We start from the raw sequence: 108,782 nt of genomic DNA, 5'->3' as shown, positions 1-108,782 counted from the left end.
AAGTCGAACCATGCCCGCCAACCTTCCTCCCGGCCTGCCCATCGTTCCGGACGGCGACCTTCCTTCGTCCAAGCTGCCGGCGCGCAGTCCCGTGCACAGCCCCGCTGAGGGCGGCACCGTGGACGCCATCCCCGCCGGCACCCCCTTTGAGATGTCGCCGGAGGATTTCGAAGAGGCTGTCAGCGACGCACTTCAACTCATCCCGCCCAAAGCCGCGAGCGCCATGGATAACGTGGCGATCTTTATCGAAGACCAATACACGCCCCAACCCGGCGAAGATCCGGAGACCGTGCTGCTGGGACTTTACGAGGGCGTCCCGCTGACAGAACGCGACTCCTGGTGGGAGGCAGGCTCCCTGCCGGATCGGATCACTATCTTCCGCCAGCCCATCCTGGACATCTGCACTACACGCGAGGAAGTAATCGACGAAGTGGCGATCACGGTAGTCCACGAGATCGCACATCACTTCGGAATAGATGACGACCGCCTTCATGAGCTCGGCTGGGGATAGCCTTGTAGGCATGGGGCACGACCACAACCACTCCCACGGAGTCACAGCAACCGGCAAGCATCGGAAACGGCTCATTGCCGTCCTGGCCATCACGCTCGGCGTGGTCGGCATCCAGGTGATCGGCGCCGTCGTCTCCGGCTCGCTGGCACTGCTGGCCGACGCCGGACACATGCTTTCCGACGCCGCAGGCGTCTTCATCGCACTCATGGCAGCGTGGATTGCCACCCGCCCGGCCAGCGACCAACGGACCTACGGGTACCAGCGTGCTGAAGTACTTGCCGCGCTGGCCAACGCCCTGATCCTCATTGTCATCGCCGTGGTGATCATGCTTGAGGCCATCCGGCGGTTCGGCGAAACCACCGAGATCCACACGGATGTCATGCTGTGGGCAGCCATCGTGGGTGCCGTTGCCAACCTTGTTTCGCTCCTCATCCTGCAAGGCGCCCAAAAGGAGAGCCTGAACGTCCGCGGGGCCTACCTTGAGGTCCTCGGCGATCTTCTCGGATCAATCGCCGTGATCGTCGCCGCCATCGTGATCATGACCACGGGGTTCGCGGCGGCGGACCCCATTGCCTCCATGCTGATCGCATTGATGATCATTCCGCGGGCATGGAACCTGCTCCGTGATGTGGTGGACGTTTTGCTGGAGGCAACTCCGAAGGGCGTGGATGTGAACATGATCCGGGAGCACATCATTGCCGTGGACGGCGTGGTGGAAGCCCACGACATCCACATCTGGACCATCACCTCCGGGGTGCCGGTATTCTCAGCCCACGTGGTTGTGGAGGACGAGGTCCTCAACGCCAGGGGCGCGGACCTCATCCTGGATCAGTTGGGATCGTGCCTGGGCCGGCATTTCGATACCGAGCACTGCACGTTCCAGTTGGAGCCCGTGAGCCACTCGGAGCACGAGTCACACCAGCACGCTTAAACTGCTCCGCCGGTTAGGTCCTCCACGGTCACCGTCCCTGCAGCACCGTCGACCGTTAGCTGCTGGCCCGAGTCGATCCTGGCAGTAGCATCCGGAACGCCCACAACTGCCGGGATGCCGTACTCGCGGGCTACCACTGCGCCATGGGAGTTTGGCCCGCCCATCTCCATGACGAGCCCTCCGGCCGTGAGGAACAGAGGAGTCCAGCCGGGGTCCGTGGAAGGGGCCACGAGTATCTCGCCGGGCTCGAGGTGTGCGCCTACGGGATCCATGATGACTCTGGCCCGCGCCGTCACCAGGCCAGCCGACGCCGGGCTGCCGGACAGAGTGCCCGCCCCCGCCCGAAGCCCCCGGGGAGCGGTGGCTTCGGGCTCGGTACCGTCGGACAACAGCAGCCTGGGGATATGCCTCCGCCGCAACTCCAGCTCATATGTCGCACGCCGCTCCGCCACAACCCCACGAAGGTCTCCCCCGGCAAGGGCAACCTCGACGTCATCAAGGTCAAGGAAAAAGATGTCCTCAGCGTCTTCGATCCGTTTTGATGCCGCCAGGCCATTCCCGACCAGGAGCAACTGCTCCCGTGCCGCTGCCAGCCCCAGGACCAGGTTGTACTTGGGCAGCTCCCGAAGCCCCGCGAACCTCCTTGTCCGGTCCAGCGCGGTACGCACGACGGCCGCGTGCAGCGGGCTCTTTGCCCTGGCACGAGCCACCAGGCGCGCAACCTGGTCGTCCGCCTCCCTGGCGGCTTTGTCGAACTGCTGGTCCGGAGTGTCCGCTCCGGGTTCAAGGCGCAGGTAATTGGCCACGACTCCAAGGACATGGGTTGGATCGTCCGCCCATCGCGGCATGCCGAGGTCGATTTCAGCCACTGCCCGGTGCCCGTATTCCAGAAGGAAGGCCCTCATCCCGGACTGGGCGACAGGCGGAAGGGTGGCATCCCGGTAGTGGACCGCCAACTCCGCTGCCGTACGGCCCAGCATGAAAGACGTGGCATCGGGGTCTTGCCGGATGTCCGAGGCAAGGTGCCACAGGGCCAGGTCCATCTCCGTGGTCACGTTGTTGGCGAGGCCGCGGATGACGGTTTGAAGTTCGCTGTACGGAGCTTGGGACCCCAAGAGACGGCGCACCAGGGCGAGCATGGCGAAGCCGAGCACTGGAAGGGGCAACACGGTGGGCACCGTGGGAAAAACCTGCTCGCCCAGGATTCTTTGGACATACGCAATCCGTTGATGGGCAGTGGCGTCCTCGGGGACGGAAAAGGAACGGCGCAGTTCCGCAGTGAGCCGGTCCACACGTTTCATGGCCGAAGCAGGAGCGATCAGGCCGCGGAGAAGTGACTCCGGGACACGGTATTTGGCGGCCACTGGTCCTACGTGTCGGATCAGCTTCAGGGGTGTTTTGATGGTCACTGAGAATCGCGGGTCCTCGAAAAGGGCCCGCATCAGTGTTGCGGAGCGGGCTTCCATGACATCGAACACCCTGGGAACAATGGCGCGGCCAATCCGGCTCCGCAGCACCGCGGTGAGATCGAAGAAGATGCGCTGCCCGGCTTCGTAATAGGCCGGTGGGCCCGAGCGTGGATCCGGCACATCGAAGGACGCCGTTGTCGCGACGCAAGAGGCCACCAGGCGGATGCCCGCCAAGCCCATTGGCGTTATTGGCCGGGTAAGTCCCTGGGCAAGGCTGAAATTCAAGAACGCGTGCTCTCCTGGGAGCGGAGGATTCCGGGTCATCTGCGGATACAGCGTGGTGATGGGCCGGGATTGGGTCAGCCAGAGCTTGCCCGCGCCGTCGATGGCCCATTCTGTGTCCTGGGGTGCCCCGTAGTGCTGCTCCACCTGGCGGGCCAACCCGGCGAGGTCCAGGATCTGCCGATCATCCAGGCAGGCATTCAATGCGGGCGCACCGGACTGCTCCGACGCGGCCCGTTCGATGCGTTCCGTGCCACCACCGGGCAGCGGCCGGATCTCCACGAGCCTGTCACCCACGGATCGCCTCACGATGGTCCGGCTGTTGATGTCCACCACATACTGGTCCGGGTTCACCGCCCCTGACACAACGGCCTCTCCCAAACCGGGGGACGCGTCTATCACAGCCTCGTGGCGCTTCCCGGTGACCGGGTTGGCTGTGAACATGACGCCTGCCGTAGCGGAATCAACCATCTCCTGAACGACCACCGCGAGGGCCACCGATGAATGGTCCACGTTGTTGGTGGTCCGGTAGCTGACGGCGCGGTCTGTCCAGAGGGACGCCCAACAGCGGCCAACGGCCTCCAGGACCGCCTCCGCACCCACGACGTTGAGGAACGTGTCCTGCTGACCGGCGAAGCTGGCGCTGGGCAGGTCCTCTGCAGTTGCAGACGACCTGACGGCCACGGGCACCTCCTCGCCGAGATCCCGGTATGCCGCGAGGACCGCCTCCGCGACTTCGCTTGGGATACCGGCGTCGAGCACCACTGATCGGGCGCGGGCAGCCAGGCCGTTCAGCGTGCCAGTATCCGTGGACCCCGCCTCAGAGAGTTCGCGAAGGACTGTATCCAAGCCGGCAGCAGCGAGTGCCCGCCGGTACGCGTGGGTGGTGAGGCAAAACCCGGGTGGGACAGGCAGGCCCGCGCTAACCAGTTCACCGAGGTTGGCGGCCTTCCCGCCAACCTCCGAAAGCATGCTCCCCCGTATTTTGGCGATGTCTACGATGAACGCCTGGGCGGCCTTGCGAGGGCCAGTCGGGTGGTCCTCCGGCTGGTTCAGTGGCTGCTGGCTGTCCATCGCTGGGGATCCCTGCCGCTAAGCTGCGCCGAGCATTGGCCCGAAATTGGGCCGATCGGCAAGCCTCGGATCTTCCCGGTCCGGAACCACCAGCACCGGCCCCTTCGCGTGATGGAGGACTCCATCAGACGTGGACCCAAGGAGCATCCCGGCGAATCCGCCGCGGCCACGGGTGCCGAGGACCACGAGCTCAACGGCGCGGCTCGTTTCGACCAGGACATCCACCGGAGCGCCGTCCCGGAGCTCTGTCTCTATGGTCAGTCGCGGGAAATGGCTCTGAAGCCAGGCCAACCCGGCATCCAACTGCACCTTGATGTCGGCGAAGAGGGCATCGCGATCAAGTGGGGCGGGTACCCACGCGAGGGAACCGCTGTATTGGGGAACAGCGCAGATCACACGGAGCTTGGCGCCCATGCGCTGTGCCTGCTCCGCAGCCTCGAGAACAGCTACGCGGGCCTGCTCGGAGCCGTCCACGCCTACTGCCACAACATTCTCGACGTTACGGGGGCCGGCCTTGGCGTGCTCGGCTTTGATGTGTTTGTCCTCGGTGCTCTCCCCAAGGCGGTCCGCGCAGTACAGCGGTACGGTCACCGTGGGGCACTTGGCATGGGCGGGCAAAGCACTGCTCACTGACCCCAGGAGGCGCCCAACGAATCCGCCGCGGCCCCGGCTCCCGAAGACCAGAAGCGCTGCTTCCGCCGAGAGGTCGAGGAGGACACCTGCGGCATCACCGTTTTCGACCGAAGCATCCACGTCGATCGAATAGGCAGAAACCTTATCCATGGCTTGCTTGACGATTGCATCGGCGCCTTCGCGGATGACGGAGTCGTCCACGGTGGCGTAGCCTCCGTCCAGACCAGATGCGGCAAAAATGGGGACCGAGTAGGCCGTGACGATATGCAAGGGGAGCTGGCGACGCTCTGCTTCACGCGCTGCCCAGACCAAGGCGCACTGGCCGTGCTCGGATCCGTCCACCCCCACGACGATGCCGCCGGGGGCAACCGCCGATTCCTCGCCATCGCGTGGCACTTCATTGTGTCTTTCGTGCTGGTCCATTGGGCCCGCCTCTCCACCTACTGCTTGATGTTCCGGCTATTCTGCCAGAGGTTCTCTGCACGGAATTCCCTGACTCTCCAAATGTCAATGGCCGGGGTAGGAGAAACTTGGAATCTCTCCTTCCAATGCCCACTATTCTCGGTCGGAAGTACCGAATCAAGGCGACTTCGGGCTATGTGCATAACGGTCCGGGCTCAGTTCAAAACGCACGGGATCGGCCTGCTGGCGGACACGAAAAACACGTCGCCGGGAAGGCTACCCATGGCCGAAAAAGTTCGGTAGTGTTCGAGTCACTGAATAGCCGGGCAGCGTGTCTCAGGACACACCCCGGCTGTTAATTTGCGGCCGCTTGGGGAACTCGGACGCGATCCCACGCGATGCCGCAGGGCACACACGTCAAGGAGGAACCAAGCAGTGTCACTCACGCCTGATTCCGGCACGGAACGAACCACCACAGTGGTTATCGGCGCCGGCCTCTCCGGTCTGGCTGTTGCCAGCGAGCTCAGCCGCTACGGGGTGGGCTCCATCGTCGTTGACGGGTTCGGGTCGCTCTCAACCACCGGGCCTTCGACCCACACTGGAATGCTCCAGCGCTGCGACATCTCCGATCCCGCCATGCAGGAACGCAGCGAGATTCTCCGCCACCTGCGCAACTACGCCGCCAACCATCAATTGGACGTTCGCAGCACCACCCGTGCCGTTCGCCTGGATTTCCTGGGCTCCGACCCGTCGCAGCAGATAGGGCACGGCCCCACCGGAAGCACCGCATCGGGCACCCTCCGGGGCAGGATCGTTTCCGGCCCCCTCGAATCCACTCCCCGTCAGTGGGCGGTCCACACCGCCCAAGGTGTCCTGCTGGCCGACCACGTCGTGGTGACACGCTGCGCCCAGAGCCAGCTGCGCCGGATGCTGGCAGAACTTGGAATCGCCGTTGGCCAGAATTTTGCCGCGGCAATGCGTGCCGTGGGGATGCACCTTGTAGGCGTCGGAGAACTCATTACCCCGACTCCCAAAGAAGTCCTTCGGCAGGCCAAAGCCGTGGGGCAGGCAATTTCCGCCAGGGTGGCCCTACCGGCAGGCAACGGCATGGCCGGCAGCGGCGTAGCCATCGCCTAGGACGGCCGCTTCACCGCCACTGGAACTTTTGCGCACATTTCTTAACGCCAAAGGCCGGCACCCTCGAAGAATGAATCTTCGAAGATGCCGGCCTTTGAACTGAAGCGTGAGGCTTATGCGCCTGCGCGTACGTACGTGATGGGACCAGTTGCGGTCAACCAGCTGATCGGGTGGATACCCGTCTGGTTGCCGTTGATGCCACCGCTGATGGCCTGGCCGTTGCCGATGTAGATTGCAACGTGGCCGGACTGGACGATCATGTCGCCGGGCTGGGGGCTGCTGACGACCTTGCCGTAGTTCATGAACTGCATGGGCGCGAGGTCACCAACAGGGATACCTGCGGAGCCGAGGGCCCGCTCCACCATGGCGGTGCAGTCCTGCATGATGCCGATCTGGGCGTAAGCCGAGGCAACCATGGCGGCGTTGACTCCACCGACGGCCGGCGCAGCGGCTGCGGGAGCAGCGGCAGCCGGAGCGGCTGCAACTGACGCGGCAGCCTTTGCTACAGGAGCGGCTGCTGCAGTTGCAGCCACTGCTGCCTTCTTGGCAACAGGTGCCTCAACGACGGGAGCCGGCTTCTCGATGACCGGAGCTGCTACGGAAGCAACAGCAGGGCGCTCGAAGTTGACGGTAGCCGTAGCTGCGGCGGTGACAACCTTGGTGGGAGCCTCGGAAACGGTCTCGGCGACCGTGGCGGGGCTGGAGTCACGCTGAACCGGGGTTTCGGCTGCGTGGGCTGCGATGGAGCCGGTCAGGACAAGGCCCGAAGCTGCTGCGATAACAGCTGCCTGGCGGCCAGCGCCGGAAGCGTTGCTGGCGACTGCCTTGGAGATGGAGATGAACGGATTAGGACGTACGCTGTCCGCCTTACGACGGCCGCGAAGAATGCTTGAAGACATGAAAAAGCCTCTCCCGATGCCTGCGAGGTTAGCTGTCGGATTCGGATGGGAGTCACCCGGCCACTATCCCCCGCTGTTCAGCGGAAGCATCGTGACTTCACCCCAAGGCACGCTCGAAAGCGACCTAAATTGGGTTCCCCGTCTCTGCCGTAAGGTTTGTCTGCGAACGGATTCCGGACTGCGGCAGAGCTAGGCAATCAGGCCGGAAGTGCCCGCTACGTGGAACAGGCACAGGTTCTACGGTACGCGATGATCTCGCCGAAGTCACATTTAAGTAACGAGAACCGGGGTTTTGGCGTGTCGCAGTAACCAATCCGAGATATTCGCAGCTACGTAGAAAAGCCTGTTATTCCGCGGAATCTCCCGCATTTGAGTCGTTGGAGGCGGCGAGTTTCTTCCGGGCGGTAACGGCGAGATAGATCACAAGGCCCACAGCAACCACGGCCAGTCCCACGATGCTCCACGGGAAAGGTTGGGACGCGTCCGCGGCCGGGGTGCTGGTGGCAGTACCGGGCGCTGCGGTTCCCGCCGTCGGAACCGTATTTGAAGGTGCCGACGACGACGGCGAGGCACCCGCGGTGCCGCTCGTCGCCGTCGCGCTTCCGGCAGCGGCCGTGAACGTGAAGGTGCCCTCGATGGGGTGCGAATCGGAGCTGACGACCCGCCAAACCACGGTGTATTCGCCAGCCGGCGCGCCTTCGCGGATCTTCTGGACCGCCTGGTTGTCGATGATTTCGACGGGTCCGTCCGCCCAGTTTTCGCCGCCCGCAGTGACCGTCACGCCCGATCCGATGGCCAGCGGCCGGTTGTTGAACGTGATGGAGACCGACGCCGGGACAGCTGCCACGCTGGAGCCGTTGGCCGGCGCTGTGGATTCGGCGACGTCGTGCGCGGAGGCCGGGCCCGCGGAAAACAGCAAGGCGGATGCGAAGGCCAGGGCGGCAACGACGGCGGCCAGAAGCGGGCGGATGGTGCGCATGGGGCGGTTTCTCCTAGTGTTGGCTTCCTTACAGACTAGGCGAATCGTCAGGAGGCCCATATCCGACGGCATAGGATTTGAGGGCACACTCCCCTCGATCCCCGGAGTCCTTCATGCTTAAACAAGGTTCTGCCATCGACCGCTACTTCAAAATTTCCGAGCGTGGCTCCACATACTCCCGGGAAATCCGAGGCGGCTTCGCAACCTTCTTCGCCATGAGCTACATCGTGGTCCTCAACCCCTTGATCCTTTCCGGGCAGGATTCCAGCGGAGCGTCGCTGGGCTTCACCGCCGTCGCGGCCACCACGGCATTCGTTGCGGGCATCCTGACCATCCTCATGGGCGCCTGGGCCAAGCACCCGTTCGCCGTGGCCACGGGCCTGGGCGTTAACGCGTTCGTAGCGGTGACCGTCGCCTCGCACCCGGGCCTGACCTGGCCGGACATGATGGGCCTGGTGGTCCTCTCGGGCCTGACCATGCTGATCCTGGTGCTCACCGGTTTCCGTACGGCCGTGTTCAAAGCCGTACCCGAGGCGCTCAAGACAGCGATCGTGGTGGGCATCGGCCTCTTCATCGCACTGATCGGCCTGGTCAATGCAGGGTTCGTCCGCCGCATCCCTGACGCCGCCGGCACAACCGTTCCGCTGGGATTGGGTGTCGACGGGAAACTGCTCGGCTGGCCCACGCTGGTGTTTGCCTTCGGCCTGATCCTGACCATCGCACTGGTGGTCCGCAAGGTCCGTGGCGCCATCCTGATCGGCATCGTGGCATCGACGGCTTTGGCCGCCATCCTTGAGTTCACGCTCCACATCGGCCCGAGCAACGACGGCACCAACATCAACCCGCGCGGCTGGTCCCTTGTTGCCCCGACCCTGACCAAGTGGGGTGCCCCGGACCTGTCACTTATAGGTAAGGCCAACCCCTTCGGCGCGTTTGAACACCTCGGCTTTATTGCCGCAGCGCTCCTGGCATTCGTGATCCTTTTGAGCATCTTCTTCGACGCGATGGGCACCATGGTCGGCCTGGCCAACGAAGCAGGGACCGTTGACAAGGATGGCAACATCCCCAACGTTGACCGGGTCCTGCAGGTGGATGCCCTCGGCGCGATCGTCGGCGGCGGCGCATCTGTTTCCTCCAACCAGATCTTCGTTGAGTCCGGCGCAGGCATCGGCGAAGGCGCACGCACGGGTCTCGCCTCGATCGTTACCGGCGTGTTGTTCCTGGTGGCCATGTTCTTCACGCCGCTGATCAACCTCGTCCCCTTTGAAGCCGTGGCGCCCGCACTGGTTGTTGTGGGCTTCATGATGGTTTCCCAGGTGGGCAAGATCGACTGGCAGGACTGGGGCGTGGGCATCCCCGCCTTCCTGACCATCGCCCTCATGCCGTTCACATACTCCATCGCAAACGGCCTGGGCGCGGGTTTCATCTCCTTCGTCCTGATCCGCACGTTCCAGGGCCGCGCCCGCGAAGTACACCCGCTCATGTGGGCCGTCGCCGCCGCGTTCCTGCTGTTCTTCGGAATCGGAACAGTGGAGGAACTGCTGGGCGTCAAATAGCCCAGTCCGCAATCCCAGACACACCCCGCCTCTTTTTGCTGGTTTCGGCATCGGAGGTGGGGTGTGCTTTAACCATGGAAACAAGCGTCCCCACAGTAGATGTCAGCCCCACCCCGTGGACCGGCCGGTTCGACGGCACCGGCGCTGAGCATCGCCGGTGGTGGCAGGCCGTTGCCCCGCACACGCCCGAAGCCTCCGCAGCAGCCGCGCGTCCCGCCGTCGTGCTTGGTTTTTGCAGCGACGCCGGCGTGCTTCGCAACAAGGGCCGCACAGGTGCGGCAGCGGCCCCTGCCGCGATCCGTTCGGCGCTTGGCCCGCTGGCCTTCCACCTGGGCCGGGACGTGTTCGACGCCGGTGACGTAGTTGTGGAGGACGACTCATTGGAAGCGGGCCAAAAGCGCGCCGGCCGCGCCATTTCGGGACTGCTCGACGCCGGGAACCTCACCGTGGTGCTGGGCGGCGGCCACGAGACCGCGTTCGCCAGCTACCTTGGCGTTGCCGGTTCTGAGGTGCTCCAAGGCAAGCGGCTGGGCGTCCTGAACCTGGATGCCCACTTTGACCTGCGCGATGACCCGACGCCGAGCTCGGGCACTCCGTTCCTGCAGATGGCCCGCGCGGAAGCTGCCGCGGGACGCGAACTGCAGTACGCCGTCGTCGGAATTTCCGAACCAAACAACACGCGGACGCTCTTCGACACGGCGGACCGGCTCGGCGTGAAGTACCTGCTCGATGAACAATGCTCGGCGGAAGCCGCGGAGATCTTTGTTGCCGATTTCCTGGCCGGCGTGGACGCCCTCTACCTGACGATCGATCTTGACGTGATGCCTGCTTCAGTAGCCCCCGGGGTAAGCGCACCCGCCGCGTATGGGGTGCCCTTGCCGGTGATCAGTGCGATCTGTCGGCAGGTTGCGGCCAGCGGGAAGTTGCTGCACTTGGATGTCGCCGAGCTGAATCCGGAGTTCGACATCGATTCCCGGACTGCCAAGGTCGCAGCCCGGTTGGTGAACACCCTCCTCGCATAGCTTCGCGGGCCCTTTCCCGTTCGCGCTCCGCCGTTTAGCCTGTGAGGAGGAAGGACGGCGATGAGCGCAATTCCTGTGCAGGACAAGTGGGCCTGGGTGTCCGGGCTACTCGCTGTTGGGTTGGGGCTGGCCGCCCATCTGGCCGCTGGCGGAAGCGCCCCGGCCATCCCCGTCGTCCTGGGCTTCGCCGCGCTGTGTTGCCTGGCTGCGCAACTCCTGGCCCACTGGGTCCATGGGCCTTTGCTGTTGCTGCTGGCATCCGGCGTGGCGCAGCAACTGTTGCACTGGGGGTTCGTCGCGTTCGGAGGCTACTTCCCCGGCAGCGGGCTGGTGGAGCACCTTCATGGCGCAGGCCAGGGGCTCGGCGATGTGCCCGCGGCGGGTGCCTCCGACGGAGGATCGCCGCACATCATGCTCTACACCCATATGGCTGCCGCGATTCTTACCCTCGTAGTGACCGCCGGAGTAACCAGGCTTCTCAATCGCGCGTCACTGCGGGCAACCGAGGGCAACACCGCGTAGTCCCGCGACAGGCAGGGCAACGAACGTTGGAAACCGCGTATCCGGGCACCTAGTGTCGTTGGAGCGTGGTGTACCCAAGAGGCCAGGGAGCTGCCTGCAAAGCAGCGCACGCGGGTTCGAATCCCGCCACCACGTCCAATCGCCCTCCCGGATCATCCAGCGAGGCGGCACAAAATGCGGGTGTTTCGTCCAAACATTGGCATCAGGTGCCACCTCGGCGCGCCTGAGACCCAGGTCACGGAAGTGGGAGTCATCTTACAGATATATGCCTTCCTCCGACTATGATTGATGGGTCGCCCTCGCATGCGGCAATTAATAGGAGGCCCCCCAATGACCCCTGCAATGATTGCAGAACGCGAAATCCGCCTGTCCTTTTCCAAGGCAGACGAGATCCACGACGGACTCGACCGCGCCGTGGATGCACTGATCGAAAACGCAGCAGCAGACGCTAACTGCGGCATTCTGGTGACCCGGCACGAGCCAGGCACCTACACCGTGGCTCTGGACGAATCCGTTCCCTTCGGTCAGACCCGCGAAGTACTCGCTGCCTGATTGTCGTCCCTGACGGCACCCACGGCAGCGAACAAACAACCGGGGCTCGTCCCCTCTCCGCATCTACTACCCGCGGAGAGGGAACGAGCCCCGGTTTTTGTTTAAGCTACGCCCGGCGGAGAGTCACGCCGTCGGACTTCATGAACAGTTCCTTGCCCTCTTCGGTGACACCAGGTCCCGAATGTTCAAGCCACACGACGTTCCCGCTGCTGGAAATCTCCTCGATCCGGCCGGTTGCGATGACGTGGGCGTACTTGACCACTTCCACCGACTCGCCGACTTTCAGCATCCTCCAGTCCGAAACCGTAGCCGAGTGGGCGCTTCGCCTGGACAGGACTGCTCCGCGTGCCTTCATTGAACTTCTACCCCTTTGTGGATGTTCTTTGTTGTGTATTGAGTTGTGAACGGTTGACCGTCAAGCCCACGGCAACGCTGGCGTGGACGTGACGTACACCATAAGTTCTACTACATTTGCCGCGCCCCGGTGGTTGCGTTGCGGACAAACACCGGGGCATGACAAATCTGCTCACGAAATGAGCGTTTTATTCGACGTCAGGCCAAAATCCCGACGGCGGATTCGGCGGCCGCGCGAACGGCACCCGAGCCAACCAAACGGTCAGCCGCTTCCAGTTCCGGTGATAGGAACCGGTCGGTTCCCGGCCCCTGGACCAGTTCACGAAGCACCTCAAGCACGGCCGCGCCGGCCGGTCCCGGGGTGAGTTCGCCGTCGGACATTTGCGTCCGCATGTCGATGGCGCGGGCGCTGGTAACGAGCTCGACGGCGAGTACCCGGCGCAGGTTCTCCACAGCCTTCCGCAGCTTCCGGGCAGCGTGCCAGCCCATGGACACGTGGTCTTCCTGCATGGCGGAGCTCGGGATGGAGTCCACCGATGCCGGAACGGCCAGCCGCTTGTTGTCCGAGACAAGCCCGGCCTGCGTGTACTGGGCGATCATCAGGCCGGAGTCAACGCCCGGGTCTCCGGCGAGGAAGGCCGGAAGTCCGTGGGAGCGGGCCGGATCCAGCATGCGGTCCGTGCGGCGCTCAGCGATGGAGCTGAGGTCGGCGATCGCGATGGCCAGGAAGTCCAGGACATACGCCACGGGGGCGCCGTGGAAGTTGCCGTTGGACGTGACCCGGCCGTCGGGAAGGACCACGGGGTTGTCGATGGCTGCGGCGAGTTCGCGGGAAGCCACCAGCGCGGCGTGGTCCACGGTGTCGCGGACTGCACCGGCAACCTGGGGTGCGCAACGCAGCGAGTAGGCGTCCTGCACCTTGGTGTCGTTGATCCGGTGGGATGCCACGATCGGCGAGTTGGACAGGACCCGGAGCATGTTGTCCGCGCTGGCGGCTTGGCCGGGGTGCGGACGGAGTGCTGCGTGAAGCTCGGGCAGGAACACCTGGTCGGTGCCAAGGAGGGCCTCGACGCTGAGCGCGGCGGTGACATCCGCCGTCGCAAGCAGCATGCGGATGTCGGCGATGGCCATCAGCAGCATCCCCAGCATGCCCTCGGTGCCGTTGACCAGCGCCAGGCCTTCCTTCTCGGCCAGCGTGACCGGCTCAATGCCGTGCTGCGCGAGCAGCTCAGCAACGGGTGCCTTGCCGGCGGTGCCGTACAGTTCGCCGTCGGGTCCGGTCGCTTCGCCTTCACCCATGAGAACCAGCGCGCAGTGGGAGAGCGGGGCGAGGTCGCCGGAGCAGCCCAGCGAACCGAATTCGCGGACCAGCGGTGTGATGCCGGCGTTCAGGACGTCCACCATGCTCTGCAGAACGACGGGACGGACACCCGTGCGGCCCGAAGCCAAGGTCTTGGCGCGGAGGAACATGATGCCGCGCACCACTTCGCGCTCCACAGCCGGGCCCATTCCTGCTGCGTGGCTGCGGATCAGCGACTTTTGCAGCTGCGTGCGGAGATCGTTGGGGATGTGGCGGTTGGCCAGCGCGCCGAAGCCCGTGGAAATGCCGTAGGCCGGGACATCGCTCGTGGCGAGGCTGTCGATATGCGCACGGACCTTGGCGACGTTGTCCAGGGCTTCCTGGGAGATGGCCACCTTGGCGTCGTGGCGCGCGACGGCGACGACGTCTTCCGGGGTCACGCCGGAAGAGCCGAGGGTGACAGTGAGTTGTTCGTTGGAGGTAATGGTCATGTTCTTACTTCTCGTTCATAGGGATGCGGACGCCGCGTTCGTTGGCGACCTCGACGGCGCGGTCGTAGCCGGCGTCGACGTGGCGGATGACGCCCATGCCGGGGTCGTTGGTCAGGAGTCGTTCGAGCTTTTCCGCGGCGAGGTCTGTGCCGTCAGCGACGGAAACCTGCCCCGCGTGGAGGGACCGGCCGATGCCGACGCCGCCGCCGTGATGGATCGACACCCAGGTGGCACCTGAGGACGCCGCAGTCAACGCGTTCAACAAGGGCCAGTCAGCGACAGCGTCCGACCCGTCCTTCATGGATTCGGTCTCCCGGTACGGGGATGCGACCGAGCCGGAGTCCAGGTGGTCACGGCCGATCACGATCGGGGCCTTGACCTTGCCTTCTTTCACGAGCTGGTTGAAGAGCAGGCCGGCCTTGGCGCGTTCGCCGTACCCGAGCCAGCAAATACGGGCCGGCAAGCCTTCGAATTCCACGCGGTCCGCAGCAGCGTCGAGCCACTTGTGCAGGTGCGCGTTCTCCGGGAAGAGCTCCTTGATGGCCTTGTCCGTGACGGCGATGTCTTCCGGATCTCCGGACAGGGCAACCCAGCGGAACGGGCCAAGGCCCTCGCAGAACAACGGCCGAATATACGCCGGAACAAACCCGGGGAACTCAAAGGCACGGTCGTAGCCGCCCTTGCGGGCCTCGTCGCGGATGGAGTTGCCGTAGTCGAAGACCTCGGCACCGGCGTCCTGGAATTCCACCATGGCCTGGACGTGGCGGGCCATGGAGGCCTGTGCTTTCTTGGTGAATCCTTCCGGGTCGGATTCCGCTTCGGTGTGCCACTCATCGACGTTGATGCCCTCGGGAAGGTAGGACAGGGGATCGTGCGCGGATGTCTGGTCCGTGACCACGTCAATGGTCAACTCTCCGGCCTTGTGGCGGCGAAGCAGTTCCGGGAACACCTCGGCGGCGTTGCCCACATACCCCACGGACCAGCCACGGCGCTCTTCCTTGGCCTTCTGGACCTTCGCAATCGCGGTATCCAGGTCGGTTTCGACCTCGTCGAGGTAGCGCTTGCCGGCGCGGCGACGCAATCGGGACTCATCCACATCAACGATCAAACACGCGCCATCATTGAGCGTCACCGCCAACGGCTGGGCTCCGCCCATGCCGCCACACCCACCAGTGAGGGTCAGCGTCCCGGCCAGCGGACCCTCGGTGGAACCCTCCGGGGCGGCGGCCGGGTGACCGGCGGTGTTCTGCCTGGCGGCAGCGAGCTTGTTTCCGACGGCGGCGAACGTCTCGTACGTGCCCTGCAGGATGCCCTGGGTACCGATGTAGATCCAGGAACCAGCTGTCATCTGGCCGTACATCATCAGGCCTTCGGCCTCGAGGCGACGGAACTCGGGCCATGTCGCCCAGTCCCCCACCAGGTTCGAGTTCGCCAACAGCACCCGCGGCGCCCACTCGTTGGTCCGGAACACACCTACCGGCTTGCCCGACTGCACCAGCAGGGTCTCGTCCTTCTCCATGGTTTCCAGGGTCCGGGTGATCGCATCAAACGCAGCCCAGGAGCGGACAGCGCGGCCCGTGCCGCCATAAACCACCAGGTCATCGGGACGCTCGGCAACCTCGGGGTCCAGGTTGTTCATCAGCATGCGCAACGGCGCTTCGGTCTGCCACGACTTGGCAGTAAGTTCAGTACCTCGCGCGGCCTTGACCGGACGGGCACCAGTGGTGAAATCGGCGGGTGCCATGGTGACTCCTTCGTCTGTGGGGAAGTATGGACTGGAAAGATCTTCTGCTTCTACTAAAGCCCCTCAACCGCGCCGCCGGAACGGCTTTGGGAAGGGTGCTGTCCGGCATCCCAGACATACGCCTTTGCTGCGCCGGCAGTCCCCGGGGTGCTTGGAGGGGCGCCAGCAGCCCTCGAATTTACGCGGCAAGGAGAGCATGCTGGACCCTCACCAGAGCGAGTTTGGGCGGATGGCAAGCCCCACTGAAATCCTTGCGGTGGATCGGCCCCGGCACATCCGGACCCGTTTCGGCAACAGAATCCTGAAAGGCGAATCGGACGTCAGGTTCGTGCCGGAGGGCCAAGGCGAGCACGAAGCCCGGGACAACCCGTAAAGGGTTAGCCGGCGGGGCGGCCGTGTATCCGGACCGACAGTTCGTCCGCCGCCTTCCGGATGCGCGCGGCCAGCACGGGCCACTGCTCAGCCGGCACTTTGTCCTCCAGGAACGTGACGGCGACTGCCGCCGTCGGCCATCCCACATGGTCCGTTACCGCAGCGGCGATTGAACCGAATCCGGGGGTGATTTCGCCGTTTTCCGTGGCGTAGCCGCGTTGCCGGACCTGGTCCAGGTGCGATGACAGGGCCGAGTACTTCATGATGGGGAACTCGACTTCGTGACGGGAGGTAAAGGCCGCGGCGTTCGGGTAGAGGGCCCGCACCTGCGACTTGGGCAGGGCGGCGAGGATGGCGCGGCCGGAGGCCGTGAGGTGGCTGGGAAGGCGGACGCCGACGTCGGTTACCAGGCTCGGGCGGTTCTTGGCGCGTTCCTCAACGATGTAGAGGACATCGCGTCCGTGGAGCACAGCGAGGTGCGCGCTTTCGCCGATGACGTCAACCAGCGAGGCGAGCATGGGCCGGCCAAGGCGGGAAAGTGGTTCCTGCCGGGAGTACGCCGAGCTGAGCTCGAAGGCGCTGATTCCCAGCCCGTAGCGCTGTTCCTCGTGGAGGTGGAGGACGAAGCCGTTGGCCTCCATGACGCCAAGCAGGTGGTACACGCTGGACCGGGGCAGACCGAGCGCCGTGGCAATGTTCGACGCCGCCATGGGACCACGGCGCGAGGCCAGCAGTTTCAGGATCCGCAGGGTGTTCTCGGCAGCCGGGACCTTGGACGTGGCCTTTCCGGGCGCTACTGGAGTGGTTGTCATGGTTCCTCACTGCTCGGCTTATCCGGGAGCCCCGAACCGGAAGTGTCCGGTATCCCGTACTCAAGCGTGCACCCCCGGCTGCCCATCCACCAACCAGCTGGCGGTGATGAGTGTCTGAAATGCCAGACCACGGATCCGGCTGTCTGCGATCAAAGACACCAAAGCCGCGTGAGTCCCATCACAAGGGCCCCAAAAGTGATCTGCTGGATAGCGATCCCCTCCCAAAGACGAGAAGGTTTTACTATGCAACAAACCAAGCTGGCTGCGGAGAGCTCTGTGCTCCAAGCCGCGGGTACGGCGCTCAGCCGAGGCCTCAACGTCCGCCACATCCGCTTCATGGCCCTCGGATCCGCGATTGGTACGGGCCTTTTCTACGGCTCCGCCTCCGCCATCCAAAAGGCAGGTCCGGCGGTCCTGCTTGCCTACATTATTGGCGGCGCCGCCGTATTCATGGTGATGCGTGCGCTCGGCGAGATGGCCGTTCGCCACCCCGTGTCCGGCTCTTTCGGCCAGTACGCCAGCCGCTATCTTGGCCCGTTCGCAGGGTTCGTGACCGGTTGGACCTATGTATTTGAAATGGCGATCGTGGCCATCGCCGACGTTACGGCCTTCAGTATCTACATGGGCTTCTGGTTCCCACAGGTGGACAGGTGGATTTGGGTGCTTGCGATCATCCTGTTCCTGGGCGCCATGAACCTGCTCAGCGTGAAGGTGTTCGGCGAGCTTGAGTTCTGGTTCTCGCTGACCAAGGTGGTGGCGATTATCGCCATGATCATCGGCGGTGCGGCGATCGTCGTGTTTGGCTTCCAAACGGGCGACGGCGGTGGCGTGGCACCGGGACTGGGGAACCTCGTGAACCACGGCGGTTTGTTCCCGAACGGATTCGAAGGGCTCCTGGCCGCGTTCGCCGTCGTAATGTTTGCGTTCGGTGGGATCGAAACCATCGGCATCACCGCAGGTGAAGCAGCGGACCCCAAGAAGGTCATTCCGCAGGCGGTTAACACGGTGCCCGTCCGCGTCCTGCTGTTCTACGTCCTGACGCTTGGTGTGCTGATGAGCATCTTCCCGTGGAACGAGATCGGCAGCAGCGGCAGCCCGTTCGTGCAGATTTTTGATGGCCTGGGCATCCCGGCTGCGCCGCACATCCTCAACGCAGTGGTCATCACCGCAGCCCTGTCAGCTATCAACAGCGACATCTTCGGAGCCGGTCGCATCCTCTTCGGATTGGCCCAGCAGGGGCACGCACCGAAGAGTTTCGGCAAGGTCTCCCGGCATGGCGTGCCGTGGATGACCGTGGTGATGATGGGCGGGATCCTATTGGTGGGCGTTGTTTTGAACGCCGTCATTCCGGAGGACGTATTCGTCCTGATCGCGTCCATCGCAACCTTCGCCACGGTGTGGGTGTGGGTGATGATCCTGGTTTCGCACGTCGCAATGAAGCGGGAGATCAAGCGGAAGGGGCTCCCCGCGTCCGAGTTCGGTTCGCCGCTGTGGCCGGCTGCTTCGATCCTGACCATGGCGTTCATGGCCATGGTGATCGTGATCCTGGGCGTCTTCGAAGACACACGCGTCGCTCTGTACGTGGGTGGAACCTGGCTGGTCCTGCTGTTCGTGGCTTACAAGCTATGGGTGCGCGGCGGGGGCCTGCGCCGTGCTGAGCTGGTGGACGAGACCGCCTGATTCCCTGCGCCGAGAGTGCAGTTAATGCCAATGTTCACGAAGAAAATTGGCATTAACTGTCATCTCGCGGAGCTGTTTAGACGGAAGCAGCGGCGGAACGCACGGCCTCGGACAACGGAGTCGACGGGCGTCCGATCAGCTTGCTCAGGTCGCCTCCGGTCACCAGGAGATCTCCGCGGGCAATGCCCAGATCGGAGTCGGCCAGGATCTCCGCAAAGGCTTCCGGAACGCCAACGCTTGTCAGCAGCCCCGCGTACTCAGCCGCGGTCAGGTCGTTATAAGCGATGGTTTGACCGGAAGCTGCCGTGATTTCAGCAGCGAGTTCAGCCATGGTGAAAGCATCGTCCCCACCGAGCTCGTACACTTTTCCGGCCTGGTTGTCAGCGACCAGGACAGCCGCAGCCGCATGAGCATAGTCGGCGCGGGTTGCACCACTGACCTTGCCATTTCCTGCGCTACCCGCAAGCGCTCCCTGGGCCAGCGTGCCCGGCAGTTGCTCGGTGTAGTTCTCCAAGTACCAGCCGTTCCGCAGGAGCACGAACGGGACGCCGGATTCCTTGAGGATGGCCTCGGTAGCCTGGTGCTCGGCCGCCAGTTTCATTCCGGTGGTTTCGACGTTTGCGATGCTGGTGTAAGCGAGAAGCTCCACTCCTTCCGCCTTCGCTGCTTCAATCACCGTACGGTGCTGCTCCACGCGCTGGCCCACGGCACTGCCGGAGATCAGCAGGACCTTGCTGGCACCTTTCAGTGCTTCTGCAACTGAAGCGGCGTCTTCATAATCCATTGTCCTGACCTGAACGCCACGGTCCGCAAAATCGGCCAGCTTCTCGATCGAACGGCCTGCAGCAATGATGGTCTCTGCGGGGACGTTGCGCTCCAGGAGTGCCTCTACTACGTGACGGCCCAGCTGTCCGGTTGCTCCAGTGATAACGATGCTCATGGTGTTCCTCTCCAAAGTTTTTGCTCTGTCATGCTGGTCAACGAGCCAAGAAGCCATAAACTTCCCAAAAGAGAGTACGCACTTTAAGGTAAGGTACTGACATGAAAGTAAGTGCCATACCCGCCCCGCTCCCGGCCACCCTCGCCGACGGCGTGTTCCCGGCCGGCTGCCCCAGCCGGACGGTGCTGGACCACATCACGAGCAAGTGGGGCGTGCTCATTCTGCTGTCGCTCTCCGAGGGTGAACAACGGTGGAGCGAACTTCGACGCCGGGCTGACGGCATCAGCGAAAAAATGCTGGCCCAAACCCTCAAAACACTCGAAAAGGACGGTCTGGTCCGCCGCGATGCGCAGCCCGTCATCCCGCCCCGCGTGGACTACAGCCTTACCGAACGAGGCCGCGAACTTGCCGCCCTGCTCATCCCCTTGGTGACGTGGGCCTTCGATAATGCCGAGGCCATCATCGGCGGCGAAGGTTAGGCCGGCTCCGACCGCCGAAACTACAAGTAATGCCAATGTTCGCGTCGAACATTGGCATTACTTGGCATCTCACCGGGGCTGCTATCGGGCCGACCACCCACCGTCCATGGTGTAGCTCGCGCCGGTGACCATACCGGCGTCGTCGGAGGCCATCCAGGCTGCCAGCGACGCAACTTCCTCCACCTCGACCAGCCGCTTCACTGCCGATTCCGTCAGCATCACCTTGGCCAGGACCTCGGCCTCGGGAATGCCATGGAGCCGGGCCTGGTCGGCGATTTGCTTCTCAACAAGGGGCGTGCGGACGTAACCCGGGTTGATGCAGTTGGAGGTGACCCCGCGCTCTCCCCCTTCCAAGGCGGTGACCTTGCTGAGCCCCTCGAGGCCGTGCTTGGCGGACACGTAGGCGCTTTTGTAGGCCGAGGCCCGGAGTCCATGGACGGAGGAGATGTTGATGATCCGGCCGAACCCGTTGGCGTACATGTGCGGGAGCGCGGCCCTGATGAGGAGGAACGGCGCCTCCAGCATCAGGGCCAGGATCCGCCGGAACTCCGCGGGTTCGAACTCCTCAATCGGCGCAACTTTCTGGATGCCCGCGTTGTTGACCAGGATGTCGCAGTCCAGGCTCAGTGCCGCGAGGGCGTCGACGTCCAAGAGGTCCACCGTCCACGCCGTGCCGCCCAGCTCATCGGCGAGGGACGCAGCTCCGGAGGCATCGACGTCGGCCACTACAACTTTCGCCCCACGGGCGGCCAGCGCCCGGGCACAGGCCGCCCCGATTCCGCTCGCACCGCCGGTCACCAATGCTTTGCGTCCGTTCAAGGAGTTGTCCATCGAATCAGCCCTTCTTTATTGGCGAGGCCGTTGTCAGTCCGTGACGCTCGGCGTCGGCTTCGTCCACGGATTCGAGCGCGATGCCCTTGGTCTCCTTCAGGGAAACGACGGCGACGGCGGTAATCGCGCAGGCGACCACCAGGTAGATCGCGGTGGGGAGCCAGGAGCCCGTGTCCTTGAGCCACTGCGTTGCCAGCAGGGGCGCCAGTGAGCCTGCGAAGATCGAGGTGACCTGCGAGCCGAGCGAAACGCCGGAGTAGCGCATGCGGGTGGGGAAGAGTTCGGACATGATGGCCGGCTGCCCCGCGTACATGAAGGCATGCAGGCACAGGCCAATGGTCACGGCGAGCACGATGACCACGGCATTCTTGGTGTCGAACATGGGGAAGGCGAAGAACGGCCACGTCGCGCCGGTGATGGCACCAATCAGGTACACGGGCTTGCGTCCCCACGAGTCAACCAACCGGCCGATCTGCGGAATGATCAGGAAGTGGATGACGTGCGCGATCAGGAGTGCCAGCAGGAGCGAGGAAGTGTCGTACTTGTGGACGCTCTTGAGGTAGACGATCGCGAAGCTCACCACGAGGTAGTACATGATGTTTTCCGCGAACCGGAGTCCCATGGCCTGCAGGATGCCCTTGGGGTACTTGCGGATGACCTCGCCCACGCCGTAGCTGATGGCCTTGGACTCCTCCACCTGCGCCTTGGCTTCAAGGAAGATAGGTGCCTCGGTGACGTGGGTGCGGATGTAGTAGCCAACGAACACGATCACCGCGGAGAGCCAGAACGCTACGCGCCAGCCCCAGCCGAGGAAGGCTTCACTGCTGAGCGTGGTGGACATGACGAACAGGACCAGCGTGGCCAGCAGGTTTCCAACCGGCACGGCTGCCTGCGGCCACGAGGACCAGAAACCACGCGACTTGTTGGGGCTGTGCTCAGCCACCAGAAGCACCGCGCCACCCCACTCGCCACCGAGCGCGAAGCCCTGTATGAAGCGGAGGGCCACCAGCAGGGCAGGCGCCCAGTAGCCGATGTCCACGAAGCCGGGGAGGCAGCCCATGAGGAACGTGGAGACGCCCACAATCACGATGGTCAACTGCAGCGTGGGTTTGCGGCCCAGTTTGTCGCCGATCTGGCCGAAGACGATTCCGCCCAGCGGCCGGGCAACAAAACCCACCGCGTAGGTGATGAAGGCCTGGATGATGCCGTCCAGCTCGTTGCCGGTGCTCGGGAAGAAGTACTTCCCGAAGACCAGTGTTGCCGCAGTGGCGTAGAGGAAGAACTCGTACCACTCCACTACTGTGCCCACCATTGAGGCTGCGACGATCTTCTTCAGGCCGGAGCCCTTGCCGGCATCTTTCCCGGCTCTTGATGCGGAGCGCTGCTCAACGCTCATATCCATCTCCTCAGTGTCCTCTTTGACCCTTTTGAACGTGATGTGATCCACAACACGGAATGCTCCACTGAGTATTGCCGCAGATTCGTTATGCCTCAATGACCAATAAGGCACCTTAGGTGTGCAAAATTGCAGATATGAATCCCAACCCGGACGACCTCCTCATCTTCCTCGCCGTCTCACGCTCAGGAAAATTCACGACGGCGGCCCAAGCCTTGGGGCTGAACCACACCACCGTCTCTCGCAGGATAGCGGCACTGGAAAAGGCGCTGGGCGGCAGGGTCCTGGCGCGAGCCGCCGGGGGTTGGGAAGTGACCGAGCTGGGCGCCCAAGCCGTACTGGTCGCGGAACGGATCGAAGCTGCGGTGGGCGCGCTGGGACCCAGCGACCGCGCACCCGACCCCATCACCGGCGTCGTGCGCATGACCGCGACAGACGGTTTCAGCGCGTACATTGCGGCACCCGCTGTTGCCCGCCTGAGGCGGGACCACCCCGGACTGAGCGTCGAGATCGTGACCGTGACGCGTCGGGCACTGCAGCAGCGATCGGGACTGGACATCGAGGTGGTGGTCGGCACGCCGCAGGTGCACCGGGCCGAAGCGATAAGGCTGGGCGAGTACCGGCTGGGGATGTACGCGTCCCGCGCCTACCTTTCGGATCACGGGACGCCCGGGAGCATCGAGGAACTCACGCGACACCAGCTGGTCTACTTTGTGGATTCCATGCTCCAAGTGGACGATTTGGATGCTCCCCGCAGGCTGGTTCCGACCATGCGCGACGGCCTCAGCTCCACCAACGTGTTCGTGCATGTCGAGGCCACCCGGGCCGGGGCAGGCATTGGGTTCCTTCCGTGCTTCATGGCCGATCGGCATCCCGATTTGGTGCGCCTGCTGCCCTCGGACTTCGCCGAGCTCCTCCCCTACTGGATGGTCCTCCGCCCCGACTCCATGCGCCGCCCTGCGGTAGCCGCCGTCGTGCAGGCCTTGCGCGAGGAGACGGAGGGGAGGCGGGAGGAACTGCTGGGGGCCGAATGACCCGCTAGGCGGGGGTCGGCTCCGGTTCCGCAGGAGGATCGTGACGTACCGGAATCCCGGCAGCGAAGGCGCGCACTTGGGCGTCGTCCCAGATGTGGGCCGGGACGCCGCCGCCCAAAAGCCGCCTTGCAAGTGTGGGGTCGTCTCCGAACGGCGCGTGGCTGCCGGCCATGATCATATTGCCGTAGCGACGACCCTTGAGCATGGCGGGGTCGGCGATGATCATGGTGTGCTCGAAGGTGTCCGCGATGGTTGCGGCATCGGCGCGGGCATTCTTGAGGTCCGGGGCGTCGCCGGAGTTGACCACATACAGCCCATCGGCTGCGAGTACCGCGTCCGCATGGGCCGTGAATTCACGCGTTGTCAGGGCACGGGGCGTAAAGGCTCCGGCGAAGACGTCGCGGATGATGAGGTCACGGGTATCGGGAGTCAGCGACTCTGTCACCTGCCGCGCTTCGCCAACCCGGATCCGCAACAGAGGCGCCTTGGGCAATTCGAACCAACCACGGACATACTCCGCGAGCTTGCCATCGAGCTCCACCACAACCTGCCGCGCCTCGGGGTAGGCAGCGTGAAAGTACCTGGCCATGGAACACGCTCCCCCGCCCAGATGGAGCGCGCGCAACTTGGGTTTCTGTTCCCTGGGCCAGCGCGATTCCACCAAAGCCGCGATCCAGCGCATGTATTCGAAATCCAGGAACAGCGGATCGGCAAGGTCGATGTGCGAGCTCATCACGCCATTGATTTTCAGCAACCAGCCGTTGGAGTTGTCCTGGTCCTGGATCAGCTCGCAATCGCCGGTATCGATGTAGTAGACGCCCTCTACCGGGCCGTCGAGACGGGTGCCGGAAGGCACGTCGACGACTCCCGCCGTCGACCTTTGTGACTTGCTCACCCTGCCGCGTTTTGACACTACTTCCGCCCTGCCTCAGTCATGGTTCCAGCCTAGTGGAGCCTCGCAGCCCAGCGAGTAGTAAGGCTACTTACAATAATGGGCGGTTGGGCCATAAGATCAATCCATGAACCTTGGCGAGTGGGTATGGGCGGAACTGTTCACCGCCGCTGCGGCATGGCTGACCGTGGTCTTCCTGCTGCTGGCCCGCGTGCCCAAGCCGCCGAGCCTGCTGGATTCGTCCTTGGACGACGAAGAAGGGGCCAACGGCGAGCTGGAATAGTGTCCGGTTTCAGCGGCGGTTAGCGGCCGACGGCGGTACGCACCATCCGATGCTCCGGCAGCGAGTACCAGGACGGGTCGCAGAGCTGCCTTTTGCCGTCGGGTACGAAGCCATTGCGCCGGTAGAAGGCCTGGGCCCGCGGATTGTCGTCCAGGACCCAGAGATACGCTGGACCGTCTCCAATCAAGGCATCCACCAAAGCCTGGCCCACACCGCGGCCATGGATACGTTCCAGTGTGTACAGCATGAACAGCTCCATATCGCAGGGCTTGTCCTCGTCACTGCCCGAGCCTGCGGCCCCAATACCTACAAGGTCGCCGTCCGGCCCGTGGACCAGCATCCGGGAGTGGCCGGCAGCAATGGACTCCCGGTACCGGTTGATGCGGTCCGGCAAGGCGGCTTCCTGCTTGGCGAAGAACTCCGGCGGCAGCAACTGCCCGTAGCTCTCACGCCAGGACTGGAGGTGCATGATGGCCATCTCCTCGGCGTCCTCCACCATTGCCGGACGAATCGTGAAATCCACCGCTTACCTCACCCTTGCCATCGCGAAGCCGTCCCAGCCTTTGCTTCCAACCGTCTGGATGGCGGTGGCGTCCAAGCGCCGGTCCTGTCCCATCATCTCCAGCATCTTCACGATGCCCGGCGCATTAACCTCATCCCGTTGCGGGTCCAGGATGGCGCCATCCCAGATGACGTTGTCCACCACAATCACCGTCCCCGGGCGGCCAAGCCTGATGGCCCAGTCCAGGTAGTTGGCGTCGTTTTCCTTATCGGCATCGATGAAAACGAAGTCGAACGGGTCCTGGTCCACAAGCGTGGGCAAGGTATCCAGGGCCGCACCCACCCGGATGTCCACCTTGTGGCCTACGCCTGCTGCATCCAGGTTGGCCCGCGCGACATCCGCGTGTTTCCGGAGGAATTCGCACGTGACGATCCGGCCGTCGTCGGGCAGTCCCTGCGCCATCCACATACTGCTGAACCCGGCCAAGGTGCCAATCTCAAGCACGCGCCTGGCCCCGGACATCTGCACGAGCAAGCGCAGCAGTTTGCCGGCATTGGGCGCCACTTCGATCGCCGGCATGCCTGCCTCCACGGCGGACGTCAAGGCACGCTTGTGGGCAGGATCAGGACGCACGACGACGTCGGTCAGGTACCGCTCCACATCGACCCAACCAGGCTCGGTGACGTGTTCAATCATGCGCCCCAGTCTTGCACTCGCGGCAGGCTGGGGGAAGGAACTAGTCCGTGGCGGCGATGGCCTCTTCGAGACGCTCCACTTTTCCGGTCAATTCGCCGCTGTAACCCGGACGGATATCGGCCTTGATCACCAGCGAAACCCGGCTGCCATAACGACCAACCGCCTCGGTGGCGCGCTTGACCACGTCAAAGACTTCGTCCCACTCACCCTCGATGGTGGTGAACATGGAGTCCGTCTGGTTGGGAAGTCCGGACTCCCGGACGATTTTGACGGCGGCGGCAACGGCGTCGTGCACGGAGGCGTCGGGGGTGGGTCCGCCATTGGCAGCGGATGCGGGCTGGCCCGAAGGCGCGACTGAGAATGCAAGCAACATGGAATCCAGTGTTTCATGTACCGGTTTGTCACATAACGGCCTACTCCCGCGTAACAACAAGCAGGGACCTGACCGTTGCTACCCTGACAAGCATGGAACAGCCCTCTGAACGCAAGCCCCTCAGGGCAGACGCCGCACGCAATGTGGACAAGATCATTACCGCCGCAAGGCAGTGCTTCCGGGAACACGGGCCCGAAGTACCGTTGCAGACCATCGCCGCCACCGCTGGAGTTGGCCCGGCTACCCTGTTCCGCAACTTTTCGGATAAGGAGCAGCTGGTGCTCGCTGCCCTGTCGCGCCAGCTCCGCCAGCACGTGGATCCCGTGGCTGCCGCAGCCCTTGACGGCATGGACGCCGCCGAGGGCCTCATCAACGTCATCGATGCCGTGATGCAGGTAGCCAGTGAAGACGCCAACCTCCTTGACGCCGTTGCCGGACGCCGCGGACTCCTCATGGGGATCACCGGTGGCCTCATCGGCTCCATGGCCACCTTGTTGGAGCGCGGCCAAGGCCAGGGTTCCCTCCGCCGGGACATCACCATCGAGGACATGGTCCGACTGGTGGCCATGCTCATAGGCGCCGTGGACACGATGGAGCCTGGATCGGAGGCGTGGAAGCGGCCCGTTGCCTTGATCGAGGACGCCATCCGGACAGAACGACCGGCGCGCCCCCTCCCGGAACAGTCCGGCATTCCAGGCGTGACCTTTACCGACGCTGTCTAGCCCCACCCCAACAGCCTGAGGAGGGCGGCCGCGGCAGCGCCGGAAATCACCACCACCAGGAACGGTGCCCGGAGCCACAACGCCAAGGCGGCCGCAGCCAACGCCCCGATGCGGGCATCCAGAACCAGGGCCTGCCCCGAAGCGACAGCATTGACCACCGTCAGTGAGGCCAGCAGGCCAATGGTCATGGTGCCGGCCACGTGCATGATGCGCGGGCTTTCCAACAGCTTGGCGGGCACAAAGTAGCCCAGCAGCTTAGTGAGGTAGGCCAGGCCGCACGCGATCAGGATCCAAAGCCATAGGTTCATGCGTTGCTCCTGGGTTCTTGTTGGCGCTTTTCCGCGTAGGGATCCACGTCCGGCTCAAGCCCTTCATCCATGCGCGCGTGGCTGAACCACCCGATGATTCCGGCCACGACGGCAGCAACCAAAATCGGAACACCTGACGGCACGAAGGGCACCGCCAAAACCGTGGCCAGTGCACAGGCTGCGGCGATGGCCCACGGTTCCCGGCCCTTCAGCCGGGGCCAGAGCAAGGCCAGGAACGCTGCTACGGCGGCACCATCGAGGCCCCACTGCTTGGGATCTCCCATGGCATCTCCTGCCAAGGCGCCAACGGCCGTGAAAATATTCCACAAGATGAATATTCCAATTCCGGCTGTCCAGAACCCGCGGCGCTGCTCATCCGGATCCGTCTGGCCGGACGCCGTCGCCGTCGACTCGTCGATGGTGACGTGCGCGGAAAGGTAGCGCTTCCAGCCGCCGGGCCGGAGCATCGCATTGATCTGCATGCCGTAGATGCCGTTGCGCAGACCCAGGAGTGCGCTGGCCGTCATCGCCGCCACCCCCGAGCCACCGCCCGCCACGACACCGATGAACGCGAACTGGGACCCACCGCTGAAGAGCAGGAGGCTCAGAACCATCGTCTGCCAGAAATCAAAGCCGGACGCGACAGACAAGGCACCAAACGAAACCCCGTAGAGTCCCGTGGCGATACTCAAGGAAAGAGCGATCTTGAATGCGGGCGACTCCCTGAGTTTCAGGGGCGCGGAACCACTGGTCATTTCCGCAGGCTCCACGACCAGAGGATCAGCGGAATCTGCAGGGGCAGCCGCACGGTGTGGATACGCCTCTCGGCAGGAGTGCCTTTAGGTCCGTAAGCGCGCCTGAGGGCATCAATATGCCCCGCAAGGAATGCAGTGAACATCGCTGTGGTTGCGTCAGCCGCCACCTTGCGGGTGGCAGGTACCAGGAGACCGACGGCGGCAGCCACCTCGAGCAGGCCCGACGACGCAACCCATTCCTCCCGCGACATCACGGCCAACGGCCCATTGGGACGGCTCCCCGGTTCATCCCGGCGGCACAGGTAATCCGGCACCACGGGGTTATAGAAGGTGGGGGTCCGGAAATGCTTTGCGGCGCTGGCCAGGAGCAGGGCGCTCAAGCCTATTGCTGAGACGGTATGTGTTGCCTTGGGTGACCAGCGAAGTGACATGAGACCACTCAATCACAAGCGCGGTAACCCCCAAAGTCAGCTGGAAACCATGAGCTGCGCCAGGACCTGCGCTGGTTTGTTGGTGGTGATCTCATGGATGCCGAGACCTTGGCAAAGCGCTACATCCTTCTGGGAATCAACAGTCCACACCCGGAATACGCGGCCCGCCTCCAACCACCGCTGCACGTTGCGTGCATGCTCGCGCACATAGTCGATTCCCGGGCCCGCGATTCCCGCCCGTCCCTCGTCCAGCACGCGCTCCGCTTCCTCCTGCATTGCCTTCATGACGTTGGCTACCGCCCCGCCGGTGAGGAAGCCCAAGCCCAGTTCCTCCCGGATTTCCTGGACCGTGTAGTCATCCACCAGTTGGCAGACATGCTCCGCGGGAACAGTCTCCAGCAACCGCTGTACAGAGTCCGAATCGAAGCTCATGAAGGAGACCTGGATGTTCTCGAGCCTGGATTCCTCCGGCGTCCAGCCTTCCTCGGCCAACAGGGCCAGTACCCGGTCCTCAAGCTTCAGCCCGTAGGGACTTGGGTGCTTGAGTTCGATGGCCAAGCCGATGTCGCGGCCAGCCCCGCGGAGGATGTCCAACAACTCCGGCAGCGTCAGGAATTGGTCGGCCACTCCCCCATAGGCTTCAGGGATGCGCGCACCCTTCCATGACGAGAAGTCCAGCTCACGGAGCTCCTCCAGGGTTTGCTCGGCTACGGGTCCTGTCCCCGTGGAGGTCCGGTCCAGGTTGGAGTCGTGCAACAACACCACGTGCTGATCCCGGGTGAGGTGCACATCGCACTCGACTCCGTCCGCCCCGTCGTCGATAGCCCTCAAATAGGCGGCCCTGGTGTGTTCGGCAAAGGCGGCACTGGAGCCACGGTGGGCGTAGACCTTGGGCCTTACGGTGGCGAAGTCGTCGCTTGTCATGGAGATACGGTAGCCCACGCGGTTGTACGCACGGGGGCTACGCTGGGCTAATGCAGGTGAACTCTGAACAAATCCCAACTGAAGACGTCACCAACCCCCGTCCGGCGTCAGGTCCCGTGCCCGCCCCGGCCGGTTCCGCCGTCGTCGATCTTTCGGCGGGAGACCTGGAAAAAGCAGCCGCGCTCCGCCGGATGAAGCGGCTGGCGTTGGCCCTGCTGATCGGGATGGCCGTGATCTTCACGGTGGCTTTCGCCTTCCAGAAGCAGTACGCGTGGCTTGAGTACGTTCGCGCGGCGGCCGAGGGTGGCATGGTTGGCGCGCTGGCTGACTGGTTCGCCGTCACCGCCCTGTTCAAGTACCCCATGGGTCTGAGGATCCCGCACACCGCCATCATCCCGCGGCGCAAGGACCAGATCGGCGAATCGCTCAGCGAGTTCGTGGAAAGCAACTTCCTGTCCCAGGAGGTTGTTCAGGAGAAGTTGGCGAGCATCGATATTGCCCGCAAGGCCGGGGCCTGGTTGTCCGGTCCGGGTGGTGCCGAACGCGTCGCGAAGGAAGGCGGTGCTGCGATCCGCGGCGTGTTCACCGTCCTTAATGACGACGACGTCCAAGCGGTCATCGAAGGCATGGTCCGCAAGCACCTGCTCACCCCGCCATGGGGGCCGCCGGTGGGCCGGATGGCGGAGCGGATCTTCTCTGACGGCCACCACCACAAGTTGGTGGATTTGCTGGTGGACCGCGCAGCCGACTGGGTGGATTCCAACCATGCAACGGTGAACCGGCTCGTTTCGGACCGTTCGCCCCTCTGGGTGCCAACGTTCGTGGACGGCCTTGTGGGCGACCGCGTGCACGTGGAACTGTCCAAGTTCATGCGCGCCGTCCAGTCCGACCAGAACCACCGGGTGCGCCAATCCATCGACGCCTACCTCACCGAGCTCGCCCAGGACCTGCAGCACGATCCGGCCATGATTGAGCGCGCCGAAACCATCAAGGCCCAGATCCTTGGTGACCCCGAGGTCCGTGAACTGGCCTCACGCACCTGGGGAACGGTGAAGACCGCACTGCTCAACGCCGTCGATGACCCCGACAGCGAACTGAGCCTGCGCTTCAAAGGAGCTGTCCGGGACTTCGGCACACGCCTGGTCAAGGATGACGAACTGGCCGGCAAGGTCAACGCCTGGATTGGCGACGCGGCCGGATACCTGGTGAACACCTACCGCTCGGACATTGCCGGCGTCATCTCGGACACGGTAGCCCGTTGGGACGCGGAAGAAACCTCCCAGAAAATCGAGCTCCAAGTGGGCAAGGACCTTCAGTACATCCGCATCAACGGAACCGTGGTCGGCGCGCTGGCGGGCCTGGCTATCTTCACGGTTGCGCACCTGCTGTTCGGATAGGACGAGGGGCATCACCCGTCCCCAATAAGTGCACCATCTGGCCCGGCCTTGCCTGGCCGAGCAGGTCCAGGTCCTCGTCCCGGACCAGCGCGATCACGGGCGATTTTGCCGTTGCCGGGTGGCCGGCCAGGGCGATCACGGGAAGGCCCGACGGCGGCAGCAGGACCGAACCGGTCCGCAAAGGCTGAGGTTGGCGTGCTTGAGTTGTGGCCGCCTCGAGTGGTCGCCCCACCAGCCGCGCCCCGGCCCTGTCCGACTCCGGCGAGAGAATCCACGGTTCGGTGGTTAACCTCAGCCACGAATCAGCGCCGAAATCAGGGTCCTGCGGGCCGGGGAAAACCCTGGCGGCCACCGGACGTTCGGGATCCACCGCACGGCGCGGGGGTTGTTGCATGTCCGTGAAGGCCTGGCTGTTCGGGCGGCCGAAGGTCAGGGCACCGCCCGCGCGCAACGGCTCGGCCTGAGGCGGAATGCCACCGGGAACTGCCACGTAATACCGGATTCCGAAGAGCGCGGGCCCTACCTCAAGGACCGATCCCGGAGCCACCCGCACCGCTTTGTTCAGTGGCAGCTCAGAGCCGTTGAGGGTGACGATGCCTTCGGCGCCGGTGACTGAAACTGCGGAGGCCGTGACGAAGCGGAGCCGGAGGCCACCGAGCAGGACCTCCAGGCCCCCGGCGTCGGCGCGGTTGCCCAGGAGGGCATTGGCCAGATGCATCGATGCGCGGTCCAAAGCCTGCTCCGGCTCCAGGGCCGAGGTCAAGGTCCCAGGGTCAACTACTACCGCACCCATTAATGCACTCCCCTACAAAGAACCGCACCGCAGGATCAGGCGAACGCCTCGACCTGCACGCCGGCTTGCTCCAGTCCCTCTCGAACGGCAGCGGCCATGCTGACGGCCCCTGGCGTGTCTCCGTGGATACACAGCGAATCCGCCTGCACGGGGACGACGGAACCGTCGATGGCCAGTACTTCCTTGCGCGTCGCCAACCGCACGGCCTGCGCCACCACTGCGGCGGGGTCGTGGAGGACTGAGCCCTCCTGGGTGCGCGGTACCAAGGTGCCGTCCGGCAGGTAGGCCCGGTCCACGAACGCTTCGCGGAAGACCGGGTGACCGGCCTCATCAGCCAGTTTCAACCATGCCGACCCCGGCAGTCCCAACACGGGAAGGCCGGGATCGTAGGCATGAACAGCAGCCACCACGGCCTCGGCCTGCTCGGGATCCTTAACAATCCTGTTGTAGAGGGCGCCATGCGGTTTGACGTAGTCCACCGAAGCACCGACGGTGTGGGCCATCCCGTCCAGGGCGCCGAGTTGGTAGAGGACGTCCCCGAAGAGCTCATCAAAGGTCATGTCCAAGGAACGGCGTCCGAACCCAGCCAGGTCCCGGTACCCCACATGCGCGCCTACACGAACGTCCAATTCAAATGCTGCGCGGCAGCTGTCCAGCATGGTGAGCGGATCCCCGGCGTGGAAGCCGCACGCCACGTTGGCGCTGCTCACGATACGGAACATCGAGGCGTCATCGCCCATGGTCCAGGAGCCAAAGGACTCTCCCAGGTCAGCGTTCAGATCCACTGTTACCGCCTTCCAGCGTCGGGTATTCGGTTGCGTTTACAGTCACGTTTTTGGTTGCGTTGGGCAGAAGTTCACCCGGCATCGTATCGGGCATCGCGCCGAAGGCTTCCTTGGCACTGGAGACCACGGCACGGCCCATCATCAGGTTGCCGGCACCGCCAACCACGGCCCCGATACCGAAGGGCAGGGCGCGTCCAATGAAGGCGCCGCCCTGTTTCTTCAGGAGGTTCTTCAGGAAGGCGCGCTGAATGGTGTCACGGATGACTCCGAATCCGCTGCCCGGAATCTTCTTGGTCAGGGTCCTGCCCCAGGCATTAGTGACGCCTTTACCGCGGCCCAGCGACTGCCCGCTCAGTGCGCCCAGCAGGGACGTGCCTTCCTCACCCAGCATGATGGCCATGACCATGGTCCGGGAACGTTCCGGGTCGGTGAGCCTGATGCCGTGGAGTTCGGCCAGGGACGACGCGTACAGGGCCGTGGTCTCCAGGAACCCCACGGTTGCCAGCGCGGAAAGGCCCAGCGATGCCGCGGTACCAATACCCGGCACGACGGCGGTCGCACCTACGGCGGCACCCCCACCTGAGATGACCAGCAGGTAATGGTGCTCCAGCTTTGCCGCAAGCTGCGCCGGAGAATCATGGGGGTGCCGGCGTTGCAAGCGTCGAAGGTTGGCCAGGACCAGTGGCCGCTGGACCTCTACGGCTTTAAGCAGGACATTGTGGACACCGGGCTTGGGTTTGCCTTGGGCGTCGAAAACGGCGTTGTGTGCTGTTTCCTGGGCGATTTTCACCGCCGGGTTGGGGCGCTTGGGCATCTTCACCTCTCCTTGGCAGTCTGTTGCTTCACGGGGAACTGCTGGGTTCAGCCTATGCCAAACCCTTGGATCACAAGGTCCCTGATGAGTGCTATGTGGACAGGATTCCGCGGAGGGCGGACGCCGCAGCGGACCACACCCGGGCGTAGACTGGGGGCACTCACGGAAGCAGTCCCAGCCAAGGACAGGAAGTATCCGTCATGAAGCCATCAGATGAGACCGAACATGTCATCCGGCACCACACCGACGCTCCGGCAGAGGGCGAGACGGAAGGCTGGGTCCCGCATGACACCGGCCTCCACAGCCAGGACCCGGCGGAAGGTCCCGACATCGAGGACGACACCCCCGCAGAGGGCTCCCCGTAACTGACGTTCATTTGCGAACCGGGCAGGCCGGGTGCTTTATGCCGCCCTGCGTAAGCTGACCACAAGCGCAGAAAGGACCCCTGAATGGCCGCTGGAACCAAGGACGATCCGTGGCAGCTGACCACTCCCCCGGGCTCGTCCGACTACATCATGTACAAGGATGAGTCCGCGGACCCACCGGCAATCGTCTGCCAAGTGGGCTCTACCAAGTTGCTGTACCAGCTCCGCGCCATCGAGGACCTGCACGCGTGGCTCGTGGAACAGGGCGACTGGGTCCCGCTGGGCGCCGCCGACGAAGGCAAGGACGCCGCCGAGGGAACGGTAGAGGCGTGGGGCCGCAGCGAAAGCAACCCGGTGGGCGGGTGGTACGGCCTGCGGAAGGGGTACCGGGGCCGGTTCGGCATGTACATGCCACCCCTGCTGGAAGCGCTGGGGTTGGCCGAACTTACCCATGAAAAGCGGAACAACTCCATGCGGGCGATCTCCACGTAACCGGGACGGCGGTCAGCCGGGCACCCTGCCCGTAGTCTCCCTCACCACAAGGTGCGGTGTCCGCACCTGGTGGGCTGCCGACGTCGTACCCTCCAAGCGGTCCACCGCGCGGTCGACGGCTGCGCGGGCCAACAAAGGCGCGTCCTGGCTGATCGAGGACAACTGGACATAGCTGAGCCGGGCGAATTGGCTGTCGTCGTAGCCGAGAACGGAGACGTCGTCCGGCACCCGGAGGCCAGCGGCGCGGAAACTCTCCCAGACACCCAGCGCACACCGGTCATTGAAAGCAACGACGGCGGTGGGCAAGTCCTGCTGCAGCTCACGGCCGGCGCGCAAGCCGTCTTCTTCGGTGGGTCCCCCCGCGACGACGCGCGCATCCAAGCCACGCGAAGTCATCTCTGCCTGGAATGCCGTCCGTCGTTGCGCGCTGGACACTGCCTGGCCGCCGTCCACGTGTGCGATCCGCTGATGCCCCAGCGAAACCAGATGCTCCACGGCCAGGTGGATCCCGGCATGGTCATCGCTGCTCACTGAGTCCAAGGAGTCGCCAACGTCGTCGCGGAGAAGGCTGATGACGGGCAAGCGGGCTGCGTATCCGGCCAGTTCCTCCGGCGGGAGGGACGGGGAAATCATGATCAGTGCCTCGCAGCCCAGGTCCAGCAGGGATTCCACTGCCCGCGCTTCCGGTCGGCCATTGGCCACTGCACTGAGGGCGATGTCGTATCCGCGTATCGTCGCTCCGGCGTAGGCGGCGTCCACGATCTCGGCATGGAAGGCCTCTGCGGTGGAAAAGCTGAGGCCAAGGAGCCTGGTGCGGCTGCTTCGGAGGAGTCGGGCGCGGCTGTCGGGCCGGTAGCCGAGTTCCCTTGCGGCCGCTTGGACTTTCAGCCGGGTCGCTTCGGAAGCACCCGGGGCGTCCCGCATGACGATGGAAACCAAGGCCCTGGATACACCTGCGGCTTCAGCCACGTCCATCAAGGTGGGACGTTTCCCGGTCATGGCTCTCCTCTGCTCGGAGCCAGTCTATAGAACGTTCTACAGGCGAATAGATGTGTGCGCTCACAAATCCGGTCGTGCGGCCGGCCGCGACTCAGACGACCGACCGCACTAGCCCGGTTTCATGCAGCGACGGCGCCCCGGGTGGGCCCCAGAACCCACCACACCCATCGCTGCCAACTCGTCAATGAACCGCGACGCGGCCGAAAAGGGCAACGGCGCAGTACACGGCTCAAAGACATGGGCACTGGATATGTGCCCTGACCTGCGGAAACGTGACGCAGGGTTGCCAAGAAGTTTTTTGAACGGCACCCGGGGCATGGCATGGGCATGGCATTGCCCGGTCGCCGAGCCAAAGGTCCCCCGAAAAGGGCATCACTTTTCGCTTCGCCGGAGCACTCCTAAGTACCCGGATAATGAGCAACCACCGCGCAGGAGCAAGATGTGAAATCAACCAAAGGGCTGGCCGTACCATTCGTCCCCTCGTTTGCGGACGCGCCGGACATCCACCTGCTGCTTATGGCGGCGCTGGTCCTGTTGGCCGGGCTGGCCGGAGGGTGCACCATGCTGCTGCTCCTGCTGATGGCACCCCTGGCGAAGCTGGCGCTGGACCACATCCGCCCATCGCGCCAGGTCGCCCCCGAGCCGAAGCTCTCGACGCCGGGACTCCAGGCTGGTGTCCCGCACAACCCGGCGCAGATTCCGCTGGACAGCCCAAGACCCTTGAACTAGAACGATCTAGACGAGCGGGCTGAAAGCGTGCCATCATGGGCGTACTAGAACGATCTAGACATCCATTCAAGGAGCCCCAATGACGTACCTTCAGCACCCGGTCGCCGATGACCGGCCCGTCCGCATCGCAGTCATCGGGGCGGGGTGGATCGGCAACTTCCACGCTGAATCCATTGCAGTCCGCCTCCCCAACGCCCGGCTGGAAGCCATCGCCGATCCCGTACAGCCCGCCCTGGAGGCCCTCGCGAGCCGGCTGGGCGTGGCGAAAATCAGCACCGATGCATCTGATGTCCTGAACGACCCCGACGTGGACGCGGTCCTGATCGCTGCGCCCCTGCGCTTCCACTCGGAACTGATCACCGCAGCGGCCAAGGCAGGCAAGGATGTCTTCTGCGAGAAGCCGGGCGGCCGGACCATTGAGGAACTCGACGCCGCCATCGCAGCAGCGGAAGAGGCCGGCGTCGTCCTCCGCTTTGGCTTCAACCGCCGCTACTCCACCGACTTTGCGGCAGCGCGGAAGCTCATCGACCAGGGCATCGTTGGCGTGCCGCAGCTTCTCCGCTCCCTCACCCGCGACCCCGGGACCGAAGCCGGAATCGGCAACCCGGAGCGAATCGCGCCCGGCACCATCTTCCTTGAGACGCTGATCCACGACTTCGACACCCTGAACTGGCTGAACCCCGGCGCCGTTCCGGTCAAGGTCCACGCGGTCGCAGACGCCCTGGTAGCTCCCAAAGCCAAGGCCGGCGGCCTCCTGGATACCGCCGTGGTGACGGTAACCTACAGCAACGGCGCCATCGCGGTGGCCGAAGCCAACTTCAACGCGCTGTACGGCTATGACGTCCGCGGCGAAGTTTTCGGCTCGGCGGGCATGGTCACGGCAGGCAGCCCGCAGTCCACCAATGCCACGAGCTACACCGCGGCGGGTATCACCTCGGAAACCACCCGCTTGAACATCGACCTCTTCCATGACGCCTACACGGAGGAGCTTGCACACTTCGCCGACGACGTCGCCGCGCGTCGCGGTTCCACAGACAAACGTCCGACGGCGGCCCCGCCGCGTACCGCTGTTGCCGCGCCGGGTGGAGTAGACGCCCGGAACGCCCTGGCTGTGGCATTGGCCGCGTTCAAGTCCGCAGAATCGGGGTTGCCGGTAGCGGTGGCAGACGTAGCGGAGCTTCGCCGGGCCGAGGCGGAGCCCCGGGGTGCGGCCGTGGTGCAGGAGGTCGGAGCATGACCTTCCGCCTGGCCGTCTGCGCGGAGATGGTCTACGGCGAACTGCCGTTGATCGAGCGCGTTCGCCGCATCCACGATCAGGGCTTCGAGGTTGAGCTCTGGGACACCCGCGGCAGGGACATAGCGGCCCTCGCCGCCACCGGAGCAAGGTTCTCGTCCATGAGCGGCTATTTCGGCGGCAGCCTGACCGACTCCGCCACTGCACACGAAGTCCTTGCATCGGCGGAGAAGTTGATCCCCACAGCCTTGGAACTTGGTGTTGAGCGGATGGTGGTCCATCCCGCGGAGCTTGGTGAGGGTGGCCGTGCGGTGAGGCCGACACATCGGGCTACGGGCGGGATGTGGTTGACCGGACTCCGCACCTTGGAACAGTTGGGGCAACTGGGTGCCCAGCATGGGATCGTCTTCGCGCTGGAAAACCTGAACACCATCCTCGACCACCCGGGCATCCCCTTGGCCCGCGCGAAGGACACCCTTGCGCTGGTCCAAGCCCTCGACCACCCCAACGTGAGGATGATGCTGGACCTCTACCACGCACAGATTGGCGAGGGTAACCTGATCGAGCTCGTCCGCGCGGCCCAGCCGTACACGGGCGAGATCCAGGTGGCCGATGTACCCGGGCGCTTCGAACCGGGCACCGGCGAGATCAACTACTCCGCTGTTGCCAGGGCACTGGCGGACGTCGGATACACCGGGGTGATCGGGCTGGAAGCGGGGGCTATTGGCGGTCAATCCATCGAAGCCGGGGATGCTGCACTGGCCGCCTTCCGCGCAGCATTCACTCCCAACTGAGCCTCAGTTCAGGTCGTTTTGAAATGCCTCAAAACGACCTGAACTGTTACTCGCCTTGGCGGGAACCACAACCGATAGGCGCGGTAATCAGCCGGCCTTCCCGGACAGCGCGACGAGCACACCGGCGGCGGCGAAGAACTTGTTGCTGCCAAGGTCGCGAACCGTCTTGATTCCCAGCTGGGCGAGCAACTCATTGTGTTTATCGGTGAGGCCGGCGAGCGCGGACGGCGGAGCGGCAAGGATTTCGTCCAGGGTGGAATTCTCGTAGGCCTTATCGAGTGCTTTGCCCAATTCAACAGAAACAGCCAACGCATTTCCTTTCATTGATACGGAAAATAACGCAAACGTGCCGTGCAGCCATGACACATAAGTAAGCAACCTTTGATTATTGCCATCACAAAAAACAATTAGTCGGGTTACTCACGATCAAGATAACCCACAATGGCGACAATTGGGACACCCTTTCTGACGGCAAATCAGTAAGCATGCTTACTATGGAGGGGCAAGCGAAACACCAAGGCAACCACAGGAGCCACGGCATGACTCAGCGAACGGTTTCAGACCTCATCGCGGAACGCCTGCAGGCGTGGGGCGTAGACAGGGTTTTCGGGTACAGCGGAGACGGCATCAACGGCTTCATGGGCGCACTCCGCCGGGTCGAAGGGGAGATAGCTTTTGTCCAGGCCAGGCACGAGGAAGCAGCAGCGTTCATGGCCGTAGGACACGGCAAGTACACCGGCGGCGTGGGTGTGGTCACCTCCACGCAGGGCCCCGGAGCAGTCCACCTCCTCAACGGGCTCTACGACGCCAAGATGGACAGCGTCCCGGTGGTTGCCATCATCGGGCAGCAGAGCACCTCCGTGCTGGGATCTGCCTACATGCAGGAAATCGACCTGCTCACGCTCTTCAAGGACGTCGCCGCCCAATTCGCCCAACTCGTCAGCTCCGCGGAGCAGATTCCCATGGTGATAGACCGGGCGTTCCGCACCGCTTTGGAAACCAAGTCCCCCTGCGTCGTCATCATTCCCCACGACATCCAAACAGCAGAGGCGCCCTCCCTTGAGCACGAACACGGCATAGTCGTCACAGCCCCGGTGTGGCACCCCGCGGAAGTGATGCCCCGCGCGGAAGATCTGGACCAGGCTGCGGATCTCCTCTCCGTGGGAGAACGGATCGCGCTCTTCGTCGGCCAAGGAGCCCGCGGTGCGCAAGCAGAGGTGATCGCGCTGGCACAACAGCTTGGCGCCGGCATCACCACCAGCTTGCTGGGCAAGCCCTGGATCGACGAAACACTGCCCTTCAATACAGGGACCATGGGCCATCTCGGCACCACAGCCAGCGCGTACCTGCTGGAACACTGCGACACGTTGCTGATCATCGGTTCCAACGATCCCTGGACCGAGTTCTACCCCAAACCCGGGACAGCTAAAGCGGTACAGATCGACATCGACGGCCGAAAAATCGCCAACCGCTACCCGGTGGATGTCGGACTGGTGGGCGACGCCGCCGGAACACTCCGCGCCCTCAGCCAGCGGCTCGGCGCGAAGGACCAGCCCGCACGCAACACCTGGCGAACCGACGTCGAAGACCAGGTCCGGGCCTGGCGTGAGCTCTCGGCGGAACGGGCCGCCATCCCCGCTGAACCGGTCAACCCCGAGCTGGTGGTGCGGGAACTCAACGGCAGGCTGCCCGGGGACGCCCAGGTGAGTATCGACGTCGGCAGTTGCGTTTACTGGTACGCCCGGCAATTGATCCTCCCGGAGGGAGTCCCGGCGCATCTTTCCGGCACCCTGGCGAGCATGGGTTGCGCAATTCCCTATGGGCTGGCGGCGAAGCTCGCCCAGCCCGGGCGGCCGGTTGTTGCTTTGGCCGGCGATGGCGGCATGCAAATGCTGGGTATTGCCGAACTGGTGACCGTGGCGCACCGTTGGCGGGACTGGGCAGACCCGCGGTTCGTGGTGTGCGTTTTCAACAACCGGGACCTCGCGGAGGTTTCCTGGGAGCAGCGGGAAACCGAGGCGGAGCCACGTTTCAACGCAAGCCAGGAAATCCCGGATTTCCCCTTCGCCGGCTATGCGGAGCTGCTCGGCCTTAAGGGCGTGCGCGTTGATGACCCAAAGAAACTGGGCGCAGCCTGGGATGAGGTACTGAACGCCGATCGGCCGGCGGTGTTGGAAGTCATCACCGACCCGAACATTCCGCTGCTCCCGCCCTTCCCGGCGGGAGAAGAGAAGCTCGAGGGCATGCGTTCCGCCCTTGCCCAGGAAGGCGACACCGGCAAACACGCCCGTGGGCTGCTCAACGCTTTCGCCGAAAGTGAGGCCCGGCTCCGCTCTGATCAAGGGCGGCATTAAGAAACCGTCAAGATTGATGGCAGCCGCATTAAGGAACCGTTAGGAACGCCTTTTCGCCGCATCCATGGGAGTTGACTGACATCAGCCCCGCTAACGGGGTGCTGATGAAAGGACGTTCCAATGGCCGACGTGGCTGTTGTGGTGATTCTTGTGCTGAGCATGGGAATCGTGATGTGGGTGGCCCACCTTTTGGGCACAATGATCGACGGCGAGGGCCCGGTGAGCGGGCAATGATGCTGGACGCGATCATGTGGGTGGGGCTGTTTCTGGTGGGCCTGGCGTTGATCGGCTACCTGCTGGCAGTGCTGCTCAACCCGGAAAAGTGGTGATGGCAGGTGGTTTTCAGCGCCGCATCAGTGATCACCCAAATAGCCGTACTGCTGGTTGCACTGTTTCTGGTGCACAAGCCGCTGGGCATCTACATGGACAAGGTTTTCACCGGCTCCAGGTCGTCAAAGCCTGAACGGGTGTTTTACCGATTGGCCGGAGTGGACGCCGGAACTGAACAGAGCTGGTCTGTGTATCTGCGCAGCGTTCTGGCTTTCTCCGCCGTTTCCATCCTGGTGATCTTCGCTTTGCAGCGGCTCCAGGGCGTGCTCCCGGGAAGCAATGGACTGCCGGGTGTTGATCCGTGGGTGGCAATGAACACGGCAATTTCCTTTGTCACCAACACCAACTGGCAGACGTACGCGCCGGAGGCCACTGTGGGCATCTTCGTCCAGATGTGCCTGCTGGCGGTCCAGAACTTCCTCTCCGCCGCAGTAGGAATCGTGGTGGCCATCGCCCTGATCCGCGGCATCGTGCGGGCCGGGACGGACCGGCTGGGTAATTTCTGGGTGGACGTCACCCGGGCGTCCTTCCGACTCCTCCTGCCCCTGGCGGCGGTGGCAGCAATCGCCTTGGTGATTGGCGGCGTCGTACAGAATTTCTGGTCCACGGACGTCACCAACCAGGCCGCAGGCGTCAGCCAAGTGATCCCCGGCGGGCCGGTTGCTTCGCAGGAAGCCATCAAGGTGCTGGGGACCAACGGCGGCGGCTATTTCAATGCCAACTCAGCCCATCCCTTTGAGAACCCCAACGTTTTCACCAGCCTTTTCCAGGTCTTCCTGATCCTCCTCATCCCGTCCGCACTCCCTTATACCTATGGGCGTATGGTGGGCGACCAACGCCAGGGATTCACGGTGGCCGGCGTCATGGGGGCGCTTTGGCTGACGTCCACTGCCTTGATGGCGTGGGCTGTTGCCTCGGCCCAAGGAACAGCGACGACGGCGGCAGGCGGCCTGGGTGAAGGCTTCGAGCAACGCCTTGGTCCCGCCGCGAGCTCCATCTTCGCAGCGTCCACCACGCTCACCTCCACCGGAGCCGTGAACGTGGCGCACGATTCCCTGCCTCCGCTGGCCGGAGGTGTGGCCATGCTGAACATGATGCTCGGCGAGGTGGCTCCCGGAGGTACCGGCTCAGGCTTGTACGGCATGCTGGTCCTGGCCATCATTGCCGTGTTCATCGCCGGCCTGATGGTGGGCCGGACCCCCGAATTCGTGGGTAAGAAGATCGGCCCGCGCGAAATGAAACTCGCTGCCCTGTACATCCTGGTGACGCCCACCCTGGTGCTGGTCTTCGCGGGGATCACGGCACTTCTTCCGGATGCCATGGCCAACGCCCCGGCCGGTGGACCCCATCAGTTCAGTGAGATGCTGTATGCCTTCACCTCGGGTGCCAACAACAACGGCTCCGCGTTCGGCGGCATCACCAGCTCCGGGCCCTACGTCTCCGCTGCGCTTGGGGTTGCCATGCTGCTGGGACGCTTCCTTCCCATCGCCCTGGTCCTGGCACTGGCTGGCTCCCTGGCCCGGCAACGGAAGATCCCGGTGTCTGCAGGAACCGTGCCAACGCACGGTGCCCTGTTCGGCTCACTCCTCCTCAGCGTCACCGTGATCATGACGGCTCTTAGCTATTTCCCGGCCCTCGCCTTGGGCCCCCTCGCAGAAGGACTCATTCAATGACCCGGTCCAGCTCGGCACCAGCCGCGGACACCTCAGCCCTGACCTACGGTGACGGCAACCCCCTGGGAATGCCCGGAGAGCACAAGCACCACACCAAAGCGCCGGCCAAGCTCAACGCCGCCACCATCAACGCAGCCCTTCCGGTCGCCTTCGCAAAGCTCCACCCGCGGCAGATGGTTCACTCCCCCGTCATGTTTGTTGTGCTGGTGGGTGCTGCAGCATGCACCATCATCTGCCTGTTCAAGCCGGCGGTTTTCGGAATCGTGGTCACAGCGTGGCTGTGGTTGACGGTGTTGTTCGGAACCCTGTCCGAGGCAATTGCAGAAGGCCGCGGCAAAGCGCAGGCGGACAGTCTGCGGGCCAGCCGCAAAGGCGTGATGGCCCGCGTGCGGCTGGAGGACGGATCGGAAAAGGAAATACCTGGAACCGACCTCAAACTCAACGACGTGGTGATCTGCGAGGCCGGTGACGTGATCCCTTCGGACGGGGAGATCATCGAGGGCCTGGCCAGCGTTGACGAGTCCACCATCACCGGTGAATCGGCGCCGGTAATCCGGGAGTCCGGCGGAGACCGTTCATCGGTAACCGGTGGGACCAAAGTTTTGTCGGACCGGATCCTGGTCCGCATCACCGCGGAACCGGGTGCCACGTTCATCGACCGGATGATCAAGCTGGTTGAGGGTGCTGTCCGGCAAAAAACGCCCAACGAGATTGCCCTGCACGTGCTGCTGGTTTCCCTGACCATCGTCTTTCTGGTGGTCACCATAACCCTGGCACCCATCGCATCCCTGGCCGGTGCCACGCCGTCGCCGATCGTCCTGGTGGCGTTGCTCGTCTGCCTGATCCCCACCACCATCGGCGCCCTGGTCCCGGCCATCGGCATCGCCGGCATGGACCGCCTGGTCCAGCACAACGTCCTCGCCACCTCCGGGCGGGCGGTGGAAACAGCAGGTGACATCACCACCCTGCTGCTCGACAAAACCGGAACCATCACCTACGGCAACCGGCGGGCGGTGGGCTTCTACCCTGCGGCCGGCATCGGACAGGACCAGCTCGTAGCCGCGGCCCGGCTGTCCAGCCTGGCGGACGAGACGCCCGAGGGCCGGTCCATCGTGGAACTGGCCGACCACGATTCCGGCAACGGCAGCAGCGGCAACCCGTCCTTGGAGGAACTCAGTTCAGCTACTCCCGACCTGGCCATAGTTGAATTCACCGCCATGACCCGGATGAGCGGCCTGGACCTGGGCGGACGCCGGATCCGCAAAGGTGCCGCGGCCGCCGTCGAACGCTTTGTCACCGAAGCGGGCGGCACCATGCCAGCCGATGTGCAGCAGCGTGTTCAGGAGATCTCGGCCCAGGGCGGCACGCCGCTGCTGGTGGCTGAACACACGCACGACGGCGACGCCAGGGTTCTGGGAACAGTGCACCTTGCGGATGTGGTGAAGCCCGGGATGCGGGCCCGCTTCGAGGAACTGCGGAAGATGGGCATCCGCACGGTGATGATCACCGGCGACAACCCTGTCACGGCCAAGGCGATCGCGGCCGAAGCCGGGGTGGACGATTTCCTCGCTGAAGCAACCCCCGAAGACAAGATGGACGTGATCCGCAAGGAACAGGGTGAAGGTCGCCTGGTGGCCATGACCGGCGACGGCACCAACGATGCTCCCGCCCTGGCGGCAGCGGATGTGGGGGTTGCCATGAATTCCGGTACGCCGGCCGCCAAGGAAGCAGCCAACATGGTGGATCTGGACTCCGATCCCACCAAACTGATCGACATTGTGGGCATCGGCAAACAACTGCTCATCACCCGCGGGGCATTGACTACGTTCTCCGTGGCCAACGATGTGGCCAAGTACTTTGCCATTGTTCCCGCCCTCTTCACGGCAGCCTTTCCCGGTTTGGGAATGCTGAACATCATGGGGCTGGCCACTCCGGCGTCGGCCATCCTTTCCGCGGTGATCTTCAACGCACTCATCATCCTGGCGTTGGTTCCGCTTGCCTTGCGGGGCGTGAAGTACCGGGCGGTTTCCGCCAGCCAGGCTCTGGGCAGAAACCTGCTGCTCTACGGGCTGGGCGGGCTCGTGGCACCGTTCATCGGGATCAAATTGCTGGACCTCATCATTTCCCTCATCCCCGGCATCGGCTAGGACAACACCATGAAAATGTACTTGCGCCAAGCGGCCACTGCCGTACGGTTTCTGCTCTTCGCCACCCTGGTGCTGGGTGTCCTGTATCCGCTGGCAGTCTTCGGAGCCGGCCAGTTGGTGGCCCCGTTCCAGGCCAACGGATCGGTGGTCAAAGACCAGGCCGGCAATCCGGCGGCCTCGGCCCTGATCGCCCAAGTGTCCGCTGACGGTTCCGGCGCGCAAAGTCCGGAGTGGTTCCACGCCCGTCCTTCGGCTGTCAGCTGGGACCCGGCGTCGTCGTCGGCAAGCAACATGGGCCCCAACGATCCCAAACTGCTCGACGCCGTCTCCACCCAGCGCGCGGCCATCGCCGCGGCGGAAGGGGTGGCGGTGACGGACGTTCCCGCAGACGCTGTGACGGCCAGCGGTTCGGGCCTGGACCCGCACATTTCCCCCGCATACGCCCGGATTCAGGTGGCGCGGGTGGCCGCCGCCCAGGGCTTGAACCCAGACGATGTACAACGCCTGGTGGACCTGCAAACCAGCGGAGGGGCGGAAGCTTTCCTGGGACAGACCTCGGTCAACGTCACGTTGCTGAACCTGGACATCGCGGCGGCCGCGAACCGCCACTAGGGCTGGAGGACTTAGTGGAAGAATGGCGTTCATGGCGCGGGCAGCACTAAGAATATTCCTGGGGGCGGCCCCCGGCGTCGGCAAAACCTATGCCATGCTCAAGGAAGCCCACAGGCTTCAGGAGCGCGGCGAGGACGTGGTGGTGGCCTTCGCCATGCACCACGGCCGCGCCGATACCAAGGCGCTCACTGATGGCCTGGAGGTCATCCCCACAAGGAGCGTCGAGTACCGCGGCGCCACCTTCGAAGAGATGGACCTCGACGCGGTCCTGGCCCGCCACCCGCACACGGCGGTGGTGGACGAGTACGCCCACACCAACATTCCCGGAGGCCGGAACCGCAAGCGCTGGGAAGACATCGAGGAACTGCTTGAGGCGGGCATCAACGTGCTCTCCACGGTCAACGTCCAGCACCTGGCCTCGCTTGGGGACGTGGTCAGCGCCATTACCGACGTCCGGCAAGCCGAAACCGTCCCTGATGAGGTGGTGCGGCGGGCGGACCAGATCCACTTGGTGGACATCTCGCCCGAGCTCCTCCGGCAACGGCTGGGGGACGGAAAGATCTACACCGCGGACAAGATCGATGCCGCGCTGTCCAACTACTTCCGCACGGGCAACCTGACTGCCCTCCGGGAACTGGCCCTGCTGTGGCTGGCTGACCGGGTCGATGAAGGCCTGGCCCGCTACCGCGCAGAAAACCGGATCGAGGAAAGCTGGCCGGCCCGGGAACGGATCGTGATCGGACTGACCGGCGGACCTGAAGGTGAGGTCCTGATCCGCAGGGCGGCCAGGATCATCAAGCGCGTCAACGGTGGGGACCTGCTGGCCGTCCATGTGCGTGCCGCCGATGGCGTAGCCGCCGAATCGCCGCAGGACCTGGAGGCCCAGCGCACCCTGATCCGCGACCTGGGCGGCAGCTACCACATTGTTTCCGGGGAAGACCCTGCCAAGGCACTGCTGGACTTTGCCCGCAGCGTCAACGCCACCCAGATCGTGGTGGGCGTTTCACGCCGGAAAGCCCTGGCGGGACGGCTGATGGGCGGCGTCGGAAACAGGGTGGTCCGTGACTCGGGCGACATCGACGTGCATATGGTTTCGCACCCGTTGGGCGGGCGTGGAAAGGAACGTCCCCGGCCCCGGGATCTGGGGCGGGTACGGGTGATAGTGGGGTTCGTGCTCGCTGTTGTCCTGCCGGTCCTGCTGCAGCTCCTGCTGGCCGCCAGCCCATCGCACAATATTGCGACGGCGGTCCTGGTCCAGCTCAGCGGCTCGGTCGCCGTCGCATTGGTGGGCGGGCTTTGGCCTGCATTGCTGGCGGCCCTGTGGAGCAGTGCGTTGGTGAACTACTTTTCGATTCCGCCTCTAGGCACCCTGACCATCAGCGATCCGCAGAACCTCCTGGCCCTGCTGGTATTCGCCGGTGTTTCATCCGCCGTAGCAGTAGTGGTGGACCTTTCGGCAAGGCGCTCCAAGGAAGCCGCGCGGGCCCGGTCCGAAGCCACCACCCTGGCCGACCTGACCCGGGGAGCTACCGCGGCGGAGGACGCGGTAGCCGGGCTGCTCGAACAGGCCTTGGACGTTTTCGGAGTCCGCCGGGCAGCCCTTTACCAAGCAACCGACGGCGACGACGGCTGGCGGCTGGTCGCGGAGGCGGGCGGAAATGCTCCCGCCGAGGACGGGGAAAGCGAGAACACCGAACAGATCGATCCCACTACCCGTCTGGTCCTCACGGGCCGGGTCCTCCCTGCGAGCGATCGCCGCCTGCTGGGAGCGTTCGGTACCCAGCTGATGGCCCAGTTGGAACGCCGCCAGCTCGCTGCCAGCCAGCGGGAGGTGATGCGGCTCGCCGAGAGCAACACCATGCGTACCTCCATACTCCGCGCCGTTTCCCACGATCTGCGCACCCCCTTGGCTGGCATCAAACTCGCCGTGGGTGGCTTGCGGCAACCCGGAGTCCGCTACACCGAACAAGAGGAGCAGGAACTGCTGGCTACCATCGATGAGTGCTCGGATCGCCTGGACGTGCTGGTGGGCAACCTCCTGGACATGTCCCGTATCACCTCCGATTCCGTGAATGCCCTGATCAAGCCCACCCGCTGGTCAGAAATAATCCCGGCGGCCCTTCACGGGGTACCGTTCGGCAGGGTGAGGATAGACCTGCCACCCAACATGCCGGAGGTGGACGCTGACGGTGGAATGCTCGAAAGAGTCGTCGCCAACATTGTTGAGAACGCCGTGAAATACGCGCCAAAGTCAGACATCGTGATCGTTGGCAGCGCGGGTGGACTGAGTACCGCCACGCTGGGCGGCCAGCCCGCCGGCGAACTGAGGATCATCGACCACGGCCAGGGCGTTCCCGCGGCCAACGTCCTGCGGATGTTCCAACCCTTCCAAAGACTCAACGATGTGCCGGCCACTACCGGCGTCGGTTTGGGGCTCGCCGTCGCCAAGGGTTTCACGGAGGCTATGGGTGGGACACTCACCGCGGAGGAAACCCCAGGGGGCGGACTGACCATGGTGATCCGGCTCCCGTTGTCCACGGGCTCCTATTCCACCGCCCAGGCGCTGAAGGCATGATCAACGTGCTGGTGGTGGACGACGATCCGCACATTGTCCGCGCGCTCGCCATCACCCTCAAGGGACATGGCTACACAGTCATCACTGCGGTGGACGGAGAGTCGGCGCTGCACGCAGCCGCACAACGTCCCGTCAATATCGTCATCCTCGATCTGGGTCTTCCGGACATCGACGGCGCAACGGTCATTACCAGGCTTCGTGAGTGGAGTGACGTTCCGATCCTGGTCCTGTCAGCACGTCACGGTTCCAGCGACAAGGTGGAAGCCTTGGACGCTGGCGCGGACGATTACGTCACCAAACCCTTCGGCCTGGAAGAACTCCTGGCCCGACTCCGCGCAGCATTGCGGAGGCGGACGGAAAACAGTGCGCAAACCACCACTGTGGAGACGGAAGCGTTCACCGTCGATTTGGACAAGCGGAAAGTCACCGCAGCGGGCCAGGATGTCAGGCTGACTCCCACCGAGTGGAGCATCGTGGACATCATGGTCCGTAATCCGGAGAAGCTGATCACCCATCAGCAACTCCTTACCGAGGTGTGGGGCCCCGCCTACGCCAAGGAGGCCAACTACCTCCGCGTGTACATGGCCCAGCTGCGGCGGAAACTGGAAGCCGACTCGGGCAATCCGCAGCACTTCATCACTGAGCCAGGCATGGGCTACAGGTTCGTCCCCTGAAACGTTTCCGCTAAACGAAAGCCGCCCGCCGTCGTCGTACTTTCAGTGAAGTACGACGACGGCGGGCGGCCCAGGCGCGGTACGGCGCTTTAGAGGTTCTCGATCAGCGAGACGTCGCGGACGGCTCCCTTGTCTGCCGAAAGCGCCATGGCTGCGTAGGCCCGCAAGGCCGGTGAGACCTGGCGGTCCCTGTTCTTGGGCTTGAAGCCGCCGTTGACCAGGAGCTTTTCGCGGCGCTCGGCCAGGATCTCGTCGGAGACCTTCAGCTGGAGGGAACGCTGCGTGATGTCGATGCTGATGATGTCGCCGTTTTCCACCAGGGCGATGTCGCCCCCGGAGGCAGCCTCGGGGGAAATGTGCCCGATGGACAAACCGGAGGTTCCGCCGGAGAAGCGGCCGTCAGTGATGAGTGCGCACTTCTTGCCCAGGCCGCGGCCCTTGAGGAAGGACGTCGGGTAGAGCATTTCCTGCATGCCCGGACCACCGCGGGGGCCTTCGTAGCGGATCACCACCACGTCGCCTTCCTTGACCGACTTGTTCAGAATCATTTCCACGGCTTCGTCCTGTGATTCGCAGACGATCGCGGGTCCCTCGAACTTCCAGATGGACTCGTCCACGCCTGCGGTCTTCACCACGGCACCGTCCACGGCAATGTTGCCGCGCAGCACCGCCAGGCCACCGTCCTTGGAGAAGGCGTGCTCCACCGAGCGGATGCAGCCACCTTCGGCGTCCGTGTCCAGGGAGGTCCACACGTTCGACTGCGAGAAAGCCAAGGAGGAGCGGACGCCACCTGGCGCCGCGTGCCACAGGGCCTTGGCTTCTTCCGTTGCCTTGCCGCCGCGGACATCCCAATCGTCCAGCCAACCGTCGAGGTCATTGGAGTGAACGGAGTGGACGTTCTTGTGCAGGAGACCGCCACGGTTCAGCTCGCCCAGCAGCGCAGGGATGCCGCCGGCGCGGTGCACGTCTTCCATGTAGTAGGTCTTGTTCCCGGCAACGTTCGGGGCAACCTTGGCCAGGCAGGGAACCTGGCGGGACTTGGCGTCCATCTCGGCCAGGCCGTAGTCCACGCCCGCTTCCTGGGCAGCTGCCAGCAGGTGGAGGATGGTGTTGGTGGAGCCGCCCATGGAGATGTCCAGGGCCATGGCGTTGTCGAAGGCTTCGGCGGTGGCGATGCTGCGCGGCAGTACGGAGTCGTCGTCGCCGTCGTAGTAGCGCTTCACCAGCTCAACAATCGTGGAACCGGCCTTCTCATACAGCGCCTTGCGTGCCGTGTGGGTTGCCAGCACCGAGCCGTTGCCCGGGAGGGCCAGCCCGATGGCCTCGGCCAGGCAGTTCATGGAGTTCGCGGTGAACATGCCGGAGCAGGAACCGCAGGTGGGGCAGGCGTTCTCTTCGATCAGGTTGATGTCCTCATCGGAGATGGACTCGTCCACGGCGTCGGAGATGGCGTTCACCAGGTCAAGTGAGCGCACGGAGCCGTCGGTCAGGGTCACGCGGCCGGCCTCCATGGGACCGCCGGAAACAAACACCACGGGGATGTTCAGGCGCAGTGCTGCCATGAGCATGCCCGGCGTGATCTTGTCGCAGTTGGAGATGCACACCAGGGCGTCGGCGCAGTGGGCGTTGACCATGTACTCAACGGAGTCGGCGATCAGGTCGCGGGAGGGCAGTGAGTACAGCATGCCGGAGTGACCCATGGCGATTCCGTCATCCACGGCGATGGTGTTGAATTCGCGCGGCACGGCACCGGCGGCGAGGATCGCATCGGACACGATCCGGCCCACAGGCGCCAGGTGGGTGTGGCCGGGGACGAACTCGGTGAAGGAGTTGGCCACCGCGATGATCGGCTTGCCGATGTCCGTGTTGGCAACACCGGAGGCACGCAGCAGTGCGCGGGCTCCGGCCATGTTGCGGCCGTGGGTGACAGTTCTTGAGCGTAGTGCAGGCATAGGTACCATCCTGCTGATTTTCTACGGCAGGCGGAAGACGGTGCTGCTACTAGTACTGAAAGTAACAGAGTAATAGTGTTGAGGGCGTGAGCAATGAACAGCGCAAGGAACTGGGCCTCTTCCTCAGAACCCGCCGCACCCAGGCCTTGCGCTCGGACTATGGCCTGCCTCCGGTGGGCAGGTCCCGCGAGCGCGGCCTCAGAAGGGAAGAGATTGCGTTCCTCTCCGGAGTGAGCGTCACCTGGTACACCTGGCTCGAACAAGGCCGGGACATCAGCCCCTCACGGCAGGTCCTTGAATCGATTGCGCGCGCCTTGCATCTGTCCGATACCGGGTTGGGCTACGTCCTTTCCCTGGGTGGTTATTCATCTGCGCCTCCGAAGGGCCCGGTCGCAGCGGACGCGCCCGCTCACGTGCAACGCCTTTTGGAGGCCCTTGATCCCAACCCCGCCTATGCATTGTCCCCGGATTGGGGCGTTGCCGGTTGGAACCGCGGCTACGAGGCGCTGTATCCGAACATCGGAACTTTCGACGCCGCCGACAGGAACCTCTTGTGGCTGGTTTTCACCGACCCCTATGTCCGCGACCTGCTGCCGGATTGGGATATCACCAGCAAAAGGTTCCTCGCCGAGTTCAGGGCTGAAACGGGGCAACGGCTGGGCGATCCGGATGTCGCGTACCAAGTGGAACGGTTGAAGGAAGCAAGCCCCGACTTCCAGGAAAGCTGGGACCGGTACGACATCCTGGGGTTCCAGTCACGGGAGCGGCTGTTCCACCACCCGGCAGTGGGAGTCCTTCAAATGGAGCACCACCAGGTCTCGCCCTCGGACCGGCCGGACCTGCACATCGTGGTGTACACGCCCGCTCCGGGCAGCGATGCCGGCGAACAGATGGAACGGCTCATGGGTAAGGGCAAGCAGATCGCCCTATAAGGTCAGCGCTGCTTCATCGGGGGTGGCCAGAGTCAGGACGGCCTCCTCCACCGTCTCGTGGTCTTCCAACTCGCGCTCCAGCCGGCGGAGGACCACGGCCACTTCGTGCTCCGGATGATCCCCCACCAGGTCCACGGCCGCAACGAGGTACAGCTTGCGGGGGCCCACGAATTCCAAGTGGAGGTACGTGAGCCGGGCGATGTCCGGATGGTCAAGCACCCGCCGGACCATGGAGCGTTCAATGTCCGGGGTAACGCCCTGGCCCACAAGGAATCTCCGGTTACGGTCGATCAGCACCACAGCTACGACGGCCAGCAGGATGCCCACCACGATCGAGCCCACGGCGTCCGGCACCGGCGATCCGGTGACTTGGTGCAGGAACACCCCGGCAAAGGCGACAACCAGGCCAACCAGGGCGGCAGCATCCTCAGCGAAGACGGCCCGCAAGGTGGGGTCGGAGCTGATCAGGACCTGCTCCAACGTGTGCCGCTCCAGTTCTCTGGCTGCCTTCCGGGTCTGCCGGAAGGCCTGAACAAAGGAGAAGCCTTCAAGGACAAAGGCCAGGGCCAAAACCACGTACGCCACCACGAAGTCCGACGCAGGCTCAGGAGTGATGAGCTCCTGGATGCCGTGCATGATGGACACCACGGCCCCGGCCGTGAAGAGCCCGAAAGCGGCGAACATCGACCACACATACGCTTCCCGGCCGTAACCCATCGGGTGGGCCTTGTCCCGCGGGCGCTGGGATCGCCGTTCGGCCAGGAACAGGAACACCTGGTTTCCGGTATCCGCCCAGGAATGCGCTGCTTCTGCGGTCATCGATGCGGAGCCCGTGAGCGCCGCAGCCACCGACTTGGCGGCCGCGACCAGGGTGTTCGCCGCGAAAGCGATGATGACGGTCAGCAGCGTGGAACCGGACTTGTCTCGCTTCTGGGATGCGGCCATGGGGATACCGTACCCAACTGCAGGGAAAACAAAAGCCGCCCACCGCCGTCGTGCTTGAGTAAAGCACGACGACGGCAGGCGGCTTGCGCGTTCAGCGTCAGGCGGTCAGGCGGGAATCTGGCTGGCCACGCGCGGCGCCTCTGCAGCCGGCAGTCCTTCGCCGGCCTGGCCGTACAGCCAGTCGTTGTACTGGAAGTCGTTGTCCTTGCGGCTCTTGAACAGCAGGTTTCGGAGCGTCCGCGCCAGCCCGGAAACATGCCAGGACTCACCCCATACGCGGGCCGTTCGCTGGACCCGGGCGGTGCGGGCGGCGCGGACCTTGTTGAATTCCGCAATGGCGTCGTCCCACGCGGACGGGTTGGCGCCGTCGGCGGTGAAGACGGTGCCGGCGCTGACGTCCTGCAGCACGGCGGCGTCTTCGAGTGCCTGGCAGGCGCCCTGGGCGAGGTACTGGAGCATCGGGTGGGCGGCGTCGCCCATGAGGACCATACGGCCGGCAATCCAGTTTTCGATAGGGTCGCGATCGTACATGGGCCACCGGATACTGGTGCCGAGGTTCGCGAGGGCGGCCTGGACGGCGGGGACACAGTCCTTGTAGGCGGCCTGGAGCTCGTCCACTCCCCCGTACTGTTCTTCGCCGCGCTCAAAGGACGGGGATTTGAAGACAGCCACAGTGTTCAGCAGTTCGCCCTTACGTAGGGGGTACTGCACCAGGTGGCAGTCCGGTCCGAGGTAGACCACCACGTCCTCAAGGTCGGTGGCGGGGGTCTCCGCGGTGATGGGAACGGTTCCCCGGTATGCGACGTAAGCCGAGGAAACGGGTTCATCGGAGGCAACCAGGGGACGCAGCGTGGACTTCAGGCCGTCAGCGCCAATCACTACGTCCGCTTCATAATCGACACCGGCCGCAGTGTGAACGATGCCCCGTCCGTTCAAGGTTTCCACGCTGTCCACCATGACGTCGTTGACCAGCTTCACACCTGCCGCTTCACATCCTTCGAGGAGTACGCGGTGCAGGTCGCTGCGGTGGATGACCACGTAGGGGGCGCCGTAGCGTTCCTCGAATTCCCCGCGCAACGATTGTCGGGTCAGCTCTTCACCGGTGACGGCGTCGCGGAACACCAGGTGCTTCGGCTGGACGCCGATCTCCAGGGCCTTCTCCAGCAAACCCCAGCGCTTCAGGACGCGGGAGGCGTTCGGGGCCATCTGCAAGCCAGCGCCAACCTCGCCGAATTCGGGGGCACGCTCCACGAGCGTTACGTTGGCGCCGTTCTCGCGGAGGGCCAGGGCACCGGCCAGGCCGGCCATTCCTCCTCCCACAACCAGGACATCGGTGGACGGGGCGTACTCAGGCATTGCTTGCTCCTTGGGAGATCTTGTTCTTGATGTTGAGTCCGACGGCGGCCAACAGGACCGCTGCGACAGCGGCGGCACCGGCGAACGCGAGGAAGTTTGAGTTGACGCCCAGCCCGGCGGCGAGCAGCAGCCCACCCACCTGCGGCGCCACGACGGCACCGATGCGGCCCGTGCCCAGCGCCCAGCCGAGCGCGGTACCCCGCAGATGGTCCGGGTAGTGGCTCGCCACGGCAGCGATGATGAGGCACTGCGTGCCATGGGTCCCGACGCCGGCTAGCACCAGCGCCAGATACACCACCGCCACGGGCGGGCTGGCCAGGAGGGCAGCAAGCCCGACGGCGGCGACGGCGGCGGCCGCTATCGCCGTCGGAATCGGACCGAAACGGGTGCCCGCCCAGGCCGTGATGACCGAGCCGGCCACGGCGCCCAGGTTCAGGGCCAAGGCGAACGTCAGGGCGGACCCGAGGTTGTAACCGGCCAACTGCATCAGGTTAGGCAACCAGGTACCGAGGCCGTACCAGGCGAACAGGGTTGCGATGGTGGCCAAGGCGAACAGCACGCTGACACCGAGGTAAGGCGCACGGAGGAGGGAACCGAACCCTGCCTTCTTGTTGGCGTCAGTGCTTGCGCCCTTCCCCGGTGCCAGGGTCTCCGGGATGAACTTGAGGCCCAGCGGCACCACGATCACCAAGGCCAGTGCTGCCACGAGGAACATGGCTTGCCAGCCGAAGGCGGGAATCAACGGGATACCCACCAGCGCCGCGATGGAACCACCGATGGGTACACCGGACATCATGAGCGTGGCGATGGAAGACCGCCATTTGGCTGGTACCAGTTCGGCCACCAGCGCGTTGGCGGAGGGGACAAGCCCGCCCAGTCCTATGCCGGCGAGGAGGCGAAGAATGCCGAAAACGGCCGCGTTGGGGGCAAGGGCACACAGGATGGTGAAGACCGAGAAGACAATCGCACAACCGATGATGGTTTTTCGTCTGCCCCACGAGTCGGCCATTCTTCCGGCGAAGATGGCGCCGATCATCATGCCGAGGAACGCCATGGAGCCGATGGTTCCTGCGGTGGCTTTGGTCAGCCCCCAGCCTGTTTCGGAAATCAGGGATGACTGGACGGTGCCGTAGACGATGAGGTCGTAACCGTCGAAGACCACCAGCAGCCAGCAAACAAGGACGGCCAGCGCTGAGCCTTTGGAAAAGCGCGGCGCGGTGCCGGGAGCGTCAGCGGTGACAGCTCCGGAGGTTGGTCCATGCGACGCTGCAGCGGGAAGTGTGTGATTCATCCCACCACTGTCCTGCCGGCCGCAGCAGCAGCACCATACAATTCTGTTGTGCAGAATAATTCACCTCAGCCGTCTACCCGGAAGCCGCTCCAGAAGCGGCCCACCTATTCCATTGAGGCGGTGGACAACGCCTTGCAGCTCCTCCAACTGCTTCGCGATGGTGGCGCACTCAGGCTCAAGGACGCTGCGTCCGAATTAGGCGTGGCTCCGTCCACGGCCCACCGGCTGCTGGCCATGCTGGTCTACCGCGGATTCGCGGTCCAGGACGAAAACCGGCGGTACGTGCCCGGGCCGGCCATGGGCGTGGGTCCCGCGGGACTGGGCTGGACCAGGCCCCTGCGGGACCTTGCGCTGCCACACATGGAACTCCTGTCGGCTCGGCTCGACGAAACGGTCAACCTGATGGTTCGGGTAGGCACCAAGGTCCGCTTCCTCGCAACGGTTGAGGGCAGCAACGTCCTGCGGGTTGGGGACCGCCAAGGTACGGTCATGCCTGCAGACAAAACCTCAGGCGGCAAGGTCATGCTGGCCGAACTTGAGCCAGCCATGATTGACCAGCTGTTCCGCAGCCAGAACGCCCGAATTGGCGGCGACACCATCCCGGACGACAGCTATCCCGCCTTTCTCCGGGAACTCGAGGCGATCCGCGGCAACGGTTTTGCCGCAAATTTCGAGGGAACCGAAGAGGGCGTCAGTGCGCTCGGAATGGCCGTCCACAACCGGCATGGCCAGGTAGTGGGAGCGTTGAGCGTCGCCACTCCTGCCACCAGGTTCCGCAAAGTGTTCGACGCCGGTTTGGTCGCCGCCCTGCGTGAGACATGCCGGCAACTCGAAATCGACATCGCCGCCAACCCCGCCGACGAGGACTAAGCAGAGCCACGGCCTTCACCCTGCCTTGCGAGGCCCACTCTGCACCCCAAACACGCCCCAAACCACGCAGAGTAGGCCCCACAACGCAGTAACTAGTTCTGTACAGCAGAATTTCCTCGGACCCCGGTACCGCCGTCCGTAGGGTCGAACTACGCCAAGAACTGTTCGGACCTATCGAGGAGGCCTACGTGTCCATCAGCGCCGAGAACACGACCCACGAATCCGTGGCCGCCAGCCACGCCCTGCCGGAGCCCACTCCGGAGGAGGCTGCCCAGTTGGAGCAGTTGTATAAGGATTTCGCAGCGGGGAACATGGTTCCGCTTTGGACCGAGATCGGTGACCTGATGCCGATGGTCCCCACCCCGAAAGCTCTGCCGCATGTCTGGCGCTGGAATGACCTGTACCCGCTGGCCGCCCGGGCCGGCGACCTGGTTCCGGTGGGCCGGGGTGGCGAGCGGCGGGCCATAGCCCTCGCGAACCCCGGCCTGGCTGGTACCCCGTATGCGACCCCCACGTTGTGGGCCGCGATCCAGTACCTGGGCCCGCACGAGGTAGCTCCGGAACACCGGCACTCCCAGAACGCCTTCCGGTTCGTGGTCGAGGGCGAAGGCGTCTGGACTGTGGTCAACGGGGACCCCGTGGCAATGCGCCGCGGAGATTTCCTGCTCACACCGGGCTGGAATTTCCACGGCCACCACAACGACACCGACCAGCCGATGGCGTGGATCGACGGTTTGGACATCCCGTTCGTGCACTACGCCGACGCCGGGTTCTTCGAATTCGGCACCGAACGCGTCACCGATGAAGCCACCCCGGACATCTCCCGCTCGGAAAGGCTTTGGGCCCACCCCGGCCTACGACCCCTGTCCGGACTGCAGGACACCACCAACTCCCCCATCGCGGCCTACCGTTGGGAACACACCGACGCGGCCCTTCGTGAGCAGCTCCTGCTCGAGGACGAGGGCCACCCGGCCACGGTGTCGCAGGGCCACGCCGCCATCCGGTACTCGAACCCGACCACCGGTGGGGACGTCATGCCCACCATCCGTGCCGAGTTCCACCGCCTCCGCGCCGGCGCTTCCACTGAGCCGCTCCGCGAGGTCGGCTCCAGTGTCTGGCAGGTCTTCGAAGGCACCGGCACAGCCATCCTCAACGGCGAGAGGAAAGAGCTTGCCAAGGGGGACCTGTTCGTCGTCCCGTCCTGGCAGGAATGGTCGCTGACGGCGGACGCCGATCAGCCCGGCTTCGACCTGTTCCGCTTCAGCGACGCCCCCATCTTTGAACGACTGAACTTCAACCGCAGCTACACCGAAGGACGCAAGAACGCATGAGACTCCTGACCCTCCGCACCGAAACCGCCGCTGGCAAAGGCACCGTAGCTGTCCGCCAGGACGGCGAGACCCTGACCGAGATCGACGGTTTCGCCGATGTCGGCGCCCTGCTGGCGGACCCCGCCTGGGAAACCACCGCGAAGGCGGCCAACGGCGCAACGCATGCCCTCGACGGCGCCGACCTCGCCGCCGTCGTGCCCGCACCGGGGAAGATCATCTGCGTTGGCCACAACTACCGCAACCACATCAAGGAAATGGGCCGGGACATCCCCGAGCACCCCACCCTGTTCGCGAAGTACACCGAATCGCTGATCGGCCCGAACGACGACCTCGCCCTGCCGCAGGAATCGGACACCGTGGACTGGGAAGCCGAACTCGCCGTCATCATCGGCAAGAAGGGCCGCCGCATCCCCGAGTCCGAGGCGGCGGAGCACATCGCCGGTTACGCGGTCCTGAACGACGTCAGCATGCGCGACTACCAGTTCCGCACCATCCAGTGGCTCCAGGGCAAGACCTGGGAGAACTCAACACCCTTCGGGCCTGCCCTGGTCACCAAGGACGAGTTCAGCGCCGGACCGCTCATGACCTCTGCTGTGGACGGAGAAATCCAACAGTCCACTCCCACCGGCGACCTCGTGTTCACTCCCGAATTCCTGGTCTCCTACATCTCCACCATCATCACCCTGAACCCGGGCGACGTCATCGCGACCGGCACGCCCGGCGGCGTCGGCCACGCCCAGGACCCCAAGCGGTACCTGCAGGAAGGCCAGCTCCTGGTCACCACCATCGAGGGCCTGGGCCAGCTGAGCAACCGCGTGGTCAAGGAAGCCTGATGGTCGCGCGCCACGACCTCGCCACCGACCCGCGCCTGCAGGAAGAACTCCTGCAGGCGCGGCGGGGCACCGCGTTCTTTGCCCGCAAACTCAACGAACTTTCCGACGCAGAGCTCGACGGCGGGACCCGCCTTCCGCACTGGACCCGCCGGCACGTGGTGGCCCACGTCGGGTACAACGCCCGCGCTATCGCGCGCCTTGTCGAATGGGCAGCGACCGGCATCGAAACACCCATGTACCCCTCGCCCGAGGCCCGGAACCGGGAAATCAACTTCGGCGCCACGCTGTCCCCCATCGCGTTGCGGAACCTCTTCGACCATTCCGCCGTGCACTTGTCCGTCGAATGGCGCGACCTCCCGGACACGCACTGGACCCATGAGGTCCGCACCGCCCAGGGACGTACCGTGCCTGCCTCTGAAACCGTGTGGATGCGGACCCGGGAAGTGTGGATGCACGCCGTGGACCTCGACAACGGCGCCGCGTTCGACGACATCCCCACCCCTGTCCTGGAACGGCTCCTCAAAGACATCACCGGCGCCTGGAAAACCCGCGGTACCGATACTGGACTCCTCATCACAGTGGACGAAACCGGCCAGGCGTTCGGCGACACCAGTGCCACGAACCCGACGATCGTCACCGGCACCCTGCCCGCCGTCGTCGAGTGGGCTGCCGGGCGCAGCAGGGACGCCACGAAACCCGTCCCACCCCCTTGGATCTGAGAGTTTTGAACACGTACTGTACAAAAAACCGATAATTCAGCGCACTATGGGGAGATGAACGCCACCAGCCCGAACGGCCCGGTGGAGGGAGGCTCCAACGGCAGGGTGCCCCGCCTGCACCCGTGGAGCCGCTACGTGGCTTTGGGGGACTCGTTCACCGAAGGAGTAGGAGATCCGGAGTCGCGCAGCCCCGGGGGCTTGCGGGGCTGGGCGGACCGGGTAGCGGAGGAGCTCAGCAACGGACATCCGGACTTCGCCTACGCGAACCTGGCAGTCAGCGGAAAGCTGCTCCACCAGATCCTGGACGAACAGGTAGGACCGGCGCTGGCCCTCCGGCCAGACCTGATCACCCTCAATGCCGGCGGCAACGACCTGCTCTTCCACCGGACAGATCCCGATTCGCTGGCCCTTGAGCTGGACGCGGGGGTGGAAGCACTGGCCACCACAGGAGCGTCCATCCTGCTGTTCACGGGCCCGGACTGGGGCGCCACGCCCGTGCTGGGGCGCACCCGCGGGAAGGTGGCCATCTTCAACGAAAATATCCGCGTCGTCGCAGCCAGGCATGATGCCGTGATCGCAGACCTATGGGCCCTCCGCCAACTCACCAATCCCCAAATGTGGGACCCTGACCGCCTGCATTTCTCCCCGCTGGGCCAGCACACCATCGCCATCATGGTCCTGGATGCCCTCAACGTCCCGCACTCCCTGGAACCCCTGGCACCGAAGCCACTCCCGGAACGCAGTTGGCGCGAAGCCCGGGCGGACGACGCCGTCTGGGCGCGGGAATACCTGGTTCCGTGGGTGCTGAAGCGACTGAGGCAGAGGAACTCCCACCACGAAGGCCATGCGAAGCGGCCGCTGCCTGGGCCGGTTTTCGGCGCTGCCATGCCACCGGGGTCCTTTGTGGGCACCGATCCCCGGAACCTCACCGCGCGGGACGACCGCCCGTGAGGTGGGCGGGAAACACCAAGGGTATGCATTCCATCACCCTTTGCCGCGCCTGTGGTGGCTTGGACAGGATCAACGCTAAAATTTCACTTGCCGCATGTACAAGCTCTTCGGCATCAACCGCGCTCTTTCCTCGGAGCGCCATAGCGTGAGCGGGGGAAACCGACCAGTCATGACGACAGGCAGTACCCCCAACCCCCAGCCCGGATCTTCTTCGGTGAAAAACGTTCCTCCCGTCAGCCATACCCTTCAACCCCAGCCGTCCCCGGCTGCTGGTAAGCCCGTGGCGTACCCTGCCATCTGGCAGGGGTTCCTTGGTTCGCTGTTCATGTTTGCCGGGTCGATCGGTATTGGATGGATCGCCAACGGCTCCCCCATGATCCGTCATCCCATAGTCATTGCCCTCCGCACAGAAGGATGGGGCGTCACCACCTCTGCGGTGTTGCTGACTGTGGGTGCCATGCTGTTGGTGCGCTCCTGGCTCAGGCTCGGGCAACGGATGGGTACGTGGGAGGGGAACTCCCTGCGGCCCATTATTTGGGCCATCACCGCCTGGTCCCTGCCGTTGCTCTTTGCTGTGCCCGTCTACTCACGCGACGTGTATGCCTACATAGGCCAGGGCCGCCTGATGATGGAGGGCCAGAATCCCTACACGGTAGGCATCTCAACTCTTAGCAACTGGTTCTCCCTGGGCGCCGATCCTGCGTGGGCTGAAGCCAGGACGCCCTATGGGCCGTACTTCCTGTGGATGGAGCACATGGTTGTCGCCATCACGGGCGCCCAACCGGATGTGTCCGTCCTGCTGTTCAGGCTCCTGGCTGCCGGCGGCGTGCTGCTCTGCGTGGTGTACGTACCCAAGCTTGCTGCCCTCCATGGCATCAACGGCGCCCGGGCACTCTGGATCGCGGTGGCCAACCCCCTGTTCCTCATAAGCTTCGTGGCCAGTGCACACAACGACGCCATCATGGTGGGCCTGGCAGTGGCCGGCACGTACTTCGCCGCCACCAAGCGCCCGCTGATCGGCATCCTGCTGGTCACTGCGTCCATTGGCATCAAGCCGATCACCGTGTTGTTGCTCCCCTTCATCGGACTGATGTGGGCCGGCGCCGGAGCATCGTGGCCCCGGAAATTCGGGATCTGGGCAGCAACAGCGGGGATCAGTTTCGGCGTGCTGTTCATCAGCGGAATCCCCCACGGCCTCGGCATGGGATGGGTGTGGGCCATCACCGATCCCACGCCCGGCTTCACCGGCTACTCGCCGTCGGGGTTCCTTGGCCAGCAAATCGAGTTCCTTGGAAACGCCCTGGGGCTCCCGGGCAACGCCATGGCCGACATCCTGCGCTCCGTCATGAAATGGGGCGGCGTGGGGCTGGTCCTGCTGCTGATGTTCCGTGGAGACCACTCCAGGGTGGTGCGGCGCATGGCCCTTGCGTTCGCGGCTTTGGTGTTGCTGTCCCCCATCATCCAGCCCTGGTACATCCTCTGGTTCGTACCGTTCCTTGCCGTGACCGGAATCAGGGACGACTGGCAGATGCGCAGTCTCTACGTCGGGGTGACCTTCTTTGTGGTCTTCGGGGCGCAGGACCAGCTGTCCGTGTGGTCCTTCGTGGAGGTCTCAGTAGACCTTTCCTCGCTGGCCTTCGCGATCGCGCTGCTCTTTGCCTTCTACCTGGTGTTCCTGGACATCCATACGCGCAGGCTCCTGGTCCAAGGCAGGTTATCGCGCTGGGTGGGCCAGAACGACCGGCGGCTGCTCCACCGGCCACCCACCATCCGCTAGAGCGTTACCTGCCGGACCTGGCCCCGCCGTCCCAGTTCCACGGTCCGCTGAACCGACCACCACAACAGCACTACCAGCAGCACGTTCCTGATGGTGAGGACCGCGGCCATGACCGGGTGGGCGTGAATGAGCGGCGTGTAGAACAGCGGGTAGATCACGAACGTCGTCATGGCGATGGCCATCAGCAACGCGGCAGGCACCTTCCAACGGTTCCAGTCGTGCGTCAGGCCGGCCACGATCACCGGCGCCAGCCAGATGATGAACTGCGGCGAGCCCACCTTATTGAAAACGATGAACGCGGTGGTCATCATCAGCGCACCTTCAAGGAACAGCTCCTCGCGCTCGGCACCGCGTTTGAGGGCGCGGATCAGGAGGATCGCCCCGGCGACCGCGGCGACAATCAGCAGCGGCTGCATCAGGAAAGCGGCTGCGTCGGCCCCGGGCCCGTAGACCTCGGTGGAGTTGATGGCCGTGTTGTCCGCCATTTTGGAGCCGGCGATGTTGAAGACACTGAGCCACACCCAGGGCGTGGAGAAGGTGGCTTCCAACTGCATGCCGCGCTCACCCTGGTTGATCAGGAAGTCCAGGATGTGCTTGAAGCCGCCAGTCAGGTAGGTTCCCAGACCCACGACGGCGGTGACGGCCGCGCCCGCTGCGACCATCTGCAGCCGCGAGCGGCTGGCAATGATCATTGGAGCGAGCACCGCCGCGGGCCAGACTTTGATCCACGTCGCGATACTGAGCAGCACCGCGGCAACTACCGGCCTCCGCGCAGCGCACAGCAACGCAATGAGCACGATCGGGGCCGTGATGCCCTCAACGCGGGCAAAGCTGAGGTAGCCCATGAAGACCGTGAAGAACAGCCACCACCAGGCAGGCGCGATTCCGCTGACCTTGCGCGGGCCCCTGGTCAGGTACCAGAGACCCACGGCGTTGAGCGCCGTGATGATCAGGAACCACATCAGCAGGTACAGGTCCGGGCCGGCTATTCCGGCAAGGAAGATGGGAATCTGTGCCAGCACCGGGTAGACCCAGGGACTGATCTTGCCCGGGTTTGCCGGGTTGTAGCCTTCCAGCGACCATTGCCGGTACTGCTCGGTATCGCTGAACGTGTCGCCGTTGAGGAAGAAGGACGCCATCCAGCACAGGAAGAAGAAATGCACGACGGCGAAGCCCCACCACACGCTGCCGGGCCGGGCGAACCAAGCGACGACCGCGGGAGGCAGGACACGGCTGCGGACACGGACCAGCCGATCGAAGAACGTGGCAGAAATTTTAGAGCTCCTTGACCGCTGGTTCGGCAACGACTGAAGGCTTCCTGCCCAGTGAATACAGGCGGCGCGCGGACCAGAAGAAGAGGACCACCAGGAGCACGTTGCGGATGGTCAGCACCATGGCCATCAGTGGGTTGTTGTGGCTCAGCGCATCGTAGAACAACGGGTAGATGAAGAACGTGGCCACCGCGATGGCTATCAGCATGGTGGCCGGGACGCGCCAGGCCTTCCAGTTGTGGGCCAATCCGACGGCCACGGCGGGGGCAAGCCACACCATGAACTGGGGTGATCCCACCTTGTTGAAGACAATGAAGGCGGTTACCAAGGTCAACGCGCCCGCGAGCAGGAGTTCGGTGCGGTCAACGCCACCGCTGACTTTTCCTTGGTGCAGGGCCCAGAAGGTCAGTCCGGCCACGGCGGCCGCGGCAAGCAGCAGGAGGGGCTGCATGAGCACCGACATGAAGGCCGTTCCGGGCCCGTCCACCTGCATGGAGTTGATGTCGGTGTTCATGTACATCCGGGAGTCGCCCACGCCCAGCACGGACAACCAGAGCCAGGGCGTGGTGAAGGTGGCTTCGAGCTGCATTCCGCGGTCACCCTGCTGGGTCAGGAAGTTCAGCAGCTTGGGAACGGCGCCGACCGTAGCGGCGAGGGCCACCACAACCGCCGTCGTCGTAATTCCTGCCAACACAACCAGCAAGCGGTTCTTGACCACGGCGAACAGCGCCAGCATCACAGCAGCGGGCCATACCTTGGCCCATGTGCCAATGCTCAGCAGCACCGAGGCGATGAATGGCCGCGCCACGCCGTACACCAAAGCGACCAGGACAATGGGGGCAGTCAACCCATCAACGCGTGCGAAGCCCAGCCAACCCATGAGCAGCACGAAGGACAGCCACCACCAGCCGGCCGGGATGGCCTCTGCGCGGCGGCCACGGTCGGTGAGCTTGAGCATCGCCCACCCGTTGAGGACGGTGGTGATCAGGACCCAGAGGAAGAAGAAAGGCCCGGAGCCCGCAGCGGCGGCGATGCCCATGGGGATAAGGGCCAGGATGGGGTACACCCAAGGACTTGGTCCGCCTGAAAGGTTGCTTTCGTTGAAGCCGGCCAGGGCCCATTCACGGTAGATAAAGGTGTCGCTGAACGCCTCGTTGCGGAAGGAAAGCAGAGCAGCGAAGATCAGGAAGCCCAGGTGGACAACTACGAAGCCCCACAGCAGGCCCCGCGGCGTGTTGAGACGCTCCAGCAACCTCCCCGGCAGCGTTTTGCTGCGAAAATCCGCGAGAATACTGAAAAACCTGTCCATCAACGTAGAACTTCCTGGCTAGGTGGGTCCGTGCTTGAGCAGTCCCCAGTTTTCTTGGGACCGGCAAAACCCCCGCGTGCTACTTTACGCGAGTCACCCAAAAGCCTTGCAGTCAGCCGGCGGGCTGCGCTTCGGTCTGCGCACGGATGCTCCAGGTCGACCAGTCCAGTGGATGCACGGAAGGACGCCCCAGCAGGTATCCCTGGGCTGCGGTGACGTTCAACGCGGTGACTTCTTCAAGTTCGGCCGTGGTTTCGATGCCTTCCGCGATGACGCTGGCTCCGAGGTCCCTTGCGAGCTCCACAATGGCCCGTGCGCGCATCTTCTGCCCTGCGCTGCCTTCGATGCCTTCGATGAGGTGCCGGTCGAGTTTGATGATGTCCGGGCTCAGTTGCTCAACCCTGTCCAAGGAAACCAGGGCAGCACCCGAAGCGCTGACCGCCAACCGGAGTCCCAAGGCCCGGAGGGGACCCAGTCCATTGGCACCGGAGTGCCCGCCGGCGTCCTCCAGGCTGCCGGTCAGTTCAACGATGATGCGCTCGGGCGCCAGGGCAGCTGCGGCCAGCAGGTTACGCACCCGCGGGTCGATCGACGTGGCCGGGGTAAGGTTCAGCGCCACGGACATTTCATCCGGGACCTCGTGCGCGGCGGTCAATGCGCAGTGCAGCGCGGCGATTTCCAGTTCGGTGCCCAATCCTGCGGCAGCTGCCTCGCTGAACCAAACGTCAGCGCCGGCACCGTCCTCGCCAACGAACCGGGTCAATGCTTCGACGCCCACCACCTCGCCTGTTGGCAGGGCGTGGACGGGTTGGAATGCCGTCAACAGGAGCTTGTCTGCGAGGACCGCCTGGATGCTCTCGCGGATCTCGGGGCTGACGGGAACGGAAACGGTCCGTGCTATGTCAGATGATTCCAGGTGGAGGCTGGCGGGCTCACGCTGGACAGGGACCTTAGCCCCCGATGCCGGGGTTTTCCTTGTCTCCAGCAGGTGTTCCAGGAGGGCGGCGGCGGGGTTGTCCGGGTGGGCATCCACCAACACGCGTAGCCTGTTCCGGGCCTCTTCGCTGCCGGGATCGGTGTCGGCCAGGATGGAAGCGATAATGTCCAGCACCTGCTCGCGCATGGTCGCACCGCTGCTTTGCGGCGCGGCCCCAGAGCTTTCATGGCGCGAGCTATCGGCACCGCGATCCGGTGGGCTGGAGCCCTCTTCTTGAGCCATCGAAATATTCCTTTATGTGAATCCCCCGCTGGCTATGCCAGACACCTGCCGGACCCGCAACATGTGGGCCTTGTCACGAATCTAACAGAACGAACCGCAGGACGTTGCTACAGGCCCTACTGGCATTAACCAGGCAAGAATTCGCCGGGTTCAATCTCCTTGGCCATCTCGTCCAGGAACCGCATCACAGTCTCCCGTTCGGCGGGGGTGAGCCGTGCTGCGGCGAGGAAGCGTTTGGCTTGCTGGCGGCCCACGGTGCGCATGGCGGCGTCGTGCGTTTCGGGTGTGATTCCAATGGCGAGCGCCCTGCGGTCGGAGGGGTGCGCGCGGCGGGTGATGTGGCCTGCACGTTCCAGCCGGTCGAGCAGCTTGGTGGTTGACGCCGTCGAAATGTGGAGGTGCGCCGCTATTGCGCCGGGGGTGGCGATAACGCCATGGTTGGCACAGACAATCAGGTAGTGCAGGGCGCGCATGTCCGACTGGTTAAGCCCCATGTAGATCCGGGAAGCGTCGGAGAGCCGCTCCTCAGCCTCGCGCAACCGCCCCAGGGCGGCCATGAGCTCGTTGATCTGCTGGATATCGGATTCGGAGAGGCCGGAGCGGTCCACGAGTTCCTGGTGGGGATCGTTGGATTCCACACTGTAAATGCCCGAGGAAACCGAGGCGTCGATTTCTTCAGGTTTGGACATGTTGAGTATGTTACACCCAACTTCTTACATGGTAGCCTTTCTTCTAGCTTATCTAGCAATGTTGTTCGTTGAGTTGTTCCGAGGGAAGGCGAGAAGTGAACGCGACAGAGATGGTCGTCCTCCTTGACGATGCCGGCAACCCCATCGGAGAGGCCCCCAAAGCCTCAGTGCACACCCAGGACACTCCCCTGCACCTGGCGTTCTCCTGCTACTTGCTTAACGAGGCAGGCGAAGTCCTCCTCACCCGGCGCTCGCCCGAGAAGAAGACCTGGCCAAGCGTGTGGACCAACAGTTTCTGCGGCCACCCGGGACCGGGCGAAGACTTCGAGGAGGCCATCATGCGGCGCGCACGCTTCGAACTCGGCGTGGAAGCCAACCGGATCGAACCCGCCCTCCCCCACTTCCGCTACCGGGCGGTCGACCCTACAGGGATCGTGGAAAACGAGATCTGCCCCGTGTACACCGCCCGGATCAGCGGCACCCTCCAACCCAATCCCGCCGAAGTGGCCGACTGGGCCTGGATATCGCCCGACTTGCTCAGCGAAGCCCTGGAACACACGCCCGCGGCCTTCAGCCCCTGGCTCGGCATGCAGTTCCCGCAGCTTCTCGAGGCCCGGACCCTCCCTCTCGCAGCAGGTGCCGGGGCATGACCATCACCTCAGGAACCGTGCGCAGCCGAACAGATCTCTGCACCGCCATCGAGAATGAGCTTTCCGGCCTGATCGGCAAGCGGACCAGTGCCGCCACAGCCTACGGCCCGGACTTCGCCCACCTTTGGACGCTGGCAGGTGCGAACGTCCTGGGCGGCAAGTTCGTCAGGCCGCTCCTCCTCATGGAAACCTATGACGCCCTCCAACAAGGGAACCCGCGCCAGCGCGAAACCGCCATCAGCATCGCTGCCGCCATCGAACTCCTCCACTACGCGTTCCTGTTGCACGACGACGTGATCGACGGCGACCTGGTCCGCCGCGGGCATCCCAACCTGATCGGATCCCTCCTGGCCGAAGCGGGAGAGCTTCCCAGGCCCGATGGCGCCCTCCACTGGGCCCAGACCGGTGGCATCCTGATGGGCGACATGCTGCTCTCAGCCACCCACCAGGCCTTCGCCCGCGCCGAGCTGCAGCACGAACTGCGGCTTCGCCTGCTGGATCTGCTGGAGCACACCATCAACGAGACCGTGGCAGGCGAGCAGCTTGATGTGGGCCTGGGAGATGGCATCGTGGCCCCGGAGCTTGAGACGATCCTGGTGATGTGCGGCTACAAGACGGCCACCTACACTTTCGAGCTGCCGTTGCGTGCCGCCGCGGCGCTGGCCGGGGCGGACTTCGGCGTGGAAACGGCGCTCGCCACGGCAGGCAAGCACCTGGGACTGGCCTTCCAGCTGCAGGACGACCTCCTGTCCACCTTCGGGGATCCGCGCCGCCACGGCAAGGATCCTTTTTCGGATCTGCGGGAAGGCAAGCAAACGGCCATCATCGCCCACGCCCGCAGCACCAGCAGCTGGGCGGACATCGAACCCTTCTTCGGGCTCCCCGAGCTCAGTGGCGCGGACGCCCACCATGTCCGCAGGCAGCTGACCGACTGCGGAGCTGAGCAATTCGTCCAATCCCTGATCAGCGAGCAAATGCGGTCCTTCAACCACCTGCTGAGCAGTCCCGAATCCCAGGTTCCGCCGGGCGCCCGCGACGTCCTGTTGGATCTTGCAGGCCAACTGGAAGGACGGCAATCATGAGCGTCGCCATGGACACTTCCTTTACCCAGTTCACACGGACCGCCGAACGCGCCGCGAACCAGGTCATCGCCGCCTACTCCACTTCCTTTGGCCTCGCCTGCAGGTTGCTGGGCTCCCGGCACCGCCAACATGTCCGCAATATCTATGCCCTGGTGCGGGTCGCCGATGAGCTGGTGGACGGGGTTACCGCGGAGGCGGGACTCAGTTACCAGGAACAGAATGACGCGCTGGACCATTTCATCGATGAAACCCACCGCGCCATCAAGATCGGGTACAGCAGCGACCTCATCATCCACGCGTTCGCCCAAACAGCACGCGCGGCCGGGATTGACGCGACCCTGATCAACCCCTTCTTCGACTCCATGCGCACGGACCTCGGCGGCTGCACCGCTGCCCCTGCTGTGCCACTGCGGTTCGACGCCGACGCCCACCAGGGTTACGTCCACGGTTCCGCTGAGGTTGTGGGTTTGATGTGCCTGCAGGTGTTCATGCGCGGGCAGGACATCGACGACGACGGCCGCTCAGCCCTGCGCCACGGCGCCAGCCAGTTGGGGGCTGCGTTCCAGAACATCAACTTCCTCCGCGACCTGGCCGACGACACCGAACGCCTTGGCCGCAGCTATCTGGGTACTGCCGAGCATCTCGAGGACCGTGACCGGATGGAATGGGTACGGACCATCCGCGGCCAGCTTGCCGACGCCAACGCGGCCATTCCCCTTTTGCCACGGGACGCCCGGGCCGCTGTCCGCAGCGCACTGGCCCTGTTTGCGGCGCTGACTGACAGGATCGAGCAGACAACAGTGGACGAACTGTACCGTTCGCGGGTGCGCGTGCCGGACACCGTCAAAGCCGGGCTCGCTGCCCGTGCGATCGCCTCAACCTGGATGGAGCTTCGCCGATGACCCGCACGGTAGTTATCGGCGGTGGCATCGCTGGGCTTGCCACCGCCGCACTTCTCGCCCATGAAGGACACGAGGTCCAGCTCCTTGAGCAGCAAGATCACGTAGGTGGCCGGGCAGGCAGCCTGGAACGGGACGGATTCCGCTTCGACACCGGCCCCTCCTGGTACCTCATGCCCGGCGTGTTCGATCATTTCTTCAAGCTCCTGGGCACCAGCGCCGCCGAACAGCTCGACCTGCGGACGCTCAGCCCCGCGTACCGCGTCTTCAGCGAACCAGGCCACGACGGCGTAACGCCGGAACCGCTCACGGTCCCCTTGGGCAGCGAACAGGTTCTGGACACCTTCGAAAGGGTGGAGCCCGGAAGTGCCAGGGAGTTGTCGGCCTACCTTGACTCGGCGCGGCACACCACGGACATGGCCGAACGCTTTTTCCTGTACAACCCCTTCACCAAGCTCTCAGAGTTGCTGCACCCGGAGGTCGTCCGGAACCTTCCCCGGCTGGCGCAGCTCCTCCTGACGCCGTTGGACAAGTACGTTTCCCAACGGTTCCAGCACCCGGTGTTGCGGCAGGTGCTGGGCTATCCTGCCGTGTTCCTCGGCACCAGCCCTTCGGCCGCTCCCGCCATGTACCACTTGATGAGCGCCCTGGACCTTGGCGACGGAGTGCAATACCCCATGGGCGGGTTCCGGGAGCTGGTGGAGCGCCTTGAAGCCTTGGCCACCGAGGCCGGGGTCCGGATCCATACGGGTGCCGAAGCACTCAAGATCACTACGCGGGAAGCAACCCGGACCAAGAAGGTGGGCCGCTTCGACGGAGTGAAGCTCCCGGCCCCCTTTAGCGGCAAGGACAGCCGGGAAGTGACCGGCGTGAAATGGCGCGACGCCTCAGGAGCTGAGCACTACAGCGTTGCCGACCAGGTTGTCTCCGGTGCCGACCTGCACCACACCGAAACCCAACTCCTTGGCGTCCGGGACCGAAGCTACGACAGCAAGTATTGGCAAAGCCGCACCAGCGGGCCGGGCGCCGTCCTGGTGATGCTGGGTGTCAAAGGTACGTTGCCACAGATGCCGCACCACTCCTTGTTCTTCACCCGGGATTGGGAGGCAAACTTCGCCTCGATCTTCGGGGCGGACACCCGCATTCCGGATCCAGCGTCGATCTACGTCTGCAAACCCAGCGCCACCGATCCCGGAGTGGCCCCGCAAGGCCATGAGAACCTGTTTGTCCTTGTTCCCGTCCCCGCCGATCCCACGCTCGGGGCAGGGGGGCCGGAAGGCACGGGCGATGCGCTGATAGAACGGGCCGCGGATGCAGCGATCGACCAGATCGCCCAGTGGGCCGACATCCCCGACCTCCGTGAACGGATCGTCGTACGGCACACCATCGGTCCGGCCGACTTCGCCCGGGACTACAACTCCTGGCGCGGCGGCATGCTCGGACCGGCCCATACGCTCCGCCAAAGCGCCATGTTCCGGGCCCAGAATGCCTCCAAGCGGGTCCGCGGCCTGTATTACGCAGGGGCCACCACTGCTCCGGGCGTAGGTGTCCCCATGTGCCTCATCAGTGCCGAGCTGGTGCTGAAGCGGATCCGCGGAGACCATAGCCCGGGCCCTACCGCTGTGAGGCCAGTAGCTAGCAGGATTGGCTGATGGGTGTCCTCTATTTAGGCTCGTTACTGCTTGGCATCGGGTGTATGCTCCTGCTCGACCACCGTTTCCGGCTGTTCTTTTGGCGGGACGCCACAGCGGCGGCCATAGTGACCGCCGTCGGGGTTTTCTTCCTGCTCGCCTGGGACCTGGCCGGCATCGGGCTGGGGATTTTCCTGCGCGGTGAAGGCACCATAGCCACTGGCCTGCTGATCGCTCCGGAGTTGCCCATAGAGGAACCGGTGTTCCTCCTCTTCCTGGTGCTCTGCACGATGGTCCTCTACACCGGAGCCAGGCGCATGCTGGAGCGGATCCCGGCCCGGCAGCGCGAGAGGGAGAAGGAGAACGCGTGACCTACTTAGTGCTCGCGCTCCTCTTCATCGCCGCCGCCGTCATCGCCGGAGCAGCTTTCGCACGGGCAGCGTTCGCGCGGCCACCGTTCGCCGGAAAGGGTGGCGGGCCCGGCGAGCGAGGGCGGCATTGGAAAGCCGTGGGCCTCGCTTTCGCTGCGCTGGCCGTGCTGACGGCAGTATTCGACTCAGTCATGATCGGCCTGGAACTCTTCCACTACGATCCCGCGCACATTTTGGGGCTCAGGGTGGGCCTCGCCCCGATTGAGGATTTCGCCTACCCGTTGGCCGGCGTGGTGGCACTCCCCGGCTTGTGGGTCTGGCTGACGCGTCGCAGCCGCGCCCCACAACCAAACCTCAAAGGCCTCGTCCCACAAGCGCTGCTCGCCTCCCGGCCGGTCAGCTGGATCAACACCGCCTACCCTTTCGCAGCAGCCATGCTCCTGACCACCCGCGAGATCGACTGGGTCGTGATCGTGGGCACCTTCTACTTCCTGATCCCCTACAACCTGGCCATGTACGGCATCAACGACGTCTTCGACTATGAGTCGGACCTCAAAAACCCGCGAAAGGGCGGGATTGAAGGCGCGCTCCTGCAGCCCCACCTGCACCGGCCCATGCTGTGGCTGGCGGCGATCACCAACGTGCCTTTCCTGGTGGTCCTGGCCTTCGCCGGCGGGCCTGCCGCATGGATCAGCCTGGCGGTGAGCGCCTTCGCCGTGGTGGCCTATTCCGCGGCCGGACTCCGCTTCAAAGAACGCCCTGTCCTGGACTCGCTGACCTCCAGCACGCACTTCGTCAGTCCCGCCGTCGTGGGTTTGGCGCTGGCCGGCGCCGACGTGACGCCCGGGCTGCTGATCCTCCTGGCCGCGTTCTTCCTATGGGGCATGGCCGCCCACGCGTTCGGCGCCGTCCAGGACATCGAGCCCGACCGGCAGGCAGGCATCGGCTCCATAGCAACAGTCATCGGTGCCCGCCGGACGGTGCGGCTCGCCGTCGTACTGTGGCTTGTTGCCGGGCTCGCTATGCTGGCCACGCCGTGGCCCGGCCCGCTGGCGGCGATCATCGCCGTCCCGTACATCGTCAACTGCGCCCCGTACTGGAACGTCACGGATACGACGGCGGCACGCACCAACGTTGCGTGGCGCCGGTTCATCTGGCTCAACTACGGTTCAGGATTCCTGGTGACGCTGATCTTCATCCTGCAGTGGAGCCTCACCTCATGAGTGGGGTGGTTCCTCTTCATCGATGGCGTCCAGCGCCTCGCGCATGTGCTGCAAAAAGTTCACCACGATCTGCGACTCTTCCGGGCTCAATGCGCATGCCGCGTCGAGCATACGACGATGCATTCCGCCCAAGGTATGCCGGACTTCCTGGTCTGAACCGGTGGTTGCCTTCAAAATCAATGCCCGACGGTCGGTGGGGTGCGGCTCACGGCGGATATGGCCGGACTCCACCAGCCGGTCGATCAGCGTGGTCATGGAAGCGGACGTTATGCCGAGTTTGTCGCCAAGGTCCTTGGGCTTCATCAACTTGCCTGCAGCCTCGGCTTCGAACAAATACCGGAGGGCCAGCAGGTCCTTCTCACCCATCCCCATGGACGAACGGGTCCGTCGCCGCATCGCTTGTTCGGAGGCACGGTAGTCCCGCAGCGCGTTCAGGACGTCAACGGCAATGGCCTTCTGCCCCGGGTCTTTCCCGTACCAGTAGCCGTGTGCGTGGCCTACCGAGTCCATCCGATGTTCCTTTGATAAACGTAAAGCTTGTTTCACTAGCATTTTGATACTAAGTCACCCGACCCGCGAATGCAGGACTCCGCACATTTCCCAAGGAAAGAGGCTCGAAACATGGCATCTCGAAGCTCAGACCTGGCCCGGCAGACGACCGTTACCGCGAGCCTGATGATATGCATTGTGGGGTCAATGATCGGCGTTGGAGTTTTTGGCGGGACCCCCATCGCGCAGGCCGCCGGCGGTGCCTTGGCCGCCGACTCCACTCTCCTCGCTCCAGCGACACCGGCCTTCTCCATCTGGTCCGTGGTGTACGCCGGGCTGGTAGCTTTCACCGTGTGGCAGTGGCTGCCCTCCCAACGTTCAACTGAACGGCAGCGATCGCTTGGTTGGATCGTCGCCGCCTCCATGATCCTGAACGCTGCGTGGATCCTGTCCGTTCAGGCCGGTTGGCTCCTGGTCAGCGTTCTGGTGATCCTGGCCCTTCTGGCCACCCTGGTACTGGCGTTCCTGCGCTACAGCCAAACCCATGCCGGCTCATGGGTTGAGTCTGTGGTGGTGGATGGAACGCTGGGGCTCTACTTGGGCTGGACCAGCGTGGCCGTCTGCGCCAACATCGCCGCGTCCCTGAAGGCCTCAGGCTTTGCGGGCTGGGGGCTGCGACCCGAAATCTGGTCCGTCACGGTGCTGGCTGTGGTGGCCGTCGTCGGAATCGCCTTGGCCATCAAGGGGCACGGACGCCTCGCCCTGGCGGCAGCCATTGCGTGGGGCCTCGCTTGGATCACGGTCGGCCGCAGCTCCGACGCACCCGAGTCCTTCCCGACGGCGATTGCCGCAGCCGTTGCTGCTGCCCTGGTCCTCGGTGCTGCGATCACGGTGCGGGTCCGGCTGGTGTCGGCCGGGCAGGCTCCGGCCGGGCGCTAAGGGCGAGGCTTCGCCGCTGGGATGACGTCCCGGTCTTGTCCGCCCCACGCCTCGTACAAGCGCGGGGCGAACGAAGAACGGCGGGCTTTCCGGCGGTACGTCACATTCTGTAAGCTGAATGCCAAGTCACGCAGACGGCTTATATTGCTCTACCCAGGGAGGTCCCCATGGCCCCCGATCCGCTGAAGGCCGAGATCCTGGCCCAGGGCGTCCCTCCTTCCGCGGCCAGCGTTGCTCGACGAAGAGCAGCCGCGAACCATGGCACGCACGGCGCGGCCAACAAACCCGACGCCCTGCTTGGAGCGATAGCCGTCCGGCAGCTGTTCCACCGCTGGCCTTTGGTGCCATCCCGGGAATTGGAACGGATCCGCCACGTCCTCCTGCACTGCGATCAGCTGGGCTCCCCGGACACCCACCATCTGTCAGAGCCGGCCCAAGCGCTCCTCGAGTTGATCAACTGCGAGTTGGACCGGCGTCGTCTACTGGCAAAATCCCGGCAGGAAGACGCCAGCAGCAACTGACTACGGGAGGGCTGCCACCACATCGATCTCCACCAGGAAGTCGCCCAGGAACGAGCCCACGGTGGTTCGTGCCGGGTACGGGGCTACAACATACTTTTCGTAGATGCTGTTGAAGCCGTCGAAATCGCGCCCGGGGTGGTGCAGGTGGACGGTGGCTTTGACCACGTGCGAGAAATCCAGTCCGTGCGCGCCCAGGACTTCACCGAGGTTGGTCATGGCCTGAATGGTCTGTTCCTCAATGGTGATGCCAACCCGTTCATCGGTCACGGGATCGTGGGGCGTTTGGCCTGCGGTGAAGAGGAACCCGTTGGCCACGATGGCTTGGGAATAGGGACCGGCCGGGCTGGGGGCGAGGTTGGTGACGACTTGCTGGCGGGACATGTATTGCCTTTCGTTACGATGGAAATTGCTAAAGGACCTTGGAGAGGAAAGCTTTTGTGCGCTCCTGCTGCGGGTTGTCCAGGACGTCCTCCGGAGGGCCGCTTTCGACCACCACGCCGCCGTCCATGAACACCACCTGGTCAGCGACCTGCCGGGCAAAGCCGAGCTCGTGCGTCACCACCACCATGGTCATCCCCGCTTCTGCGAGGGATTTCATGACGTCCAGGACTTCACCCACCAATTCGGGGTCCAACGCCGACGTGGGCTCATCGAACAGCATCAGCTTGGGCTTCATGGCCAGCGCCCGTGCAATCGCGATGCGCTGCTGCTGCCCGCCCGAGAGCTCCTGGGGGTAGGAGTGTCCGCGGTTGCCCAGGCCCACCCGGTCCAGGAGTGCCTGCGCTTCCACCACCACCTCACGCCGGGGCCGGCCGAGCACATGCACGGGCGCCTCGATGATGTTCTCCAGCACTGTCATGTGCGGGAAAAGGTTGAAGCGTTGGAACACCATGCCTGCGTTGAGCCGCGAGCGTGCTGTTTGGCGTTCCTTCATTTCATAGAGCTTCCCGTTGCGTTCGGCATAGCCCACCAGGTGCTCGTCCACGTAAAGCCGGCCAGCGTCCACCTTCTCCAAGTGGTTGATGCAGCGCAGGAAGGTGGTTTTGCCGGAACCGGACGGGCCGATCAGGCAGGTCACGGAACCCTTCTCAACCCTGAGGTCGATGCCTTTGAGGATTTCGATAACGCCGAAGTTCTTCCGGACTCCCCGGGCTTCCACCATGGCAGTAGTCATCATGCTGTCCTTGTCTTGGGCTTGCGGATCCGTCGCGGCGCTGAGTCAAAACCGCGGCCGTACCGGCGTTCGAGTTTGTTTTGGAAGAAGCTCAGGACGGTGGTCATGAGCAGGTACCAGAGGCTGGCCACAATCAGCAGTGGAATGGTCTGGTAGTTGTTCGCATAGATGATCTGCGCTGAGTAGAGCAGGTCCGAGATCGCGAGGACGCTCACCAGGGACGTGCCTTTCAGCATCGAAATGACCTGGTTGCCGGTGGGCGGCAAAACCACGCGCATCGCCTGGGGCAGGATCACCCGGTTCATGAGCTTGCCACCGCTCATTCCCAGGGCCCGGGCGGCGTCGTACTGGCCCTTGTCTACCGAACCGATGCCACCACGGATGATCTCGGCCATGTACGCGGCCTCGTTCAGCGACAAGCCCAGGAGCGCTGCACCCAACGGGGAGATCAGTACGTTCGCTGATCCCAGCACCACGGACGGTCCACCAAAGGGCAGCCCGAACGCGATCACCGGGTAGAGCGCCGCAATGTTGTACCAAAAGATCAGCTGGACCAGGAGCGGCGTTCCCCGGAAGAACCAGATGTACGCGCGGCTGATGGTGCTGAGGATCGGATTGTCGGAGAGCCGCATGATCGCCAGCACTGTGCCCAGTGCGATGCCCACTGTCATGGAAACCACGGTCAAAACCAGCGTCAAACCCGCCCCGGCCAGGATCTGCGGTGCGAACAGGTAGGACACCACAACATCCCAGTGGTAGCGCTGGTTCACCGCCACGTCCCACGCGGCACTGAGTGCTACCAGGATGAGCACCACTGCAAGGACCAGCCGGACCGGGTGCTTCAGCGGTACCACGGGAATGGAATCACCGGACGCTGTGGCCGGCTCCCGGGTGCCGGGGACTGAGGGTTGCTTCTGCACAGCCGTCACCTCTCTACTCGAATGCATTACTGGGCGAAGTTGACGCGGGCATCGGTGATGGCGCTGGTCTCAAGACCGTACTTCGCGAGGACCTTGGTGTAGGACTCACTCTTGATCACAGCGTCCAGGGCAGCGGAGACCGACTTCACCAACCCGGACTGCTTGGGCACACCCACACCAACCGGCGCGAACTCGTACGTCCGGGCCACCTCGATGCCGGGGTTTTGGGTAGCCGCGAAGTTCAGGATGGGCGAGTCAGCCAGCACGGTATCCAACCGACCACTTGTCAGCGCGGATATGGCTTGCCGGGTGTCCTGGAATTCACTCCTTTGGATAGTTTCCTTGCCGGCGGCTGTGCAGGCCTCGTCATAGGAAGGCACGTTCACCGTCAGCTGGTACGAACCCGTCAGGAGCCCCACCTTCTTGCCGCAGAGCGCGTTCTCGTCCTTGATGCCACCGGGGTTTCCCTTGGGGACGGCAATGGCGTTGCCGATCTGCATGTAGTCCACGAAGTCCAGCACTTCCATGCGCTTTTGCGTGGGTGTCATTGAGGAGACGGTCATGTCGTAGCGGTTGGCTGCGAGGCCGGGAATGATGGAGTCGAAGTTGGCCACCTGGATGTCCACTTTGACACCCAATGCCTCACCGATGAGACGGGCCACGTCCGGGTTGGTTCCGGTCATTTCCTGCGTGCCTTCGCGGTAGAACTGCGTAGGAGGTTCGTTGGTGGGGATGGCCACGCGCAGCACCTTGGAAGCCTTGATGGATTCGGGCAGAAGGTCGACGGCGGCCTGGTTGACTGCCAGCGCGGGGACGCCGGTTCCCGCTGCGGCAGCGTCGCCGGACGGGTTCGACGCCGATGCGTTCCCAGTTGGGCTGCACGCCGTCACCGCCAACATCAGCGCAGCAGTGGCGACGACGGCCGATAAGACGGGTTTCGCGCGGAGGACCGCTGTTGGATTGTTCATGTCGGATTCCTCATTTCTGCAAGGCCAAAGGGGCCTCGGGGATACGGGTTGGTTGGTTGCGGACGAATGCTTCGTTGCGGTGCCGGATCAGGTCCCGGCCTTCCGCCCGCAGTTCTTCGATGGTTGAGACTCCGAGGAGCATCATGGTGCGGGTCATTTCGGCTGTGAACATTTTCAGGACGTGCGCCACGCCGGCTTGGCCTGCGGCAGCAAGGCCGTACAGGTAGGGGCGTCCGATGGAGCAGGCGTCCGCGCCGAGGGCCAGCGCCTTGACCACGTCGGAACCCCGGCGGATGCCGCCGTCGACGATGATTTCCATCCGTCCAGCGGTCTTCGCAACGATCTCCGGCAAGACATCAAGGGGTGCCGCCATATGGTCCAGCTGCCGTCCACCGTGGTTGCTGACCTGGATGGCATCGATACCCATGGAAGCTGCCAGCGCGGCGTCGTTCGCGTTCACCACGCCCTTCAGCACGATCGGACCGTTCCAGCGTTCCCGCAGGTCCCGGATGTCGTCCCAGTCGGTAGGTTCGTAGGAACCGGCCAGCAGCGTCCGCCACATATCGGGCGAGCTGGCCAGCGGACCATCGGGAATTTCGGCATCGAGGTTGGGGAAAGCGATCGCATCATTGGCCAGGAATCCCAGGGCCCATGCGGGGTGCAACATCCCCTCAACCACCGTCTTTGGCTTGATGGACGGCGGGGCGGTGAAGCCGTTGCGGTAATCGCGCTCGCGGTGCCCGATGGCCCTGCAGTCGACGTTGACCAGCAGGGCTTCGTAACCGGCCTTGGACACCCGGTCCAGGACAGCCTGCAGGAGCCCTTTGTCCGACGTCGGTTCCAGGTTGAACCAGCGGCGAAGTCCCGGCGCCGCAGCGCTGACCGCTTCCATGGTGGTGGTGCTCAGGTGCGCCAGTCCGTAGGGGATACCGGCGGCGAGCGCTGCGCGGGCGACGGCGGACTCACCCTCGGGGTGGAACAGCCGCGTTCCGCCCGTCGGCGAGAGCGTCACCGGCATCGCCGACGGGCCGCCAAGGATGGTGGTTCTGAGGTCCAGGTTGTCCACTGATCCCCATTTGGGAAGGAATGACCAGTCATCGAAGGAGGACCGGTTCCGGCGCAGCGAGACCTCGTCCTCACCGCCGCCTTCGATGTATTCGAAGATGCTCTTGGGGAGCCTTTTGGCTGCCAGCTTCCGCATGTCCTCAACGCTGTAGCACTTCCGGGAGAGCCGCTCGGCGGTGGATCGGGCTGGTCCCTGCACCGAGGCGAGCGCCCTGATGTCCTTGATTTTCATGGTGTGTCCTCTGTGTTCCTGACGGGCTCACCTGCCCGGCGTCACTCCCAATAGTGACGCAGATCTCCTTCGCTCTATATGTAAAATCCTCCATAAGATCGCTCGAATGCCTGTGATAACGTCCAACCATGGATACCGTGGCACAGTCAGGGATACAGCAATCGGCCGTCCGCCTTTCGGACTGCATCCAGTTGATGCAGGCCGACCTGGTGCACGCGAACCCCACTCCCGAGAACCTGGGCCACCTGGTATCGGACGTCCTCATGTACGACCCCCTGGATACCTGGTCCAGCGTGGACAACCGGATCATCCTCGCGGTCGGGTGCACATACGGTTCACCGGACTTCGATCAGCTCCTCCACCGGGCAGCGAACAGCAACGCCGCAGCAGTGATCGTCAAAGCCCATGGCGCCCGGATGGAACAACTGCGTTCCGCGGCGGTTCGGCATACCCTCTCGGTCCTCGTGGCCCCGGATGACGCGGACTGGACGCAACTGGTTGCCCTGGCTCGGGCATCGGTTGTGGGCGCTGCCGCGGACTCGGTGTCAGGTGTGCGGCTGGGGGACCTTTACGCGTTTGCCAACGCCGCAGCGTCCATCACCAACGGCGCCGCCAGCATCGTGGACCCACTGGGCCGCATCCTTGGCTATTCCACCCTTCCGGGCCAGCCCATCGACGAACTCCGGCGCATCACAACCCTGACGCTGCAGGAAACAGTCCAGCCGGCGTTCGACCAGGACTTCAAAGCGGTCTACGCCGCGCCGGGGGCTGTGCTTGTTCCAGCGCTCGACGACGGAATGGCCCGCCTCGCGCTGGCCGTCAGGGCCGGCGGTGAGCTGCTGGGTTCCATCTGGATCATCGACCCGGGTGAGGAAAAACGCGCCACGGCATTGGACGCGCTGGATCGGATGGCGCCCCTGGCAGGGCTGCACATGCTCCATGCCCGCTCGGCCTCAGACTTCGGGGAGCGACGAAATGCGGACCTCATCCGCACGCTCATGGATGACACTCCCCACGCCTCCTTCGCCGCCGCGCAGCTGGGCCTCGATACCGCCAACGGGCTGGCCGTGGCAGCCTTCTCGATTGTCCGCCCGGAGACGGGAAGCCTGGAGTCCGTCCGGGAAATCCACCGGCTTCTGCACTTGGTGACCACCGTGTGCAACGTCCAGTTCGGCTCCGGCCACAGCGCCCTGATCGGCTCAGTGGTCTACGCACTCCTGCCCGGCAATGGCCCGTCCCCGCGGGCCCTGCATGCCCGGATCATCCAGGAGATCGAGGCCTATTCGCACACCATCAGTTCGTTCCCGGTCATTGCGACAGTGGGTGGAATCGCAGCGACCATCGACGAGCTGCCGCGGTCCCGGTCCGAAGCCATGCGCACGCTGCACCATCTTTTGAACCTGCAGGCACGCCAGGGCAAGTCCCCGGGCAACAACAAAGTGCCGGGCGTTGCGCTCTTCGAGGACTTCCAGGTTCCGCTGAACCTGCTGAGGATTGGGGAGTTCATCGAGGAGAACGGCCTGGCCGGAACAGACGACATCGCCAGGATCCAGGCCCGGGACGCCGAGCAGCAAACGGAGTACCTGGAGACCCTGCGGGCCTATCTGGCCTTCAATGGCAACATTTCCGCCATGGCCGCCCACCTCCACGTGCACAACAACACCGTCAGGTACCGCGTGGGCCGCCTGGCCGAGGACTTCAACCTCGACCTGGCGGACCCACAGAAACGGCTGTGGTTGTGGCTGCGGATTACCACCATGGAGCTGGCCGCGAAGTAGCTCCCCCAACGCGACCTAACGGATGATGGGAAGGCCCGCCGTCGGGAAGACGCTGGGGAAGATCGACGGCGGCGGCACGGGAACGCTGTCCAGCGGAACCGTGACCGTTTCCGTCCCGACGGTGACGTCGTAGTCGCGCACCGTGATGCGCAACGGCTCGTCGCTGTAATCCGGCCCGGATTCAAGCGCCAACGCAATGGAGCCCTGCGCGAGTTCCACGGACAGCAGGCGGCCTTGAACCTTGAGCCGGAAGGACAGGTCCTCCCATTCGACCGGCAGGCGCGGGTCGAAACGCAGCACGTCGCCTTGGTCCCGCATGCCCGCGAAACCGCAGACCAGGGAGCTCCAGATACCGCCGGTGGAGGCGATGTGGACGCCGTCGATCGTGTTGCCGTGCGAGTTGTCCAGGTCGATGAACAGGGCGTCGGTGAAGTGTTGCAGCGCAATATCGCCGTAGCCGACTTCGGCCGCCATGATGCCCTGCACGCACGCGGAGAGGGTGGAGTCGCCGGTGGTGATGGGGTCGTAGAAGTCGAACGCCCGCTGCTTCTGTTCGGCTGTGAAGTCCTGCCATTGGAGGAACATGGCCAGCACCGTATCGGCTTGCTTGAGGACCTGGTGCCGGTAGATCACCAAGGGGTGGAAGTTCAGCAGCAAAGGGTATTTGGACTTGGGGGTGTTCCAGTCCCACGGTTCCAGCGTCATGAAGTCGTTGTCCTGGCTGAACACTTCAAGGTGGGGATCGTACGGGAGGGACATGCGCTCGGCTGCCTGCCGCCACACCATCCGCTCGGTATCGGCGATCCCCTCGTGCTCCAGCGCAGCGGCAGCCCGCAGGTTGAAGCGCGCCATGACGTTGGTATACAGGTTGTCGTTGACCACGGCTGTGTACTCGTCGGGGCCGGTCACGCCGTGGATGTGGAACATGCCGTCTTTCCCGAAGAAGCCCAGAGATGCCCACATCCGGGCTGTTTCAATGAGCAGGTCCGCCCCCAGTTCGGCCCGGAACGAGTCATCCCCGCTGGCCCACTGGTAGCGGTTTGCGGCGAAAGCGATGGCGGCGGCAATGTGGAACTGGGCCGTTCCCGCGGCGTAGTAGGCACTGGCTTCCAGGCCGTTGATGGTCCGCCACGGGAACAGTGCGCCGTCGACGCTGAGCTCCTTCGCCCGCACACGCGCATCCGGCAGCATGGCGTGGCGGGATTCCAGCACTTTTCGGGCACCGCACGGGTTGGTGTACGTCAGGTACGGCAGGAGGTAGATCTCCTGGTCCCAGAAATAGTGGCCCTCATAACCGGATCCGCTGACGCCCTTGGCGGGGATGCCAGCCACCCCGGCGCGGGCAGTGGCCTGCGCCAGCTGGAAGAGTCCCCACCGGACGGCCTGCTGCATCTCCGGCTGACCGCCGATCGAGATATCCGCCGTGGTCCAGTACTGCTCGTAGTGGGCTTTGCTCTGGGCAAGGATTTCGGAGAAGGACACAAGGTTGGCTTCGGCGTCGGCGGCCAGGCTCTCGCCACGGTCCTCGGCGTCGCTGGAACCGGCCACCAGGTAACTGACCGTCTTCTCCACGCGGAAAGCTTCGCCGGCGTGAATCGCCAAAACGTAACGGACGGACGAGTCGTCTTCCGCCACGAGCGTTTCAAACGGCTGGCCTTCGGCGGAGATCCAGTGGTCCACGGCCATGGCGACGCGCTGGCGGGATTCGGAGGTCTCCCATGCCATGCGGAGCGATCCGTCGGCACCTTGGAGGTGCAGCGGCAGGAGCACGCGCCCGGCGTGCCGGCCGGATCGGCGCGGGTCGTGGACCGAGTGGTCCTCCACAGGCTGGTCCTGGCGATTGACGACGCCGGAGATAATGTCCGCGGAAACGTCGCGGTCAGCCGAAACGGACAGCTCCAGGCCAAGGCATCCGCGGTTGTCGAACCCCACTGCGCGGCGCTCTACCGTGGTGACGGTAGCGCCGGAGCGGCAGGCGTAGGTGGTGCTTTCCTCGTAAACACCGGTGGAAAAGTCCACGGCACGGTGGTAGTCCAACACCGTGGACTCGGCCAGGCTCAGCGCCTCGCCGTCGATGGAGACGGTGAAGTTGTTGGCGTCCGGCACGTAGACGATCCGCTGCCCGGTGCGGGCAAAACCGTAGGCATTCTCGGCGTGCTTGATGTCCCAGATCTCGTGGAAACCGTTGATGAACGTGCCGGGAAGCTCACTGTCGCCCGCGGTTGAATGTGAGCCGCGGATGCCCAGGTGGCCGTTGCCGAGCGCGAACAGTGTTTCCAGGGTCCCCTCGTCGCCGGGGACGTGGATGTTTTCCACGAGCTTCCAGGGCTCGCAGGGGAAGCGCAGCCGATCGGAGCTGATGAGTGCCATGGGCTAAAGAGGTCCTTCGAAAAAGTAGGGTCAGAGAAGATCGTTGAGGTCGTCGACCACCAGCGTGGCCCCGGCGTCCAGCAGGGTTTGGCGGCCGGCTCCGCGGTCCACCCCGATCACGGCGTAAAAGTCGGCGCCCGCGCCGGCCTGCACGCCGGAAACGGCGTCCTCCACCACGATGCATTCCTCAACAGGCACGCCCAGCAGGCCCGCCGCGTAAACATAGGTTGCCGGGTCCGGTTTACCGGGAAGTCCGACGCCGGCAGCCACCTGGCCGTCCACCACCACCTCGAAGTGGTGGTCAAGGCCAGCGGCCTTCAGTACAGCGGGCGCGTTGCGGGATGAAGATACGACGGCGACCTTCAGTCCCAGCTCCACCGCAGCGTTGATGAACTTGACTGAACCCGGGTAGGGCTCGACGCCACGGGAGTTCACGATCTCGTTGAAGATGGCGTTCTTCCTGTTGCCGAGACCCTGCACGGTTTGGTTGTCCGGGTGGTCGTGGACAGGACCTTCAGGCAGGGTGATGCCGCGCGAGGCCAGGAAATCCCGGACGCCATCGAATCGCGGCTTGCCATCGATGTGATCGAAGTAGTCGCTTTCCTGGTAGCCCTGGGAATGGCCTGTCCGAGCGAGGTAATCGTCGAACAGTTCCTGCCACGCATGCTCGTGCACCACGGCAGTTGGCGTCAGCACGCCGTCGAGGTCGAACAGCAGCGCCGAGGCGCCGCTCCAGGCATTACGAAGATCAGTCATGTGCGTCATTCCGTTCAGCGCTTGTGGGCGCGTGGTTTTGCGTTCGATGAGCTGGGTATCGGGCGGGTGCGGCTACGTGCTGGGGGACAGACGGGCCGTCGTCGCGGAGCGTAGTCAATGCTCCGAAGCCGCTTGGTCGTTACGGGCGAACACTGCCGTGGGCGGGGCGCCGCAGGTGTTGGGTTGCCTGCAATGTCGCGTGTTCGTCATCGATACCTCCATTGTCCCACGGAACATTTCGCAAGCCCACGTCGGCCAACAGCCCAAAGTGTAAGCGCTTACAATTTTGTCATTCAAGAGAGTACAGCCGAACTCGAAATTGTGACGTGACTCTCACCGGCGTCTTGATTTTGGACCCTGGATGGTTTCTAATCCGGCGAACTACCGCAACACGTAGTACTTAAGGAACGCGCTGACATCCACCAGTTCCTGCGGCTCAATCCGGTGCCCCATCCCCGGATAGGTCCGCGCTGTCAGCGCGACGTTCGCCTCCAGCCACTCCTCGGTGTGCGCGATCGCGTCCTCGTTGATGACCGGATCAGCCTTGTCCCTGCCCCAAAAGAACGGGGGCGGACTGTCGAAGGACTCGCTGAGGGCAAGGAGGTCGTTGTCCAGCACGAATCCGGACAGACCCACCGTGGCCGTAAACTCCTGGGGACGCAAGCGCAGCAGCGTGCTGGCCATCGCCATGCCCTGGGAGTAGCCCAGCAGGCTGACGCTGCTGTGGTTCCCTTTGACGGAGTTGATCCAGTCGAACACCCGGTTGGTGGAGGCGATGACGTCCGCAAAGTCGTTGGTGAGGAAGTAGTCCAGCAGGAACCAACCGTAGTCGTCGCCAATGACTTTAGGCCCGCGCAGCGCAGCGCAGCTGAAGTCGGCAGGCAAATGCGGGAACAGCTTCTCCATGCGCTGCTCGCTTGTCCCATAACCGTGCAACATCACCAGCAACGGGGTGCCTGCTCGCTCGTTTTCAGGCTTCGACCAAACCACTGATTCCATGGAACTGAGACTAGTAGACTTGCCGCATGACTCCGCAGGAACTGGCCAACCTGGCCCATCTGCGGCGAGCGCGCGACTTCATTGACCGTGAGTACGCCCGCCCGCTGGACGTTCCCACCATGGCCGCCGGCGCGCTCATGTCCCCGGCGCATTTCTCCCGGCAATTCAAGGCTGCGTACGGCGAATCGCCCTACAACTACCTCATGACCAGGCGGATCGAACGGGCCATGGCATTGCTTCGGTCAGGAACCAGCGTCACGGATGCCTGCATGGAGGTTGGCTGTACATCGTTGGGTTCGTTCAGCTCCCGATTCACCGAGATCGTGGGCATAACTCCCAGCGAGTACCGCTCCCGCGAACACCACGCCGTGAAAGCCATGCCCACGTGCATCGCCAAGCAGCACACCCGCCCCGACCGCAAGGGTGGCAACAACCTGAGCAGGATCGAAGAAGCGCCCGCCACGTAGCTGAAATAGCGTGGGCGGTATGAACATTTCACTGAAGTACGCACACGTCACTGTCAACGATGTCGATGAATCCCTGGCCTTCTATCGTGATGGCCTGGGCTTGCAGGTCCGTAACGATGTCGGCTCGGACGGCCAACGCTGGGTCACGCTCGGCAGCGATGCCCAGCCGGATCTTGAACTCGTCCTGTCCCCACCGCATGCCGGCCGCTCCCAGGCAGACGGCGACGCCATCCAGGAACTGCTCACCAAGGGCGTCATGCCCATGCTCGTGTTCAGCACCGACGACCTCGATGAAACTTTCGAAAAGCTCCGCGCCACCGGTGCCGAGGTCCTGCAGGAGCCGATCGTCCAGCCGTGGGGTCCGCGTGACTGCGCTTTCCGCGACCCTTCGGGCAACATGATCCGCATCAACCAGGGCTAAGGCCCCTGGAGTACGACGGCGGGAGGTCACCTTGGGCACCCATGGTGACCATTCGCCGTCGTACTTCTCCTGCTGCGTGCCGCGTCGCTGTCAGCGGCCAAGCAGGTACTTGGCGTCCGACAAATCGCCGTCCTGATGAGTGGAGGCGATGGCGGCGGAAACGACGTCGGACAAGCGGTGCCGACGACGGTAGGCCTCGCGCTGCAACCGTTCGCCCGTTCCCCGGCGGAGGATGTTTGCCACCCCCGCGCGTGCAGCGGTCAGGTCCCCGGCCTCCACCAAGGCCCGGCGGACGTGCCGTAGGAGGGCAGCCACGACGTCGGCCACGGGATAGGGCGTCTGTTCCAGCGGGTGCAGCAACTGCTGGTCAACGCCGAAGCGGCTGGCTTTCCAGTTGGCCATCCGCAGGACCGGGGTGGAAACGTCCGACGGCGGGACCCCCTCGCGCCACTCGCCCACCGAGGTCTCCACCAGGGCCCGCGCGATCAGCGCAATGGTCAACGCATCCTCGGCGTAAAGGCAAACATCGGCAACCCGGAACTCAACGGTGGGATGCCCCTTGGAAAGACGCGCATCAAAATAGATCATGCCCTCATCAAGGGGTACACCTGTGGCGAGGAGGCTTGAGGCCATGGCCTGGTAGCCCTCGGCGGATCCGAAGACATCCATGGGACCCGCCGTAGGCCAACGGTTCCAGATCTGGGTTCGATAGCTGGCGAACCCGGTGTCGGCGCCCATCCAGAACGGCGAGTTTGCGCTCAAAGCCAGAAGCACGGGAAGCCAGTGCCGCGTCCGGTCCAGGACAGCTACGCCCTCCTCCGGCGACTCGATGGAAACATGGACATGGAAACCGCAGGTCAGCTGTTCGCGCGAAATGAGGCCGAACTCGTTGCCCATGGCTGCGTACCGCTGGTTGCCACCGGTGGGCGTCGCATGGAAGACCGGCGGCGTTGCCAGTGCTGCCACCCTGGCCCCGACAGCTCTCGCGGCCTTATCCGCGAGGGCCCGGCCCGCGCGGATTTCTGCCCGGAGTTCGGACGCTGTCCGGCAAGGGAGCGAATTGACTTCAATCTGTTCCTGCTTGAATTCCGACTTCAAGGATGGTGCGTCATCGTCGGCCTCCTCAGCCGGAGTGCCTGCCACATCCAGGATCCCGGCGGCCAAAGCCAAGGGCGTCCCATCCGAAGGGTCGGCAATCAGCAACTCTTCCTCGACACCAAAGGTGCGCATGGCCACCCCTCCCCACGACGAGTTATTCAGGAACGGCAGTCAGCCGACGTGCCGCGGAACCTCCATCTGGAATCCGCACCGGCAGTGGAGCACCTGGGTCTGCAGGTACACCTCAAGAAGGTTGGGGGTCCCGGGACCGTCCGTGGTCCGGGGTGCCTCAATGACGCGCTCCGTGGGGCGTCCCAACGTCATGGGCTCGCCGCAGTGGGTGCAGCTGAACCAGAGCCCAGCGGCGGACGTTGACAGGAATTCCCTTTGGATCTCCGGCACCAGCGCGTCCAGGCGGACGGTGTGGGCGTAGAAGGTATCGCACTCGCTGCATGTGTAGCTGACGTCCACCAACTGGGACTGGTTGGGGGCAGACTCCACGACCGTTTCGACGAAAACGTACGAATCCGTCTCGCAGACAGTGCACCATGGGCGCGCGTCGGTGTCAGCGACTGAGGGCACCGGCACCGTGAGCGGTTTCGGGGCGGGAATCGGGGATCCAAGCGTCATTGCCATTCTCCTTTTGCTCCTTCAAGGAGCCTGCATGCATGCACGCGGTGAGCCGGCCGATAGAGGCCACGGCTTCAGTGCAGTTCTTGGACCATCCTTGATGGCGATCGGCATGAGGCTCCAAGGGCTATCTGCTTAACCCATGTATGAATGTAGTTCACCAGTGGCGGGGGTCACAAGGGATGGGAAGCCCCAGGACCGGCTGCCAGCCTGCGCTTAGGGCTCGAAGTGGGCCACGGGCGCTTGGTTCGCCACGGACTTTACCAAGGACTCCGCGACGTCCCGGAGCTTCTGGTTCCGGGTGCTGGATGCCTTCTTGAGGATTTGGAATGCCTCGTCCTGCGAGCAGCGGTTCTGGCCCATGATGACGCCACAGGCGAGGTCGATCACGGTACGTGAGTGCATTGCTTCCTGGAGGTCCTCGGCATGCTGCTGCTTGGCGCCGATCCGTACGGCAAGCCTGAGCGACCGTTCGGCCTGGCTTGCGTAGAGCTCGCAACTGCGGATGGTGGCGTCATCGTAGACGTGTGCCTGCGGGGCGAAGAAGTTCAGTGCCGCGGTAGCGCCCTCGTCCAGTTCGAGCGGCACGCAAAGGGCTGAAAGGTGGCCGCGCTCGGCGATGACCGTGCAGTACTCGGACCACCGCTCTTCGGTGGATGTGTCGGGAACGTGCACTGTCTTGTGGCTCCGCATGGCTTCCAGGCAGGGGCCGTCGCCATAGGCCTGCTGGACTTCGTCAATCAGGCGCGCCTCGTGGGTACTGCCGGCCACGGTGGCGGTGCGTCGACGACGACTCAAGGTGATGCCGCAGAGGACATCGACTCCCACAGCTTGGGAGACCGCGGACGCCGAGAACGCCGCGAGTTCATTAAGGAATCCGCCCACGTCCTCGCTGTCGATCACGAGGTCCTGCAATTGCTCGGGGACCGAAACTTCGTCGGGCGCCGGGTCGGATTCCAGCCGCGCCAGATCTACGTTCATTTCGTCCATGCCTTAGTTTAGGGTCGGGGTGGTACTGCACCGCCACCCCTTAATGAATGACAACAGAATCCTTGCATATGCGGTGCACCTATGTGCACAATTCTGCTACGTCCCCATTGAGGGATGAAGGCTTTCCAGCTCATGCAGACGGGCGTCCCGCATTTTTTGATGCAAAGGTACAGACCCATGCCGGCCCAGCCAGCGTCCCGAGTCCCGGACGAAGCCCACCAACCTCCTGATGAACCACTGTGGTGCAAGCGCTGCAACACGGACAGGAATCTCCTGGTCAATTCCATCCAGTCCCACTACCCACCGGCCCCCAACATGGTCGATGTCGCCTACGAATGCTGCAGTTGCAGATATTCCTACACGCAGACTGCCTCAGTCCAGAAAGTGGCTGCGGTGCTCAACCGACCAGGCATCACCCAGGGTGTGCTGCAGTTCGGCGGCCAGTATCTTCACTGCGGCGAACCCATGAAGACCAAGAGCTGCGAATTGCGCAGGATACAGACTCCCCTGGTGTTGAAGCCCAAGGGACAGCTACGGATGTACGAGGTGTTGATCAACACCCGGATTCTCGGATGTCACTGCGGCTTCCGCATGGAGATTCCGGACTGAACCCGACCATTTGGCTTCGGCCCCCACAACACAGCCCCGGAGCGACATAGCCCTCTGGCGACCGGAAGGAACACCATGCACGCAGAACCACAGGGAAGAGAGTCCGCAGTGACCGCCGGGAAGAGCAGCCAAAGCAGGAAGCGGAAGCTTCCTGATCCGCCGGATCCGGACAACCTGCCCATCGATTATCCGGGATCCGGGTGGGATTCGGGCAGCTACCCCACCCATGTTCCTCCAGCCCTTCGGCCCCGGTATGCCGCCCACCACAAGAGCGTGTGACCATGGATCCGCAGGGCACTCCGCATCCTGATCCCACCCGCAGTCCCGGTACGGATCCCAACCGCGAACCGCGTCCGACCCCCGAGCCCGTTCCCCTTCCCGAGCCCGGGCCACCGCCGGTTCCGGAACCTACGCCCGGGCCGGCCGTACCGCCGACGCCTGCACCGGGAGGCGAGCCCCGACCCTAAGCGGTCCGTTGGCACCTCCACCCCATGGACCGGATCCTGGCAAATCCCCCAGTCAGGATCCGAAGTAGGGCATGCCGCGCTACAGGGAGTGCGGCATGCCCTTTAGCGTGTCCAGGCGCCTTCAGGCGCCGCCGCGAGCAGATCTTTGTTTATGTTGGTTTTCTCTTGACGTACCCACATAAACAAAGATAGAGTCAATCAATTCCACATCGTTGTGACAGCAGTCACGGACGTGGCTGAACTGAATTCCTGGCTTTACCGCAATGGAGGGTAAGTGTTCGCAGAAGAGCGCCAACAACTGATCTCCGCCCTCGTCGTCGAGCGCGGACGGGTGAGCGTCACTGACCTCGCCGACCGTTTCAGCATCACCACTGAGACCATTCGCCGCGACCTCGCAGCCCTCGAAGTTTCCGGAAACCTGCGGCGGGTGCATGGCGGCGCGGTTCCTTCGGACCGGCTGAGCACCAGGGAAGAGAGCATCCTTGAGCGTGCAGTTCAGCGCCAGTCCCAAAAACTACGAATCGCCAACGCAGCACTCGCACTGATTCCGGAACTCACCAGCGGCAGCATCCTCCTCGACGCCGGATCAACCACGGAAACCCTCGCGGACTTGCTCGCCCAGCGGACGCCGGCTGCCCACGGAAGCGACGAACTCGTCGTCATCACGCATGCCATCCCCATCGCCGGCAAGCTCTCTTCCACTCCCGGAATTGCGCTCCAGATCCTGGGCGGCCGTGTCCGCGGCCTGACCCAGGCGGCGGTCGGGCAATCCACCGTTGAGGCCGCGTACCGGCTCCGTCCGGACATCGCTTTTGTCGGGACCAACGGGATCCACGCCGATTTCGGCCTGAGCACACCCGACCCCGAGGAAGCAGCGGTCAAGGCCGCCTTCGTCAAGTCTGCCCGGCGAGTTGTTGCCCTGGCCGATTCTTCCAAACTGGACGCTGAAACGCTGGTCCAGTTCGCCACGTTGAAGGATGTTGACACGTTGATAACAGACAACGAACCGTCCGCGGAACTCGCGGCCGCCCTGGCCGATGCCGGCGTCGACGTGGTGATCGCATGATCGTCACACTGACAGCAAACCCCAGCCTGGACAGGACGGTGGAACTCCCCGGCGCCCTGGCCCGCGGGGAAGTCCAGCGCGCCGTGGCCGTCCACCAGGAATCCGGCGGCAAGGGCGTCAATGTCTCCCGGGCCCTTGTAGCCTCCGGCCTCGAAACGTTGGCCGTCCTTCCGGGCGCCGACTCGGACCCCGTCCTTTCCGGACTGCACGACGGCGGCGTGCCGTTTGCGGCGCTCCCCATCGGCCAGGCGCTGCGCAGCAATGTCACGCTCACCGAACCGGATGGCATCACCACCAAGATCAACGAACCCGGCCCGGAGCTGAGCGGTGAACAGCAGGAAGCCCTGATCGGGCTGCTGCTGGACCGCTCCCGTGGCGCCAGCTGGGTGGTTCTCGCGGGCTCGCTCCCACCAGGGGTGCCTGCGGATTTCTACGCCACAATCGCGCGTCGGCTCCGGTCGAACGCAGATGGAACGGCGGCCCCGGGCATCGCCATCGACTCCTCCGGGGCGCCGCTTGCGGCAGCCCTGGTGGGCGATGCCGCAGGAAAGCCGGACCTCCTCAAGCCGAACGCGGAAGAGCTCGCCGAGCTTGCAGCCGCCGCAGGTTTCACCAACGTCTATACAGCTGAGCAACTGGAAGCAGACCCGGCCAAAGCCGCCCAAGCTGCTGCCGCCGTCGTCGCCAGCGGTGTAGGCGCCGTTCTCGCAACACTCGGGTCCAAGGGCGCAGTCCTGGTGACCACGGACGGAGCATGGTTCGCCACGCATCCGCCCATCAAGGCCGTCAGCACAGTGGGCGCAGGGGATTCATCCTTGGCCGGCTACCTGTTGGCCGCAACCCAGGGTGGTTCCGCTCAGGACTGCCTTCGTCAAGCCGTGGCACATGGTGCCGCTGCTGCTTCGCTGCCGGGCTCCACTGTCCCGGCAGTCCACCAGACAACCCCCGACGCCGTAACCATCACGGCCCTCCAGAAGGACTAACAGTGACCCAGCTGATCACACCCCAATTGGTCACCCTTGACCAGAACCTGGGCGACTCCCCCGCCGACGTCATCCGCGTCCTGGCCGGCAAAGTCGCCGCGGCCGGCCGTGCTTCCGAGGTTGAAGGGCTCTTCACGGATGCCTTTGCCCGCGAGCAGAAGACCGCCACCGGCGTCCCCGGCGGGATCGCCATCCCGCACTGCCGTTCAGCCGCGGTCACGGAGCCTGCCCTGGCCATGGCGCGCCTGTCCCACAAGGTGGACTTTGGCGCCAAGGACGGTCCGGCGGACCTGATCTTCTTCATCGCGGCACCGGACGGAGCGGACCAGGAACACCTGAAGCTGCTCTCCAAGTTGGCCCGCTCACTCATCAAGAAGGACTTCACGGCAGCGCTGCGCGCGGCTTCGTCCGAACAGGAAATCGTGGACCTGGTGGACGGCGCCATTGGTGACGCTCCAAAGACGAGCGAAGCCGGGGATGGGGGTCGCGGAGTGGTTGGGCATCGCGAAGCGGGCACGACCCCCATCGCCGGCGAAGCCTCGAACACGCCGGCACCCAAGCGGATCGTGGCCGTGACCGCGTGCCCAACCGGCATTGCGCACACGTACATGGCTGCCGACTCACTCGTGGCCGCAGCCAAGGAAATGGGCGTTGACCTGCAGGTCGAAACCCAGGGTTCCTCCGGCGCCAAGCCGCTGGACCCGGCTGTGATCGCTGCAGCTGACGCGGTCATCTTCGCCGTCGATGTCGATGTTCGTGGCAAGGAGCGCTTCGCCGGTAAGCCCGTCATCAATGCTCCAGTCAAGCGGGGCATCGACGAACCCACCAAGATGGTCCAGGAAGCCCTCGCCGCTGCGGAAGACCCGCATGCACGCCGCGTTCCGCACTTCGGTGCCGAAGAGCAGGCTGAGCGTGCCGAGGAGGAGAAGGGCGAGCACATCGGCCAGAAGCTGAAGCGCGCACTCCTCACTGGCGTCAGCTACATGATCCCGTTCGTTGCCGGTGGTGGCCTTCTTATTGCCCTTGGGTTCCTCATGGGCGGCTATCTCATCACCAGCTTTGCGGACAAGATCGTTGTCGAAAACAGCATCTTCAACCTGCCCACCGAATTCCCGGACAATGCCTGGGGTCCGCTGGGTGCCTACATCGGAGCGGTGCTGTTCAAGATCGGCGCCCTGTCCCTCGGGTTCCTGGTTCCCGCGCTGGCCGGCTACATCGCCTACGCCATCGCTGACCGTCCCGGCATCGCCCCCGGTTTCGTGGCCGGTGCCGTGTCCGGGTTCATGGGCGCAGGCTTCCTTGGCGGTATCGTCGGCGGCCTCCTCGCGGGGTACGTTGCCTACCAAATCGGCAAGCTGGATGTCCCGCGCTGGCTTCGCGGCCTGATGCCAGTGGTCATCATCCCGCTGATCGCGTCCCTGGTGGCGTCCGGCTTGATGTTCCTGATCCTGGGCGCTCCCATTGTTGCCCTCACCAACGCCCTGAACACCGGGCTCTCCAGCCTGACCGGCGCCGGCGCAGTCGTCCTGGGCATCATCCTGGGCCTCATGATGTGCTTCGACCTGGGCGGTCCCGTCAACAAGGTTGCTTACGCCTTCGCCGTTGCGGGCCTCGGTGCCGCGAGTGTTACCAACCAGGCTCCTTGGCAGATCATGGCCGCAGTCATGGCTGCAGGCATGGTTCCCCCGCTGGCAATGGCCCTGGCCACCGTTTTGGACAAGAAGCTCTTCTCCCTGGCCGAGCGTGAAAACGGCAAGGCAGCCTGGCTTCTGGGTGCCTCGTTCATCTCCGAAGGTGCCATTCCCTTCGCAGCCGCAGATCCCCTGCGGGTCATCCCGGCCAGCATGGTGGGCGGTGCTGTAACCGGCGCCCTGTCCATGGCCTTTGGAGTCACGTCCAAGGCTCCCCACGGCGGCCTCTTCGTCTTCTTCGCGATCGACAACTTCGTGTTGTTCTTCCTCTCGATCGCAGTCGGCGTAGTCATCACGGCACTGTTGGTCATTGCCCTCAAGCGTTGGGCCGTTCGGAAGCCGGTTGAAGCAGAGCCAGTCCCCGCTACCGCCACCGCCAGCGTCTAGACTTCCCACAAAGCCACCCACACCTAAAGGAGCACCAATGCCTGAACGTACAGCCACCATCGCAAGCCGCGTCGGCCTCCACGCCCGCCCGGCAGCCATCTTCGCGGAGGCCGCCGGCGACCTTGACCTCGATGTCACGATTGCCCGCCAGGGCGATCCGGCTGACGACGCCATGGATGCGGCCAGCATCCTGTCCCTGATGAGCCTGGGTGCCGCCCACGGCGACGTGGTGGTCCTGCGCGCCGAGGGCGAGGGCGCTGACGCGGCCCTGGACAGCCTGGTCAAGATCCTCGAAACGGACCACGACGCGTAGCAGGGACGCGCAAGCTCCCCAATACCGAAGAAGAGCCTGGTGCCACCCCGGAAGAGGGCGGCACCAGGCTCTTTTCACGTCCCGCTATGGCTTGGCGAGCGTGTCGAGGTGACGCGCCAGCATGCTGAGCATGGGACTTTCCGCCGGCAACTCCCCGCTCCATAGTCCGTTCATCGCAATTCCGTCCAGCAGCGCGCGCAGCCGTTGTGCTTCATACTCCGGGTCGCGGTCCCGGTGGAGCTGCCCTGCTTCCGCCAGGATCTGCAGGGCGGCATGGCATGCGCGATCAACTGCCTCGCTAAGCCGGACCGCCGCAGGTCGCAGTCCGCTGTCAGTGAGGGAAAGGACGCCAAGCTGTACTTGCGCCACCAGTTCCAGGCGTCGCTCCTTGTCCAGGGGGAGCAATTGCATCAGCAAACCATCAACCAGGGCCCGCCCGGTGAGCTCAAGCGCGGCCACCCTGGCCGTGACCCGGTCCTCGATGAGTTGCAGGCAATACTCCCGAAGGGCATGTTGCGTGGCAAAGGCCCGCCGCAGCGAGGCAGCGGCGATGCCGGCTTCTGCCGCGACCCCGCGCACGGACAGGCCGGCCAGTCCATCACGCTCGAGGACTCGAAGGGAAGCTTCCGCAATCGCGGCGGTACGTGCCTCTGTGTCTATTCTCCGCGGCATGGTCTCAGCGCGAGGCAGTAGCGGCCGGCAATGCCCTGGCGGGCTTCTTGGGCCAGATCGTGTAGCTCACAGCCCAGAGGAAGTCGATGGCGAAGATGATGCCCAGGATGCGAAAGAATTCAGAGAGGGCGGCGGTTCGATCGGCATCGTTCACCAGGACGATGATCGCCCCCAACGTCGCAGCGGCGATGGTCATCGCCAACGCGGTGAGGAGTACGTCGCGCCAGCACTTGACCGTGTAGGCGGCCCCGCTGAGGCGTTCCGGAGCGGGCCCGCCCGCGAACCGGTGCTGGAAGTGCGCGTCGGCCCACGCCACCATGCGTTTGCCGTAGGCGATGGAGACGCCAATGTAGATTGCCGCCAGCCCGTGGTGCCAGGAGGCCGTTGCCCCGCCCAGCAGATCGACGGCCACCAGGGCCAGCAGAACAGCATCGATCAAAGGAGCCATGAGCAAGAGGGCTCCGCCCAGGCGGCGGCGCTGCAGCACATACCGCGCTGTAAGGCCGGCGAGAATCGCCACCCAGAAAGCCACTTCGCAGACCACGATTGCAACCAGAATCATTCACCGCTCCTCAACGCCGCACTCCAAAGAGCACCGGACCCCGCGTTTTATTAGTACGAGTGTACTCATAAAATGCGACGATGAAACGGGGGCCACCCGCCCCGGCGGCGCTAGCTCTGTTTTTCGATCAGGAATGCAGCAATGGAAGGTTCCGTGGCTTTGACTTCCTGCAGCTCCCCGGACAAGTAAGCCTCCACGATCCGAGGGTCAACATACGATGTACGCGCCACTGTTGGAGTGTTGCCAAGGAGGGCCGCCGCATCCTTCATGGCTTTGACCAGCGCCTGGGGGCGCGTCATGGTGCCATCGGAGCTCAACAGGCTGAGGGCAGCAGCCGCAGTACCCTTCCAAGTCCGGAAATCCTTGGACGTGTAAGCCGCCCCGGCAATGGTGCGAAGGTACTCATTGATCATGGAGGCATCCAAGGAGACCCAGGAACCATCCACCTTGTACGAAAGCAAGCGCTCTTTGCCCGGTCGTCGGGACAGAGGCTCCAGGAACGCGGCCAGGGCGGGGTCATTAATGGAGGTGTCCCACAGCTGCCCACTCTTGCCGGGGAACTTCAGCGCCACAACATCGCCCTTGACCCGGGCATGCCGGCAGCGGAGAGTGGTGAGCCCATACGAACCGTTCTGGCGCATGTAGCTTTCGGAGCCAACACGCAAAGCGCCGAGGTCCATCAGCCGCACCGCAGCTGCGATGGTCTGCTGCTTGGGCGAGGACGTGTCCTTGAGGTGCAGCGTGACGGCCCGACGCACTGCAGGGAACACGGAGCCCAACTCCGCCGCGCGCTGGAACTTCTCGGTGTCCTTACGTTCACGCCAGCGGGGGTGGTACATGTATTGGCTGCGACCGGCCGCGTCCACGCCGGTGGCTTGGATGTGTCCGTTTTCGAAGGGACAGATCCACACCTCAGTCCAGGCAGGCGGGATCGCCAGCGCGTTGATGCGCTGGCGATCCTCCTTGCTGACCAGGCTCCCGTCCGGGTGGCGGTAGCTAAAGCCCTTGCCCACCTTGCGGCGGACGATGCCGGGCTTGGAAAGGTCGCTTCGCTTAAGCCGTGGCACGCCGGGCTGCCTGTCCGCGATCAGCCAGGTCCGAGCGCTTGCTAGGCCTCGTCCGGGTCCGTGACAGATGCGCCTGCGTTCATGATTTCGGCGTTGATCATCCACACCAGCTGCTCGAGCCTGGAGATGAATGCGTGCAGGAGGTCCGCCGTCGTGGGATCTTCCTCATCCACTTCATCATGGACGTCGCGCATGGTCTGGACTGCGCGCTCCACGCGGTCGGTCACCAGCTTGACGGCGTTCTTGGTGTTGACCAGGCCGGCGGGGAATTCCTCAAGCCGCGTGCCTTTGGCGACGGTGGCGCTGCGGCCATCGGGGAGTGCGTGAAGGGCCCTCATCCGCTCAGCGGTGTCGTCGGCGAATTCGCGCGTTGCCACCACCAGCTCATCCAGCTGGAGGTGAAGGTCCCGGAAGTTGGGCCCCACAATGTTCCAGTGGGCTTGCTTGCCCTGGAGCTGCAGCTCGATAAGGTCTGTCAGGACGATCTGAAGGTTGTCTGCAAGCTGCTGTGACGCTTTCATGTGTTCCTCTCGTGGACGTTCATCCGAGCCAATACGTGCCACCTGTTTATCGCGGCACTGCCCAATCATCAAGTGACGACTTCAACAAGCCTTTCATAAGGTTGCTTAGTAGTACAATGAAGAGTGTTGCTGTTCACAACTGGCGAACTTCATCCTACGGTGAAGACCTGTTCGGGATAGCGGAAAGGCACTTGAGGGCGGCGGAACGCCCCTAAGTACCGGCATAACTAAATCGAAGTAAACCGGAATGCATAGTTGGGAATCCGGTGATTCCCCCAGAAAGGAATGTGCTGACCATGAATACGCTTCTGATCATTGCTGGTGTAGTGGCAATTGTCCTTCTCCTTGTGGGCGGCTTCTCCCAGGCCCTTAGCTGGCTGCTGTGGGTGGGAATCGTCCTCCTCGTAGTGGCGGCCATTGGCTGGCTCCTGAGCTTCATGTCAGGGCGCCGGGGTCATACGGTCTGAAGCCAGGATCCCCGCCGAGGACTGCCCCGCTGCGCGGCACTGCGCGTCGGAGCAGTCCTCGGTCGCTTCTATTGGCCAGCAAGAGTTGCGAGGTGCATCAATGACGGAACCGGATCACATTCCGCGGGTAGGACGTAACGAGTCCACCGAAGAGCGGATGGACCGGAACTGGATGGAATTGATCCAGGAGCTGCGCGTACTCCAAACGGGAGTCCAGATCCTGGGGGGCTTCCTGCTGACACTCCCTTTCCAGGCCCGGTTCAGTGAACTGGACGACTGGCAGCAGAACCTTTACCTCTTCAACGTCATGACCGCAGCTTTGACGACTGTGCTCATCGTCGTCCCGGTGAGCGTGCACCGCCGGCTGTTCCGGCGGGGGCTCAAAGCCACCCTTGTCTCCAGCGCTGACGTCATCACCAAATTTGCCCTGGCAGGAGTTGCCCTTCTGATTACCGGCTCCGCCTCCCTGGTCTTCGACGTGACAGCCGGCAGGACTGCGGGGTTGGTGGCCGGCGGCGGCATCATCCTGGTCCTGCTGGTTTTTGTGGTGGGCATGCCGCTGTGGCTGCAACAACAGGCCGGGACAACCAACGGCACTTCACATGAAGGCTGAACCCAGCGAACGCGGCAAGCCCGTTGCCGAACCCCACTACAAGACAAGCGCCTAACCAGGGAAAGGAAACGAACCATGCCGGAAAAGAAGAATCCCAGCATCAAAGATCCCGAACTGTATGAAGAACTTCGCGATGATGGCGCATCCCAGGAAAAGGCCGCCCGCATCTCAAACGCCGCTGCTGCGAAGGGGCGCAAGGCCGTGGGCCGTAAAGGTGGGAAGTCCGGCGACTATGACGACTGGACCGTGGACAAATTGAAAGCCCGCGCCAAGGAACTGGGCATTACCGGCTATTCCGGAAAGAAGAAGGCCGAACTGATCTCCATGTTGCGGAACCACTAGTCAAAGACGCAAACAAAAAGCGGTGGCGGCCTGGATAGGCAGCCACCGCTTTTGTGCTGAATGACGACGCCGGATCACGCCTTTTTCTTGGCCCGCGCCTTTGGCTTGCTGGCAGTCTTGCTGGCGGCAGCGTCGTCGTCGGACGCTTTTTCCTTGCCGCGTTTCTTGTCGAGGCTGCGCTTGAGCGCTTCCATGAGGTCGATGACGTCGCCGCCTTCGCCTTCGCCTTCCACGACGCCGAAGGTGGCCTCCGTGTCCAGCGCCTCGCCCTTCTCCAGCTTGGCCTCGATCAACGTCTTCAGCTGCGCCTGGTAGTCGTCGGTGTATTCGTCGGGATCGAAATCGTGCGCCATGGAGTCCACCAGGGCCGAGGACATTTCGAGCTCCTTGTCCGAAATCTTGACGTCGGTCTCCAGGGACGGGAACTTCGCTTCCCGGACCTCGTCCCCCCACAACAACGCCTGCAGCAGGAGCACGTCCCCGCGCACCCGCAGCGCCCCCAAACGGGTTTTTTGGCGCAGGGCGTACTGGACTATGGCGATCCTGTCCGTGTCTTCCAGGGTCTGGCGGAGCAGCATGTAGGCCTTGGGCGACTTGGAGTCAGGTTCAAGGAAATAGCTGCGCTCGTACATGATGGGGTCCAGTTGCTCGGCAGGGATGAACTCCACCACCTCGATTTCCCGGCTGCTCTCTTCCGGGAGGGACTTCAACTCGGCCGCTGTCAGGACTACGGTCTGGCCTTCCTCTTCGTAGGCCTTGTCGATGTCCTCGTACGCCACCACTTCGCCGCAGACTTCGCATTTGCGCTGGTACCTGATGCGGCCGCCGTCCTTATTGTGGACTTGGTGAAGGCTTATATCGTGATCCTCCGTGGCACTGTAGAGCTTCACTGGTACGTTGACCAGACCGAACGCGATAGATCCCTTCCATATGGCCCTCATGAACCCAGTCAACAGCACAAGCACGCAGAGGAGAAGAGGTGGCAGGCAAGCAGAAGGAGCGTGTCGTGGTGGAGGGCCACGAGCTCACCCTCACCAACCTGGGCAAAATCATCTACCCCGAAACCGGCACCACCAAGGCCGAGGTGCTGGAGTACTACGCTGCCGTAGCGCCGTTCCTCATCCCCGCGGCGGCCAACAGGCCCGTCACCCGTAAACGCTGGGTCAACGGAGTGGGCACCGCCGAGCATCCGGGACAGGTGTTCTTCCAGAAGAACCTGGAGGACTCCGCACCCAAATGGATCCCGCGCGCCACCATCCACCATTCGGACCACACCAACGACTACCCCATGGTGAACAACCTGGCCACGCTCACGTGGATGGCCCAGATCGCCTCACTGGAGATCCACGTTCCACAATGGCAGGTTGACGCCGCAGGCAACCCGCTCCGCCCCGACCGCTTTGTGCTGGACCTCGATCCCGGTCCGGGTGCGGGACTGCCTGAATGCGTCGAGGTGGCCAGGTTGGCCCGTTCCATCCTCCAGGACATGGGCATGGACCCCGTTCCCGTCACCAGTGGCAGCAAGGGCATCCACCTCTATACAGGTTTGGACGGGACCCTTAAATCGGAGCAGGTGGCGGCCTTCGCCCATGAGCTTGCCCGTGCCTTGGAGTCCGACCATCCTGAGCTCGTGGTGAGCGACATGAAGAAGTCCCTGCGCGCAGGCAAGGTCCTGGTGGATTGGAGCCAGAACAGCGGCAACAAGACCACCATCGTGCCCTACTCCCTGCGCGGCAAGGCCCACCCCACGGTTGCTGCGCCCCGAACCTGGCGGGAGCTTAATTCCCCCACGCTCGACCATCTGGACTACACCGCTGTGATGGACCGGGTCCGGACCGGCAAGGACCATTTCGCCCCCATCTCCGACCGGCACCTGCCGCCGCACGGCGAAGACACCGACGACGGCGAGGCTGCTTCGGGTGGTTCGGGCGGCCGGGTGGTGACGGTGGAGAGCCGTCTCGCCAAATATGTCGGGATGCGCGATCCGGACAAAACCCCGGAGCCGTTTCCGTCGTCGTCGGCCGCTGCCGCGACGGCGCCCAGCGCGACGTCCTCCGAGCAGCCAAAACCGGGCGACCCTCTGCCGCCCGGCGGCATCTTCGTCATCCAGGAGCATCACGCCAGGCGCTACCACCTGGACCTGCGTTTGGAGCACAACGGTGTCCTGGCATCCTGGGCATTGCCCCGTGGTGTTCCGGAAACACCCGAGCGGAACAATCTGGCCGTCCATACCGAAGACCACCCCATGGAGTACGCAACGTTCGCCGGGATCATTCCGAAGGGCGAGTACGGGGCGGGAACCATGACCATTTGGGACCGCGGCGAGTACACCTGCGAGAAATGGCGCGACGGCAAGGAAGTCATTGCCACCCTGACCGGACAACCGGGCGGTGGACTGGGCGGCACCAAGCGTTTCGCGTTGATCAACACGGGCGACCGTTGGCTGATCCACCTGATGAAGGAGCAGCCGGGAGCGCGCCGAACTCCGCCGGTGAAGGACCCGAAGGCCGCCGCTCCCCCGGCCAAGCAGCCCCTCCGCGATTACGCCCCCATGCTGGCCACGTCCGGGACCACGGCGGACCTTAGCGGAAATGACTGGCTGTACGAGCTCAAATGGGATGGCATCCGGGCCGTCATCACCGGAACCGAGGGCAAGATCCGGCTCATGAGCCGCAACGGCAACGACCTCACGGCCACTTATCCGGAGCTCACCGACCGCTCCTGCTGGCCGGAAGGCGACTTTGTTGCAGACGGGGAAATCGTGGCACTCGGCAAGGGCTCAAGGCCTGACTTCGGGCGGCTGCAACTCCGGATGAACCTGGTCAAGGCTGCCGACATCGAACGCGCCCGGGCTTCCGTTCCGGTGCAGCTCATGCTTTTCGACCTGATATACGACGACGGCACGGACCTCAGCGGACTGCCTTACGTTGAGCGCCGCGAAAGGCTGTCGGCGTTTGCGGGCCGCCTGAAGGCGGGATGTCCGCTGCATCTGTCGGCCGTCCTGGACCACGATGTCGAAGACCTCATGTCCAGCGCCGCCGAGTTGGGCCTTGAAGGGGTCATGGCCAAGAAAGCGGACAGCCGATACGCCGTGGGACGCCGCAGCAGGGCCTGGCTCAAGCTCAAACTGGAGCAAAGCCAGGAGGTTGTGGTGGGCGGTTGGCGGCCAGGGGCCGGCGCGCGGAGCGGAACCTTCGGGGCGCTGCTCCTGGGCATCCCCGACGGGGACCAACTGCACTATGTGGGCAGGGTGGGGACCGGGTTCAAGGACTGGCAACTGCGGGACATCATCGGGCAACTGGAATCACGGGGCACCAGCGAATCCCCGTTCGCGGACATCCCTCGTGAGGACGCGGCCGGCGCCCACTGGGTGCGCCCGGACCTGGTGGCTGAAGTAACTTTCGGCAACTGGACCGGCCCTGGCCGGCTGCGCCATCCGGTGTGGCGTGGTTGGCGCCCGGACAAGTCCCCCTCGGACGTGAGCCAGCCCAACTGAATGGCAGTTGGGCTGGCTTCCGCGTCGGAGTATTTGCGGCTAGGAGGAGTGGGGCATCTGCGGACGGCTGGTCCGGTGGACCGCAGTCACTGCGGCCCCCTGGCCCATACGACCGTGGGCCTGGTCGCGGTCCTTCGGGTGGCGGCGTTTGCCGTTGCCGTCCGGCCACTGCTGGCTTTGATCCGTGCCGAGTGCCAAAGCAATGGCAGCGGGCTCGGGCATCGGAGCCATGTCCATGGACTCCACCAAGTGGCTTGCAACCTCAGGATTGATGTTTTCTGCAGAATGCTTCGCAGTCATGGTTCTTCCCTTTCAGTGTGCCTGTCCGTTGGATTCACCAGCGGACCTTCTTCTCGGTCTTGGCTTGCTTGCCGCTGGCAGACGTGGGCTTGTGGCCTTTGCCGGTGCTCTGCCATCCTGCTGGCGCTCCGCCACCGGACTTGCTGGCGAGCATCGCCCGCTGGGCGTCCGTGAGCTTGGATTTGATACCGCCAGAAGCGGCTTGGTTTTTGTTGTCGGAAGGGTTGGCGGTCATATGGACTCCTAAAGTGTGTGAGTCCTGAAGAGACACGTATCCCGTGCGTTGCGGTTCAAGAAAAGGGCGTCGACAACGGGAACGGCATGGAGGCAAGCCTCAACAGGCGTGGATTTTTGTCTTCTGAAACGCAGCAGGTGCACCATGACGGGCACTGGCCGGTCTACTCAAAAATCAGTGTTCCCATGCGTCATACCCTAACCAAGTTCCTCCGTGTTTGTGAACCCCTCGGCTAGCATGGCTCCCGTGACCAGCATCGCTTCGATCGTCACCACCTTGCGGGCTGCGGGCTGTGTCTTCGCCGAAGACGAAGCCCAGCTCCTGATCAGCGCGGCCCGGACTCCGGACGAGCTGGCCCGAATGATTGATCACAGGGTCCGTGGACTCCCGCTCGAACACATCGTGGGGTGGGTCGATTTCTGCGGGCAGCGGATGGCTGTGGGACCCGGCGTATTCGTTCCGCGGCGTCGAACGGAGTTCCTGGTCCGGCAGGCAGCGGCCATCGTCCGGCCGTCAACCGAGGGGCGCCGCGCCGCCGTCGTCGACCTCTGCTGTGGCTCCGGCGCGATAGGCGCAGCTTTATCTGAACTGGTGGGTGGGCTCGAGCTGCACGCTGCCGACATCGATCCGGCCGCGGTCCAGTGTGCCCGGCGCAATGTGGAACCCCGCGGCGGCCACGTCCACCAAGGTGACCTCTACCAGGCACTCCCCCGCAGGCTCCGGGGCCGAGTCAATGTGCTCCTGGCCAACGCACCCTACGTGCCCACCGGGTCCATCGGGATGATGCCGCCGGAGGCCCGGCTCCACGAGCCGATGGTAGCGCTCGACGGCGGCGCTGACGGTTTAGCGGTGCAGCGTCGGGTCGCGTCGGGGGCACTTGAGTGGCTGGCGCCGCGTGGTGCCCTGCTCATAGAGACATCCACGGCACAGGCACCCGAAACGGCAGCGATCATGGCGGGTGCGGGGCTCGACGCAACAGTGCTTTCGGATGAGGCGCTCGGGGCAACCCTGGTGCTGGGTTCACTTCACCTCGCGCCTTCGGACATTGGACAACAATGAACAAGAAACTCATCCCCCTCGCCATTGTCGGGCTTTTGCTCGCGGGATGTTCACCAGCCGCGACCCAAGTCGGATCCGCGCCCAGCGGGCCTGTAACAACGACGGAGGCCAGTCAGCCGGCAGCAGCGCCTGAGGCTGTCCCGACCGCATCTGGCGAGGTCGACAAGACTGCGGACTTCAAGACGGCAAACGCCTCTGCGGCCTGGGCAGGGAGCGTCACCGCCGTGACCGAGACGGAACCAGGCAGGCTCAGCATCGACACCACACTCATCGACCCACGCGGAGCAGCGGACAGTGAGGCAGCGAAGACTGCCATAGCAATTTGCGATTCCGCAGTTCAGCTCTACCAGCCCAGCTATGTAGCAGTGAAAGAAAAGGATGGAACCCACTTCGTCCTCTTCGGGCACCCCTCCGTATCCAGAGGTGCCTGCGCGGAAGTCTGAACGATCAGATGATCGGAAGATCGGAACTTGCCAGGTCGGATCGTGCTTCCGTACCGGCACCTTCTACCGACCACGCTTGGACGCACCGTTCCGCCACGCGATGAGCACCACGATGACCTAGCAATCCGTCAGTTTTTGACTCCGTTTCCGCCCCTTTTGATGGGGTTGGCTAAACAATTTGGTAACAACGTGCTTTGTGGGCAAAACCGGGCCGAAATCCGCGTGTTTGCGGGGCAAGAGCGGGCAATGAGATGCAACACAACTAGGCAATTTGCACCCCCAGACGGCCCAAAAATCGGATCTCAACTCGGGTTTTGGGCCAAAACCGCGTAAAATTGAAGGCCTGCCCAGAGCGGGGCAGCAGAAGTCGCAAGCAAATGACCTCCCTAGGAGAAGCCCAAATGCCCACAGACCAAAGCAACACCGTCTCTCCGGATGGCGCAAGGAACGCCACCGGACAGCAGGTATCGGCAGGCCGCAACCCGGCCGCCGCAAACGCAGCAAACGCAATGAACGCAGTAAAGAACGCGGCGAAGAAGACAAAGCTTCGCCCGAAGCGCCGGCTCAAAGAGTCCGACGTCAACGTGGTGGACAAGCCCATGCTGAGGAAAGCTCTCGGCGGCACCATCGTCGGCAACACCATGGAATGGTACGACGTTGGCGTTTTCGGCTACCTCATCACCACCATGGGACCTGTGTTCCTCCCTGAAGCGGACAAGTCCGTCCAGACACTCTTCCTGCTGGGCACCTTCGCCGCAACCTTCATCGCGCGCCCCCTCGGCGGCGTCGTGTTCGGTTGGCTCGGCGACAAGGTGGGCCGCCAGAAGGTACTTGCAGCAACACTGATGATCATGGCGGCAAGCACGTTCGCCGTCGGCCTCCTTCCCGGTTACGCGCAGATCGGCATCTGGGCCGCCGCGTTGCTGGTGATCCTGAAGCTGATTCAGGGCTTCTCCACCGGTGGCGAGTACGCCGGTGCCACTACCTTCGTCAGCGAGTATGCGCCGGACAAGCGCCGTGGCTACTTCGCCAGCTTCTTGGATATGGGCAGCTACATTGGCTTCGCCCTCGGCGCCGCCCTGGTTTCCATCCTGCAGCTTACGCTCGGACAGGCTGCCATGGAGGAGTGGGGTTGGCGGATTCCGTTCCTGATCGCCGGGCCGCTGGGCCTGATCGCCGTGTACTTCCGCAGCAAGATCGAAGAATCCCCCCAGTTCCAGGCAACACTGGACGCCCAGGAGGCCACGGCCAAGAACGCAGCCTCGCAGGACGCAGCTGTTGCCAAGGGTCCCGTTGGCATCATCAAGGCTTACTGGCGCCAGATCATCCTGGCCATGATCCTCGCGGCCGCAGCCAACACCGTCGGCTACGCCCTGACGTCTTACATGCCTACATACCTCACGGATTCCAAGGGTTACGACCCCGTCCATGGCACACTGCTGACCATCCCGGTCCTGGTGATCATGGCCGTGTGCATCCCGCTGACCGGTAAGCTCTCGGACCGCATCGGCCGCCGCCCCGTCCTGTGGATAGGCGCAGGCAGCACCATCGTCTTCGCCATCCCCGCCTTCCTCCTGATCGGTATCGGCGAGATCTGGTCCACGCTGGCCGGCCTTGCGATGATCGCGTTCCCGGTGACGTTCTACATCGCCAACCTGGCTTCGGCCCTTCCAGCACTGTTCCCGACATCCAGCCGCTATGGCGGAATGGGTATCGCCTACAACTTCTCGGTGGCCATCTTCGGCGGAACCACGCCGTTCATCGTGCAGGGCCTCATTGAGGGCACCGGTGATGACATGATGCCGGCGTACTACCTGATGGCCACGTCCATCGTCGGTGCGATTGCCATCTTCTTCCTGCGTGAATCCGCCCAGCGGCCGCTGCCGGGTTCCATGCCCAGCGTGGACACCCAGGCTGAAGCGCGCGAGCTCGTCGCAACGCAGGACACCAACCCGCTCATCAACCTGGACGAGATGCCGTTCGACGGCCAGCCCATTGATGACGCAGTGTTCGGCAAAGGCAACAAGGACCTGACCCCCGCTTAGGAACTCTTTGCCTGCAACTTCTGCAACGCGACACGGATAGTTCGCGGCCAAGCGCCGCCCAACGTAGCCACCAACCCCAAGGCGCTCTCCTTGAGGTTGGTGGCTACGGTCGTTAAGGCACCACCTGCACGTTGCTCACCCGCTGTTTCGTTGTTGGCCAACGACGGAACTGCGGGCCCGCAACGGGCCCTTAGGACGACAGCAACTTCCGCACCGCTTCACCGATAATCCGCGCACCTTCCGGGAACGCGCCGGGGTTGGGGCCGGCGTAGTTGAGCCTGATGTGCGGCCCTTCCGGCTCTGCTGGGAACCACTCGGTCCCTGCTGCGATGAGCACCCCCGCCGCTTCGCAATCCTTGGTGAGCTGCTCGACGTCGAACCCGTCCGGCATCCGCAGCCACAGGTTCAAGCCGCCTTTGGGCAGGTTGCTGAGGTGGGCTTCTGGGACGTGTTCCGCGAGGCTGGAGACCAGGAGGTCGCGGCGTGACTGCAGCTGATGGCTGAGTCCGCGAAGGTGGGTTTGCCACCCGGGCTGCGTGACGACGTCGAGCGCTGCCGCCTGCAGCAATCCGCTGACGTACATCGACTCGGCGGCCTGTGCGCCCATGATCCGTTCCCGGGCGGGTCCGCGTGCAATAATCGCCGCAACCCGAACGGCCGGCGACACGCTTTTGGTCAACGAGCGGATGTAGACCACGTGGCCGGAATCGTCCTTGGCAGCTATCGGCGCGGAAGGCGCCGTGATCCCGAAATCGTGGGCCCAGTCATCCTCCACAAGGAAAGCGCCATGGTGCTGCACGATCCGCAGCACCTCTTCCCCGCGCTTTGCCGACCACTGCGCTCCCGTGGGATTGGCGAAGTTTGGCTGCGCGTAGAAGAGCCGGGCCCCGGATTCCTCGAAGGCCCTGTCCAGCTCGTCGGGATCGGGACCTTCGGGGCCGCTCGGTACGGGGATGATGTTCACGCCGGCCTGGCCCGCGGCCAGCAACGCGCCCCAGTAGCTGGGCGATTCCACGAGCAGTGGTTGGCCGTGGCCCACCAGTCCGCGAAAAATGGAGCTGAGTCCGCTTTGGCTCCCGGGAAGAACGACGACGTCGCTCGGCTGGGGCGGCGTGACGCCAACCGGCGTGGAGGCGCCCAGTTCCTGCGCGAACCATGATTGCAGCTCAGGAATGCCCTGCGCCGGCGGCCTTGAGAGGGCGGCGTCTCCCCTGGCAGCCCGCGTGAGGGCGGCGCGGACCAGCCGCTCCGGGAGAAGCTCGCGGTCCGGGTAGCCGGAATGGAAGGCGATGACGTCGTTGGAAGCGCTTCGCATGGCAGCAGAGTTCAGGGGCCGCGCAGCCTGGGCCGACCTCAATGCCGCCGTCTGCCAGCCGTAGTCCGATGGACGTGCCGTGCGATACGCCCGGACGAATGTTCCCACGCCCGGACGGCTCTCGATCAAGCCTTGAGAAGTCAGCGTTCTCAAGGCCTTCTGGACCGTGACCGGACTGGCTTGGTATTCGGCCACGAGGTGGCGGGTTGATGGCAGTTTCGATCCCGGAGCAGCTTCAGAGATCCACTCTTTCAGTCGCGCAGCGATGCGGGAACTGCTATCGTTATTCATGAGTCACAATAGTAGCGCTACTACTCTTTCGCGGCCAGTGATATCCCCCAAGTCCTCAACCGGCATATGGTGGGGCCTCCTGGGAGTCGTCGCTTTCTCCTTCACTGTCCCCTTCACCCGGGTAGCCGTAGAGGGGTTGTCGCCCCTGTTCATTGGTGCCGGCCGGGCCGTAGTGGCAGCCCTTCTCGCGGCACTGGCCTTGGCCGTGAGCCGGCAGCGCTTTCCCCGGGGCCGGCAATGGTTCAGGCTGGCCGTAGTGGCCGGAGGCATCGTTGCGGGGTTCCCGTTGCTCACCACCTTCGCCCTTACTAGCACGTCCGCCAGCCACGGAGCGGTGGTCATTGCACTCCTTCCGGCAGCCACCGCCACGGTAGCGGTCATTCGGGGACGGGAGCGGCCCCGCCTCCTGTTCTGGGTCCTCACCGCAGTAGGCGTGATCGCGGCCCTCGCTTTCGCACTGGTCCAGTCGGGCGGTTTCGGTTCACTGCACTGGGCCGACCTGCAGCTTCTTGGCGCAGTGCTGGCCGCGGCTGTGGGCTACGCGGAGGGCGGGTTGTTGGCCCGCGAACTCGGAGCCTGGCAGACCATCTCTTGGGCTTTGGTTGTGGCATCGCCCGTGATGATCCTGCTGACGGCCCTGTCCGTGGGATCAGGACTGCCCTCAGCCACGCCCGTTCAATGGCTGGGCTTCGCGTACCTTGGCGTTGTGAGCATGTTCCTCGGCTTCTTCGCCTGGTACCGGGGGCTCGCGATCGGCCCCATGGCCCAGGTCAGTCAAATCCAACTGGTCCAGCCGGTCATGAGCATCGCATGGGCTGCGCTGTTACTGGGCGAATCCCTGAACTGGACCACCGTGGTGGGCGGCCTTGCGGTGATTCTCTGCGCAGGCGCCGCAGTCCGCGTCAGGCTCAACCCGCCGTTGGCCTCTTAAGACCCGTCACCCCGAAAGGACAGCTCGCATGTATACCCCCGCACATTTCGTCGCCTCACCGGAAGCACTTGACTCTTTGCTCACGCAGACCAGCGCCGCCAACCTGGTCACCATGTCACCGGAGGGGCTGCAGGCAACCCTCCTGCCTTTCGTGTACGACCCCTCAGTCGGGGAGCATGGTGCGCTGCAAGCCCATATGGCCAGGAACAATCCGCAGTGGTCCTTGCCGGTCACCAGTGAGGCTTTGATGATCGTCCAGGGCGCCGACGCCTACATCTCGCCTTCCTGGTACGCGTCCAAGGCCGAACACGGCCGGGTGGTACCCACCTGGAACTACTCCACTGCGCATGTTTACGGCCAGTTGGTCATCCATGACGACGCCGACTGGCTGGCAATGCACGTCCGTCGCCTGTCCGACCGGAACGAGGCCGGCATGCCCAAACCCTGGACAGTGGATGAAGCACCCGAGCGGTTCATTGCCGGGCAACTGCGGGCGATTGTCGGCGTCGAACTTGTCATCAGCCGGGTGGAGGCTAAAACGAAACTCAGTCAAAACCGATCGGCCGACGACGTGGATGGCGTAGTCGCCGGGCTTCGGGCCCGTGGAGATTCTGCGAGCGCCGCCGATGTGGAACGGGCCCGGACCTCGTAGACTCGGCGCATGCGTGAGGTTGCAGCCGGGTCCGTGGGGGCCGTCCACCACCTTGAAATCTGGGTGCCGTTCCTGGACCGTGCACGGGCGGAGTGGGGATGGCTCCTGGGCGAGCTCGGTTATGAGCCGTTCCAGGAGTGGCCCACTGGTTGCAGCTGGAAACTTGGTGGGACCTACGTCGTGGTGGAGTGCTCCGATGCCATCACCGGCACCGCTCACCGCCGCACCGATCCGGGGGTGAACCACGTTGCCTTCCACGCTGGCACCCGGGAAAACGTGGACCGCATCCGCGAGCTCGGAGCGGACGCGGGTTGGTACGAAATGTTCGAATCCAAGTACCCGCACGCCGGCGGCCCGGACCACTACGCCGCTTACCTGATCAACACCGACAGCTACGAGGTTGAGCTGGTGGCCGCCGACTAGGTGTACTGCCGGCTAGGTGGGCGGGACCACCGGGCGCCACATGGCCACCCGCGGCCAGCGGGTCAGGCCCAACTCCGCCTCGTGTTCCATGAGGCGGGTGAGCTCCGGACCCCAGCTACCGGCGTCGAGCATTTCAAAACCGAGCCGCCGGTAATACGGAGCGTTCCAGGGCACATCCCGGAACGTGCTGAGGGTCTGCCGATGCATTCCGTGGCCCCTGGCCCAGACGCGGGCGGCGTGGAGGAGCTCGCGGCCAATGCCCTGGTGGGCTTGGTCGGGGTGGACGCTGACCTGTTCAACGTGGCCCTCGCCGTCCACGACATCAGCCAGGAGATACGCCACCGGGTAATCGAGCCCGTCAACGTACACCCACGCCCGCCCGGCAGCGGCGTAGGCGCCCAATACCTCCACGGGAAACGGCTCATCATCAGCTATCGGGTCCATGCCAAGCTGCCGGAAAACTTCCCCCGCGGCGCGCTCAATATCCTGCATCATTAGCAGGTCATCGGCGTGGGCGAGCCGGATCATTGCCGTGCGTCCAGCGCGGGCGGTGCCTGTGCCACCAGGAATTCGTTGCGCTTTTCAATGAGGTTCTGCATGTACCGGGCGAGGACCAATTTTTCCGCCAAGCGGCCCAACGGGCCGAAAGGCGCAGCGAATTCGATCGTGTCCACCATCAGTGTTCCGCTGCCGTCCGGGCGGAACTGGTGGGTGTGGCG

The 108,782-nt window shown here is 64.1% G+C and carries 114 protein-coding genes, 1 tRNA gene and 1 riboswitch (1 of these 116 running past the window's edge); of the genes, 61 read left to right on the top strand and 54 right to left on the bottom strand.

From position 1 onward, the window contains the following. The first annotated feature begins 10 nt into the window (after positions 1-10). A complete protein-coding gene (locus ABHM97_RS12675) occupies positions 11-511 on the top strand; it encodes a metallopeptidase family protein (protein WP_349470947.1) in 501 nt (166 codons plus the stop codon). Positions 512-521: 10 nt separating this feature from the next. Beyond that, positions 522-1,442 carry a cation diffusion facilitator family transporter gene (locus ABHM97_RS12670; RefSeq protein WP_257370148.1) on the top strand — a complete coding sequence of 307 codons (921 nt, stop codon included), beginning with the start codon at positions 522-524 and terminating at the stop codon, positions 1,440-1,442. On the opposite strand, the gene ABHM97_RS12665 is transcribed toward ABHM97_RS12670, so the two are convergent. Continuing rightward, positions 1,439-4,207 carry a PEP/pyruvate-binding domain-containing protein gene (locus tag ABHM97_RS12665; protein WP_502921282.1) on the bottom strand — a complete coding sequence of 923 codons (2,769 nt, stop codon included), beginning with the start codon at positions 4,205-4,207 and terminating at the stop codon, positions 1,439-1,441. The genes ABHM97_RS12670 and ABHM97_RS12665 overlap by 4 nt on opposite strands. Before the next feature lie 18 nt (positions 4,208-4,225). Next, complete coding sequence (locus tag ABHM97_RS12660) at positions 4,226-5,263, bottom strand: universal stress protein (RefSeq protein ID WP_349470946.1); 1,038 nt, start codon at positions 5,261-5,263, stop codon at positions 4,226-4,228. Between the two features lie 414 nt (positions 5,264-5,677). On the opposite strand from ABHM97_RS12660, the gene ABHM97_RS12655 reads away from it, so the two are divergent. Further along, the gene (locus ABHM97_RS12655) at positions 5,678-6,379 is read left to right on the top strand and encodes an NAD(P)/FAD-dependent oxidoreductase (protein WP_349470945.1); all 702 of its coding nucleotides are present in this window, start codon (positions 5,678-5,680) and stop codon (positions 6,377-6,379) included. A 113-nt stretch (positions 6,380-6,492) separates the two neighbouring features. Here the strand turns inward: ABHM97_RS12655 and ABHM97_RS12650 are convergent, their stop codons facing one another. After that, positions 6,493-7,278, bottom strand: coding sequence for an NlpC/P60 family protein (locus tag ABHM97_RS12650; protein ID WP_349470943.1), 786 nt, complete (start codon positions 7,276-7,278; stop codon positions 6,493-6,495). Between the two features lie 3 nt (positions 7,279-7,281). Beyond that, positions 7,282-7,450, bottom strand: a riboswitch (cyclic di-AMP (ydaO/yuaA leader). A gap of 174 nt (positions 7,451-7,624) precedes the next feature. Then, the gene (locus tag ABHM97_RS12645) at positions 7,625-8,257 is read right to left on the bottom strand and encodes a copper resistance CopC family protein (protein ID WP_349470941.1); all 633 of its coding nucleotides are present in this window, start codon (positions 8,255-8,257) and stop codon (positions 7,625-7,627) included. A 113-nt stretch (positions 8,258-8,370) separates the two neighbouring features. Between ABHM97_RS12645 and ABHM97_RS12640 the strand changes: the two genes are divergently transcribed. From ABHM97_RS12640 to ABHM97_RS12620, 5 genes are all read left to right on the top strand, one after another. Continuing rightward, positions 8,371-9,813 carry an NCS2 family permease gene (locus tag ABHM97_RS12640; protein WP_235520169.1) on the top strand — a complete coding sequence of 481 codons (1,443 nt, stop codon included), beginning with the start codon at positions 8,371-8,373 and terminating at the stop codon, positions 9,811-9,813. A 74-nt stretch (positions 9,814-9,887) separates the two neighbouring features. Further along, positions 9,888-10,835, top strand: a complete 948-nt coding sequence (gene hutG / locus ABHM97_RS12635; protein ID WP_349470939.1) for a formimidoylglutamase — start codon at positions 9,888-9,890, stop codon at positions 10,833-10,835. 60 nt (positions 10,836-10,895) lie between these two features. Then, the gene (locus tag ABHM97_RS12630; protein WP_349470937.1) at positions 10,896-11,357 is read left to right on the top strand and encodes a hypothetical protein; all 462 of its coding nucleotides are present in this window, start codon (positions 10,896-10,898) and stop codon (positions 11,355-11,357) included. Between the two features lie 64 nt (positions 11,358-11,421). Continuing rightward, a tRNA-Cys gene (locus ABHM97_RS12625) sits at positions 11,422-11,495 on the top strand. A gap of 192 nt (positions 11,496-11,687) precedes the next feature. Further along, complete coding sequence (locus ABHM97_RS12620) at positions 11,688-11,909, top strand: hypothetical protein (RefSeq protein WP_017198995.1); 222 nt, start codon at positions 11,688-11,690, stop codon at positions 11,907-11,909. Between the two features lie 106 nt (positions 11,910-12,015). Here ABHM97_RS12620 and ABHM97_RS12615 read toward each other — a convergent pair whose 3' ends face one another. From ABHM97_RS12615 to hutU, 3 genes are all read right to left on the bottom strand, one after another. Then, positions 12,016-12,264 (bottom strand): hypothetical protein, encoded by a 249-nt coding sequence (locus ABHM97_RS12615; protein ID WP_235520172.1) that lies wholly within the window; start codon positions 12,262-12,264, stop codon positions 12,016-12,018. 197 nt (positions 12,265-12,461) lie between these two features. Continuing rightward, a complete protein-coding gene (gene hutH / locus ABHM97_RS12610) occupies positions 12,462-14,054 on the bottom strand; it encodes a histidine ammonia-lyase (protein ID WP_349470934.1) in 1,593 nt (530 codons plus the stop codon). Positions 14,055-14,058: 4 nt separating this feature from the next. Continuing rightward, positions 14,059-15,798 carry a urocanate hydratase gene (gene hutU, locus ABHM97_RS12605; RefSeq protein ID WP_349470932.1) on the bottom strand — a complete coding sequence of 580 codons (1,740 nt, stop codon included), beginning with the start codon at positions 15,796-15,798 and terminating at the stop codon, positions 14,059-14,061. 229 nt (positions 15,799-16,027) lie between these two features. On the opposite strand from hutU, the gene ABHM97_RS12600 reads away from it, so the two are divergent. Beyond that, positions 16,028-16,171, top strand: a complete 144-nt coding sequence (locus ABHM97_RS12600; protein ID WP_349470931.1) for a hypothetical protein — start codon at positions 16,028-16,030, stop codon at positions 16,169-16,171. Positions 16,172-16,175: 4 nt separating this feature from the next. Here ABHM97_RS12600 and ABHM97_RS12595 read toward each other — a convergent pair whose 3' ends face one another. Further along, positions 16,176-16,982 (bottom strand): IclR family transcriptional regulator, encoded by an 807-nt coding sequence (locus ABHM97_RS12595; protein ID WP_211710815.1) that lies wholly within the window; start codon positions 16,980-16,982, stop codon positions 16,176-16,178. A gap of 243 nt (positions 16,983-17,225) precedes the next feature. Here ABHM97_RS12595 and ABHM97_RS12590 point away from each other — a divergent pair, with 243 nt between their 5' ends. Next, positions 17,226-18,662, top strand: coding sequence for an amino acid permease (locus ABHM97_RS12590; protein WP_349470928.1), 1,437 nt, complete (start codon positions 17,226-17,228; stop codon positions 18,660-18,662). A gap of 76 nt (positions 18,663-18,738) precedes the next feature. Here ABHM97_RS12590 and ABHM97_RS12585 read toward each other — a convergent pair whose 3' ends face one another. Continuing rightward, on the bottom strand, positions 18,739-19,602 hold the full coding sequence (locus tag ABHM97_RS12585; RefSeq protein WP_349470926.1) for an SDR family oxidoreductase: 864 nt from the start codon (positions 19,600-19,602) through the stop codon (positions 18,739-18,741). 101 nt (positions 19,603-19,703) lie between these two features. On the opposite strand from ABHM97_RS12585, the gene ABHM97_RS12580 reads away from it, so the two are divergent. Beyond that, positions 19,704-20,081, top strand: a complete 378-nt coding sequence (locus ABHM97_RS12580; protein WP_235520178.1) for a winged helix-turn-helix transcriptional regulator — start codon at positions 19,704-19,706, stop codon at positions 20,079-20,081. An 81-nt stretch (positions 20,082-20,162) separates the two neighbouring features. Here the strand turns inward: ABHM97_RS12580 and ABHM97_RS12575 are convergent, their stop codons facing one another. Both ABHM97_RS12575 and ABHM97_RS12570 read right to left on the bottom strand, forming a co-directional pair. Continuing rightward, a complete protein-coding gene (locus tag ABHM97_RS12575; protein WP_349470924.1) occupies positions 20,163-20,912 on the bottom strand; it encodes a 3-hydroxybutyrate dehydrogenase in 750 nt (249 codons plus the stop codon). Positions 20,913-20,916: 4 nt separating this feature from the next. Beyond that, positions 20,917-22,308 (bottom strand): MFS transporter, encoded by a 1,392-nt coding sequence (locus tag ABHM97_RS12570; protein WP_349470923.1) that lies wholly within the window; start codon positions 22,306-22,308, stop codon positions 20,917-20,919. 137 nt (positions 22,309-22,445) lie between these two features. Between ABHM97_RS12570 and ABHM97_RS12565 the strand changes: the two genes are divergently transcribed. After that, the gene (locus ABHM97_RS12565; RefSeq protein ID WP_349470921.1) at positions 22,446-23,342 is read left to right on the top strand and encodes a LysR family transcriptional regulator; all 897 of its coding nucleotides are present in this window, start codon (positions 22,446-22,448) and stop codon (positions 23,340-23,342) included. Positions 23,343-23,346: 4 nt separating this feature from the next. Here ABHM97_RS12565 and ABHM97_RS12560 read toward each other — a convergent pair whose 3' ends face one another. Further along, positions 23,347-24,255 (bottom strand): spermidine synthase, encoded by a 909-nt coding sequence (locus ABHM97_RS12560; protein WP_349470919.1) that lies wholly within the window; start codon positions 24,253-24,255, stop codon positions 23,347-23,349. A gap of 106 nt (positions 24,256-24,361) precedes the next feature. Between ABHM97_RS12560 and ABHM97_RS12555 the strand changes: the two genes are divergently transcribed. Beyond that, positions 24,362-24,517: a hypothetical protein gene (locus tag ABHM97_RS12555; RefSeq protein WP_349470917.1), complete on the top strand. Its 156-nt coding sequence runs from the start codon at positions 24,362-24,364 to the stop codon at positions 24,515-24,517. A 19-nt stretch (positions 24,518-24,536) separates the two neighbouring features. On the opposite strand, the gene ABHM97_RS12550 is transcribed toward ABHM97_RS12555, so the two are convergent. The 3 genes from ABHM97_RS12550 to ABHM97_RS12540 are packed head-to-tail and all read right to left on the bottom strand — an operon-like array spanning position 24,537 to position 26,088. Next, positions 24,537-25,040: a GNAT family N-acetyltransferase gene (locus tag ABHM97_RS12550; RefSeq protein WP_349470915.1), complete on the bottom strand. Its 504-nt coding sequence runs from the start codon at positions 25,038-25,040 to the stop codon at positions 24,537-24,539. Positions 25,041-25,043: 3 nt separating this feature from the next. Next, positions 25,044-25,715, bottom strand: a complete 672-nt coding sequence (locus ABHM97_RS12545) for an O-methyltransferase (protein ID WP_349470913.1) — start codon at positions 25,713-25,715, stop codon at positions 25,044-25,046. Positions 25,716-25,755: 40 nt separating this feature from the next. After that, positions 25,756-26,088 (bottom strand): thiamine-binding protein, encoded by a 333-nt coding sequence (locus ABHM97_RS12540; RefSeq protein WP_349470911.1) that lies wholly within the window; start codon positions 26,086-26,088, stop codon positions 25,756-25,758. A 92-nt stretch (positions 26,089-26,180) separates the two neighbouring features. On the opposite strand from ABHM97_RS12540, the gene ABHM97_RS12535 reads away from it, so the two are divergent. Next, positions 26,181-26,810 carry a TetR/AcrR family transcriptional regulator gene (locus tag ABHM97_RS12535; protein ID WP_235520186.1) on the top strand — a complete coding sequence of 210 codons (630 nt, stop codon included), beginning with the start codon at positions 26,181-26,183 and terminating at the stop codon, positions 26,808-26,810. Here the strand turns inward: ABHM97_RS12535 and ABHM97_RS12530 are convergent. Genes ABHM97_RS12530 through ABHM97_RS12515 form a run of 4 tightly spaced genes read right to left on the bottom strand, consistent with a single transcriptional unit; the run spans position 26,807 to position 29,228 of the window. Then, complete coding sequence (locus tag ABHM97_RS12530) at positions 26,807-27,118, bottom strand: AzlD domain-containing protein (protein WP_235520187.1); 312 nt, start codon at positions 27,116-27,118, stop codon at positions 26,807-26,809. The genes ABHM97_RS12535 and ABHM97_RS12530 overlap by 4 nt on opposite strands. Then, positions 27,115-27,873 (bottom strand): AzlC family ABC transporter permease, encoded by a 759-nt coding sequence (locus tag ABHM97_RS12525; RefSeq protein ID WP_235520188.1) that lies wholly within the window; start codon positions 27,871-27,873, stop codon positions 27,115-27,117. The genes ABHM97_RS12530 and ABHM97_RS12525 overlap by 4 nt, the downstream gene beginning before the upstream one ends. Beyond that, positions 27,870-28,304 carry a DoxX family protein gene (locus ABHM97_RS12520; RefSeq protein ID WP_235520189.1) on the bottom strand — a complete coding sequence of 145 codons (435 nt, stop codon included), beginning with the start codon at positions 28,302-28,304 and terminating at the stop codon, positions 27,870-27,872. The genes ABHM97_RS12525 and ABHM97_RS12520 overlap by 4 nt, the downstream gene beginning before the upstream one ends. Positions 28,305-28,340: 36 nt before the next feature. After that, complete coding sequence (locus tag ABHM97_RS12515; RefSeq protein WP_349470908.1) at positions 28,341-29,228, bottom strand: glycerophosphodiester phosphodiesterase; 888 nt, start codon at positions 29,226-29,228, stop codon at positions 28,341-28,343. Between the two features lie 50 nt (positions 29,229-29,278). On the opposite strand from ABHM97_RS12515, the gene ABHM97_RS12510 reads away from it, so the two are divergent. Continuing rightward, positions 29,279-30,625: a DUF445 domain-containing protein gene (locus ABHM97_RS12510; protein WP_349470906.1), complete on the top strand. Its 1,347-nt coding sequence runs from the start codon at positions 29,279-29,281 to the stop codon at positions 30,623-30,625. Here the strand turns inward: ABHM97_RS12510 and ABHM97_RS12505 are convergent. Genes ABHM97_RS12505 through ABHM97_RS12495 form a run of 3 tightly spaced genes read right to left on the bottom strand, consistent with a single transcriptional unit; the run spans position 30,597 to position 33,017 of the window. Beyond that, positions 30,597-31,418 carry a 5-oxoprolinase subunit C family protein gene (locus tag ABHM97_RS12505; protein ID WP_349470904.1) on the bottom strand — a complete coding sequence of 274 codons (822 nt, stop codon included), beginning with the start codon at positions 31,416-31,418 and terminating at the stop codon, positions 30,597-30,599. The two genes, ABHM97_RS12510 and ABHM97_RS12505, sit on opposite strands and share 29 nt — an antisense overlap. A gap of 35 nt (positions 31,419-31,453) precedes the next feature. Then, positions 31,454-32,203: a LamB/YcsF family protein gene (locus ABHM97_RS12500; protein WP_349470902.1), complete on the bottom strand. Its 750-nt coding sequence runs from the start codon at positions 32,201-32,203 to the stop codon at positions 31,454-31,456. After that, positions 32,187-33,017, bottom strand: coding sequence for a hypothetical protein (locus tag ABHM97_RS12495; RefSeq protein ID WP_349470901.1), 831 nt, complete (start codon positions 33,015-33,017; stop codon positions 32,187-32,189). Before ABHM97_RS12495 ends, ABHM97_RS12500 begins: the two co-directional genes overlap by 17 nt. A gap of 200 nt (positions 33,018-33,217) precedes the next feature. On the opposite strand from ABHM97_RS12495, the gene ABHM97_RS12490 reads away from it, so the two are divergent. Together ABHM97_RS12490 and ABHM97_RS12485 are read left to right on the top strand one after the other, a co-directional pair. Next, complete coding sequence (locus ABHM97_RS12490) at positions 33,218-33,382, top strand: hypothetical protein (protein WP_235520195.1); 165 nt, start codon at positions 33,218-33,220, stop codon at positions 33,380-33,382. Positions 33,383-33,466: 84 nt separating this feature from the next. Beyond that, positions 33,467-33,874, top strand: a complete 408-nt coding sequence (locus ABHM97_RS12485) for a DUF6855 family protein (RefSeq protein ID WP_235520196.1) — start codon at positions 33,467-33,469, stop codon at positions 33,872-33,874. A 12-nt stretch (positions 33,875-33,886) separates the two neighbouring features. Here ABHM97_RS12485 and ABHM97_RS12480 read toward each other — a convergent pair whose 3' ends face one another. Further along, complete coding sequence (locus ABHM97_RS12480) at positions 33,887-34,873, bottom strand: LacI family DNA-binding transcriptional regulator (protein WP_349470900.1); 987 nt, start codon at positions 34,871-34,873, stop codon at positions 33,887-33,889. A gap of 441 nt (positions 34,874-35,314) precedes the next feature. On the opposite strand from ABHM97_RS12480, the gene ABHM97_RS12475 reads away from it, so the two are divergent. The 3 genes from ABHM97_RS12475 (at position 35,315) to ABHM97_RS12465 (ending at position 37,630) form a co-directional block, all read left to right on the top strand. Continuing rightward, positions 35,315-35,602 carry a hypothetical protein gene (locus tag ABHM97_RS12475; RefSeq protein WP_235520198.1) on the top strand — a complete coding sequence of 96 codons (288 nt, stop codon included), beginning with the start codon at positions 35,315-35,317 and terminating at the stop codon, positions 35,600-35,602. A gap of 79 nt (positions 35,603-35,681) precedes the next feature. Continuing rightward, complete coding sequence (locus ABHM97_RS12470; protein ID WP_349470899.1) at positions 35,682-36,839, top strand: Gfo/Idh/MocA family oxidoreductase; 1,158 nt, start codon at positions 35,682-35,684, stop codon at positions 36,837-36,839. Then, a complete protein-coding gene (locus ABHM97_RS12465) occupies positions 36,836-37,630 on the top strand; it encodes a TIM barrel protein (protein ID WP_349470898.1) in 795 nt (264 codons plus the stop codon). Before ABHM97_RS12470 ends, ABHM97_RS12465 begins: the two co-directional genes overlap by 4 nt. An 87-nt stretch (positions 37,631-37,717) precedes the next feature. Here ABHM97_RS12465 and ABHM97_RS12460 read toward each other — a convergent pair whose 3' ends face one another. Beyond that, entirely contained in the window at positions 37,718-37,939 is a 222-nt protein-coding gene (locus ABHM97_RS12460; protein WP_349470897.1) for a hypothetical protein, read from the bottom strand. Positions 37,940-38,169: 230 nt separating this feature from the next. On the opposite strand from ABHM97_RS12460, the gene ABHM97_RS12455 reads away from it, so the two are divergent. The 7 genes from ABHM97_RS12455 to ABHM97_RS12425 all read left to right on the top strand — a co-directional run bounded on the left by ABHM97_RS12455 (position 38,170) and on the right by ABHM97_RS12425 (position 47,995). Next, positions 38,170-39,984 carry a thiamine pyrophosphate-requiring protein gene (locus ABHM97_RS12455; protein WP_349470896.1) on the top strand — a complete coding sequence of 605 codons (1,815 nt, stop codon included), beginning with the start codon at positions 38,170-38,172 and terminating at the stop codon, positions 39,982-39,984. 230 nt (positions 39,985-40,214) lie between these two features. Beyond that, a complete protein-coding gene (locus ABHM97_RS12450; protein ID WP_235520203.1) occupies positions 40,215-40,313 on the top strand; it encodes a potassium-transporting ATPase subunit F in 99 nt (32 codons plus the stop codon). A 6-nt stretch (positions 40,314-40,319) separates the two neighbouring features. Further along, positions 40,320-41,987, top strand: coding sequence for a potassium-transporting ATPase subunit KdpA (kdpA, locus tag ABHM97_RS12445; RefSeq protein ID WP_349470895.1), 1,668 nt, complete (start codon positions 40,320-40,322; stop codon positions 41,985-41,987). Then, positions 41,984-44,134 (top strand): potassium-transporting ATPase subunit KdpB, encoded by a 2,151-nt coding sequence (gene kdpB / locus ABHM97_RS12440; protein WP_349470894.1) that lies wholly within the window; start codon positions 41,984-41,986, stop codon positions 44,132-44,134. Before kdpA ends, kdpB begins: the two co-directional genes overlap by 4 nt. Before the next feature lie 9 nt (positions 44,135-44,143). Then, the gene (locus ABHM97_RS12435; RefSeq protein ID WP_349470893.1) at positions 44,144-44,746 is read left to right on the top strand and encodes a potassium-transporting ATPase subunit C; all 603 of its coding nucleotides are present in this window, start codon (positions 44,144-44,146) and stop codon (positions 44,744-44,746) included. A 31-nt stretch (positions 44,747-44,777) separates the two neighbouring features. After that, entirely contained in the window at positions 44,778-47,321 is a 2,544-nt protein-coding gene (locus tag ABHM97_RS12430) for a DUF4118 domain-containing protein (RefSeq protein WP_349470892.1), read from the top strand. After that, the gene (locus tag ABHM97_RS12425) at positions 47,318-47,995 is read left to right on the top strand and encodes a response regulator (RefSeq protein ID WP_284985132.1); all 678 of its coding nucleotides are present in this window, start codon (positions 47,318-47,320) and stop codon (positions 47,993-47,995) included. The genes ABHM97_RS12430 and ABHM97_RS12425 overlap by 4 nt, the downstream gene beginning before the upstream one ends. Before the next feature lie 89 nt (positions 47,996-48,084). On the opposite strand, the gene ilvD is transcribed toward ABHM97_RS12425, so the two are convergent. Next, the gene (gene ilvD, locus ABHM97_RS12420) at positions 48,085-49,947 is read right to left on the bottom strand and encodes a dihydroxy-acid dehydratase (protein ID WP_349470891.1); all 1,863 of its coding nucleotides are present in this window, start codon (positions 49,945-49,947) and stop codon (positions 48,085-48,087) included. A gap of 86 nt (positions 49,948-50,033) precedes the next feature. Between ilvD and ABHM97_RS12415 the strand changes: the two genes are divergently transcribed. Further along, on the top strand, positions 50,034-50,879 hold the full coding sequence (locus tag ABHM97_RS12415; protein ID WP_349470890.1) for a helix-turn-helix transcriptional regulator: 846 nt from the start codon (positions 50,034-50,036) through the stop codon (positions 50,877-50,879). Here ABHM97_RS12415 and ABHM97_RS12410 read toward each other — a convergent pair. The 3 genes from ABHM97_RS12410 to ABHM97_RS12400 form a co-directional block, all read right to left on the bottom strand. Beyond that, positions 50,874-51,824 (bottom strand): cation diffusion facilitator family transporter, encoded by a 951-nt coding sequence (locus ABHM97_RS12410; RefSeq protein ID WP_235520211.1) that lies wholly within the window; start codon positions 51,822-51,824, stop codon positions 50,874-50,876. The two genes, ABHM97_RS12415 and ABHM97_RS12410, sit on opposite strands and share 6 nt — an antisense overlap. Positions 51,825-51,929: 105 nt before the next feature. After that, positions 51,930-53,180: an FAD-dependent oxidoreductase gene (locus ABHM97_RS12405; protein ID WP_349470889.1), complete on the bottom strand. Its 1,251-nt coding sequence runs from the start codon at positions 53,178-53,180 to the stop codon at positions 51,930-51,932. Continuing rightward, positions 53,173-54,471, bottom strand: coding sequence for an MFS transporter (locus tag ABHM97_RS12400; RefSeq protein WP_349470888.1), 1,299 nt, complete (start codon positions 54,469-54,471; stop codon positions 53,173-53,175). The genes ABHM97_RS12405 and ABHM97_RS12400 overlap by 8 nt, the downstream gene beginning before the upstream one ends. 48 nt (positions 54,472-54,519) lie before the next feature. On the opposite strand from ABHM97_RS12400, the gene ABHM97_RS12395 reads away from it, so the two are divergent. From ABHM97_RS12395 to mptB, 6 genes are all read left to right on the top strand, one after another. Then, on the top strand, positions 54,520-55,341 hold the full coding sequence (locus ABHM97_RS12395) for an IclR family transcriptional regulator (protein ID WP_349470887.1): 822 nt from the start codon (positions 54,520-54,522) through the stop codon (positions 55,339-55,341). 188 nt (positions 55,342-55,529) lie between these two features. After that, positions 55,530-56,672 carry a cupin domain-containing protein gene (locus ABHM97_RS12390; RefSeq protein ID WP_349470886.1) on the top strand — a complete coding sequence of 381 codons (1,143 nt, stop codon included), beginning with the start codon at positions 55,530-55,532 and terminating at the stop codon, positions 56,670-56,672. After that, positions 56,669-57,505 (top strand): fumarylacetoacetate hydrolase family protein, encoded by an 837-nt coding sequence (locus ABHM97_RS12385; RefSeq protein WP_349470885.1) that lies wholly within the window; start codon positions 56,669-56,671, stop codon positions 57,503-57,505. The genes ABHM97_RS12390 and ABHM97_RS12385 overlap by 4 nt, the downstream gene beginning before the upstream one ends. Further along, positions 57,505-58,224 carry a maleylpyruvate isomerase family mycothiol-dependent enzyme gene (locus ABHM97_RS12380; protein ID WP_349470884.1) on the top strand — a complete coding sequence of 240 codons (720 nt, stop codon included), beginning with the start codon at positions 57,505-57,507 and terminating at the stop codon, positions 58,222-58,224. Before ABHM97_RS12385 ends, ABHM97_RS12380 begins: the two co-directional genes overlap by 1 nt. Before the next feature lie 54 nt (positions 58,225-58,278). Continuing rightward, entirely contained in the window at positions 58,279-59,175 is an 897-nt protein-coding gene (locus ABHM97_RS12375) for an SGNH/GDSL hydrolase family protein (RefSeq protein WP_349470883.1), read from the top strand. A gap of 169 nt (positions 59,176-59,344) precedes the next feature. After that, entirely contained in the window at positions 59,345-60,952 is a 1,608-nt protein-coding gene (gene mptB / locus ABHM97_RS12370; protein WP_235520376.1) for a polyprenol phosphomannose-dependent alpha 1,6 mannosyltransferase MptB, read from the top strand. Here mptB and ABHM97_RS12365 read toward each other — a convergent pair. The 4 genes from ABHM97_RS12365 to ABHM97_RS12350 form a co-directional block, all read right to left on the bottom strand. Continuing rightward, positions 60,949-62,202 carry a glycosyltransferase 87 family protein gene (locus ABHM97_RS12365; RefSeq protein ID WP_502921287.1) on the bottom strand — a complete coding sequence of 418 codons (1,254 nt, stop codon included), beginning with the start codon at positions 62,200-62,202 and terminating at the stop codon, positions 60,949-60,951. The two genes, mptB and ABHM97_RS12365, sit on opposite strands and share 4 nt — an antisense overlap. Before the next feature lie 25 nt (positions 62,203-62,227). Then, positions 62,228-63,532, bottom strand: coding sequence for a glycosyltransferase 87 family protein (locus ABHM97_RS12360; RefSeq protein ID WP_235520220.1), 1,305 nt, complete (start codon positions 63,530-63,532; stop codon positions 62,228-62,230). Positions 63,533-63,644: 112 nt separating this feature from the next. After that, the gene (locus ABHM97_RS12355) at positions 63,645-64,751 is read right to left on the bottom strand and encodes an EAL domain-containing protein (RefSeq protein WP_349470880.1); all 1,107 of its coding nucleotides are present in this window, start codon (positions 64,749-64,751) and stop codon (positions 63,645-63,647) included. A gap of 125 nt (positions 64,752-64,876) precedes the next feature. Continuing rightward, positions 64,877-65,440 (bottom strand): MarR family winged helix-turn-helix transcriptional regulator, encoded by a 564-nt coding sequence (locus ABHM97_RS12350; protein ID WP_349470879.1) that lies wholly within the window; start codon positions 65,438-65,440, stop codon positions 64,877-64,879. Positions 65,441-65,535: 95 nt separating this feature from the next. Here ABHM97_RS12350 and idi point away from each other — a divergent pair, with 95 nt between their 5' ends. From idi to ABHM97_RS12320, 6 genes are read left to right on the top strand one after another with little or no spacing between them, the layout of a single operon-like run. After that, positions 65,536-66,090, top strand: coding sequence for an isopentenyl-diphosphate Delta-isomerase (idi, locus tag ABHM97_RS12345; protein ID WP_235520223.1), 555 nt, complete (start codon positions 65,536-65,538; stop codon positions 66,088-66,090). Next, positions 66,087-67,172: a polyprenyl synthetase family protein gene (locus ABHM97_RS12340; protein ID WP_257370199.1), complete on the top strand. Its 1,086-nt coding sequence runs from the start codon at positions 66,087-66,089 to the stop codon at positions 67,170-67,172. The genes idi and ABHM97_RS12340 overlap by 4 nt, the downstream gene beginning before the upstream one ends. After that, positions 67,169-68,074, top strand: coding sequence for a phytoene/squalene synthase family protein (locus tag ABHM97_RS12335; protein ID WP_349470878.1), 906 nt, complete (start codon positions 67,169-67,171; stop codon positions 68,072-68,074). The genes ABHM97_RS12340 and ABHM97_RS12335 overlap by 4 nt, the downstream gene beginning before the upstream one ends. Beyond that, a complete protein-coding gene (crtI, locus tag ABHM97_RS12330; protein WP_349470877.1) occupies positions 68,071-69,723 on the top strand; it encodes a phytoene desaturase family protein in 1,653 nt (550 codons plus the stop codon). Before ABHM97_RS12335 ends, crtI begins: the two co-directional genes overlap by 4 nt. After that, entirely contained in the window at positions 69,723-70,073 is a 351-nt protein-coding gene (locus ABHM97_RS12325; protein WP_349470876.1) for a lycopene cyclase domain-containing protein, read from the top strand. Before crtI ends, ABHM97_RS12325 begins: the two co-directional genes overlap by 1 nt. Then, positions 70,070-71,296 (top strand): prenyltransferase, encoded by a 1,227-nt coding sequence (locus ABHM97_RS12320; protein WP_349470875.1) that lies wholly within the window; start codon positions 70,070-70,072, stop codon positions 71,294-71,296. Before ABHM97_RS12325 ends, ABHM97_RS12320 begins: the two co-directional genes overlap by 4 nt. Here ABHM97_RS12320 and ABHM97_RS12315 read toward each other — a convergent pair. After that, positions 71,291-71,806: a MarR family winged helix-turn-helix transcriptional regulator gene (locus ABHM97_RS12315; RefSeq protein WP_235520229.1), complete on the bottom strand. Its 516-nt coding sequence runs from the start codon at positions 71,804-71,806 to the stop codon at positions 71,291-71,293. The two genes, ABHM97_RS12320 and ABHM97_RS12315, sit on opposite strands and share 6 nt — an antisense overlap. A 111-nt stretch (positions 71,807-71,917) precedes the next feature. Between ABHM97_RS12315 and ABHM97_RS12310 the strand changes: the two genes are divergently transcribed. Beyond that, positions 71,918-72,724: a TspO-related membrane protein gene (locus ABHM97_RS12310; protein ID WP_349470874.1), complete on the top strand. Its 807-nt coding sequence runs from the start codon at positions 71,918-71,920 to the stop codon at positions 72,722-72,724. 167 nt (positions 72,725-72,891) lie between these two features. Beyond that, on the top strand, positions 72,892-73,245 hold the full coding sequence (locus tag ABHM97_RS12305) for a hypothetical protein (protein WP_349470873.1): 354 nt from the start codon (positions 72,892-72,894) through the stop codon (positions 73,243-73,245). Here the strand turns inward: ABHM97_RS12305 and ABHM97_RS12300 are convergent, their stop codons facing one another. The 5 genes from ABHM97_RS12300 to ABHM97_RS12280 are packed head-to-tail and all read right to left on the bottom strand — an operon-like array spanning position 73,246 to position 77,604. Continuing rightward, positions 73,246-73,626 carry a RidA family protein gene (locus ABHM97_RS12300; RefSeq protein ID WP_235520232.1) on the bottom strand — a complete coding sequence of 127 codons (381 nt, stop codon included), beginning with the start codon at positions 73,624-73,626 and terminating at the stop codon, positions 73,246-73,248. It abuts the gene before it with no gap. 28 nt (positions 73,627-73,654) lie between these two features. Then, a complete protein-coding gene (locus ABHM97_RS12295) occupies positions 73,655-74,419 on the bottom strand; it encodes an amino acid ABC transporter ATP-binding protein (RefSeq protein ID WP_305082607.1) in 765 nt (254 codons plus the stop codon). Beyond that, positions 74,419-75,339 (bottom strand): amino acid ABC transporter permease, encoded by a 921-nt coding sequence (locus tag ABHM97_RS12290; RefSeq protein WP_235520233.1) that lies wholly within the window; start codon positions 75,337-75,339, stop codon positions 74,419-74,421. Before ABHM97_RS12290 ends, ABHM97_RS12295 begins: the two co-directional genes overlap by 1 nt. A 26-nt stretch (positions 75,340-75,365) precedes the next feature. Further along, positions 75,366-76,307 carry an ABC transporter substrate-binding protein gene (locus ABHM97_RS12285; RefSeq protein WP_257370210.1) on the bottom strand — a complete coding sequence of 314 codons (942 nt, stop codon included), beginning with the start codon at positions 76,305-76,307 and terminating at the stop codon, positions 75,366-75,368. A 10-nt stretch (positions 76,308-76,317) separates the two neighbouring features. Further along, on the bottom strand, positions 76,318-77,604 hold the full coding sequence (locus ABHM97_RS12280) for an alpha-hydroxy acid oxidase (RefSeq protein ID WP_349470872.1): 1,287 nt from the start codon (positions 77,602-77,604) through the stop codon (positions 76,318-76,320). 128 nt (positions 77,605-77,732) lie between these two features. On the opposite strand from ABHM97_RS12280, the gene ABHM97_RS12275 reads away from it, so the two are divergent. After that, positions 77,733-79,382 (top strand): PucR family transcriptional regulator, encoded by a 1,650-nt coding sequence (locus tag ABHM97_RS12275; protein ID WP_349470871.1) that lies wholly within the window; start codon positions 77,733-77,735, stop codon positions 79,380-79,382. Between the two features lie 15 nt (positions 79,383-79,397). Here ABHM97_RS12275 and ABHM97_RS12270 read toward each other — a convergent pair whose 3' ends face one another. From ABHM97_RS12270 to ABHM97_RS12260, 3 genes are all read right to left on the bottom strand, one after another. Then, entirely contained in the window at positions 79,398-81,752 is a 2,355-nt protein-coding gene (locus ABHM97_RS12270) for a glycoside hydrolase family 65 protein (RefSeq protein WP_349470870.1), read from the bottom strand. Between the two features lie 30 nt (positions 81,753-81,782). Next, entirely contained in the window at positions 81,783-82,508 is a 726-nt protein-coding gene (locus ABHM97_RS12265) for an HAD family hydrolase (RefSeq protein WP_416403582.1), read from the bottom strand. A 381-nt stretch (positions 82,509-82,889) separates the two neighbouring features. Further along, positions 82,890-83,507, bottom strand: a complete 618-nt coding sequence (locus tag ABHM97_RS12260) for an alpha/beta hydrolase (protein WP_235520239.1) — start codon at positions 83,505-83,507, stop codon at positions 82,890-82,892. A 26-nt stretch (positions 83,508-83,533) separates the two neighbouring features. On the opposite strand from ABHM97_RS12260, the gene ABHM97_RS12255 reads away from it, so the two are divergent. After that, positions 83,534-83,974 carry a helix-turn-helix transcriptional regulator gene (locus ABHM97_RS12255; RefSeq protein ID WP_235520240.1) on the top strand — a complete coding sequence of 147 codons (441 nt, stop codon included), beginning with the start codon at positions 83,534-83,536 and terminating at the stop codon, positions 83,972-83,974. A gap of 19 nt (positions 83,975-83,993) precedes the next feature. Then, positions 83,994-84,395 carry a VOC family protein gene (locus tag ABHM97_RS12250; protein WP_235520241.1) on the top strand — a complete coding sequence of 134 codons (402 nt, stop codon included), beginning with the start codon at positions 83,994-83,996 and terminating at the stop codon, positions 84,393-84,395. A gap of 90 nt (positions 84,396-84,485) precedes the next feature. Here the strand turns inward: ABHM97_RS12250 and ABHM97_RS12245 are convergent, their stop codons facing one another. The 3 genes from ABHM97_RS12245 to ABHM97_RS12235 all read right to left on the bottom strand — a co-directional run bounded on the left by ABHM97_RS12245 (position 84,486) and on the right by ABHM97_RS12235 (position 87,113). Next, positions 84,486-85,625, bottom strand: a complete 1,140-nt coding sequence (locus ABHM97_RS12245) for a glutamate--cysteine ligase 2 (protein WP_235520242.1) — start codon at positions 85,623-85,625, stop codon at positions 84,486-84,488. 39 nt (positions 85,626-85,664) lie between these two features. After that, positions 85,665-86,123: a hypothetical protein gene (locus ABHM97_RS12240; protein ID WP_349470868.1), complete on the bottom strand. Its 459-nt coding sequence runs from the start codon at positions 86,121-86,123 to the stop codon at positions 85,665-85,667. 216 nt (positions 86,124-86,339) lie between these two features. After that, positions 86,340-87,113, bottom strand: coding sequence for a GAF and ANTAR domain-containing protein (locus tag ABHM97_RS12235; RefSeq protein WP_349470867.1), 774 nt, complete (start codon positions 87,111-87,113; stop codon positions 86,340-86,342). Positions 87,114-87,290: 177 nt separating this feature from the next. Between ABHM97_RS12235 and ABHM97_RS12230 the strand changes: the two genes are divergently transcribed. The 6 genes from ABHM97_RS12230 (at position 87,291) to ABHM97_RS12205 (ending at position 92,629) form a co-directional block, all read left to right on the top strand. Beyond that, on the top strand, positions 87,291-87,722 hold the full coding sequence (locus tag ABHM97_RS12230; RefSeq protein ID WP_235520245.1) for a hypothetical protein: 432 nt from the start codon (positions 87,291-87,293) through the stop codon (positions 87,720-87,722). Positions 87,723-87,797: 75 nt separating this feature from the next. Beyond that, on the top strand, positions 87,798-88,001 hold the full coding sequence (locus ABHM97_RS12225; RefSeq protein WP_349470866.1) for a hypothetical protein: 204 nt from the start codon (positions 87,798-87,800) through the stop codon (positions 87,999-88,001). 462 nt (positions 88,002-88,463) lie between these two features. Next, entirely contained in the window at positions 88,464-89,255 is a 792-nt protein-coding gene (locus tag ABHM97_RS12220; RefSeq protein WP_235520246.1) for a DeoR/GlpR family DNA-binding transcription regulator, read from the top strand. After that, positions 89,252-90,238: a 1-phosphofructokinase family hexose kinase gene (locus tag ABHM97_RS12215; RefSeq protein WP_235520247.1), complete on the top strand. Its 987-nt coding sequence runs from the start codon at positions 89,252-89,254 to the stop codon at positions 90,236-90,238. Before ABHM97_RS12220 ends, ABHM97_RS12215 begins: the two co-directional genes overlap by 4 nt. Positions 90,239-90,240: 2 nt before the next feature. Continuing rightward, positions 90,241-92,316, top strand: coding sequence for a PTS fructose transporter subunit IIABC (locus ABHM97_RS12210; protein ID WP_349470865.1), 2,076 nt, complete (start codon positions 90,241-90,243; stop codon positions 92,314-92,316). Positions 92,317-92,353: 37 nt separating this feature from the next. Beyond that, positions 92,354-92,629, top strand: a complete 276-nt coding sequence (locus ABHM97_RS12205; protein ID WP_257370221.1) for an HPr family phosphocarrier protein — start codon at positions 92,354-92,356, stop codon at positions 92,627-92,629. Between the two features lie 84 nt (positions 92,630-92,713). Here the strand turns inward: ABHM97_RS12205 and ABHM97_RS12200 are convergent, their stop codons facing one another. From ABHM97_RS12200 to ABHM97_RS12185, 4 genes are all read right to left on the bottom strand, one after another. Beyond that, positions 92,714-93,301 (bottom strand): TetR/AcrR family transcriptional regulator, encoded by a 588-nt coding sequence (locus ABHM97_RS12200; RefSeq protein ID WP_349470864.1) that lies wholly within the window; start codon positions 93,299-93,301, stop codon positions 92,714-92,716. Between the two features lie 4 nt (positions 93,302-93,305). After that, entirely contained in the window at positions 93,306-93,863 is a 558-nt protein-coding gene (locus tag ABHM97_RS12195; RefSeq protein ID WP_235520251.1) for a hypothetical protein, read from the bottom strand. Positions 93,864-93,973: 110 nt separating this feature from the next. After that, positions 93,974-94,930, bottom strand: a complete 957-nt coding sequence (locus tag ABHM97_RS12190; RefSeq protein WP_349470863.1) for a DNA topoisomerase IB — start codon at positions 94,928-94,930, stop codon at positions 93,974-93,976. Between the two features lie 41 nt (positions 94,931-94,971). Continuing rightward, positions 94,972-95,451, bottom strand: coding sequence for a Dps family protein (locus tag ABHM97_RS12185; protein WP_257370225.1), 480 nt, complete (start codon positions 95,449-95,451; stop codon positions 94,972-94,974). A gap of 296 nt (positions 95,452-95,747) precedes the next feature. On the opposite strand from ABHM97_RS12185, the gene ABHM97_RS12180 reads away from it, so the two are divergent. The 3 genes from ABHM97_RS12180 (at position 95,748) to ABHM97_RS12170 (ending at position 96,873) form a co-directional block, all read left to right on the top strand. Further along, positions 95,748-95,918: a hypothetical protein gene (locus ABHM97_RS12180; protein ID WP_235520254.1), complete on the top strand. Its 171-nt coding sequence runs from the start codon at positions 95,748-95,750 to the stop codon at positions 95,916-95,918. A gap of 100 nt (positions 95,919-96,018) precedes the next feature. Further along, complete coding sequence (locus tag ABHM97_RS12175; protein WP_235520255.1) at positions 96,019-96,531, top strand: DUF6328 family protein; 513 nt, start codon at positions 96,019-96,021, stop codon at positions 96,529-96,531. A gap of 75 nt (positions 96,532-96,606) precedes the next feature. After that, on the top strand, positions 96,607-96,873 hold the full coding sequence (locus ABHM97_RS12170) for a DUF7218 family protein (RefSeq protein WP_349470862.1): 267 nt from the start codon (positions 96,607-96,609) through the stop codon (positions 96,871-96,873). A gap of 74 nt (positions 96,874-96,947) precedes the next feature. Here ABHM97_RS12170 and ku read toward each other — a convergent pair whose 3' ends face one another. Further along, positions 96,948-97,814 (bottom strand): non-homologous end joining protein Ku, encoded by an 867-nt coding sequence (gene ku / locus ABHM97_RS12165; RefSeq protein WP_235520257.1) that lies wholly within the window; start codon positions 97,812-97,814, stop codon positions 96,948-96,950. A gap of 38 nt (positions 97,815-97,852) precedes the next feature. On the opposite strand from ku, the gene ABHM97_RS12160 reads away from it, so the two are divergent. After that, on the top strand, positions 97,853-100,369 hold the full coding sequence (locus tag ABHM97_RS12160) for an ATP-dependent DNA ligase (RefSeq protein WP_349470861.1): 2,517 nt from the start codon (positions 97,853-97,855) through the stop codon (positions 100,367-100,369). Positions 100,370-100,408: 39 nt separating this feature from the next. Here ABHM97_RS12160 and ABHM97_RS12155 read toward each other — a convergent pair whose 3' ends face one another. Then, on the bottom strand, positions 100,409-100,669 hold the full coding sequence (locus ABHM97_RS12155) for a hypothetical protein (protein ID WP_211710948.1): 261 nt from the start codon (positions 100,667-100,669) through the stop codon (positions 100,409-100,411). Between the two features lie 34 nt (positions 100,670-100,703). Then, positions 100,704-100,904, bottom strand: a complete 201-nt coding sequence (locus ABHM97_RS12150) for a hypothetical protein (RefSeq protein ID WP_211710949.1) — start codon at positions 100,902-100,904, stop codon at positions 100,704-100,706. 237 nt (positions 100,905-101,141) lie between these two features. Here ABHM97_RS12150 and ABHM97_RS12145 point away from each other — a divergent pair, with 237 nt between their 5' ends. The 3 genes from ABHM97_RS12145 (at position 101,142) to ABHM97_RS12135 (ending at position 104,451) form a co-directional block, all read left to right on the top strand. Beyond that, positions 101,142-101,963, top strand: coding sequence for a putative protein N(5)-glutamine methyltransferase (locus tag ABHM97_RS12145; RefSeq protein WP_349470860.1), 822 nt, complete (start codon positions 101,142-101,144; stop codon positions 101,961-101,963). Continuing rightward, entirely contained in the window at positions 101,960-102,406 is a 447-nt protein-coding gene (locus ABHM97_RS12140; protein ID WP_349470859.1) for a flagellar basal body L-ring protein FlgH, read from the top strand. Before ABHM97_RS12145 ends, ABHM97_RS12140 begins: the two co-directional genes overlap by 4 nt. 401 nt (positions 102,407-102,807) lie before the next feature. Further along, complete coding sequence (locus tag ABHM97_RS12135; protein WP_349470858.1) at positions 102,808-104,451, top strand: MFS transporter; 1,644 nt, start codon at positions 102,808-102,810, stop codon at positions 104,449-104,451. A 190-nt stretch (positions 104,452-104,641) separates the two neighbouring features. On the opposite strand, the gene ABHM97_RS12130 is transcribed toward ABHM97_RS12135, so the two are convergent. Further along, positions 104,642-106,057 (bottom strand): aminotransferase-like domain-containing protein, encoded by a 1,416-nt coding sequence (locus tag ABHM97_RS12130; RefSeq protein WP_349470857.1) that lies wholly within the window; start codon positions 106,055-106,057, stop codon positions 104,642-104,644. Between ABHM97_RS12130 and ABHM97_RS12125 the strand changes: the two genes are divergently transcribed. Genes ABHM97_RS12125 through ABHM97_RS12115 form a run of 3 tightly spaced genes read left to right on the top strand, consistent with a single transcriptional unit; the run spans position 106,056 to position 108,063 of the window. Beyond that, entirely contained in the window at positions 106,056-106,988 is a 933-nt protein-coding gene (locus tag ABHM97_RS12125; RefSeq protein ID WP_349470856.1) for a DMT family transporter, read from the top strand. The two genes, ABHM97_RS12130 and ABHM97_RS12125, sit on opposite strands and share 2 nt — an antisense overlap. Before the next feature lie 28 nt (positions 106,989-107,016). After that, a complete protein-coding gene (locus tag ABHM97_RS12120; RefSeq protein ID WP_349470854.1) occupies positions 107,017-107,640 on the top strand; it encodes an FMN-binding negative transcriptional regulator in 624 nt (207 codons plus the stop codon). Positions 107,641-107,649: 9 nt separating this feature from the next. Next, complete coding sequence (locus ABHM97_RS12115; protein ID WP_257370237.1) at positions 107,650-108,063, top strand: VOC family protein; 414 nt, start codon at positions 107,650-107,652, stop codon at positions 108,061-108,063. A gap of 12 nt (positions 108,064-108,075) precedes the next feature. Here the strand turns inward: ABHM97_RS12115 and ABHM97_RS12110 are convergent, their stop codons facing one another. Next, the gene (locus tag ABHM97_RS12110; RefSeq protein WP_235520266.1) at positions 108,076-108,558 is read right to left on the bottom strand and encodes a GNAT family N-acetyltransferase; all 483 of its coding nucleotides are present in this window, start codon (positions 108,556-108,558) and stop codon (positions 108,076-108,078) included. Positions 108,559-108,587: 29 nt separating this feature from the next. Beyond that, positions 108,588-108,782 carry the 3' end of an SRPBCC family protein gene (locus tag ABHM97_RS12105; protein WP_235520267.1) on the bottom strand. It continues 276 nt past the right edge of the window, so only the last 195 of its 471 coding nucleotides appear in the window; its start codon lies beyond the right edge, outside the window — the gene reads right to left on this strand; its stop codon occupies positions 108,588-108,590.

Origin of the sequence: Paenarthrobacter sp. CAP02, assembly GCF_040137855.1 — a bacterium.
Classification (GTDB): domain Bacteria; phylum Actinomycetota; class Actinomycetes; order Actinomycetales; family Micrococcaceae; genus Arthrobacter.
The sequence above is the reverse complement of the archived record's forward strand: the minus strand, read 5'-3'. Positions and strand labels throughout refer to the sequence as shown.

What these genes read in the sequence shown, in the direction of transcription:
- ABHM97_RS12270 (WP_349470870.1), bottom strand. Translation starts at nt 81,752, where the DNA reads ATGGCACTCATCAGCTCCGATCGGCTGCGCTTCCCCTGCGAGCCCTGG.
- ABHM97_RS12410 (WP_235520211.1), bottom strand. Translation starts at nt 51,824, where the DNA reads ATGGCCGCATCCCAGAAGCGAGACAAGTCCGGTTCCACGCTGCTGACC.
- ABHM97_RS12360 (WP_235520220.1), bottom strand. Translation starts at nt 63,532, where the DNA reads ATGGACAGGTTTTTCAGTATTCTCGCGGATTTTCGCAGCAAAACGCTG.
- kdpB (WP_349470894.1), top strand. Translation starts at nt 41,984, where the DNA reads ATGACCCGGTCCAGCTCGGCACCAGCCGCGGACACCTCAGCCCTGACC.
- ku (WP_235520257.1), bottom strand. Translation starts at nt 97,814, where the DNA reads ATGAGGGCCATATGGAAGGGATCTATCGCGTTCGGTCTGGTCAACGTA.
- ABHM97_RS12310 (WP_349470874.1), top strand. Translation starts at nt 71,918, where the DNA reads ATGGCATCTCGAAGCTCAGACCTGGCCCGGCAGACGACCGTTACCGCG.
- ABHM97_RS12545 (WP_349470913.1), bottom strand. Translation starts at nt 25,715, where the DNA reads ATGATTGAACACGTCACCGAGCCTGGTTGGGTCGATGTGGAGCGGTAC.
- ABHM97_RS12380 (WP_349470884.1), top strand. Translation starts at nt 57,505, where the DNA reads ATGGTCGCGCGCCACGACCTCGCCACCGACCCGCGCCTGCAGGAAGAA.
- ABHM97_RS12505 (WP_349470904.1), bottom strand. Translation starts at nt 31,418, where the DNA reads ATGGGTGCGGTAGTAGTTGACCCTGGGACCTTGACCTCGGCCCTGGAG.
- ABHM97_RS12335 (WP_349470878.1), top strand. Translation starts at nt 67,169, where the DNA reads ATGAGCGTCGCCATGGACACTTCCTTTACCCAGTTCACACGGACCGCC.
- ABHM97_RS12530 (WP_235520187.1), bottom strand. Translation starts at nt 27,118, where the DNA reads ATGAACCTATGGCTTTGGATCCTGATCGCGTGCGGCCTGGCCTACCTC.
- ABHM97_RS12350 (WP_349470879.1), bottom strand. Translation starts at nt 65,440, where the DNA reads ATGTCCAAACCTGAAGAAATCGACGCCTCGGTTTCCTCGGGCATTTAC.
- ABHM97_RS12620 (WP_017198995.1), top strand. Translation starts at nt 11,688, where the DNA reads ATGACCCCTGCAATGATTGCAGAACGCGAAATCCGCCTGTCCTTTTCC.
- ABHM97_RS12595 (WP_211710815.1), bottom strand. Translation starts at nt 16,982, where the DNA reads ATGACAACCACTCCAGTAGCGCCCGGAAAGGCCACGTCCAAGGTCCCG.
- ABHM97_RS12590 (WP_349470928.1), top strand. Translation starts at nt 17,226, where the DNA reads ATGCAACAAACCAAGCTGGCTGCGGAGAGCTCTGTGCTCCAAGCCGCG.
- ABHM97_RS12260 (WP_235520239.1), bottom strand. Translation starts at nt 83,507, where the DNA reads ATGGAATCAGTGGTTTGGTCGAAGCCTGAAAACGAGCGAGCAGGCACC.
- ABHM97_RS12565 (WP_349470921.1), top strand. Translation starts at nt 22,446, where the DNA reads ATGAATCCCAACCCGGACGACCTCCTCATCTTCCTCGCCGTCTCACGC.
- ABHM97_RS12215 (WP_235520247.1), top strand. Translation starts at nt 89,252, where the DNA reads ATGATCGTCACACTGACAGCAAACCCCAGCCTGGACAGGACGGTGGAA.
- ABHM97_RS12435 (WP_349470893.1), top strand. Translation starts at nt 44,144, where the DNA reads ATGAAAATGTACTTGCGCCAAGCGGCCACTGCCGTACGGTTTCTGCTC.
- ABHM97_RS12485 (WP_235520196.1), top strand. Translation starts at nt 33,467, where the DNA reads ATGGCCGCTGGAACCAAGGACGATCCGTGGCAGCTGACCACTCCCCCG.
- ABHM97_RS12120 (WP_349470854.1), top strand. Translation starts at nt 107,017, where the DNA reads ATGTATACCCCCGCACATTTCGTCGCCTCACCGGAAGCACTTGACTCT.
- ABHM97_RS12170 (WP_349470862.1), top strand. Translation starts at nt 96,607, where the DNA reads ATGCCGGAAAAGAAGAATCCCAGCATCAAAGATCCCGAACTGTATGAA.
- ABHM97_RS12175 (WP_235520255.1), top strand. Translation starts at nt 96,019, where the DNA reads ATGACGGAACCGGATCACATTCCGCGGGTAGGACGTAACGAGTCCACC.
- ABHM97_RS12455 (WP_349470896.1), top strand. Translation starts at nt 38,170, where the DNA reads ATGACTCAGCGAACGGTTTCAGACCTCATCGCGGAACGCCTGCAGGCG.
- ABHM97_RS12405 (WP_349470889.1), bottom strand. Translation starts at nt 53,180, where the DNA reads ATGCCTGAGTACGCCCCGTCCACCGATGTCCTGGTTGTGGGAGGAGGA.
- ABHM97_RS12525 (WP_235520188.1), bottom strand. Translation starts at nt 27,873, where the DNA reads ATGACCAGTGGTTCCGCGCCCCTGAAACTCAGGGAGTCGCCCGCATTC.
- ABHM97_RS12240 (WP_349470868.1), bottom strand. Translation starts at nt 86,123, where the DNA reads ATGACGCTTGGATCCCCGATTCCCGCCCCGAAACCGCTCACGGTGCCG.
- ABHM97_RS12675 (WP_349470947.1), top strand. Translation starts at nt 11, where the DNA reads ATGCCCGCCAACCTTCCTCCCGGCCTGCCCATCGTTCCGGACGGCGAC.
- ABHM97_RS12250 (WP_235520241.1), top strand. Translation starts at nt 83,994, where the DNA reads ATGAACATTTCACTGAAGTACGCACACGTCACTGTCAACGATGTCGAT.
- ABHM97_RS12575 (WP_349470924.1), bottom strand. Translation starts at nt 20,912, where the DNA reads ATGGACAACTCCTTGAACGGACGCAAAGCATTGGTGACCGGCGGTGCG.
- ABHM97_RS12515 (WP_349470908.1), bottom strand. Translation starts at nt 29,228, where the DNA reads ATGACAAGCGACGACTTCGCCACCGTAAGGCCCAAGGTCTACGCCCAC.
- ABHM97_RS12540 (WP_349470911.1), bottom strand. Translation starts at nt 26,088, where the DNA reads ATGTTGCTTGCATTCTCAGTCGCGCCTTCGGGCCAGCCCGCATCCGCT.
- ABHM97_RS12195 (WP_235520251.1), bottom strand. Translation starts at nt 93,863, where the DNA reads ATGATTCTGGTTGCAATCGTGGTCTGCGAAGTGGCTTTCTGGGTGGCG.
- ABHM97_RS12470 (WP_349470899.1), top strand. Translation starts at nt 35,682, where the DNA reads ATGACGTACCTTCAGCACCCGGTCGCCGATGACCGGCCCGTCCGCATC.
- ABHM97_RS12180 (WP_235520254.1), top strand. Translation starts at nt 95,748, where the DNA reads ATGAATACGCTTCTGATCATTGCTGGTGTAGTGGCAATTGTCCTTCTC.
- ABHM97_RS12305 (WP_349470873.1), top strand. Translation starts at nt 72,892, where the DNA reads ATGGCCCCCGATCCGCTGAAGGCCGAGATCCTGGCCCAGGGCGTCCCT.
- ABHM97_RS12140 (WP_349470859.1), top strand. Translation starts at nt 101,960, where the DNA reads ATGAACAAGAAACTCATCCCCCTCGCCATTGTCGGGCTTTTGCTCGCG.
- ABHM97_RS12205 (WP_257370221.1), top strand. Translation starts at nt 92,354, where the DNA reads ATGCCTGAACGTACAGCCACCATCGCAAGCCGCGTCGGCCTCCACGCC.
- ABHM97_RS12275 (WP_349470871.1), top strand. Translation starts at nt 77,733, where the DNA reads ATGGATACCGTGGCACAGTCAGGGATACAGCAATCGGCCGTCCGCCTT.
- crtI (WP_349470877.1), top strand. Translation starts at nt 68,071, where the DNA reads ATGACCCGCACGGTAGTTATCGGCGGTGGCATCGCTGGGCTTGCCACC.
- ABHM97_RS12235 (WP_349470867.1), bottom strand. Translation starts at nt 87,113, where the DNA reads ATGGACGAAATGAACGTAGATCTGGCGCGGCTGGAATCCGACCCGGCG.
- ABHM97_RS12645 (WP_349470941.1), bottom strand. Translation starts at nt 8,257, where the DNA reads ATGCGCACCATCCGCCCGCTTCTGGCCGCCGTCGTTGCCGCCCTGGCC.
- ABHM97_RS12145 (WP_349470860.1), top strand. Translation starts at nt 101,142, where the DNA reads ATGGCTCCCGTGACCAGCATCGCTTCGATCGTCACCACCTTGCGGGCT.
- ABHM97_RS12295 (WP_305082607.1), bottom strand. Translation starts at nt 74,419, where the DNA reads ATGACTACTGCCATGGTGGAAGCCCGGGGAGTCCGGAAGAACTTCGGC.
- ABHM97_RS12535 (WP_235520186.1), top strand. Translation starts at nt 26,181, where the DNA reads ATGGAACAGCCCTCTGAACGCAAGCCCCTCAGGGCAGACGCCGCACGC.
- ABHM97_RS12280 (WP_349470872.1), bottom strand. Translation starts at nt 77,604, where the DNA reads ATGAAAATCAAGGACATCAGGGCGCTCGCCTCGGTGCAGGGACCAGCC.
- hutH (WP_349470934.1), bottom strand. Translation starts at nt 14,054, where the DNA reads ATGACCATTACCTCCAACGAACAACTCACTGTCACCCTCGGCTCTTCC.
- ABHM97_RS12225 (WP_349470866.1), top strand. Translation starts at nt 87,798, where the DNA reads ATGCACGCAGAACCACAGGGAAGAGAGTCCGCAGTGACCGCCGGGAAG.
- ABHM97_RS12555 (WP_349470917.1), top strand. Translation starts at nt 24,362, where the DNA reads ATGAACCTTGGCGAGTGGGTATGGGCGGAACTGTTCACCGCCGCTGCG.
- ABHM97_RS12150 (WP_211710949.1), bottom strand. Translation starts at nt 100,904, where the DNA reads ATGACCGCCAACCCTTCCGACAACAAAAACCAAGCCGCTTCTGGCGGT.
- ABHM97_RS12185 (WP_257370225.1), bottom strand. Translation starts at nt 95,451, where the DNA reads ATGAAAGCGTCACAGCAGCTTGCAGACAACCTTCAGATCGTCCTGACA.
- ABHM97_RS12465 (WP_349470898.1), top strand. Translation starts at nt 36,836, where the DNA reads ATGACCTTCCGCCTGGCCGTCTGCGCGGAGATGGTCTACGGCGAACTG.
- ABHM97_RS12300 (WP_235520232.1), bottom strand. Translation starts at nt 73,626, where the DNA reads ATGTCCCGCCAGCAAGTCGTCACCAACCTCGCCCCCAGCCCGGCCGGT.
- ABHM97_RS12615 (WP_235520172.1), bottom strand. Translation starts at nt 12,264, where the DNA reads ATGAAGGCACGCGGAGCAGTCCTGTCCAGGCGAAGCGCCCACTCGGCT.
- ABHM97_RS12115 (WP_257370237.1), top strand. Translation starts at nt 107,650, where the DNA reads ATGCGTGAGGTTGCAGCCGGGTCCGTGGGGGCCGTCCACCACCTTGAA.
- ABHM97_RS12285 (WP_257370210.1), bottom strand. Translation starts at nt 76,307, where the DNA reads ATGAACAATCCAACAGCGGTCCTCCGCGCGAAACCCGTCTTATCGGCC.
- ABHM97_RS12600 (WP_349470931.1), top strand. Translation starts at nt 16,028, where the DNA reads ATGGCAAGCCCCACTGAAATCCTTGCGGTGGATCGGCCCCGGCACATC.
- ABHM97_RS12340 (WP_257370199.1), top strand. Translation starts at nt 66,087, where the DNA reads ATGACCATCACCTCAGGAACCGTGCGCAGCCGAACAGATCTCTGCACC.
- ABHM97_RS12385 (WP_349470885.1), top strand. Translation starts at nt 56,669, where the DNA reads ATGAGACTCCTGACCCTCCGCACCGAAACCGCCGCTGGCAAAGGCACC.
- ABHM97_RS12355 (WP_349470880.1), bottom strand. Translation starts at nt 64,751, where the DNA reads ATGGCTCAAGAAGAGGGCTCCAGCCCACCGGATCGCGGTGCCGATAGC.
- ABHM97_RS12315 (WP_235520229.1), bottom strand. Translation starts at nt 71,806, where the DNA reads ATGGACTCGGTAGGCCACGCACACGGCTACTGGTACGGGAAAGACCCG.
- hutG (WP_349470939.1), top strand. Translation starts at nt 9,888, where the DNA reads ATGGAAACAAGCGTCCCCACAGTAGATGTCAGCCCCACCCCGTGGACC.
- ABHM97_RS12245 (WP_235520242.1), bottom strand. Translation starts at nt 85,625, where the DNA reads ATGCGCACCTTTGGTGTCGAGGAAGAGTTGCTGATTGCCGACCCTTCG.
- ABHM97_RS12125 (WP_349470856.1), top strand. Translation starts at nt 106,056, where the DNA reads ATGAGTCACAATAGTAGCGCTACTACTCTTTCGCGGCCAGTGATATCC.
- ABHM97_RS12130 (WP_349470857.1), bottom strand. Translation starts at nt 106,057, where the DNA reads ATGAATAACGATAGCAGTTCCCGCATCGCTGCGCGACTGAAAGAGTGG.
- ABHM97_RS12265 (WP_416403582.1), bottom strand. Translation starts at nt 82,508, where the DNA reads ATGACTGATCTTCGTAATGCCTGGAGCGGCGCCTCGGCGCTGCTGTTC.
- ABHM97_RS12255 (WP_235520240.1), top strand. Translation starts at nt 83,534, where the DNA reads ATGACTCCGCAGGAACTGGCCAACCTGGCCCATCTGCGGCGAGCGCGC.
- ABHM97_RS12450 (WP_235520203.1), top strand. Translation starts at nt 40,215, where the DNA reads ATGATGCTGGACGCGATCATGTGGGTGGGGCTGTTTCTGGTGGGCCTG.
- ABHM97_RS12155 (WP_211710948.1), bottom strand. Translation starts at nt 100,669, where the DNA reads ATGACTGCGAAGCATTCTGCAGAAAACATCAATCCTGAGGTTGCAAGC.
- ABHM97_RS12375 (WP_349470883.1), top strand. Translation starts at nt 58,279, where the DNA reads ATGAACGCCACCAGCCCGAACGGCCCGGTGGAGGGAGGCTCCAACGGC.
- ABHM97_RS12490 (WP_235520195.1), top strand. Translation starts at nt 33,218, where the DNA reads ATGAAGCCATCAGATGAGACCGAACATGTCATCCGGCACCACACCGAC.
- ABHM97_RS12665 (WP_502921282.1), bottom strand. Translation starts at nt 4,207, where the DNA reads ATGGACAGCCAGCAGCCACTGAACCAGCCGGAGGACCACCCGACTGGC.
- ABHM97_RS12660 (WP_349470946.1), bottom strand. Translation starts at nt 5,263, where the DNA reads ATGGACCAGCACGAAAGACACAATGAAGTGCCACGCGATGGCGAGGAA.
- ABHM97_RS12110 (WP_235520266.1), bottom strand. Translation starts at nt 108,558, where the DNA reads ATGATGCAGGATATTGAGCGCGCCGCGGGGGAAGTTTTCCGGCAGCTT.
- ABHM97_RS12495 (WP_349470901.1), bottom strand. Translation starts at nt 33,017, where the DNA reads ATGCCCAAGCGCCCCAACCCGGCGGTGAAAATCGCCCAGGAAACAGCA.
- ABHM97_RS12650 (WP_349470943.1), bottom strand. Translation starts at nt 7,278, where the DNA reads ATGTCTTCAAGCATTCTTCGCGGCCGTCGTAAGGCGGACAGCGTACGT.
- ABHM97_RS12135 (WP_349470858.1), top strand. Translation starts at nt 102,808, where the DNA reads ATGCCCACAGACCAAAGCAACACCGTCTCTCCGGATGGCGCAAGGAAC.
- ABHM97_RS12580 (WP_235520178.1), top strand. Translation starts at nt 19,704, where the DNA reads ATGAAAGTAAGTGCCATACCCGCCCCGCTCCCGGCCACCCTCGCCGAC.
- ABHM97_RS12200 (WP_349470864.1), bottom strand. Translation starts at nt 93,301, where the DNA reads ATGCCGCGGAGAATAGACACAGAGGCACGTACCGCCGCGATTGCGGAA.
- ABHM97_RS12425 (WP_284985132.1), top strand. Translation starts at nt 47,318, where the DNA reads ATGATCAACGTGCTGGTGGTGGACGACGATCCGCACATTGTCCGCGCG.
- ABHM97_RS12640 (WP_235520169.1), top strand. Translation starts at nt 8,371, where the DNA reads ATGCTTAAACAAGGTTCTGCCATCGACCGCTACTTCAAAATTTCCGAG.
- ABHM97_RS12630 (WP_349470937.1), top strand. Translation starts at nt 10,896, where the DNA reads ATGAGCGCAATTCCTGTGCAGGACAAGTGGGCCTGGGTGTCCGGGCTA.
- ABHM97_RS12510 (WP_349470906.1), top strand. Translation starts at nt 29,279, where the DNA reads ATGCAGGTGAACTCTGAACAAATCCCAACTGAAGACGTCACCAACCCC.
- ABHM97_RS12230 (WP_235520245.1), top strand. Translation starts at nt 87,291, where the DNA reads ATGCCGGCCCAGCCAGCGTCCCGAGTCCCGGACGAAGCCCACCAACCT.
- hutU (WP_349470932.1), bottom strand. Translation starts at nt 15,798, where the DNA reads ATGGCACCCGCCGATTTCACCACTGGTGCCCGTCCGGTCAAGGCCGCG.
- ABHM97_RS12430 (WP_349470892.1), top strand. Translation starts at nt 44,778, where the DNA reads ATGGCGCGGGCAGCACTAAGAATATTCCTGGGGGCGGCCCCCGGCGTC.
- ABHM97_RS12325 (WP_349470876.1), top strand. Translation starts at nt 69,723, where the DNA reads ATGGGTGTCCTCTATTTAGGCTCGTTACTGCTTGGCATCGGGTGTATG.
- ABHM97_RS12480 (WP_349470900.1), bottom strand. Translation starts at nt 34,873, where the DNA reads ATGACCGGGAAACGTCCCACCTTGATGGACGTGGCTGAAGCCGCAGGT.
- ABHM97_RS12585 (WP_349470926.1), bottom strand. Translation starts at nt 19,602, where the DNA reads ATGAGCATCGTTATCACTGGAGCAACCGGACAGCTGGGCCGTCACGTA.
- ABHM97_RS12570 (WP_349470923.1), bottom strand. Translation starts at nt 22,308, where the DNA reads ATGAGCGTTGAGCAGCGCTCCGCATCAAGAGCCGGGAAAGATGCCGGC.
- ABHM97_RS12400 (WP_349470888.1), bottom strand. Translation starts at nt 54,471, where the DNA reads ATGAATCACACACTTCCCGCTGCAGCGTCGCATGGACCAACCTCCGGA.
- ABHM97_RS12670 (WP_257370148.1), top strand. Translation starts at nt 522, where the DNA reads ATGGGGCACGACCACAACCACTCCCACGGAGTCACAGCAACCGGCAAG.
- ilvD (WP_349470891.1), bottom strand. Translation starts at nt 49,947, where the DNA reads ATGCCTGCACTACGCTCAAGAACTGTCACCCACGGCCGCAACATGGCC.
- ABHM97_RS12520 (WP_235520189.1), bottom strand. Translation starts at nt 28,304, where the DNA reads ATGTCACTTCGCTGGTCACCCAAGGCAACACATACCGTCTCAGCAATA.
- mptB (WP_235520376.1), top strand. Translation starts at nt 59,345, where the DNA reads ATGACGACAGGCAGTACCCCCAACCCCCAGCCCGGATCTTCTTCGGTG.